Consider the following 113,789-nt stretch of genomic DNA (forward strand, 5'->3'; position numbering starts at 1 on the left):
GCTATCATTATCTTTACCAATTTTCTCATTCCATTGACGAATGAAGGATCACTTTGATCAAATAATCTTTGATTTTCTTCTAAGTTAGGTTGACGTAAACCTTTAAAAGAATTAAGTATTTGTTTGGGCTTTACTTGAGTTCGTTTCGCCATACGAATTCCTGCATCTTGGGGATTTTTTTCTAAATAATCTAAAGCCTGAAACTGGCCATTCACTAATGATTGAATCCTATCATAATTCTTATTTATTACGTCCTCACTAACAACTATAACATCTACAATCTCACCGGGAATTTGGCTACTATCAAATAGTAATCTGGCCCCGGCTTCTAATACTTTAATTTTCGCGGGGCCAAAGGTGACAACCGCATCTACTTCTGCTTGTTTATAAGCTCGTTCATGTTCAGAAAGTTCTAAAGAAACTATCTGAATATCCTTAACAGACATCCCATTTTTTTCCAATGCACGAGCAATCAAAAAAGCCCCTAAAGAAGTGGCTTCCAAACCAACTCGCTTCCCTTTTAATCCTTTCATATTGGTAATTTCTGGTCGGCCTAAAATCACATCCCCACCATCAGAAACATCGATAATAGCAATAATTTTCAGATTTTTCTTGGTTTCTGCCAATACTAAGGCTTGATCCATTGACAACCCCGCAGCTTCAATTTCCTGATTGCGATAGGCTCTTACTACTTCTGTTCCTGAAGGATAATCTATCAACTTGATCGGCTTTTTATCATAATAACCTAGATCACGAGCTAGATATAAGGTTTCATATCCTGGCCAAAGATTAAAACCAATTTTTAATGGTAAGGGGGGTTCAGTGATACAATTCGTTAGGGTCATAGCTAAAACCATAGTTATTAGACTAAAGATAAAGTATTTAAGTATTAACAATTTTTTCTGGTAAATCATACCTAAATTAAGTAAATTCATGTCAGAATAAGGTTATTATTTTTGCTTACTAGATAATGTACAATAAAAAAGATTTCAATAATTATCTTAATTATTACCGGCAAATGTCTTCTGTTATCTGTTCTGAATCCCTTAATTGGCTATATCGAGGAACTCATGAAATTTTCCCCAATCAGCTAAATTCAACTCACCCTGAAGACAATTTAGCACAATTATTAAATCAGTGCGATCGCCCCTTAAGAGTTAAATTAGGAATTGATCCTACGGGTTCAGATATTCATCTAGGCCATAGTATACCTTTTCGTAAATTAAGAGCGTTTCAGGATGGGGGACATATAGCGGTATTAATTATTGGTGATTTTACCGCACAAATTGGTGATCCGACCGGAAAATCTGAAGTACGTAAACAATTAACTCCTGAACAAGTTCAAGCTAATGCTAAAGATTATCTTAATCAATTACGTCCTATTTTAGATTTTGATACTCCAGGACTGTTAGAAATTCGTTACAATTCTGAGTGGTTAAGTGAGTTAAATTTAGGGAAAATTCAAGAATTATTAGCCACAATGACTGTGGGACAAATGTTAGCTAAAGAAGGATTTGCTGAACGCTATAAACAAGAAAATCCCATTTTTCTGCATGAATTTTTATACCCGTTAATGCAGGGATATGATTCAGTCATGATAGATGCTGATGTGGAGTTAGGAGGAACGGATCAAAAGTTTAATATTGCTGTAGGTAGAGATTTACAAAGACATTTTGGTAAAAGGCCTCAATTTGGTTTATTATTGCCCATTTTAATGGGAACTGATGGCACACAAAAAATGTCTAAATCTCTCAATAATTATGTAGGATTAAAAGAAGATGCTTTATCTATGTATTCTAAATTAGAAAAAACTCCTGATGTTTTACTCAAAGATTATTTTGAGTTATTAACTAATTTACCTCTTGAGCATATATTGGATAATCCCAGGGAATCTCAGAAACAATTAGCTTTAGAAGTTGTCTCTCAATATTATAGCCAAGAAGTAGCTTTAACCGCACAAAAAACGGCTGAAGAATTAGTTAAAAATAGAAGTACCGCTTCTGCTGAAGCAGTTCTTGAATATTCTTTATCAGATGTAGAATTTCCTGCCAAATTATTCTATATTTTAAATGCCAGTGGACTTTGTGATAGTAGTGGGGAGGGAAGACGACAAATACAAGGGGGTTCAGTGCGGTTAGAAGGGGAAAAAATTACGGATGTTAATCTTAGTTTTGATACCCCTGAAGAACTGCAAGGGAAAGTTTTACAAGTCGGTAAGAAAAAGTTTATTAAGTTAGTTTGATCAATCAGCAAGGCCCTTTATTGTATGTCCTGTGTTGGGTTTCGTTCCTCAACCCAACCTACAAAAAATTGATTGGCAAAATTCTGTAATTTAAGGTAAAAAATCAAAATCTAGAATTTGTTCTAAAGTAAAAGGACAATCTATAGGAAAAATTGAAGGTTCTAACCCTGTTTTTTGAATCACCCTTAAACGAGCTTTGACATACATATTATCCCATTCTTGTAGACAATAATTATAAAGAGTTTTTGATTCTAATAAATCCTCTAATTCATCTCGAAAATTCTCTATTTCATCTTGCCATCCTCTTTCACATCTTTCTTTTTCTGAAATCCAATAACGATAGAGCAGTAGATGGATGAAAAGTTGTTTGAGATAACTTCTGACTTTTCGTCTTTGCTCACTTCCCAAAGCTTCTATCTCCTCAATTAAATGTTCCCAGTCAAGATTAACTAAATCTTTATTTTTAAGCTGTTTAACTGTTTCATCAATCCACAAAACAAAATCTGTATTATAAATATCTGGTAGAGGTATTTTAATATCAGTTTTCATCAATGTTATCCTCCTTAATTTTTGAAAGGATATATAGCAGAAGTTAAAAGTTCCTTGGGCGCGATTGTACAGAAGTAAAACCCTTATGAATAATGGGTTTGAAACTAATACACTGTACCTCATTAGTCTGAGAAAAGCTATAAGCAAATATGAAATGATATTATTATAGCACTTCTCAAGTAGGGTGTGCATTGCCCACCCTACCATTCAAGTAATAACTTATTTCTTTTTCTGTCCTAATTTACGTTTAAAGAAAGAACCAAACCCTAACGCGGTTCCTACCCCCAAGATAGTCAACGGTTCAGGTACACTCTCAGCTTGAAAATTAATGGTAAATTCTCCTGATTCAAGCCAAGGAGTTCGACCATTATCCTCATTAATGTCCACAAATTTCAAGGTTGCTGAGTAATTTTTATCTATGCTCATCTTAGGAGCATAAAAATAGGGTTTAAAAGCAAAATTATCTCCTTTACCAATAAAAGTTTTATCACCGACTTTACTCAATAAAGTTTGTCCATTACTATCAGCAACCTTTAAACCAGGAGTAATATTTACTAATTCCCAATAAATCGTCGCATCATCACCAAGTAAGCCATTCCAACGATCATTACTAGTATGATAAACTCCTGCAATATAGGGGTCATAATCAGGACTTAAAGGATCAGCCGCAGAGGCAAGATGAGCCACTGGTTTAGTTGTTAAATCAGAGAAAATATTGTCCTCTGTTTTGATACTAACCATTTTACCTTTAAAAGCCCCTGTCCCTGGAACCAGAGGTAAGGGAGGTAGGTTAAAACGTATTTCTGGAAGCTGATTATTGGTGTTAGTATTTAGGATAGTTGGACTGCTGACATCCCCTGTATAACTATAGATTCCAATTCCATGAAAATGACTAAGTTCTGGGGGTTCATGAGGATGGGGAAATAGTAAAGAAAGCCGATTATAGTTGGGATTTGGTAATCCTGCGTATGGATTGGTATCACCCATTAAGATTTCTAAACTATCTCGTCCAACCACCATATGATGATGACCAAAATGAACTTGCGCTAAGGTAATTTGAGAAGAAGATAATAAGGATAAAGCCACTACAGGAGAACCTAACAAAATGTTAGTTGTTGTTTTTAACAGATTCATTTTACTTCCTGAAAATCGAATAATATCAGCAATCATATCTAAGGTTTCTGTTTTAATCAACAGACATATTGTCAAACTTAAATGCAAAAAAAACAAAATTATTCTCTTGATTTCTACTTTTTCTTAACATTAATTTAAGAGTTACAAGTAAATTGTATAAATTGTTACGATAGCTCAACTCTAGGGAACAATGCCTCATTACCTATTTGTGTTAAAATTAAATTAAGTAAATAGACAAAATTAATTACACAAAATTTGTAGGAGCGGGTTTTTTACATAAATCAATGATTCTCACCAAAAAATTAAATAAACCCGCCCTTACCTTTTTTACTCAACCATTACGAATATATCAAAACCTGCCGGAGGCTGTGCAATTAATTTTGCGCGCGGTACTTAGTAAAATATTTGAATAAACAAAGATTATTGACTCACTGAGAAACATTATTAATCATGACTAAACCTATTAATCTTTTTGAATATGAATCTCTAGCTAAAGAACAACTTTCTTCAATGGCATGGGATTATTATAGAAGTGGGGCCATGGATGAGATTACCCTGCATAAAAATAGAACTACTTTTGAACAATATCAACTCTATCCGAGAATGTTAGTTGATGTTAGCCATATTGATTTAAACACATCAATATTGGGACAAAACTTATCAATTCCTATTGGTGTTGCACCGATGGCTTTTCAATGTTTAGCTCATCCAGAGGGAGAAATTGCCACTGCTAAAGTTACTTCTAATCTAAAAACTCTCTTAATATTAAGTACCTTATCTACCACAAGTTTAGAAGAAGTGGCCACCTGTCAATCTCATAATTTAAGATGGTTTCAATTGTATATTCATCGGGATAAAGGACTAACTAAAGCATTAGTAGAAAGAGCAGAATTAGCTGGATATACTGCCTTATGTGTCACCGTAGATGCACCCGTTATGGGTCGTAGAGAAGCCGATATTCGTAATCAATTTAGTTTACCTTCTCCCTTAAAATTAGCTAATTTAGTAACCATGACTGATTTAACTATTCCGCAAACCATTGGTGAATCAGGATTATTTGCTTATTTTCAACAGCAAATTGACCCTAGTATTACCTGGAAAGATATAGAATGGTTACAATCAATTACCAAACTTCCTATTGTTTTAAAAGGAATTTTAAGAGGAGATGATGCTATTTTAGCCCTCAAACATGGAGTCAAAGCAATTATTGTTTCTAATCATGGGGGAAGACAATTAGACGGCGCGATATCTTCTTTAGATGCTCTCCCTAGAATTATAACAGCGATCGACAACAAAATTGATGTTATAATGGACGGAGGAATTAGACGAGGAACTGATATTTTTAAAGCCTTAGCATTAGGGGCAAAAATGGTATTAGTTGGTCGTCCAATTTTATGGGGATTAGCAGTTGATGGAGAAACAGGAGTAGCTCATATTTTACAACTTTTGCGAGATGAATTAGCCTTAGCTATGGCCTTAAGTGGTTGTCCTAGCTTAGCAGAAATTAATGAGAGTTTTCTGATTTCTCCTAAATCTTAAATCAGTGAACAGTGATAAAAACTTTTAACAAATAACTAATAAATTGAGTTATATATCTTGAGGTAAATTCATTTAATTTCTTTGTGTCTTTGCGAGAAATATAAAGTTATTGATTTTCCCTCAAGAAGTAAGCTTTAAAAAATAACCTACTAAATAAAGAGAACCGCATAAAACAATTAACTTATCAGGCATATTAACTGCTACTTCCAAAGCAGAAAATACATCGGTAAAAGTCTTAATATTGTCTAATTTAGGACAAATATTAGCTGCTAACTTAGCTAAATTTTCTGTATTTTCACTATCATAGTCAGGAACAGGAACTAAGTATAAAGAGTCATGAGATCTTAATAAAGCTTGAAAAATTTTATCATGTTCTTTCGTTGATAACATTCCCATAACCCAAATAATCTCTTTATCTAAACTATCTACATATTGACGCAAAACTTCAGCCGAAGCAGTATTATGGGCCCCATCAATTAACAAATGAGAATTACGCCATCGTCTCCATTGTAACCTGCCCAACCATTGAGTCTTTTTCATGCCTTTTTGAATGGCTATTAAAGGAATATTCCAGCCTTTTTGTTGTAAAATAGTTATGGTTTCTAAGGCGATAGCAGAATTACTTAACTGAATATCTCCCAACAAAGATAAAGGATACTCAATCTCCTTATATTTAGCCCAATGATCATTAATTTGAGACTTAGACACAAACCCTAAAGGTAGGATAGGCTCCCAACCCATCACACCATCTATAGAGTTTACAATTGTTTTATGCGTAAGTCCTGTAATTCTTAGGGCAGGTTTAACCCAGACTACAGGACAGTTCAAAACTTCAATTTTAGCCTTAATAACTGCTTCTGCTTCTAGGGGAAGTTCTCCGATAACTGCAGGACAATTTTTTTTAAGAATACCCGCTTTTTCTTGGGCAATATTTCCTATTGTTGGTCCTAAAATTTGCCAATGTTCTCGACTAATAGAAGTAATAACACTAACTAAAGGATGTTCACAAACATTAGTTGAATCTAACCGTCCCCCCAACCCCACCTCAATTACAGCAATATCTACCTTTTTTTGAGCAAAATAAACCCAAGCTGCTGCGGTAATAACTTCAAATTGTGTAGGACTTTCTTCAAAGTTATTGATTAGTCTTTTAATTTGAGTTAAGATAGCTTTAAATTCTATTTCAGATATAGGTTGATTATTAACACAAATTCTCTCTGTCCAATCTATCAAATGAGGTGACGTATAACGACCTACCTGATATCCTGCTTCTGTTAATATAGAAGAAAGATAAGCGCAAACTGACCCCTTACCATTAGTTCCCCCAACATGAATAATTGGGATAGAATGATGAGGGTTGCCTAAATTTTGTAATAGGTTTAGAATAGGTTCTAACCCTAAATTAACCCCTAAATGTTGAAAGGATTTCAAAAAAGAATCAATTAACATGGATCAATAATCAGTAATAATTTATAATTTGGATGTTATCATCTTAAAAGTTCACTAATTACCCATTATATCATGATTAATTATGCAGTATAGAAGATTTGGCCGAACAGAATTACAAATGCCCGTTTTTTCCTGTGGAGGAATGCGCTATCAATATAAATGGCAAGATATCCCTGCTAAGGAAATTCCTCAAGAAAATCAGGATAATTTAGAAGCAACTATTCGTCGTTCCTTAGAGGTAGGAATTAATCATATTGAAACAGCGAGAGGATACGGCACATCTGAGATGCAATTAGGCAAGATTTTACCAAAGTTGCCCAGAGAACAATTAATCGTGCAAACCAAAGTATGCCCCCAAAAAAATGTTAAACAATTTCGCCGTGAATTTGATAAATCTTTAGCTTTTCTGCAATTAGATTATGTTGATTTATTGGGAATACATGGCATTAATACTTACGAAATTATTGATGAATGTATTCGTCCAGGAGGGTGTTTAGATGAAGCAAGAAAACTTCAAAAACAAGGAAAAGTTCGCTTTATTGGATTTTCCACTCATGGCCCAACTGATGTTATTATTAAAACTATAGAAACCGATTGTTTTGATTATGTTAACCTTCATTGGTACTATATAAATCAACTTAATTGGCCGGCTATAGAAGCAGCTAACAAACATGATATGGGGGTATTTATTATTAGTGCCTCAGACAAAGGAGGAAAGCTTTATGACCCCCCACAAAAATTAATTGAACTCTGTCAACCCCTGAGTCCAATAATGTTTAATAACTTATTTTGTTTATCTCATTCTCAGGTTCATACTCTCAGTGTCGGTGCATCTCGTCCCACAGATTTTGATGAACATTTAAAGACTTTATCTCTATTAGATAAAGCAGAAGAAATACTAGAACCTATTATCAATAGATTAGAAGCAGAAGCCATTAAAGTATTAGGAGAAAATTGGGTTAAAACTTGGAATATAGGCTTACCCAATCATAAGCAAACCCCAGGAAATATTAATATTCCGGTCATTTTATGGCTGAGAAATTTAGCCTTAGCTTATGATATGATTGAATATGGAAGAATGCGCTATAATTTATTAGGAAATGGCGGACATTGGTTTCCAGGAAAACAAGCAGAAAACTTAGACAAGTTAGATTTAAAATCTTGTTTAGTTAATAGTCCTCATGCTGATAAAATTCCTGATTTATTAGCTGATACTCATCATTTATTAGGGGGTCAATCTGTTCAACGATTATCTAGTAGTTAATTTCATACTTCATAATTAGTTAAGTTTTATTAAGTTTTCTATAGTTGGACTAAGATTTTCAATAAATGATGTTAAATAGTCTAACATCCAAAGAGATTTGTCTATAACATTGAGATAATAGACTTTATTTGTCAATGCACTCAAGAGATTAACTCAAAATCTGTTAGGGGAAGGAATCTCTTTAAGCAATGATCAATATTACTTGTTTTGCTTCTTCACTTCACAGAGGTATCAATACATCAGTTTTTCAATGTAACTGGTTATTTTTCCCATTGTTCCTCAAACAGTGATTTTTGAGTTTTATGTCTTTATCCTTTTTCAAAGAAATCAAATCTACGGTCAAATCCCTTTCTCAACCCATTAGATGTACTGTATTTGGTTGTGGTAAACATCATTTAGAATTAGGGAAACGAGCAGAAGAGAACGACTGGCAGCTTGTATTGTTTAAAATCAAGAATTTAGATCACGAAAATATCCTTATTCTGAAAAAATTCGCTTATAAATTGGCTAAAGAAACAGGAAGACCTATTTGTGATGCCACCGGACATATAGAACCTTGGACAGATGATATTCTCACTGCCTTAAAAAATCTAGAATACAATTATCAAATTATACTAATTGAACAACAAGATATAGGTTAGGTGAGCAATTCAGCCAAGTAGTACTTATTTATCTAGATAAAAGTATCGAGTCTCGGCAAAAAAATCAAAGTATATTACGGAATTAATTAGAGACAGATTGAAGTCACTAGACGAACCCCTAATCACCTAGAATTGTTCAAACTAAATTTACCCTAAGTAAGTTAGATTTTCTAGAGGTTTAGGAAGGTTAATATTATAGCATATTTAGGAGGAAAAGTATTAAATATTTTTCCTAATTCGAGATGACAAAATTTTGAATCAGGAAAATATTTAATTCAGATTGATTAATAATATTGAGGCTTTCAATGTGGAATTTTACTTAATTCTGCGGCTCACACACTTATATGAGGTTAATTCAATGACTTTTAATACTGGGCTATTAGGCAATTTTCTCGGCTTTGTTGCTATTTTTTTCTATATTGTGACTTTACTACCAACAAATTTACGGATTGTATTTCCTCAGACCAAAAAAACTGGAATTCCCAAGTTTTTACTACAACAAAGACGACTCATAGGAATACTAGCTTTTCTCGTGGCTTTAGGTCATGGTTATCTCTTAGTAATGAAGAGAGATTTTGACTTTTTTGATTTCAAAACTTCTTGGATTTATATTCAAGGGGTGGTCACACTTACGATCTTTACCTTATTAGCAATTACCTCTAATGATTGGAGTATAAAACGACTCAAGAAGAACTGGAAAAGGCTACATAACCTAACTTATATAGCCATGTTTCTGCTCACTTGGCACATTTGGGGTAAAATGTCTGGTCATTGGACTTATTTAACTCCCATTAGCTTAGTAGGGATGGGACTCATTACTATCCTTTATTTACTACGTCGCTATATTGAAAAACGTAATGAATTGCAAAAAAAGAAACAAAAAGAAGTTCCTGCACTATTGCCTGAAAAAGTAGAAGTTTAACTTTCATACTCATATTTTTTTCTTGAAAATATCTCTTACCTCACTCCTATTTTTGTTTGGGAACAATAATGAAAAACTTAACTATTAATCTATTGCACTTGAGTCAGAAATACTCAGCCGTTTTTGCTGTGACGACTTTTGCTGTGATTCTTGGCCAACAGATTATTAGCCCTCGTTTTGCTTCTTTATCACCGTCTCAGGATGCAGTCTTAATTGCTAAGACTGTCAGTACTCTGAAACCAATAAGAACCATGAACGACAATGAGGGGTGGATTTATGCGATCGCCATGAGTCCAGATGGACAATTTTTAGCCAGTGGTAGTTATGGCGAAACCATTCAAATTTGGCATCTTCCTAGTGGAACTTTACGCTATACTTTAAAAGGACATGGAGATGCCGTAAAATCTTTGGCTTTTAGCCCTGATAGCCATATTCTAGTCAGTGGTAGTTGGGATAATACCGTCAAAGTCTGGGATGTACAGACAGGGAAAATGCTACATAATCTGACGGAACATACCGATGATGTAGAAGCAGTAGCTATTAGTCCCAACGGGAAATATATTCTCAGTGGTAGTCTTGATCAAAGTTTGATTTTGTGGGACTTACAGACAGGAAAAGTTCTCCAACGCTTCTCTAATGAAGATTGGTCGAGAAGTGTAGCTTTTAGTACGGATAGTCAGAAAGTTATCAGTGGAAATCAACAAGGGACAATTCGTTTGTGGCATATTAGTAATGGGCAAGAGATAAACACCTGGAAAGCTCATAAAGCAGCCGTGCGATCGCTGGCAATGAGTCCTGATGGTAAAACTTTAGCTAGTGGTAGTGTTGATAGAACAGTCAAATTATGGGACTTGACAACAGGGGAACTCAAAAAAACATTAAAAGGTCATTCTAGAGCCGTATGGTCGGTAGCTTTTAGTCCTGACGGGCAAAAGTTAGCCAGTGGTAGTTATGATACAACGGTGAAAGTATGGCGGGTTGTTACTGGAGAATTGTTGAGTAATTTAATGGCTCATGATAAGTCAGTCTGGTCAGTTGTTTTTAGTAGGGATGGCCAAACCTTAGTCAGTGGCAGTGCTGATGAAACAGTGAAGCTGTGGTCTGTGTCGAAGTTAATTCCTACTCGATTAACGGCCCGTAACTTTTAACAAATCAGTCAGTTTTTTTGCCTTGTGTTATGATATAGATGGTTAAGAGTAAATTAATCCCTGATGACTCGACGCTCTCCTCGTTCTTCTCAACCTCGTTCTAATTCTGGGCGTTATTCTTCTGGCGAACCTTCTGGGCCTAAATTTAATTATGGCACTATTGCTTTATTCGGGGGAATTTTTATTTTAGGCATTGGGGTAGGGATTGGAGTGAGTTCTACTGCCAGTTTCGATCCTCAAAATGTTGCCTCACGGGAGGTTATTGATAAAAGTGCGCCTAATGCCGAATTGTGTGTTCAATTTGGTGCTAGTGCCATCGTCACTGATATGCGAGTCTTTATTACCTTAAATCCCTTTAGTGTTTTTGTCACCCAACCAGCTATGCAACCTGGCTGTGTTTTGCGTCGTAGTAATATTAATCTTTTGGAACAGCAAAGACTGGTTACATCTGAACAATTTAGAGATTGTAAAAATCGCATGAATACATTTGGTTTTACTGGCGCATTGGAGAGTAAACCGACAATTTCTTGTATTTATCCTAATGATGCGGCCGGAAACCTCTTTTTAAACCCCGCCGGATCAGTTAGTCCTCGGACGGATAACCAAGATTTTTAACTGATCGGGCGATCGCGCTTTTCTGAGTTACGGATAGTTTACTAAGCTTTCCAAACTACTAAAATAACGCCACAAACAATAAGTCCTAAACCAAAAGCGCGATAAACGGGAATTACTTCTTTAAAGAAAAAATAACCAATTAAAACGGAAAAAACATACATAATAGCTGCAGAAGGACCAGCTACACTCAGATTAACACGAGTTAATAAGAGAATATAGGCGATCGCACCTAAGCCATAACAAGCTAGACCCGCTAATAATTCAGGGGTTAAGATAATATTCAAAATATGACTGATAGCATTATCAGCATTAACCTTGCCCAATTTTGTCGCCCCAAGCTTGAGCAAAAATTGTCCCACAGCACTGGTTAAGACCGAAATTAACAACAGACAAAACTCTTGATAAGTCAAAGTTGCCTTCTCCTGCCCACAGATACAACCTACTAATTTACAGCAAGCTTTACTTTAACGCTAGTTTTTCAATGTCCTAACTTATTTGTGCAAAATATGACTACAGAGATTAATGGCCTAGGGGTCAACGGCTGTATAGTGCTTCTTTGTGTCCCATTCTACCGCATAAATGTATCAGGAACGATATTAAAACCATGAATTTTCTTTAAAAACCTAGTAGGGGTCAACGGCCGTTGACCCCTACGGGTGGGTTTATATAAAATAAGTGGGCATCATAAAATAAGTGGGCATCATAAAATAAGGGGCGGGTTTATTTAACTTTTTTGTGAGTATCATGGACTTATGTAAAAAACCCGCCCCTACGGAAACCTGCCCCTACGAAAACTCGCCCCTATCACTTATTAATTAACACCTATTCAAGCTTAACTAATACTCTTTCTCTCACTCGTTTAACCGGATAACTTTCTAGAAATATTTCTGGTGCAGTTAAACATTCTCCCGTTTCTAAATGATACTTAAACCCGTGATGAAGACAGGTCAAAATTCCCTTTTCTACGTCTCCTGTATCTAAGGGCATCGCTAAGTGCATACAACTATTACGATATCCTTTAATTATCTCATTATTTCTTACTAAAATCAACTTTAATCCTTCAATTTCTAAGGGCAAAATTCCCCCATTAGGAATCTCATCAACATTGGCTAAGGCTATCCAACCTGCATCTTCTGATGCAGCAAAAGGACTCTCAATATTACCTTGATTTTTATTATTATTTTTGGTATTAATAGAGATAACTTTGGTTATTTCAGGACAATAAGTTTTAATTGCTTCTTCTACTCCTTGTTTCATGGTTAAGGTAGAAGCAGGACAATTACTACAGGTTCCTAGTAATTGCACTTCTACTGTATCAGGCAGTTTAATATTCACTAATTCTACATCCCCATTATGGCTTTTTAAACCTGGTCTAATGCTTTCTAATGCTTGGTGAATTCGTTGTTCTAAAGGAGGTTTTGGGGGTTTAATTAATTCATGATAACATAATAATCCATATACTATTTCATCTTCAACAGCATGACGTAATGCGGATAAAGATTCTTGTTTTACACTCCGAATAAGACGGGTTAATGCTTCTTTATGTAAAGCTTCAACGGCTTGTTTTAATCCCTCTACAACTACTTGTTGATTTTTATCCCATTGACTGATAATTTCTTCATATTTATTAATTTGTTGAACTAATTCTTCTAAGGTTTTAATAGTATCTGAAGATGGAATATTTTGGGTCATAATTATCCTGTCTTTGACTATGATTTATTTTTATTGAGTGTTTTGGGATGTTCAATTTATCAGGGTTATTTCCTTCTGGATAAATATCCATTTCGTCGGGGCGGGTTTTCGTAGGGGCGGGTTTTTTACATAAGTCCATGATACTCACAAAAAAGTCAAATAAACCCGCCCCTTATTTTATGATACTCACAAAAAAGTCAGATAAACCCCTCCTAATTAAACTCAGAATGAAACTGTCAATTTATGAATTGACCCTAAATATTGTTTTACTTCATCTTGATGTCTTTGAGCAAAAATGGCATTGCCATACCCGTCAATAAACTAGAAATGCCAATGACAATGGCTAGGTTGAGTCCTGTTTTTTCTAATCCCAATAACAACAGTAAACCGATAATTACTCCAAAAGTAACCTGTCGATAAAAATAACCAGGGTTACGTAATAATTTACCCTTAAAAAACAATTTCAGGGAATACCAACCTACTTCTAACATGGTCTATTTCTCCTAGACTAATTTTAATATAACTAAACCAATCATCGCCACAGGAATCACTCCAGCAGGGCCAAATAATCCCCCTAATAAAGCAGCTAATTCATAGCCTAAATCTTTCCCTGCTAATAATATTCCGCCGATGGCTCCTCCAATCATTGAAATAATCGCCGCGATCGCTAACCAAAATATACCCGTTAACCAGGTAATTTCTCCTATCATTAGATTATGTAAAAAATCGTGCATAATAGCATTGCTACTCAAATTTCCTAAGATTTCAGTCATTGAATTTTCTCTCCTACAAACAGTAAATTGTTCGTGATTAATTGTTAATTGTTAATTGTATTTGTAATTCTTTTTCCACTTCTTGCATTGCTTGCTTAACAATTTCTGCTTGTTCCCATTGTTCATATTCCCTAAACATAGCATAAGCTTCTTGATAGTAAGTTTTGGCTTTCATTAAATTCTTAAGATTGCCTTTTGCGGGATACTCAATATCATCAGGTAAGTTAAATAACACATTGGCTTTATTAGAAATGGTGTTAGCATACTCAATAGGAGTATCTTGAGCGGTACGCACTTTTAATGCTTCATTATAAGCAGCTAACGCTTTTAAATTATTCTCAATAGGATGAACAGTGGGAAGGTATTGTAAAGCATTAGCCAAGTTATTGTTTAACATCGCATATTCGCTAGGATAATCAATTAAAGTGACCCATTTTAAGGCTTCTTCAAAAGATTGTACTGCCATTGCTTGTCGCATTCCTTCCCCTTCTGCTGCTAGAGGTAAAGATAAATAAGCGATCGCAATATTATTCTGAATAATAGCAAATTCTTGGGGATAATTTTGTCCATTAAAGACTCTCGCGGCCCTTTGATAAGCTTGTATGGCATTCTTGAGAGTGGCTTTGTGAAACGGAACTAATGCTTGAATTACTACCCCTAAATTCATCTGTGTTTCGGCAATTTCTTCGGGGGCAGCGTGTTCTTGTAAAATAGGAAGGGCTGCATCATAAGCCGCTTTAGCTTCTAATAAAAATTCTGGCCCCTCTGCTGGCATAATTCTTAAGGCTGTCCCCATTCCGGTTAATCCTCTCGCTCTTAATAAAGGATGTTCCGCAGGACATAATTCAATAGCTCGACAATAAAGAAAGATTGCGTCTTCAATTTGTTGGGGACTTCTAGGCTTACTTTGTAATCCGGCTGCCATTTCGATGAGCATTTCGATTTTTTCTGGCAGGGTTGCCATATCGGATTCTATTGCCTCTAAGGCGGCTTTAACAGTTGAATCGGTTAGGCTTGCACTCACAGCTTTAATGTCTCCCATAGTTGAAAGGTTGAGAATTCTCTCATTAATTTCAAGGATAATTTATCATTTCATTAAAAAGAAATTTTACTCGGTTTTTCTTCACTAACTTTATCTGTTGACAATATTATGAGTTCCTAAAATATTTACTTTTTATTCACAATTAATGCTGAACACCACCTTTATCCTATTCAACCAATAGGTCTGGATTTTCTGCCCTTTTCTTTGCCTTTTTTTAAGGTTTATTCCCTCCAGTAATTCTATTTCTGTTAACTTGATAATTTTTATTAGTTCTGTTCTAACTGCTATATTGACTATTTTGTCAATCCCTAGCTTCAATAAACTTTACAGCATTTAATACATTTGCTCAAATAAAAGTCAGTTTAAGTCATTCAATGAGGGTAATAGGGTCTAATGAGGGGTAAGCTTAACGAAATATAGGGCTTAAATGCTTATAATTTGGTTTTTGACATACGTGCTGTAGATCTTTATTTCATTATAACAGCCTCAATGCCAGTAATTTCGTTGCTTATTGAAAGTTATTCTCAGACATTTCGTTATGTAAAGAGAATTGATTGATTTAATGTTGTAAAGATTTACTCTGATTAGATAATATATTCTTATATGAATAAAGCGATCGCCCATAGCATAGTATTTCTATGGATGATAATATTAATAATGGGTAGGGGTCGTTTCAGTTATCAGTTATCAGTTATCAGTTATCAGTTACTATCGCAAACAAGTCGATAGCTTGAAGCAACGAATATTTTTATTTCTATCCCCTTGCTCATAGGAGGCTTGAAACCTCTTTTTTGGTCAACGGCCGTTGACCCTTACGGATATAAGGATAATATTAGAAACCCAACATCATAAAACAAAGAAAATATCTGTTATTTTTAATACAGAAAACATAAATAAAGACTGACACAAAGCCCCTAAATATTACCTTTAAATCTAAAGGTTTAATATTGTTGAAATTATTATTAAATGAATCTTAAACAATTCAAGAATTTAAGAGAGTTTACTGCATAATGTCAGAAAAACCTAAAGCAGAGATAGTCTTATGGCTAATGTTCTTTGGCTGCAAGGTGGAGCTTGTTCAGGCAACACCATCTCATTTCTTAATGCAGAAGAACCCACCGTTGTCGATTTAATTACAGACTTTGGGATTAATATTTTATGGCATCCTTCCCTTGGTTTGGAATTAGGAGATGACTTACAACAACTCTTAAAAGATTGTGTTAGTGGCAAAATTCCGGTAGATATTCTCGTTTTTGAGGGAAGTGTGGTTAATGCCCCCAAAGGAAGCGGAGAATGGAACCGTTTTGCTGGTCGTCCCATGAAAGATTGGTTAGCAGACCTATCTAAAGTCGCGGGGTTTGTGGTTGCGGTAGGAGACTGTGCCACGTATGGTGGTATTCCTGCGATGGAACCAAACCCTAGTGACTCCATTGGACTACAATTTCTCAAACGCAAAGAAGGGGGATTTTTGGGAACGGATTATCGTTCTCAAGCAGGTTTACCTGTGATTAATATCCCTGGTTGTCCTGCTCATCCTGACTGGATTAGTCAAATATTAGTGGCAGTTGCTACTGGAAGGGTAGGAGATATAACCTTAGACGAGTTTCATCGTCCGCAAACCTTCTTCCGCAGCTTTACCCAAACAGGTTGCACCCGCAATATTCACTTTGCTTATAAAGCAACCACCCAAGACTTTGGACAGCGTACCGGATGTCTCTTTTATGATATGGGCTGTCGTGGCCCCATGACTCATTCTTCCTGTAACCGTATTTTATGGAATAGGGTATCTTCTAAAACCCGTGCAGGAATGCCCTGTTTAGGGTGTACCGAACCAGAATTTCCATTTTATGATCTAAAACCAGGAACTGTTTTTAAAACCCAAACTGTCATGGGTGTTCCGAAAGATTTACCCCCAGGAATGAACAAAAAAGACTATGCTTTGATGACAGTTGTTGCTAAAGATGCCAGTCCATCTTGGGCCAACGAGGACTTTTTTACCGTGTAACCATCTGTAGGGACAGGTTTTTTGTAGGATCGGGTTTTTTGTAGGGGCGATTTTTTTTGTAGGGGCGGGTTTTTTACATAAGTCCATGATACTCACAAAAAAGTCAAATAAACCCGCCCCGACCCTACCTGATACTCACAAAAAAGTCAAATAAACCCGCCCCGACCCTACCTGATACTCACAAAAAAGTCAAATAAACCCGCCCCGACCCTACCTGATACTCACAAATGAGTCAAATAAACCCACCCCGACCCTACCTGATACTCACAAATGAGTCAAATAAACCCACCCCGACCCTACCTGATACTCACAAAAAAGTCAAATAAACCCACCCCTACATAATGTTTTATTCTAATCAAGATATTAGGTAAAACCGTCCGCACAATTAGAACATTTCACCATTTTTGAGAGGAAAAATATGCCAATTAAAACATTAGAAATCTCTCCAGTTGGGAGAGTAGAAGGAGACTTAGACGTTAGAGTCGATATTGAAGATGGTTATGTAGTTAATGCTTGGACAAAAGCTGAATTATTTCGCGGTTTTGAAGTAATTTTAAAAGGAAAAGACCCCCAAGCAGGACTCATTGTTACTCCCCGTATTTGTGGTATTTGTGGTGCATCTCACCTTAGTTGTGCTTCTTGGGCCTTAGATACAGCTTGGGGAACCGAAGTTCCTCGTAATGCTATTTTAGCGAGAAATTTAGGACAATTAGTCGAAAGTATTCAAAGTCATCCCAGACATTTTTATGCCTTATATGCTATTGACTTAACCAATAAAAAATACAAAAATAGCCCCTTTTACGAAGAAGCTTGTAAACGGTTTAGCGCGTTTAGGGGGACATCTTACGAAATAGCCATTACTACCTCAGCAAAACCCGTTGAACTGTATGCTTTATTTGGGGGACAATGGCCCCATTCTAGTTATATGGTTCCTGGTGGTGTCATGTGCGCCCCTACTCTAACCGATGTTACACGGGGTTGGGGTATTATGGAATATTTTCGGACTAATTGGCTAGAACCAGTCTGGTTAGGGTGTTCTTTAGAACGTTACGAACAAATTCAAACCTATGACGATTTTATGGCCTGGTTAGAAGAAAGTCCTAATCATGCTAACTCAGATCTAGGATTTTATTGGCGTATGGGGTTAGATATTGGCTTAGATAAATATGGGGCCGGACCAGGTAAATTTTTAACCTGGGGTTATCTTCCCCATGAAGATAAATATCAAAAACCCACCATAGAAGGGCGTAATGCTGCCGTTATTATGAAAGGGGGTGTCTATGATAGCTTGACTGATACTCACCATATGGTAGACCATACCTTCGCTCGTGAGAATACCAGTCATGGTTGGTATGAAGAAGGAACGGCAGATGTTCATCCCTTTGATCGTAACACTAGACCCAAAGAAAATAATGCAGGAGACTATGACGATAAATATTCCTGGGCCACTGCGGTAAGTCATAAAGATTTAGGCCGTATGGAAGTAGGTTCTCTTGCGCGTCAATTAGTGGCCGGGGGTAAACATGGAGAAAGCTGGCAACATTATGACGGCTTAGTGTTAGATATGTTTAAAAAGATGGGTGGCCCCAGTATTCATTTACGGGAATTTGCCCGGATGCACGAATCCGTTAAGATGTATCGAGAAGTAGAACGATGTCTGCGAGAATTTAAGTTAAATGACCCCTGGTACATTAAACCCCAAGAAAAAGATGGCCGGGGTTGGGGTGGTACCGAAGCGAGTCGTGGGGCCTTGTGTCACTGGGTCGAAGTAGAAGGGGGTAAAATCAAGAATTATCAAGTTATTGCCCCGACGACTTGGAATGTGGGGCCAAGGGATGGTACACATACCAGAGGGCCCATTGAAGAAGCTTTAGTAGGTATTCCTATTGAAGACCCCACCAACCCCGTAGAAGTGGGTCATGTGGCCCGTTCTTTTGATTCTTGTTTAGTGTGTACGGTTCATGCTCATGATGCTAAGACAGGGGAAGAATTAGCCAGGTTCCGTACTAATTAATTGTTTATTGCGGTTTTAATGTAGGGGTCAACGGCCGTTGACCCCTACAATATTTATTATTAGTTCTAAACTCAAAAGATAGTGAATGAAACAAGCATTTCAGACGAAGCATTAGTCATTCGAGGAGGTCGTAACCGTCCAGAAGATATTAGACGAGGTATCGGAACTCACCCTTGTGGAATTACTGGCATTTCAGTGGAAAGTGGAGTAGGCTTAAAGGTGGAACAATTGGCTAAAAACATCCCTCATGGTCAAATTGGTATCACAACAGTTAGGGAGAAATTGTTAGCGAGATCGCAGGAGGACTCAACTTCAAAAGAAAAAAACTTCTTGCCTTATTGGAACGAGTTATGTCAGGAACTATCGGAACAATTGTTGTCGCTCACAAAGACAGATTGGCAAGATTTGGGTTCGATTGGCTTAACTGGTTCTGTCAGCAATTTGACTGTACAATCGTGGTTCTCAACGAGACAAACCTTTCTCCAGAAGCAGAAATGGTTGAAGACATCCTTGCTATCCTCCACTGCTTCTCAAGCAGATTGTATGGACTCAGAAAATATAAAACTCAGATCAAGAAAGATCAAGATTTACCCCACTCCAGAACTCAAAATAATGTGGAATAAATGGGCAGCTGCTTGTCGATATTGTTTCAATCAAGCTATTGCTTATCAGAAAAAAAACGGCAGGATGGGTAAAACTAAATTAAGGAATATTATCATGCAGTCAAACCTACCTGAGTGGGTAAAAGAAACACCATGTCATATAAGACAGAATGCTATTTTTGATGCTCACCAGGCTTACACCGCGAGTAAAGATTGTAAGTTTAGAAATTGCCATGCCCCTCGACAAACTATTAAGTTTAATAACAGTAATTTTGCTCAGGGAAAATGGTATCCGAACGTAACAAAAGGGTTAGAGTTTGAATCGTCGGAACCTATCCCCTTAAAAAATGCTTACGCAACCCAGTTAATCAAAAGTAAGTCGGGTGAATGGTTTGCCGTCTTTTTAAACTCCGTTGAGCAAGCCGAAAACTCAAACAATAATATAATTAGTTTAGATCCTGGTGTTAGAACATTTTTAACTGGGTTTGATGGGCAACGGTTTATTGAGATTGGGCAAAAGGATATTGGGAAAATCAATCGACTCTGTTCTTACCTAGATGATTTAATGAGGTTCGTCAAATGGGTGGTGATGTTATTCGTACCTCTGGAAGAAGCAATAATCATGCAACGCTAACAGGTTTAACCCCCGAACAAATTAGTTATTTGTTGACACCAACGATTCCTAATCCAACTAAAAATAATTAAGGACTAAAATAATGATGAATAAATTAAGAGTCTTTGCTGATTTTCATAATGCTGATGCTCAAGGTCGTTTACGGTTAAATTGTACGGGAACTCTTGAGGATTTAAGCTGTCAAAATATTTGTCTAAAAAAGGGACAAGAATTAACTTTGTATAGTGAAGAATTAGAAGTTGATGGTATAGTCCAATATTCCTCACAAGAAAATCTTTGGGTTGCTGTGATTGATTGGGATAAAATTAGAGAAATTGGTGATCTGAATGTTAAAGAAAGTACCGCAATATCCATTGCTTAAATTTTATTACCTACTTATACACTATTATTTTTATGTCTAAGACGCTTTACGATCAAGATTTTCAAATATGGCTACAACAAACTATTTGTCACTTACAGAAGGGCGAATTTTCTGCTTTAGATATTGATAACTTAATTGAGGAATTAACCGAGTTGGGAAAATCAGAAAAAAGAACGTTAGAAAGTAATTTGATGATTCTTTTAGCTCATTTACTCAAATTAAAAGTACAACATCATGCACCCCCATCAATGAAAGATAGCTGGTATCGTTCTGTTATCGAACATCGTCAGCGAGTTCACAAAAATTTAAGGGATACTCCTTCTCTTAAATCTTATCTAGAAACTGCTATTAAAGAAGCTTACTCCGATGCTCGTAAAATAGCAATTAAGGAAGGAAAATTAGCTCAATTTGGTGTTCGTATTCCCCAAGAAAGTAAGTATCCTAAAAGTTGTCCTTTTTTGAAAGAGCAGATATTAGATGAGGATTTTTATGGTAATGGATGAGAAGAAATAGTCAAAAAAATGATTTATATTAATAACGATACCATATCCATAGGCTGCTGCTAAGTCAAAAACAGTAGAGTCAGGTTGATAGTAAACTAAGTTTTGGGGACGATGAAGAGTAGACTCTAAAGCACCTTCATCAAGTATATTAGAATGTCCTCCATAATCTCTAATAATGGCATTGTGTAAAGTTACAACTTCTAATTGTGTAAGCCATTGATAATAAGAAGTCATTGATCAGATAAAGCTTTTAATGTGTTATGGTAAAGTTCCTTGACTTTTTGATAAGCTTCCATCGTAGCAGCTAAATCAGAATTATAAGGAGATAAAACAATTCGACCATCAGCTTCTTTTCTTATTAAAACTTCATCACCTGATTTAACACCAAGATGTTTTAAGTATTCTTCAGGAAATGTTATACCAACACCATTATCAATGATTTTAAGTTTAAGGGTAGTCATCAGTTTCTTGGTTAAGTCATGACACTATTATAATATCCATGGTTAAGTGTAATAGGAATTGTTAAGACGAAAAAAATAGGAGTCAAGGATAAATTCCCTGACTCCCTAAAAATTAAGGTATTTATTGGTTAACTAAAAGGAAACCTAACCTTCTCGACGGGTACTCAAGTCACCCACTTTAGCAAACAAACCAAACTCGACTTGTTCTTCGAGATCAGGGTCAATACCCGCAAATACATCTCGGTACAGAGTACGAGAACCATGCCAAATATGACCAAAGAAGAACAACAGAGCAAAGACAGCGTGTCCAAAAGTGAACCAACCTCTGGGACTGGTACGGAATACCCCATCAGAACCCAAAGTTTCGCGGTCAAATTCAAAAGCTTCACCTAACTGAGCTTGACGAGCGAATTTCTTCACATCAGCAGGGTTAGAAAAGACTTGACCATCTAACGCACCACCGTAGAAACTAACAGTTATACCCGTTTGTTCCACACTGAGTTTAGACTCTGCCCGACGGAAAGGAATATCCGCACGAACAACACCTTCAGCATCAGTCATAACAATGGGGAAAGTTTCAAAGAAGTTAGGCATCCGACGAACGTTTAATACCCGACCTTCTTTGTCCTTAAAGACCGCATGACCTAACCAACTTTGGGCGATACCATCACCACTGACCATGGAACCAGTACGGAATAAACCGCCTTTAGCGGGGCTATTACCCACATAGTCATAAAACGCCAATTTTTCAGGAATTTTTGACCAAGCTTCAGTTAAGCTGTCTCCAGCCGCTACATTCGCTTCTACCCGACGAGCAATTTCTTGTTGGAAGAAACCATTATCCCATTGATAACGGGTCGGCCCAAATAACTCAACAGGAGTGGTCGCATTGCCATACCACATGGTTCCAGCTACCACGAAAGCAGCGAAGAATACAGCCGCAATACTGCTAGAGAGAACGGTTTCAATATTCCCCATTCTCAAAGCTTTGTAAAGGCGTTCGGGAGGCCGTACCGTTAAGTGGAATAACCCCGCAATAATGCCCACAATACCAGCCGCAATGTGGTGAGCCACTACACCACCTGGATTAAAGGGGTTAAACCCGGCTGGCCCCCATTCAGGTGCCACAGGTTGAACATGGCCAGTCAAACTATAGGGGTCAGATACCCACATTCCAGGCCCCCACAATCCGGTGAGGTGAAATGCGCCAAACCCAAAGCAGAGTAGACCAGATAAGAACAAGTGAATCCCGAACATTTTTGGTAAGTCGAGAGCGGGTTCTCCTGTACGAGCATCAACAAATAGCTCTAAGTCCCAGAAAACCCAATGCCAAACGGCAGCTAAGAAGAGTAAACCAGATAGGACAATATGAGCGGCAGCAACCCCTTCAAATGACCAATAACCAGGATTTAACCCAGTTTCTCCGGTGACACTCCAACCACCCCAAGAACTAGTGACTCCTAAACGGGCCATGAAGGGAAGTACAAACATCCCTTGTCGCCACATAGGGTTAAGAACGGGATCACTAGGATCAAAAATAGCTAGCTCATACAGAGCCATAGAACCTGCCCAACCTGCTACTAGAGCAGTGTGCATCAGGTGAACTGATATTAAACGTCCTGGGTCATTCAGAACGACTGTGTGAACTCGATACCAAGGTAGTCCCATTGACTACACCCCTCCTATTGACAATATGTATACTTTGACGCTTTTTTCTTAATTTGTCTTGGCTTATTTATGATACTCTAGCCGCGATCGCTTATAAATGGGCGTTCAAGGTTAAGAGTAAGCTAACCACCATTATCTGTGTAGATGAAACCTTCTGTAAAGTAAAAACCCCTGGTGGGAGTCAGGGGTTTCTTTAGGAGGGTGTTAGAAAACTAGATGATCTCTTAGCCGTTGAAAAGGTTTTGTAAGTTTTTTTGTTCTATATTTTGTACTTTCAAAAAGTGGCATTAAATACTACAAATTGATCTAATTATATTTATTTAGCCAATTTTTGGGAATACCCTCTTCAAAAGAAGTTTCTCTAATAAGACTACTTTATCCGATATCCAAAATAATAATATTGTTATCAGTAGAAATAAGGGAATCCTTACTAGATGTGGCAGATTTAGTTGACGATTAATAACGAAGAAAAATAACCCGTAAACAACGCGGTGAAGCAAATAAGCTGCATAGGATAAATTAGATAAATACACAACTAACGATTTCTGTTGTTTAATCCATTGAGAAATCAGAAAAACTCCTAAAGTTAATAGGGTGGTGAAAAGAAATGAGTGGATGAAAAAATAAATGACATTAATGACATCTATCAATTTCAGATGAAGACTATGAGGAAATGTGAGTTGATCTTGGGTTTGCAAAAATAAAGAGAAAATAGTTATTAACAATAAATTTAAAAGTATGGCTGGTTTTAAATATATTTGTTTTCTATTAAAAAACTCTGCAAATCCAGCTACGATGGAACCAAAAACAAAAATTGGATAGTAAAAAATTAAACGTAAATCAATTAATTCAATATCATTAATTTCAAAAATAAACTTGATAAAAACGAGTAATAAAAAAATAAATAAATTAGCAATTATAAATTTCCTAATAGGTAAAGCTGCCGTTATGAGAAAAAGAAGATAGAAAGGAACAATCATCCCTATAAACCAGATAGTCATCATCTGTGGTATCTTAGGGTAAAAAATAACTTGTAAACAAAGTAGATGACCAATAATGGCTCGTACTATGGGTTGTAAATCAAAAGGCTGATAAATTTTAAGAAAATTAAATATTAGAAAATATAGAATAATAGAAAGTAAATAAAGAGGATAGATCCGAAGCAATCTTTTTTTTAAGAAATCTAAAGGATTAAAATTAGTCAAGCCTTTACTTAATACCGAAGTATATAAGCCAAAACCAGACAGAAAAACAAATATTGAAAGCCCAATCAAAGCAGTATTATTAAAGATAACATTAAGATAGAGATTCAGGGGAACATAAGCAAAAAAATGAGTATAAAGTATCATGAACAATGCCATGACTCTTAATGCATCAAATTCAATAATTCTTGATAGTTTCAACAAAGATTGATCGTTACTTTTAATCATATTCTTACTGACTTTTTTTATTTTATCTACTGAAAACAAGCAGTAGGGTTACGAAGTCCACTTAAAAAAGCTTTTGCCCTTTGTTTAGAGGTTCCGTGATGACTTGGATCTTCATAGTGATTATCCCCTGTCATCGTCGCCATAATTACTCCTTCTTCGATATCCCCTGGTTCGAGAAGTCCTAACTGCTTGGTCGCAGAAAAGAACACACCGGCCAAACAATCAGCTTGCAATTCTAATACTACCACCGGAAGATTTTTGTCGAGCATTCCTAAATGTCGTTGCACAGAATGACCGTATTCATGGGCTAGAGAAAAATAAGCCGCAGAATCTCCGATACGGGATGCTAATTTGTTCATCTGTGTCATGTTAAGATGGATGGTGTTAGTCTGGCTACAATAATGAGCGATCATTGCCAAGCCGCAAGGAGTCATTTCTGCCCCTTTATGGGTATGGACAACGGGGTAAGTATACTTAACCCCTAACCGTTGCAGAAACCCTCCCCAAAACGCATCTAGTCCTTGACTCATCAATGATAAAGTAGGCGCGTCCCATGCAGCTTGAACAGGGTTTAAAGGAAATAATCCAAGCAATACTGAAATAAATCCGGCAGTAATTGTGTGTCTCATTTTGTTCACTATTTCCCATTTTTCTCCTGAAAAAATGCCCTGATCGTAGATAATGGGCCAAGTAGGAGTTAAAAAGGTATGATTTAGGCTATTTTCTTGATCCTAGTTCAAGCTTAAAATTTTGCCATAAATTAAACCTTAACTCTGACAATCTTCACATAATCCTTGAACCGTAACTTCATAACTTTCTGCTTTTAAGCGTGAGGGAAGGGAACGTAGGTTAATCTCCTCAAAAGCATCCCATTCAATATCCTCTATCTTGCCACAGTGACGACAACGAAAATGATGATGAGGACAAACATTCGCGTCATAGCGAGAGACCTTTTCTTCTAATAACACTTCTCGAATTAACCCAGACTCACGAAGGGTCTGTAAAGCACTGTAAACGGTCGCTTGAGAAGAAGTTGGAGTATTTTCGTTGAGAGTGGTCAAAATTTGCTCAGCAGTGGGATGATCCCGACGTGATAGCAAATTTGAGTACACCGCAAATCTTTGAGGTGTTACCCTTAACCCTTTCTCCTTAAGACGTTTGACAATTTTTCTGGCTGGCTCATCCATATCTTTAAATATAACTTAAAATTTTATCGCTGCTTACTCTATAATAACAATTATTTTTTTATTATTTAACCAACTTCGTAATGAATCTCAATAATAAGTATTTATTACTATTGACTTATTTTTAAATAAGAACTATTCTAACTTAAGTGGCGAAAGCCCAAATAAAGATGAAGTTCATACTATTAATGTGAGGTAAACATGGCTGTAATCGATCGCGTACCTGATGTAGTATTTAAGACCCGTGTTCGTGATGAGTCTGTTGGTGGGTCTAACCCTTATCGTTGGCAAGATCTGACCACTCAAGAGATTTTTGGCGGCAAAAAAGTAATTGTGTTCTCTCTCCCTGGAGCTTTCACTCCTACCTGTTCTTCTAATCATTTACCTCGTTATGAAGAGTTATACGCAGAATTTCAATCTCTAGGGGTTGATAAAATCGTTTGTATCTCTGTTAATGATGCGTTTGTGATGTTTAAATGGGGTCAACAACAAGAAGCTAAAAATGTCTTTTTGTTACCCGATGGTGCTGGAGAATTTACCCGCAAAATGGGTATGTTAGTAGATAAATCTAACATTGGTTTTGGAATGCGTTCTTGGCGTTATTCCATGTTAGTTAATGATGGCAACATTGAAAAACTTTTTGTTGAACCTGGTTTTTCTGATAATTGTGCCACTGATCCCTTTGAAGTATCTGACGCTGATACTATGTTAGCTTATCTCAAAGGAACTCAACCTGGAGGGGTTTCTGCTCCTCGTTTAGCTTTTGTTGGTTAAATTAACAATCTTTGATTGAGATAGGAGGAAGGGAAAATCAAATCCCTTCCTTATTCATTTTTGTTCTAGATAAAGAAACTGGTGGCTCTCCCGTACCTGTGGTGATAAGTAAAGCTTATAATTCGTAGGGTGAGCAAATATGTCCTGACGCTATTGTACCCGCTTATCTAACCGCAGAAAATCGGCTAAAATATATAAATAACAGCCTACCCACACCATTAATAACATGACACCTTCATCCCTTGCTGTGAGAGAACTTCCCCTATTTCCCTTACCTGAAGTGGTTTTATTTCCTGGACGGCCCCTTCCCCTCCATATCTTTGAATTTCGTTATCGTATGATGATGAATACTATCTTGGAAGATGACCGCCGTTTTGGTATATTAATGGTAGATCCCGTTAACGGTGAAATTGCCAAGGTTGGCTGCTGTGCGGAAGTTATTCGCTTTCAACGTTTACCTGATGATCGCATGAAAATCCTCACTATGGGACAACAAAGATTTCGGGTACTTGACTACGTGCGCGAAAAGCCTTATAGAATAGGATTAGTCGAATGGATTGAAGATAAACCCCCAACTATTAATCTTCGTCCCTTAGCTCAAGAAGTCGAGCAACTATTACGAGATGTGGTTCATCTTTCGGCTAAGTTAACTGACCAAAAAATTGAATTACCCGAAGATTTACCCGAACTTGCAGTAGAATTATCCTATTGGGTGGCAGGAAATCTCTATGGAGTCGCACCAGAACAACAGTCTCTCTTAGAAATGCAAGATACTGTCGCTCGTTTACAACGGGAGGCAGAAATTTTGACTTCTACTCGTAACCATTTAGCTGCTCGTACCGCTCTTAAAGATGTCTTAAATTAAGCTAAAGTCGGTCAATATCCGCTTGTGTAAACGATACCACAGAGTAACTGCCAAATATTTTTAATACTTCTGTATAACCAGCTAATTCCTTTAAAGCGTCTGGAATACAGTCATTTTCTGTACTTCCTTCTAAATCAAGAAAAAAGAGATATTCTCCTAGTGATCGCTTAGTAGGACGAGATTCAATTCTACTTAAATTAATGTGTCTTCTAGCTAAGACCTCTAAGGGTTTGACTAGCACACCTGGCACATTTTCAGGTACACTAAACGCTAAAGAAACTCTACTTTGTCCCCTAGTTGTCGGAGTTCTTTCTAATACCCAAAATCGAGTACAATTATCGGGGTAGTCATTAATATGATTGGCCAAAATTGGCAAATCATACAACTTTGACGCACGAGGGGCCGCGATCGCACCAGAAGTTGGTTGTAGATTAATTTCTGAGAGTGCTTCTGTGGTAGAATTAGTAGGAATTAGGCTCACAGAAGGTAGATGTCGCTCTAACCAGCTTTGACATTGAGCCAAAGCTTGGGGATGGGAATAAACGGTTTTAATCCCTTCTAGAGAGCTTCCCCGTGACAATAAGGCATGGGAGATGGGTAAAACTAGCTCTTGTTGAATTTTGAGGTCATCTAACTGCCATAGGGTATCTAGGGTAGTCGCAACACTGCCCTCTGTGGAATTTTCAACTGGGACGACGGCCCTTTGGGTTTCTCCTTTAGCTACTGCAAACAAAGTTTGAGCAATGCTAGGACAAGGACATAATATGGATTTTTGTCCCTGTTGTTGTTCTAACCAATGAGCATAAGCGATCGCGGCTGTTTCTGCGTTGGTTCCCGTCGGGCCAAGGTGAGCTAAGGAAATCACCATAAACAATATTATAAACAGGATTTCTCATTATCCATCATATCAGTTAAATAGGCACATAAAATCAATTACACAAAACATTGTAGGGGCGGGTTTTTTACATAAATCAATGATTCTCACAAAAAAGTTCAATAAACCCGCCCTGGGTTTTTTACATAAATCAATGATTCTCACAAAAAAGTTCAATAAACCCGCCCTGGGTTTTTTACATAAATCAATGATTCTCACAAAAAAGTTCAATAAACCCGCCCTGGTTGTATAACTTGACAAATTATTGATAATAAAAAACATTAAAAAGCTTATTTTGTCAATATTTTGCTCATAAATCTTAATTTAAGGGCAAAAGCTTGGCCTAATTCCCCACAAAACGGTATGATCACCGAATCTACTATATCGATTCTTTAAGAATTGTGAAGTAAAATTAAATTAGAGACACAATTTGTAACAAGTTATCTATGGAAGTTTGTTTTACTGCCACTGAATCTATCTCATTAATGGTCGAAGATCCCCTAGTTTCTATTCAACATTATCTCAGACAACCGCAAAGATTAGTCAAAGCGATCGCCGATCCCCAATTAATGGAACAGTTGTCTGAATTGCAATTTCGTCTAAAGATGCGTCCTCTCAATTTTATGGACATTTATCACTTTCAACCCACAGTTATTTTAGGGGTTTGGACAGATGGAAAAGGGAGAGTTTATTTAAGATCCGAAGGCTGTGAAATACGTGGAATTGACTATATTAATAATCGATTTTCTTTAAAACTAAAAGGACAACTTATTCCCGAAGAAAGTCAAGGCAAAACTTACTTACAAGGAAAAGCAAATTTAGAAGTAAAAGTTTCCTTACCTCCTGTATTATGGTTAACCCCCAAACCCTTATTAGAAGTAACTGGAAATGGACTTTTAAAGAGTGTCTTAGTAAGAATAAAACAAAGATTAGTTACTCAACTTCTCCATGATTATCATCATTGGATGAATGAATATTACTTACAAGAAACTCCTTTTGAAAATCAACTAACTACCTCAATTAATTCTGTCCCCAGTTGATATAGAACAAGGACGAAAAGAAAGACGATGATGCCAAGAGGGGCCATATTTTTGTAAAGCTAAACGATGTTTTTGGGTTCCATAACCCTTATTATTAGCCAGATCATACTGAGGGTATTTACTATCTAAACGAACCATTAAATCATCTCGCCAAACTTTAGCAATAATACTGGCCGCCGCAATAATAGCAAAGCGGCGATCGCCACCAATAATTGTTTTTTGAACAACAGTAACATCAGGAATTTTTTGATTACCATCCACTAAACAAAGTTCTGGTTTAACTATTAGCTTGTTTATCCCTCTTTTCATGGCTAATAGAGTAGCTTGTAAAATATTAATGCGATCAATTTCCTTAACAGAAGCATAGCTAATTTGATAAGTGTTAGCTAATATTTTGATTTTTTCTGATAATTCTTTGCGTTTTTTTGGGGATAATTGTTTACTATCCTTGACCCCTATTTCTATCAAATTATCCAACTGAGAAACAGGCATTACCACCACACCAACGACTACAGGGCCAAATAATGCACCTCGTCCTACTTCATCAACTCCAGCAATTAAGTCCTCCGGATCAAAGATATTTTCCCTGATTTGAGCATCAGTTGTGATCAGCATTAACTAATAATATACCATTCCTTCAATCACGTCAAATCGATTAAAATATAGACGATTTTCCTTATATTTATCGTCTAAAGAACAGCTTAACCAAATCGCTTTTCCCAAAGCCACATAAGGAGTTGAGTAAAATTCATCTACATCATGTAATCTGATGTAAATATTAGGTTGATCGCTCCTCACCAAATTCCAATAATAAACCATAAAGTTGAATTCCGATGATTGAGGCTATTGAATCAAGTTGCCAGTTAGTAGTCAAAAAAGTTATATTAATTGACTAACTATCCGAGTATAGAATCTCTGTGGATTTTCGGAGGCAAAATGCTCAAATTTGTAATAGATCTTTGGGAAATTTTTTAAACTGTAATCACTCGTTAAGAAATCTCTAATCAGTCAATTATGGTTTATTTAGAGCTTTTTACTGTCTGATGCACGAATTATCTCTCAATTATCCTTTTGTGTTAAATCAAAAACCTTAAAATTTAGTATTATATTGTTACAAAATAGTGGGGTGGGCAATGCCCACCTACCGTTATTTTCAGGTTCCCGCAGCAGAAGAACGACGACGACGACGACGAATAATAGGACGTTCAGTTTCACTTTCCATCCCAGCAGAAGGGATAAAATTATCTTCAGCTCGTTCCTCATCTAATTCTATATCTGATTCTAGAGATTCAGGTATGATCATCGGTTCTGGCACGACTTGCGCCACTTCCTCTGGTATTTCTAACTCTACTTCTACATCTTCTTTTTGTCTAGACTCGACAGACTTAATTGAAACAAAAACCGATTTAGGGTCTTTAAATTCTCGTTCCACCCGCACTAAAGGAGAAATACCCATTAACGCATACACATCTTGTTCTAGGGGAGTCATTTCCACCGAAACTCTTTCTATTGGCACTTCTTCCCGACGGATATGACGTTGTATACGCTCTTTCTTCGGTTCTATCTCTGGTTCTGGCTCATACTCGATTTCTTTAACCCCCAAAGGTGTAATAACTTTTTGGATAGGTTCTTCTTTAATTACCGGCCCCGGTGGTTGACGACGACGACGACGACGATTATTCGCCGCCATACTTTGTTCTTGATAACTCGGATGGTTCAGTAAATCTAATTGACGGGGAGTATCATTAAAATCATCGTCATAGACAGATTCTCCAAAGGGTTCACCGAGATCGATGGGTTTCTCCATGGGTTTAGAAATAGCCACAGGAGGAGTAGTAGCAGTGGCTTCTAGGGCGATTAACTCAGTTTCTCCAGGAAGATGAACTAAATGGCCCAACCCCCCACAAGTGGGACAAGCTTGACCAAATAATTCGTAAATATTTTTCCCTTGACGCTTGCGAGTCAGTTCTACTAAACCTAACTCAGACAATTGAGCGATTTGCGGTCTAGCTTTGTCAGCTTTGAGAGTTTGATTAAAATGTTCTAAGAGTTTGAGTTGATCGCGCCTGGTGTCCATATCAATAAAATCCACAATGACCACCCCACCAATGTTGCGTAAACGCAGTTGACGGGCGATTTCTGTAGCTGCTTCACTATTTGTCCAAAGTACGGTTTCTCGCGCCGTTGCTGAACGGGTAAAGGAACCTGAGTTTACATCAACGACCGTTAATGCTTCAGTTGGTTCAATAATGATGTAACCGCCAGAGGGTAAATCTACTCTCGGTTTGAGGGCTTCTCGTACCGCCGCATTGACCCGGAAATAATCCAAAATAGACAAGGTTTCTCGATGATGGTCAATAAAGACCCCTTCAGGAGGTTTACCTCCACTCCAAGACATTATATGCTGTTTAACCCGTTTAACCGCCGCTTGAGAGTCTACTACAATGCGATTCACATCCCCACTGTACATATCCCGTAAGACTCGTTGAATGAAATCATCATCCCGGTTGAGCAAAGAGGGGGGACGAGTAGAGCTACCTTGTAGTTGAACAGACTCCCATTGTCGTTGGAGAAATTCTAAGTCCTCCATAATGGCTTCTTCGGCTTTACCTTCTGCTTCTGTTCGTACAAGTAAACCCATTCCGGCCGGTTTAATTAAGATAGCAAGGGCCCGTAAGCGACTTCGTTCATCTTCACTGCGAATGCGTCTCGAAAGATTAACCCCTTTACCATAGGGCATTAAGACTAAATAACGTCCAGGTAAGGTAATATTGCCGGTTAACCTCGGCCCCTTATTGCCTGTAGGTTCTTTCATTACTTGAACCAGGACTTTTTGTTGCGGGCTTAATAATTCAGTGATCGCTCCAGCCGTTTTTTTTAAGCGCAAGGGCCCCAAATCAGTGACATGAATAAATCCGTTACGTTCCGCATCTCCAATATTCACAAACGCTGCGTCAATACCTGGAATAACGTTTTCGACAACTCCTAAGTAAATATCGCTGACTTGTTGGTTCCCTGTCGCTACTACTAATTCTTGAATTTGATCTTCCCAGAAAACAGCAGCAATGTGGTGTTGCTCTGCGATAATAATTTGCTTTGGCATTCAATTCCCTCAAAATTTTGTAACGGACGATGACACTTAACGAAATCTAGTGTCTGTCAATTGAATTAGGCAAAAACTGTCAAATTAATCAATCCTATTGACTTCAGGTCAATTCCCAATGAAAAGGTATTCCTACTCATCTTTATCCTGACATCCTAACCTGCTTTCGCTATTAGATTAAGCTGACCTATCCCGTCTGAGGAGATGTCTCGCTGGGAAAGGGTGTATCTCTACCCATGTCGAAAAACGAGAATAGTTATGGACTATACAACAAACCCCTCAGCTATAAAGTGTGCTAGAACTAGCTTTTATTTAAGATGTTTTTTAGACGGATAAGTTGAGAACAACAACCAAAAAAATACATAAAGGTTTTATTGGTTTTTTTGAGCGAGGTCACTAACTCACGCAAGTTAATTAAGTTGTGTTACTAAAACATCGCCCTAGCTAAATTAAGGGACATTAACCTTCTTTGGTGGCCACCATAAAGGGGGGAGGCACAACTTTAAATTGTTTTAACCTGAATATAAACTGAACGGCTCACTTCTGACAAGGGAGAAACTACGGAATTTTCGTCATTACCCTCCCTTGTCGCAAAGATTTGATGGTGGCAAGGGTTGATTGTGCCACTCGCTCAATGTCTTCTGATGTGGTAAATCGTCCTAACCCAAAACGCAAGGAAGCATAAGCTAGAGACTCATCATGTCCTAATGCAGTTAGAACGTGAGAGGGGGCAGTAACTGTTGATGAACAGGCTGACCCTGATGACAACGCCACGATTGATTGTAACCCTAATAACAGGGCTGAGCCGTCAACTCCGGCGACACTGATATTAAGATTACCAGCTAATCGTTGTGTTCCATGACCATTAAGATAAATGTCGTCTAGTTCTGATAATTGTTTCCACAGGCGATCGCGTAATTGTTCTTGTCGTTGTAACTCCCAGTCCATTTCTGCGATCGCTAGATCGACGGCTTTAGCAAACCCGACAATTTGGGGTGTATATAAGGTTCCTGATCGCATTCCTCTTTCTTGTCCTCCGCCGTGTAATTGAGCGGCTAAACGGACTCTAGGGTTACGACGACGAACATATAAGGCCCCGATCCCTTTCGGCCCATAAACTTTATGAGCAGTTAAGGATAGCAAATCTATGTTTAATCTTAGCACATCGAGGGGGATTTTGCCAAGAGCTTGCGCTCCATCACTATGAAATAATACGTTATGATTATGACAAATTTCTCCTATTTTTTCTAAGGGTTGAATGACTCCAATTTCGTTATTGGCGGCCATAACTGAGACTAAAATTGTGTTGGTACGAATAGTTTTTTCTAAGAGTTGTAAGTCAATTAATCCATCTTTTTTGACAGGTAAAAAAGTAATTTCAAATCCTAATGTTTCTAAATAATGGCAGGGGTCTAATACGGCTCGATGTTCTGTTTGAACGGTAATAATATGTTTACCTTGATGAAAATAAGTCTCTGCTACTCCTTTAATGGCTAAGTTATTTGCTTCAGTTGCCCCACTGGTAAAAACTATTTCTTCGGGGCTACAATTAATTGCATTAGCAATAGTTTCTCTAGCTTTTTTTATTCCTGCTTCTGCTTCCCATCCATACATATGAGTAATACTCGAAGCGTTGCCAAAGTATTCGGTAAAGTAGGGTAACATGGCAGATAGTACCCGTTCGTCCATTGGGGTTGTAGCGTGACAGTCTAAATAAATTGGTCGTTGAGACATAAGGGTTTTAGGTGTAGGGAAAAAATATACTCTTCCTTGGTTTCAACTTAAGGTAATATCCTTAATTAGTAATGAAATCGACAGGAAACAATTATAACATCTTCATCTGTAATACTATAAACTAAGCGATGTTCATCTGTAATACGTCGTGACCACAAACCTGATAACTCATATTTTAAAGCTTCTGGTTTTCCTAAACCAGAGAAGGGATCTCGTTGAATATCTTTGATTAGGGTAAGGATTTTAGCGTAAATTTTCTTATCTTCTACTGCCCATTTGTTAAACTCATCAAAACCTCGCGCTAAAAAGGCAATTTTTCTCATAATTTTGCAGGATCAACATAAATATAGTTCTGAGGTTGTTTTAGTTCTTCTAATGCTTCCATCAGATTATGGCGATTTGCTTCTGTGGACAATAAATATTCTGTTTCTTCTACTTCTTTTTGCGGTTGTTCATTAACTAATAAGATTGCTTCGACAATAGTTCCTTCAGGTAAATCTAAGGTAGGCAAATCAAGTTTACCGTTTTTAATTGTTACTTTGTATTTAAAAGCATTCATGATTTGAGTTAATATCTATGGATTCTTCTATTATACAATAGTAACTGACAAATAAACATTTAATTATTTTTAAGGTGATCGCTTGAATATTACCTGTTCCTATTTTCTAATCGACAAACAGTCATAATTCAAATCCTAATGCTTTCTTTTTCATTAACTGAAAAATGTTATAAAATCCATTAGCACGAGAAGGAGTCAAACTAACTTGTAAGCCAGTTTCTTCGATAAAATCAGGAGTAACCTGTAAAATTTCTTCAGTAGTTAAACCGTTTAATCCCTCAATTAATAAAGCAACTAAACCTTTAACTAATTGAGCATCTGAATCACCTTGATACCAAATTTTACCATCTTTTAATTCCGCAGTAATATATACTTGAGAGACACAACCTTGTACTTTATTTTCAGTAATTTTTCCCTCTTCTGGCATGGGGTCTAATTTTTTAGCATACCAAAGTAATTGTTCATACTTCTTTTTAGGGTCAGATCTTTTTTTGAATTTCTCAACAATTTGTTCTAGGTTGGCCGGTAATGTAGAGTTAGATGATGACATAATTCAGACTTTCACAAAAACTAATAACATCAAGAACTGATCAGACTAATCTTTGATTGACTAGCATAATCTATTCTTCTCACCTTATAATAATAGCAAAAAATCAACCGAATATCAAATATTAATTTGATTGATTATTTCTTATAAACATTAAAACATCATAAATTTATCAAGCTATTGTTAAATTAGAACATATCATTATCATAAAAATAAGAATATTGGCAATATATTGATTAATATTAGTAATAAATCAAACCTTCTGAATAAAAAGTCAACCAATGTAGAGGCTTAATTTTATTAAACCTTACTCACTGAATAACTATAATAACTGGAGAAAAAAATGAAATTTGTTGATGAATATAGAGATGGTAATCTAGCCCAACAATACGCCCAAAAAATCGCCCAAATTACCAGCCAACCTTGGAAGATCATGGAGATTTGTGGCGGACAGACCCATTCTATTGTTAAATATGGCATAGATGCCTTGTTACCCAAAGAAATCACTCTCATTCATGGTCCAGGTTGTCCCGTATGTGTCACTCCCATAGAATTAATAGATAGTGCCTTAAAAATTGCCAGTTTACCTAATGTTATTTTTTGTTCTTTTGGGGATATGTTAAGAGTACCTGGAAGCGAAAAAGATTTACTAACAATTAAAGCCGCAGGAGGAGATATTCGTATTGTTTATTCTCCCTTAGATAGCCTAAAAATTGCTCAAGAAAACCCCAATAAACAAGTAGTTTTCTTTGCCGTGGGATTTGAAACTACTGCACCGGCAACCGCTATGACAGTATATCAAGCGTCACAAGTAAACCTTGACAATTTTACCCTATTAGTATCTCACGTATTAGTTCCCCCGGCCATGGAAGCCATTTTATCAGCCCCCAACTGTCAAGTACAAGGATTTTTAGCGGCCGGTCATGTGTGTACCGTCATGGGCTACAGTGATTATGAACCCCTAGCCCAAAAATACAGTGTTCCCTTGATTGTGACAGGATTTGAACCCATTGACATTTTGCAAGGGATTTACCTGTGTCTGCAACAACTAGAATCAGGACAAACCACCTGCGAAAATCAATATATTCGCTCGGTACAACCTCAAGGAAATATATTAGCCCAACAACTAATACAAGATATTTTTGAAATTGTTCCCCGTACCTGGAGAGGCATTGGCGAGATTGAGAGAAGTGGATTAGGATTAGCCCCAAAATATGCAAAATATGATGCCATAGAAAGATTTAAAGAGGAATTAGCCCCCATGGCCCCCTCATCAGTCCCCGAAATATGTATCAGTGGAGAAATCATGCAAGGGTACAAAAAACCTCATGATTGTCCGGCTTTTGGTGGAGAGTGTACCCCAGAACATCCATTAGGGGCCCCTATGGTATCCTCTGAAGGAGCTTGTGCTGCTTACTATCGCTATCGCCATTATGAGGTTGGGGTTTAGGTGTTGGGTAAAATGCCCCAAAACCCTTAAGCTGAGAGCCTTCCGTACCCCCTACTCCCTACCCCCTAACCCCTTCTTCCTGAAAGCAAATGTTAAAAAGTATTAAGAAACAATAGCGAATGTCAACGCAATGCCTCAAAATAATTGGGTCAGGTTGCTAAACAACCCGTTAAGTTGAAGACACCCAATAGAACACCCTTTTGGTGTAAAATAACAACTTAACAGCATCTAAATTTCTTTTTTTGGGAGGAATCCATCAATGAGTATCGTCACGAAATCAATCGTGAATGCTGATGCGGAAGCTCGCTACCTCAGCCCCGGCGAACTTGATAGAATCAAAGCCTTCGTTACTGGCGGTTCTAGTCGTTTACGCATTGCTGAAACCCTAACTGGTGCGCGCGAAAGTATTGTTAAACAAGCTGGCGATCGCCTATTCCAGAAACGTCCTGATGTGGTTTCCCCTGGTGGAAATGCTTACGGCGAAGATATGACAGCGACTTGTCTACGGGATATGGATTACTACCTACGCCTTGTTACCTATGGAGTAGTAGCAGGTGATGTTACCCCCATCCAAGAAATCGGCTTAGTTGGCGCACGGGAAATGTACAAATCCCTAGGAACTGATGTAGGCGCAGTTGCTCAAAGCGTCCGTGAAATGAAAGAAGTAGCAACAGGCATGATGTCTGCTGATGATGCGGCTGAAGCTGGATCTTACTTCGACTATGTTATCGGTGCTATGAGCTAAGACGAGTATTCCTAATGACTCGTTGAGTATAAGCTTTTCTGTATTATTCGTAAGATCTTTCAAGACTAGGCAAGATTAAGGAAACACAATCATGCAAGACGCAATTACCTCTGTTATCAATTCCGCCGACGTTCAAGGCAAATACCTTGATGGTTCTGCTATAGACAAACTCAAAGGCTATTTCGCCACTGGTGAACTCCGTGTTCGCGCTGCTGGTGTAATTAGTGCTAACGCAGCAGCGATTGTTAAAGAAGCTGTAGCTAAATCTTTGTTGTACTCTGATGTCACCCGTCCCGGTGGCAATATGTACACCACCCGTCGCTACGCTGCTTGTATTCGTGACCTCGACTACTACCTACGCTATGCTACCTATGCTATGTTAGCTGGCGATCCTTCCATCCTTGATGAGCGTGTTCTCAACGGATTAAAAGAAACCTATAATTCTTTAGGCGTTCCAGTTTCTAGCACTGTTCAAGCAATCAATGCTATGAAAGAAGTTACCGCTAGTTTAGTCGGTGCTGCTGCTGGAAAAGAAATGGGTGTCTATTTTGACTACATTTGCTCTGGCTTAAGCTAGGACTAATGACCTAAACAACTAATTAAGGGTTGTTGATGAGAGGTGCGGGAAGTCTAGAGTGAGTGCTAGGTGGTTAAAGGCTTGGTCTTTGTTGGTAAAGATGAGTTTTGACGAACTAGTATTGACTCATGACTCCCGACCTTTGCCATATCTACAATTTGTGTAATTAAAAAAGATAACCTTACGGATAGTAAGGATAATGTCAATAAATTTCGGAGAACTCAACCTATGCGGATGTTTAAAGTCACAGCTTGCGTACCGAGTCAAACAAGAATTCGGACTCAACGAGAATTACAAAATACATATTTCACTAAGTTAGTTCCTTACGATAACTGGTTTCAGGAACAACAACGGATCATGAAAATGGGCGGTAAAATTGTCAAAGTACAATTAGCAACTGGCAAACCGGGAACCAATGCAGGCTTACTATAGCCATAAGAACTGATGAATGTTTAACTCAGGCAAAAAGAGGTCAATGGGGGCCTCTTTTTGTTGATGAATAAAATTTTCTCCTGTGATGATAATAAATGAGAAAGATTTGGGAATACTAATAAAAAATAGCCTATCCTTACCGAGTTAGCTATCTCATGGTATTATCTAACGATTCGAGTCACTCCTTATCATCCTTTGGCAATCAACTGATTCAATCAGGTTATATCACGCTGCCTCGAATGCAGCAAGCTTGGGTTGAATCACACCAATCGGGTCGTCCTTTACTCGAAACTCTGCAACAAATTACTGGCAAACCTCTTCCCTCAAGCTTACTAGAGGAATACAAACAACAACATTTATTTACTCTAAAAGTTTTTCATGGAATTGAGTTTATTGATCTAGGAAGTGAATCTATTGATCCTGAGCAAATAGACTATTTAATTAAATCCTTTATTCCTGTTGATATTTGTTATCGTTATCAATTAATACCCCTAAAAACTGCTCAAGAAACGACGGATTCTTTATTAGTGGCGATGGTTAATCCTAGTCATGAGGAAGCCCAAGAAAAGGTAACAGAGATATTATCTAGCCACAATATGACATGGCAGCGAGTGGGAATTATCTTAGAAGATTTTGAACAGTTAATTGAGCCATACGTCCCTGAAAAGCCAGTTTCTCAAAAGTGCGTCGAAAGGAATCACGATAGGACTATTGTTGATCTTACAGAAGTCTTGGAAGATACGGCCCCTCCTATTCCTAAATCGTCACCCGAAGAATTATCTAAGCTCAATGAAGCTCAAGCAACGCCCGTAGTCACCTTGGTCAATAAACTCTTAGCCAAAGCGGTAGAAGGAAAAGCCACAGCTATTCACCTTGAACCGGAAGAAAATTTCCTGAGTATCCGTTGTCGTCAGGGGGAAACTTTGCAACCACTGATTGATCCTTTGCCGAAAAAGGTAGCCGGGCCAATTATATCTCGCTTAAAACTGATGGCAGAGTTAGATATTAACGAAGATACCATTGCCCAAAAAGGTCGCATTCGTAAAAGCGGTGGCGGGCGTACTATTTACTTTTTTGTTGAAACTTTCCCCACTTTCTACGGGGAAAAGGTTATTGTTCGCGTTTTAGATAGTGCTATTAAGCCTCTAAGTTTGTTGGAGTTAATGCCTGATGTATCAGTCAGAATGGCTTTTGAGGATATGGCCCGTCTCTGCGAAGGGTTATTATTAGTTACGGGAGCAACTTCTAAAAATTTAGTTTCTCTGCTCTATGGTCTTTTGTCTGAGCAAAATCCACAGGAAAGGAAGATAGGGACGGTAGAAGAATCTTTGCGCCATATTCTCCCTGGAATTAATCAAATAGAGGTAGATTCTCATGAACCAACCGATTATTTACCCATTTTGCAATCTTTCGAGCAAGAAGATCTCGATGTGGTGATGGTTGATAGTTTATCAGATGCTTCTGTTGTGGAAACGGTGGTAGAGAGAACTTCTCGAAATTGTCTGATTCTTGCTAGTTTAGAGGCTTCTGATGGAGCTAGTGCGATCGCCCATTTGAGTCAACAGGTTTCTCCTGCACTGTTAGCTGATAGTTTGATCGGGGTTGTTCATGAACATACTTTGCGTCGTCTTTGTCCCACTTGTCGTAGCATTTATGAGCCTAGTTTAGCAAATTTAACTAGATTTGCCATTCCTGAAACCGAGAAAAACTCAATTTATCAGGCCCGTTGTTTAAATGAGGAAGCAGTTGAACAAGCAAGACTTAAAGGACGACTTTGCCGACAATGCAATGGTCAGGGTTATCATGGATATGTTAAGCTTTATGAAGTTATTGAAATAACACCTTCCCTTAAACAGGCGATGCTTTCGCATTCGCGCAGTGAGACAGGGCAAGAAGTAGATAGAGAAACTTCCTTGCAAGAGGCTATCTTACAAAGTCATAAAATATCTCCTATTTCGGCGGGACTTGAATTAGTGTATCAGGGGCAAACCAGTTTAGAAGAATTAGTTCAATTTTTGCCTAATCACTCACAAGAAACGATGGTTAATGATGATTTTACTCTGTTACCTGTGTATGTTACTCGAAGACTCGAAGCCTTAGAAAAACTTTTATTGGCCGTGACTCAAGAGTTTTACCAACTTAAAGAGGCACTGCAACCGATTACTATCTCTAATGAGGAGAAAAAACCTATTGCTTCTCTACTTGATGAACCGTCATTTGAAGAGGATAAAAGATGGGAGGAGTTTGACAAAGATTTCGATGGTACTCAAGAAACAATTACGGGAGAATTTTTCTGTTATGAGGAGTTAAGTGATCCCGGAGAATGGGATGAACTTAAACGAGAATTAGAACCAGATAAAGAAACAATTGCGATTAATTTTCCTCAAGCTCATATTTCGGAAAATGTTGATTTTTTTAATCCTTTTAATTCGGTTCCTGATCCTTGGTAATTAGAAATAGAATCAGATGGGATCTCCTGTATCTGTGGTGATAAGTAAAGCTTATAATTCGTAGGCTGGGTTAGCCTGCATTATTCATGAACTGCCAAAACCCTGATTATGAGGGCATCTCAAAAAACAGACTGTTTTTTAGCTAGATCGCTAAATTTTGCTCCTACCAAGGCTTTTGAGGATTTTCCGAAATTTTCATGAATAATGCAGGTTAGACGCGGCTATGATTTTGATCGGAAAACTTATAACTTATAACACAAGAATTAATGGCACTTAGTCTCCATAAAAACCCTTATTATCAGTGAGAATAAAACGCTATAAAGCTGATCAGGACGACAATATAACATTTGTTGTCGCCCCGTCAGATAAAAAACTCATACTTCAAGTAAGAAAAGAATAAAAAAACACTCCGATTATTCTTATCATAAAGATAGTATTTTTGGGTTTATGGAAGCAGTTCCACTAAGAAAATAGTATCGTCAAGAACAGGATCTGTCTCTTGTGTAATTACCTGTGTAACCTTGCCGTTGACAATCTCAGGACTAATAACTTGTTTACTAAGTTCAGCAAAATAAACAACTTGGTTATCAGCTAGTTTAAGATTGTTTCCCGTACTATCTAATAGACCCTTACCTTGTAGTATGGTTTTTGCCGTTGCTAGAGCAGTTGTGTCTTTAATAATAGATGATAGGGATTCTCCATTAGTACCGTAGACGATTTCCCGTTGAGTCTTATTAATGTCACCAGTTGTTATCTCTAAATATCCAGTAGGATCACAACCAGAAGTATTATCTTCACTAACGGTAAATTTAACAATCGTAGTGGGTATCATCGGCAGAGCGGTAGTGCCTCCGTCTTTATAGGCTGTCGGGGAATTTCCTAAATCCATTGTCTGTACACTGGTAACTTTAACATCTTCTTTTCCACTTACTCCTGGTTGACAGGGTAAATTAGTACTTAAAATGGTAATTTTTAGATTACCTTTTTCATTGGGATAAAGCCCACCAGGAAGAAGGGAGTAGTCAGGAAACTTGAGTCCAACTGCACCGTCGGCACGTGATCGGGCAAAAACTTGAGTAACGACATCGTAGTTAAATTTACTCCGATAGCGAGACTGTTCAATCTTAGAAGCCATCTTATCCATTTGCTGTTGGTTAGAAGTAGTAGCTTGGGTATGTACTTCAGCTAACTGTCCATCGTCTCTGACACAAATAAAAAACCCTTTAACATCTGCGTCTGACTGAGGAATACGATACCAGTTTTTAGTAGCATCAGTTGATTTAGTGTCAGAGGTTTTCAAAACTGAATTTTTGCACTTTTTCTTATTTGAATCAACGGTTTGAGCTACCATATCAATCAGAACATTGCCTTTCCAATCTCCTGGTTCCTTGTTGGAAGAATAAGTACCAGTGCTGAGTAACCCAGGCCCCCAACGACGAATCACAAGAGGGCCACGCCAAGGACTTGCAGAGGTTTCTATATAATAAATAACCCGTTCAGCAATTCCTGGAATTTTGAGGACGAGAATAGGTTGTCTGGAGTCACCGGTTTGATACTTAAAACTAGGAGCGATCGTGTCAAGTCCTGTTTTATCTATTGCACCTGTACTGGTCATTATATTGTCATTTTCAATCATAGAAGCGTTACGAATTTCTTCTGAGATAAATGCTCCTGCACGGTTACTATCATATTGCATCTCTCCGGTAGCATTGGCCATTTTATTTTCTCGTAAAATGGTTACTAAACCAAATCCGGCTGCTCCTACTACGACTAAAGTTAGGGCAGCCGCTATCATTAATTCCGCTAGAGTCCAACCAGCAGAACGACGTTTTTTTTGTAACAGTTGTAAGTAAATTTTAAGCATAATTTTGTCCTTTTTTTATGAATTAGTTGTACAATTGTCGGCTGTAACAGAAGAAGTGGTATCACCCTTATAAACACCTCTCCTCATAATTCCTAAGCCATCACTAATGACTAAACATTGTTTTTCCCCTTTACCTTTTTCCGTTTGAATGACAATAGTTCCTGAATCAGCTAGGGTAGTATTCCCTTTATAAGAAAAGGAAACAGTGCTAGGTGTAAGATTATGTTTCATCACCACACCTGTGGGAAGTTGCTTATTAGTAGACGCTAAACAACCCGCATCTTGAGGAACACTATCAATGGTGGGAGGAGTAACGGAATTATCAAATTTAATTGTGCATTTTTGACCTCGACGAATAGCTTGTCCTTGAGCATCCTGTAAGGCACTATAAACCTGATCTACAGCTTGTTTTACCCTGTTTCCTTGTAACATTCCCATCATGCTAGGAGTAGCAATACCTGCTAAAATTCCAGCAATAACGGTAACAATAGAAATTTCAAATAAGGTCATGCCACAGTTAGGCTTCTTATTTGCATTCGTTAACAGCAGCAGGTATAAATTCTGTATAATTTTCCGCAATAATTGAGGTTTTTCCTTCGATATCATCGGCCAATAGATCTTTGTCCACATCGGTTTGTTTTGTGTTGGTTGAAACATAGGGTTCTCCTATTCGATAGGTAATTTGGACTACGTCATAGTTCCTTCCGTTATAGTTGTCAGTCGTGGCAATACGAACAAGACGATAGTTTTTATTAAGTAACTGACGTTCGCCAACAACTTGTACTGTGACTTTTTTTGCCGTTGTGGTGCCATAGTAGTTTACGTTAACCCAGTCGGCTGTTTTATCACTTTTAAATACCGTATTGCCATTACTGTCAACTTTATAAGTTTGTAAGGAAATTCCATCAGTAAAAGATGTTGAGTAGGTGGTATTATTTAAAGCCGTAATTAGTTTGCCACCAAATTTATTAGTTGCATTAGCAGTAGTGGGCATAAGGTAACATATACTTTTAGTCACACCTAAGTTACTAAGTGTTGCATTAGAGGCAACTGCTTGAACCATTTCCACATCTTCTTGAACCCAAAAATTGGCTTGAGATTCCCTTTCCGCTTTGACTTGCAAAATGGCATTGATCGCCATTGCTTGTAGGGTTCCCATAATAAAGGCAGAAGTTACCAAAATTGATACTAAGACTTCAAATAAACTGAAACCTTCGTTTTTCTTCGCTGATTTTTTAAGTAAAAAAAGCCATACTTTCAACATAAAAATTCCTTTTTACCTCTTTATTTCTCAAGTATGAAGGGATCAGATCACCTCTGTCTGTGAGTTGGGTCAGGGGTTTTGTGTGATCGAAATCACATTAAGGGCATTGAGATAGATAGATTATTTACACTTGTCTGGTTCGCTGCCAAACTCGCAAGTAGCATAGCTAGAGGGCGAACTAAGGGTTACGTCGGGCATTCCTTTGGGGATACCAACACCGAGTTCTGTCCATTTACCCGTTTGTGCCACTAAAGACCCACTTTGACTATTGGATGAGCATTGATTAGTCTTATTCCACGTTTTCACCCAAATTGTTCCCTTGACACCTCCTTTACCACTGCCACCACCATTAACTCCCGCGTCATAACCAGGGGCAAATATGAAGCCCTCAAATTGATTATTCCCGTTTAAGCAAATGTTACCCGTCCCAGCACGACCAAAAAGCTGGAAATCTGTTGCTTTACACAGATCAGCACTTTTACCTGTGCAACTATGACTGACATCACCCCCTTTCTCTAAATTGCCTGTAAGGTGAAAAATAACTTTCTGACGTTTGTTATCATCGCTGACAGTATTAACAGTTGCAGTACCCGTAATAGAGGTGATCTCATACTCATAAACACAAATGGTTGTGCCATTGACGGTTTCTGTTTTTGTGGGTAAATCCCCTAATCCGGGAAATACCTCCCCTGTGCTATCATTTTTTCCGCAGGTCGTACCACCGATAGTTGGGGCGGTAGTTCCTGTTGTACCAGTTCCTGTAGTTCCGGTAGTTCCGGTAGTTCCTGTAGTTCCGGTAGTTCCTGTAGTTCCGGTAGTTCCTGTAATTCCTGTAGTTCCTGTAGTTCCTGTAGTTCCATTGCCACTATTGCCATTTCTGGCAGCTAGAACAACATCTCCGAAAATACTTTTAACCGCTTGGTCTACAAACCGATCCATAATACGAGCAATGGTTGAAAAAGCACTGTTATTAGAGTTACTGGTCTTATTACCATTACCATTACCATTACCACTACCATTACCACTACCATTACCACTACCACCAACCGTAATCCCTCTTTGATCAGCAAATTTGGTATCAGTCATGAAACCAGCCGTTATGGCAGGTAAATCAGGAAAATCATAGGCGACAATAAGGGGTTCTTTAAAAGTAGTTCCACTGGGGATATCTCCATCACTGATGGCTTTGGTTGTTCCTGCAACTACATTAGCTTTAATCTCAGTCATGGCGGTATCAATTTGCGTTTGAGTCTTCCCACCAAGATCACAATCACTCAGCCAAATATTGGCCGCAAATAAGTTTTTATTTCCGCCAGATTTTTCCGTATCTCCTTGTTTAATCCATAATCCCGGAACATCACTATCATCTAACTGATTTTTATTTACAGGGATTTCTACTACTACCTGACTCGGAGCTTCTTTAATATTATTGGTGTTACCCGTCGTATTAGCAACCCCTTGCACTATTAATTTACCCAGTCCTGGAATTTGATTAGGTTTAGTGTAACTAATCATTGTATATTCGCCTTGGGTGGGATCATCAGGATTAATCTGTTGCGGGGTCTTATTAGCAAAGGAAATAATGCGATCTTGTGTGGCTGTTTTTGCCGTATCTACCGCAGTTGCATCACCTGCATTTTGAATTTCACAACTACTATTACTTGCTGTCTGAAAGTCTTTGCCAATGTCTTCGGCGGTATCTTTAACATTAAGCCAATCAACACTATTATATTCAGCTAAGAATTTATTTTGACTCAATAGTTGTTGAATTTGGGTAACAGCAACTCCGGCGGTACTTACCCCTTGTGCTTTGGCTTTTTGGGCTAAAACTTTTGTTTGTTGGCTTTGGCCTCTAATCATCATTGCGACACCAGTTACCGCCATAACTAAACCAATGGTTAAACAGAAAGCTAAGGCAAATCCTTTAGGACTGCGTTGAGAGATACGAGTGAGATAAATAAGAGTCAGTTTGTATGGATTATTCATGGGTCAATTCTAATTTTTATTATAGAAAACCAGTCAGTATTTAGGTAAGGATTAATGAGCTTTGTGTTAGTCAAATCCTCACCTAGATAGAGTTTTGTCTATTGTGGGATACTTGATCACAAAAAGCTGTGACTAAAATTATGATCATTTTGGGATCTCAATCCCGTATTTATTATTCCCATTTATTATTAAAAAAGTAACAGTGTTTTTACGGAATTAAAATTAGAACAAATAAGTAAGTAGGGGATCATAAATAAACGAATGTTTTTAGTAGGTTCTCTAAAGGGCTTGAAAGCTTTGTCTAATAATGGCTAAAGCCATCACTACCAACTTTTATATCGTGACTTTAATGTAGAATTAACAATAGCGACTACAACAACACCATAAAGTCATGAATAGTATTAAAACACTAAAGTCTTTGGCTATTTTCACTATCACCTTATCATCAACTGTGTTAGGATTTTTTCCATTGTCTTTAGTCTCATCTAGTGTATCGAATGCCCAAGAAATTAGCTTGAATTTTCCACCAACGGGAAACAGAGGGGCCCCCAAAAAAACAGCAGGAGGAGGAACCCGTAGTGATGATATTTCCTGTATTACTAACCAAGAAGGAGAATTACCTTTAGTTGCTTTAATGCCTAATCGAGATAATCAAGCAAAGACAGCAACTTCTACTCCTACATTATACTGGTATATACCGACAACAAAGGCAACTCAAGGAGAATTTGTTATAGTTGATGATAATAATCAGGAGGTTTACCAAACTCAGTTTACTTTACCTAATCGTCCTGGAATTATCAAATTAGAAATTACTAATAAAGCTTCTCTTAAACCAGGTAAAACCTATACTTGGTCTTTTATGATTATCTGTGATTCTAGTTATCGAAATAGGGATAAATATATAGAGGGAGCGATAGAATATGTTAAGCTTGATCCTCAATTAGAAACTCAGATTAAAAATACTTCTTCTTCTTTAGCAAAAGCTCAATTATATGCTCAATCTAACCTGTGGAATGAAACTTTACAAGCTATCATTGAAACACGAGATAAAAATCTTTTAGAATGGCAGGAATTAATGAAATCTGTGGGATTAGAAAAGCTAGTAGATAAGCCTTTTATCGAATGTTGTCAAATAAAAAATTAAGTTATTTAGTAGGAGTAATTCATGAATTACTCCTACTATTTATTTACTATTTATCTACACTATGTGGAAAAAATTAAAACAGTTTTTTTGGCAAAGTCGGGGGGTGTGGATAGGGACTCCTACTGTAGCCTCATTAGTGATTATTTTGCGTTTAATGGGAGTTTTGCAAGGGTGGGAATGGGATTTATTTGATTTTTATATGAAATCTCGTCCCCCCGAAACTAAAGATAATCGTATTGCCATTATTGGTATTGATGAAAATGACTTAAATCATCTCAATGAATCTATTATTACTGACGCAGTTTTAGCCGAATTATTAGAAAAGATAAAAAGTCAAAAACCGAGGGCTATTGGACTTGATATTTATCGAGATTTACCTGTTCCTCCTGGTCATAATTCCTTAGTTAATATATTTAAGTCTACCCCTAATTTAGTAGGTATTCAAAAAGTAGCTGGAGAGATGGGACGAGAGACAGTTGCACCTCCTCTTGTATTGAAAGATAAGGGACAAGTTGGGGCCAATGATTTGATTTTTGATGCAGATAACCAAGTACGACGGGGATTAATTTCTTTAGATACTACGTCAAGAGAAACTATATATAGTTTTAGTTTACATTTAGCCCTTCATTATTTAGAAAAAGAAAATATTAGTCCCGAAATATTAGAAGGAACTGATAATTGGAAACTGGGAAAAACAGTTTTTTATCCCTTAAACCCTAATGAAGGAAGTTATATTCGCACTGATGCAGGAGGATATCAAGTATTAATTAATTATCGAGGGGGCGATCGCACTTTTGAAACCGTTTCTATGACAGATATTTTAGAGAATAAAGTACCTCCTAATTGGGGACGCGATCGTGTTATTTTGATTGGTAAAGTAGGAGAAAGTTTTAAAGATTTATTTTTTACTCCTTATAGTAGCGGATTGATTGGTTTACCTGAACCAATTGCCGGGGTAGAAATTCATGCTAATTTGACCAGTCAGTTAATTAGTGCGGCCCTAGAAGGTCGTCCCCTGTTTAAAAGTTGGCCAGATCCGTTAGAATACCTGTGGATCATTTTTTGGTCGGGGGTTGGGGCCACTCTCAGTTGGCAATTTCGCTATGCAGAAGGAGTTAAATATCTATCTGGGAAGCGATGGGGTAGTATTATCGGGGCCGGTGGGGTTTTAGGGGTCAGTACCTATCTCGCTTTTCTTAATGGTTGGTGGTTGCCTGTTGTGCCTCCTTTTCTTAGTTTAGCAGGTTCAACGATGGCTATTACTGCTTATGTGGCCCGAACGGCCGGAGAAATTCGCAAAACTTTTGGACGTTATCTTACTGATCAAGTGGTGGCTAATTTATTAGAAAATCCTGCTGGGTTAAAGATGGGAGGAGAGAGAAAAAAAATAACTATTCTTACTTCTGATTTAAGGGGATTTACGGCCATATCAGAACGTTTGCAACCGGAAGAAGTGGTCAAAATTCTTAACTTTTATTTAGGCCATATGGCAGAAATTATCACCACTTATCAAGGAACTATTGATGAATTTATGGGAGATGGAATTCTGGTATTATTTGGGGCCCCAACTTCTCAAGAAGATGAGGCACAACGGGCCGTTGCTTGTGGGGTTGCTATGCAGTTAGCCATGAAACCTATTAATGAACAGATGAAACAGTGGGATTTACCTAAATTAGAGATGGGTATTGGCATTAATACAGGAGAGGTGGTTGTGGGGAATATTGGGTCAGAAAAACGGACTAAATATGGGATAGTAGGATCTCAAGTTAATTTAACTTATCGCATTGAATCTTATACTCTTGGGGGACAGATTTTGATTTCTGAATCTACTTTAGCAGAAGCAGGATCAATGATAATAATTGAGTCAGAAAAAAAAGTAAAACCTAAAGGAGTACAAGAACCAATTTCTATTTATGAAGTTGGGGGAATTCAAGGAGACTATAATCTGTTTCTACCGAAAGACAATGAGATTTTCTTATCAGTTACTCAAGATATTCCTCTGCAATATAGTATTTTATCAGGAAAAGATATCAAAGAGAGAGTTTATCAAGGAAATTTAGTTCAATTATCTGATAATGGAGGAATGATTCATTGTAATCATAATGACCCAGAAGGGTTTCCTTGTGGGATGACCAATATTAAGATAAATTTATTTATTTCATCAGAATTTTCGATAATTAATGAAGATGTTTATGCTAAAGTGTTAGAGAAATCTAGTCATAATAGTGGGTTTTATATTCGCTTTACAGCTAAACCCCCAGAAGTTTCTAAGCAATTAGAACTCATTTATCAAGCTTTGCAATCTAATCAATAATGTAAGTTGCTAGTTACTCATATTATGGAGATTGAGCCTCCCTAACCCCCCTTATTAAGGGAAGAATAGAAGATAAAGTCCCCCCTTTTTAATGGTTATTTAGGAGGATCTAAAATGCTAAACTTATAACTAGCAACTTACGTTCAATAGATTGTTAATTTATTATTAATCAAGATGGTTTTGTGATGACACAGTTACTATTTTTAGGATCAGGTTCCGCTTTTACTGTTGGTGCAGATAACTTTCATTCTAACATTTTATTGATAACTGAATCAGGAAAAAAAATGTTAATTGATTGTGGTTCAGATATTAGATTTTCTTTGCATAAAGCAGGGTTTTCTCATCGAGATATTACTGATATTTATATTAGTCATTTACATTCGGATCATGTGGGAGGTTTAGAATTTGTTGGGTTTACTACTAAATTTGATCCTTGTTGTAATCAACCAAATCTTTATTTAAAACAAGACATTGCTGATGAAATTTGGACAAATACTTTATCAGGTGGAATGACATCAATTGAAGGAGAAATAGCTAATATACATAGCTTTTTTAATATCTATCCAATTGAGAAAAATGGTTTTATTTGGCACAATATAAAATTTGACTTAATCAAAGTTACTCATATTAATAATGGGAAATTTATCATGCCTACATATGGCTTATTTTTTAACCTTAATGGGACTAACATATTTTTAACTACTGATACTCAATTTTGTTATGAAGAAGTAAAAGAACTCTACGAAAAATCTGATTTAATTTTTCATGATTGTGAAATTTCTAAATATCCCACTCCTGTTCATGCACATTATGAAGATTTAGTCAATTTACCCATTAGTATTAAACAAAAAATGTGGCTTTATGGTTATCAACCAGGGGAATTACCACTAGCAGAAAAAGACGGATTTTTAGGTTTTGTTAAACGGGGGCAAATATTTAATTTTCAAGAAATAAACCAGCATTTGCTTAAATATCAATAAATAAGAAAGATTTGTGAGGAGTGTTTTATTGTGTTTAATGTAGTAGACGGATTAACTCAAATAAACAAAGTTTTGGAAAATATTAAATTTCCTATTGGAACTAATGAAATTTCTCTAATTTACTGGTTGCAAATAGTTTTTTATTTAATTTTTATTGTTGTTTTAACTAATTATTTTAATCGAATTCTGAATCTAAATCTACATATTAGAAAAATAATTGAAATCGGCAAATTGAAAAAATTAAAAGAATCTGATATCGTATTCCGAGAAAATGATCCAGGTGATGCTTTTTATGTTATCCTTGAAGGATCAGTGGAAATTTTTACAAAAAAATTAGGAAAAACCCTAGCTATTTTACAAACGGGCAATTTTTTTGGAGAACTTGCCTTAATCTTAGGAATTCGTCGTAGTGCGACAGTAAAAGCATTAGAAGATACCTTATTATTTTCTATTAATAGTAAACAGTTTGAAAAGATTTTAAGAGACAATTCTATTCTACATGAATTAATTATTCAGGAATTAGCCAAAAATCAAGAAGAACTTCACAAAAGACGAGAAGAATTGCGAAAACACGGGTTATTAACATCAGATGAAGAAAATACCCATATTGTGGCTTGGCTTCGGAAACGTTTAAATAATATATTAAATTTTTAGATTAAAATCTTTAATATTTAATGGCATTAGCTTGTAGAAATACTCCTAAATCTTCAAATGTAATCCCATAGGTAATGGTCGGGTTATCATATCCTTTTAGTTTCACCGTATATTGATTAAAAATACTTTTAGTTTGTTCTAAATCAGCCAAATATTGATAAGTTTGCTCCCCAACAGCAATATCTAACCCTAATTCTTTCGTAGCAGATTCTAGACGAAAAGCAGCATTTACCGTATCCCCAATAGCAGTATAATCAGGATGATCCCCACTGCCCGTATTTCCCACCATCGCATAACCTGTATTAATTCCTACCCCAATAGCTAATTCAAAAGGGACGGGATATTGTTGACTTAAACGACGAGTCATTTTATTAATATTTCTGACAGCTTGAAAAATATGCATAATATCAGCTTGATTAACAGTTTCTTGACCATGAAACCAAATAGCCATCACCGCATCACCAATATATTTATCTACCCAACTTCCCGATTGACGAATAATATTTCCTGATTCACGAAACCAATTACCTATCAAAGAAGATAAGATCTTGTCATCAAGTTGTCTAGCTAAGGTAGTAAAGTTACGCATATCTACTACCATGACAGAGGTGAGACGACGTTCATGTAAAACAACTGTGTCTCGTTCTATGGTATTTCTATTATAATCCGTAGAGCGATCGGGTAAGGAACTATAAAAGTCTACTTCTGTCTTCCCAAAGGTAATTTGATCTCCATTGTGTAGGGTGACAGGAATTGTCACTCGACGACCATTTACAAATGTTCCATTACTACTTCCTAAATCAATCAAAAAAAATTCACCCGTTTCCGTCGATTGTAAAATCGCATGATTACGGGAAATAGAGTAATCACCAATGACAAAATCATTCTCTTTGTCACGGCCAATCGTCCAATAATTTCTCCCAACTAAGGGAAAATTGCGATCACCTTTAGCACTATGTAACAGTAAATGGGGGGGGATTCCTAGCTTTTTCACGGGTGTCTAAGCAGTCACAGCATGACTATAATAATCATTAAACGTCTGCTGAGACTGATTCTCTTAAGCAAGAGTGGCAGCAACCCAAAACAGACTGTCCACTAAGATTGTACTCAAAACTGCCCCTGCAAATGCCCACCAATGTTGTTGGGGTTTCTGCATCGCCCATAAACTAATGCCTAAGAGAATATTGACTAAGACAATGGCCCAACTTATGCCCCAAGGGGTTTGTACTTGGGCTAAAGCGGCTTGAAAAATCGGTGTAGCTAAGATGGGGTCAACCTGCATCAGTTGTCGCCAATGAGGAATTAATCCAGTTAAGTAAAAATACCCATCTGTTACTGCTGTCCCTAATAATGACCCCAGATAAAAGAAGTGACCAATTTTGCCCCAACCTCGCCACAGTCCCCAAATAGCCACAGGAACCCCGATGGATTCTAAGGGAAGATGGATTAAGGGTTCCCAACGTAACCACCCCCAATACAGGGAACCGGCCAACCAACTCCAACTAAACCCTAAGAGTAAATCTCCCCATACATGGGTTTTTTCTCGTTTCATCAGCCATTGGGCTAACCATATCCAACCCAGAGTCATTAATAGACTGATTTCGGGGTAAAAGCGCACTAATGGAGCTTCGATGAAGACGGGAACTGACACTAAAAATCCTGCCCCTAAAAACATTCGCCAGGTTGGGGACACTCGACGGGTTATCTCAAGCGGTTTTAGAGTCTCTACCCCTGGGGAGGTAAAAACATCGGTAGAAACGGTAGAAGGGGATGAAATCAACGTTTTGTTAACCTAAATCGATTTATGAGAGCTTTCTTTACTTTACTTAACTTATCGCAAAATTTCTTTTTGAAGTGTATCCCCCCTGGGGGCATATTGATCATCCTAGCAAATTATCCCAGGTGAGTCAAGGGAAATTATGGCAGAAATTAAAGAGATTTTAGATCAATAAACGAATATTTGAGTTAATTTGTATAATTAGGCTATCAATCTCAATCGCTTATCAACGAGAGAACACAATGATTTAGGAAAAACAGAGAATGAGGGTTACGACGCGCCTTTAAACTTATGAGTTTTTCATCAAAATCATAGCCGCGTCTAACCCACCCTACGAATTATAAGCTTTACTTATCACCACAGGTACGGGAGAGCCGTCCTAATTATTAAAATGCGGATAGCGAGACTTGAACTCGCACGACGTAAGCCACACGCCCCTCAAGCGTGCGTGTCTACCAATTCCACCACATCCGCGTTATAGCCATTGACAATTATAGCATAACCAAATACAAAAAAACAAGAGTTTTTTTAAGATTTCCCAATCCGTTTGAGAATTAGGGGTAAATGAGCAACAAAATATTAAAACAAGACACAAGAGTTGACTCGTTGTCAGAAAACTTTGTCATAATCTTGAATAGGGAACCCCTGTCATTATTAGAGAAGCCAAGTGTCATGAATATTACTATAAAACAATTAGGGATCTACGTCGGATTATTAACCTTAGGGGGTGGCTTAGGGGTTTGGGGTAGTAAATATTTGAGTGAGTCTTCATCAACACAGACGGCTGAAACTACCCCGGTGGTTCCCAGTCCGATCAAATCTTTCCCCTTTGCTTCTACAACTTCAACCCAAGATGATAACTTAAATTTTATTGCTAAAGTTGCCCAAAAAGTTGGCCCGGCCGTCGTGCGAATTGATGCGGCCCGAGAAGTATCTGATAATGTTCCTGAAGCCTTTGAGCATCATTTTTTCCGTCGTTTTTTTGGGGAAGAATCTCCCATGCCGAAAGAACATATTGAACGGGGTACTGGTTCAGGGTTTATTCTCAGTTCTGATGGCAAGTTATTAACCAATGCTCATGTAGTGGAAGGGACAAAACAAGTTAAAGTCACCCTCAAAGATGGTCAAGTGTATCAGGGAGAGGTCATTGGTATTGATCCCATGACTGATGTAGCAGTGGTCAAAATTAATGCTAAGAATCTGCCAACGGTTGATTTAGGGCAAACAGAAGCCTTACAAGCGGGGGAATGGGCGATCGCTATTGGCAACCCGTTAGGACTGGATAATACGGTAACAGTGGGCATTATTAGTGCGTTGGGACGTTCCAGTTCAGAGGTGGGGGTTCCTGATAAACGAGTGAGATTTATTCAAACAGATGCAGCGATTAATCCTGGTAATTCTGGCGGCCCCCTCCTCAATTCTCAAGGACAAGTTATCGGTATTAATACGGCCATTCGGGCTGATGCTCAAGGGTTAGGGTTTGCTATACCCATAGAAACGGCTCAACGGGTGGCCGAGCAGTTATTATCGAAGGGAATGGCTGAGCATCCTTATCTGGGTATTCATATGGTCACGTTAACCCCAGAAATGCAAAAGGAACTCAATGAGGATCAAAAATTAAATTTTAAAGTAGCTCAAAATCAAGGAGTTTTAGTTATTCGTGTGATGAATAATTCTCCGGCTGAGAAAGGGGGTTTGAAACCAGGGGATGTTATTTTAAAAGTGGGAAATCAAGCTGTTAAAACTGCTTCTGATGTGCAACAACAAGTTGAAGTCAGTCGGATTAAAGAGCCATTAGAAGTGTTTTTTATTCGGGAGGGACAAACTCAAAAATTAACGATTTATCCTGAAAAATTTCCTGCCACAGAATCTCAATAAATTATGAATTATGAATTATGAATTATGAATTCTCCACTTAGTATTTAGTCTGCGAAGGCGGACTTTATTTTTGTAGAATCAGGCTTGAACCTGTTATTAATTATTAATTTAGCATAGTAAGCCCAGTAGAAGCAACATGGGTTCTACCGGACAAGTTATGCTAAATTATTACAAATGATAGACCTTAACTCGTTCATAGTTAAGCTATACAAACAAAGGTTGCCTACACAATCTATAATGAGCGTCCGCGCAGGCGGACTTAGTCTTTATAGGATCAGACTTGAGTCTGTCATTAATTATTAATTTATAGCAATCGCTAGGGCGATTAGGACATAGAATAGAGAAAGACCCTTAAACTTTTCTTCTCTATGGCTAAACCCTACAGTTATGACCTGCGCCAGAAAGTCATTAATGCGGTCTCGCTGCGCGAGTGCGAAAGCACCGAGCTTGATGGACTCAAAAAGAGTGAAGCAAGCGAACTATTCAACATTAGTCGTAATACCATAGATTTATGGCTGAAGCGTCTTAAAGAAACAGGAGACTTCGCTAGACAGAAATTCTCTGAAGAAATAGCTAGATATAAACCTGAGCAAAGAGTTTATATAGATGAGGCGGGCATGGATAATAGAGAAGATTATGGCTATGGTTATAATGAAAGAGGAAAACGTTTTTATGCATTAATAAAATTGAGCGATGCTGGTCATGGTTAAAGAGTCGAATTCGTAAAAAAATTAGTCAGTTTGACTGTCTCCGGGATGCCATGGAAGATGTGCTTCGCACAGTGTCCTAACCGCCTTGGCGGTTGCTATATATGTGGATTATTGCTCGTATTAGTAGTAGAAAGGCCAGAATCAAGAATCCACTAGGTGAGCAATTGGGGGCTAAATGGGATGAGTTAACCCGTGATGGGGTCGCCTTTGGGAAAGATGCGGGTAAGCTAAAACGCATTTACAATGCGTTTTAGCAAGGCAAAAGGCAAAAAGCAAAAGGCTTTCATGGAAGAGGATTATAGCTTTTTTCTTGCATTTGACCAATAAACAGTTTAAATGCACAACAGCTTATGAGAGTTGAGTTCTTAGCTAATCGAGCCTTATTTCAGAGGTTGAGAGACGAAATCGTTTTTTAATGTAGATAATCAAAGACCCCTGAGTTACAGGGGCCTTTTTGTCAGCAAAATAAAGTAGTGTAGATAAATAGTCAAATATTGGGAACTTTAAAGATGAATTTAACAACGACCTATCTAGGATTAACATTAAAATCTCCAATTGTGGTAGGGTCTTGCGCTCCCTTGACAGAAGACATCGATAATCTAAAACGCATGGAAGATTCAGGAGCCGCAGCCGTTGTCCTGCACTCATTTTTTGAAGAACAATTACGACAAGAAAGACTAGAATTACATCACCATTTAACCTATGGAACAGAAAGTTTTGCGGAAGCTTTGACTTATTTTCCTGAACCCCAAATTTTTCATGTCGGTTCCCAAGAATATTTAAACCATATTCGCAAAGCCAAAGAAATAGTTGATATTCCTATTATTGCCAGTTTAAATGGTTCTACATTGGGAGGTTGGTTAGATTATTCCCAACAAATTGAACAAGCAGGGGCTGATGCCCTAGAATTAAATATCTACTATGTTCCTACAGATTTAGATATTCCAGGAGGTGAAGTTGAACAAAATTATATTGATATCTTAAAAGCTGTCAAATCTGCCATTAATATCCCTATTGCTATCAAAGTTAGTCCCTATTTTAGTAACACTGCTAATATGGCGAAAAGATTAGCTGAAGCGGGGGCCGATGGCTTAGTCTTATTTAACCGTTTCTATCAACCTGATATTGACTTAGATAACCTAGAAGTCTATCCGAATGTTCTTTTAAGTACCCCTCAAGCGATGCGTCTTCCTATGCGTTGGATTGCTATTTTATATGGACGCATAGAAGCTGACTTAGCTGCTACCAGTGGCATTCATCATCCGGCAGATGTGCTAAAAATGGTCATGGCCGGGGCAAAAGTCACCCAAGTGGTAAGTGCCTTATTACGTCATGGTATCGGCTATTTAGGAACCTTAGAGGATGGTATCTGGCGTTGGATGGAAGAACACGAATATGAGTCTATCGAGCAAATGCAAGGGAGTCTGAGTCAATTACATTGTCCTGATCCTAGTGCCTTTGAACGAGTACAGTATATGAAAGCTTTACAAACTTATGCCCCCATCTGGCAAGTTCGCTAAACCCAAATTTATTAGGGGCAATTCATAAATTGCCCCTACTTCCCCTAAAGTTCCCCGAATTGTTGGCGATACTGCTCTAATTTAGCTTCCATCTCCAATAACTGCTGTTTCACTGCCTCTTTTTCCTCTATTTCCCGTCGTAACTGGGTTTGGGTTTGTTGTAAAGCGATCGCTAATTCGTCGGGAATTAAGAGTTTTTCTTGAGTATCTTCCCGATAAAATCCAATTAACTCTCCTTCTACTGCTAAGCGCAATTTTAAAGGTTGACTGCGATGATCCTCAATTAATTCATAACTATCATTTCTGAGACGATATCCCCTTAATTTCTCAGAGATCCATTCTCCTTTAGGATCAAATAACCAATATTCTGTGACCCCTAACTGTTCATAAATTCCCTTTTTAAATTCGAGATCTTGATTTTTAGTTCCAGGAGAAGTCATCTCAAATATTACTTGAGGAACTTTTCCTTCTTCCCAAATTTTATAATTATCTCTCCCTCCTGGTTCTACATCAAAAATTACCATGACATCCGGTGCAACCCGCATCTTAGGAAAACCCTGACTATAATAGAGAAATTGATTAGCCAGTACCGTTGCTGGTTGACCGACTAAATACTGTTTGAGTACCTCTAGGGTGGTTAAAATAGCATATAGATGAAGATAAGTTTCCGCCATGGGTTCTCCATCGGAACTGGCATAGATAATTTCTGTTTTTGAGATAGTTTTTATCATGAAACTCCTGATGTTTTCTCGCCAACACTCCTATAATAACCCTTACTAGAGTAAACTCTTAGCTTTTAATTGTAAATAACGATTGACTAATTGGTCACTAATTTGATTGGCCGGTGCATCTAATACTAATACTCCTTGTTGTTTTAATTTGGCAAAAGCAACTTGACGCTGAGATAATAAATCTAAGGCAACAGCACGCTGATAAGCTTCATCAACTTTTATCGTAGAAGTATGAGCAATACTATCAACTTGAGGATCTCTTAAGGCAATACAAAAAGGTAAATAACGGGGGGTTAATTTTCCCATGGCTGATAATAATTCTGCTGACGCAGTGGTATCAATAATATCCGTAATTAATACTACCAAAGCGCGACGACTTTGTTGTTGTACTAACTGAGAAACTGTTCCCACATAATCTGGTTCTAATAAGACAGGTTGAATGGGGCTTAAACGTTCTAAAAAAATGGATAATTGATGTTGTCCTCGTTGCGGTGGTATCCAGGTCAAAACTTGTTTATCAAATACTCCAATACCGACTTTATCTCCTCGATGTAACCCCGCTAATGCTAAAGATAAAGTAGCATTTAATCCCCAGTCGAATCGTTTTAAACCTTGTACTTGAGATGTCATTAATCTACCCCGATCTAATAAGATAATTAAAGTCTGTTCTTTTTCGGGTTCTAATACTCTAATAAAGGGACGATTTCGCCTTGCAGTTGCTTTCCAGTCTATTAACCGTATATCATCTCCTTTATTGTATTCTTGTAACTCAGAAAATTCGGTTCCTATCCCGAACCTTCTCCCTTGACGCATACTTCCTGTATTCTCTAAGGTAAGACGAATAGACAGCGATCGCAAACCGATTAAATCAGGATAAATAAAAACTTTTTGTTCTGCTTTAATTGTCCAAGAATACCAAGCTAATTTCCATTTTCCTAACTGTTTTACTTGAATATTACCCCAGGTATATTCCCCCCTCTGATTGGGCTTAATCGTATAAGTAACTTCTTGAGTAATATGAGGTTGTAAAATTATTTTTAAGGTTGTTTGTGATACTAAAAAATCTAGAGGATAGTCATCTTTAATAATAATTTGGGCATTTTGATTATGATTTTTAATAACCAATTCAACTAAATTATCTCTACCAATGGATAAACGATGTAAGGGTTTACGAGTAATTTGTACACAATAAGATTTTACTTGTTGACTATCCAAAATGGCTAAAATTAGGATAATACTATCAAAAATCAGGATCAAAGGAAGAGTAAATTGAGAATTAAAAATAATGGCTAAAAATAAAGCAATTACTATTCCAAATAGTAAATATATATATAGTTTAATTGAAGGAATCATATTAATTATCAGGGTTATCTAGGGACAGGAACTTGTTTGAGTAATGAAGTAATAACAGTATCAATTTTGATACCATCTAATTGTGATTCTGGTTTCAAAATTAGACGATGACGTAATAAAGGAGAGGCAATATTTTTTACATCATCAGGGGTAACATAATCTCGTTGGGAAAACCAAGCTTGTGCTTTACTTGTTTGTAACCAAGCAACAGTTGCCCTGGGAGAAACCCCTAATTCTAAATCAGGATGTTGACGGGTTTTTTCAACTAGATTAAGAATATAATCAATAATCTTATCATCAACTTTTATAGATTGAATTTGTTGACGTGCTTGCAGAATATCTGCTACTGTAGCAATAGGTTCTAGTTGCTCTAAATCTATTTTTTTACCCTTAAAACCTTCTTGAAAATTAAGTAACATTTGTTTAGATGCTTCTAGGGATGGATAATCAAGAATTAACTTAAACAAAAAACGATCTAATTGTGCTTCTGGTAAGGGATAAGTTCCTTCAAATTCTAAAGGATTTTGTGTTGCTGCTACCCAAAATAAAGGAGATAAAACTAAAGTTTCACCATCTAAAGTTACTTGCTGTTCTTCCATCGCTTCTAAGAGTGCAGATTGAGTTTTTGGAGGAGTCCGGTTAATTTCATCTGCGAGTAATATTTCTGTAAAAATAGGTCCTTTTTGTAAAGTAAAAGTACGACTACTAAGGTCAAAAATATTAGTTCCTAAGATATCTGAAGGGAGAATATCAGGAGTTAATTGAACTCGTTTAAATTCTGCTTTAATTAATTTAGATAAGACTTTAACCAAGAGAGTTTTTCCCGTTCCTGGAACACCTTCAAGAATAATATGACCTCCACTGAGAAATGCGACTAATAGTTGTTTGATGACGAGAGGTTGTCCTACAATAATTTTGTTAAGATTTTGACTAAGCTTGATTAAGGTTTCTGATGTAATTGTCATAATATTATGATTAATTAATAATTTTTCCTTGACGTAATGTTAAAATACGATCAGTAAATTGATCAACCATTATTTTTTGATGATTCACCATAATAATTGTGGTCAAATTATTTTGACTTAAACTAATTAACTTTTCGATTAATTGATAAGCGCGATCACTATCTAAAGCAGAAGTCGGTTCATCTAATAATAATAATTTAGGTTGCATGATCAACCCTCGCGCCATACTTACGATTTGTCGTTGTCCAAGAGATAATTGTAACTCATTGCGAGTTAACCAATTATCAGGAATAGATAAATGCGATCGCCATTGTTCAAGACGTTGTTCAATCTCAGTTTGAGGTAGTTTTTGTAATAGGAGAGGATAAGTAAGGGTTTCTTCTACCGTCATCCCTAATAATTTGGGTTCTTGAGGCACTAAAACAACCTGTTGACGTAATTTAATAGAGGGGATATTAATTAAAAATTGACCATCAAATTCTATTAAACCAGAGGAGGGATCTTGTAAACGGTTAATCAGACGTAATAGGGTAGTTTTTCCGGCCCCAGACTGCCCCATAATTCCCAAGCGATCACCTAAATTAAGACTAAAAGAAATTTCCTCCAACAAAGAAATTTTTCCTAGAGAATCACTTAAACTAACGTCCGATAATCGTAATAATGGTGTATTTTGTTCCTTCATTAGATCTCTTACAAAAATAAGTTTTTTTTGCCATTATTTATCATAATAAGTACAGCTAGGGCTAGTTTATTGAGTTTTTTAGTGAGAATCATGGAGTTATGTAAAAAACCCGCCCCTACAAATTTTATGTAATTAATTTTGTCTACCTACTTAGAAAAGATTTATTCTGATTTTTGTTCAGTAGGTAAAACTCTCCCAGGAACATTTTCTAAAGACTCTAATAGTGCTTGGGAACCGGCAATAATATCTCGTTCTTCACCCCCTAAATAAAGTCTTCCAAAGCTACCAATAGCCGAAACCTGTAAAATATTAATTAGAGCCGCTTTTTCAGCCTCATTAGCCGCTAAAGCAGCATAAGCGGCCGGTTGAACTTCCAAGACATAAAGAGTTTGTCCGGCCAAAATCATTTGTCCGCGTCGGCTACGATTAATTAATTGAGCTTGATAAGCATCGATATTACGGATAATTTGACTAGAAACCACTTGAGGTTTGAGACAATCTTGTTGACTGACCCCTAAAGCTGATAAAATAGCTTTTCCGGCTGCTCGCACTTCCCCTTGATTGCTAGAATGAATTTCTAAGAGTCCATAGAGACGTTCAACAAATTGTACTCCCGGACGCACAACTGCCGATTTTAAGGCCACATCTGTAATACGATTGATTTCGATACCTGGAGAAATTTCAATCCAGAGAGAAGCATCTCCAGGAAGAGGTAAAAATCCTAACGCGACGGTTCCAATATAGGCAGCGTGTTGAGATTGTAAACGATCTAAGTACACATAACTGCGTAGTTCAACTCCCAAAGTTTAATTCTCCTATACAATTTGAGTCTAAACCACATTACCGGAAATTTGGGTTTAAGGTTCCCCGTCTCGAAAAGGAGCGGCTTTATATGGTGTATGATATTAAGGATAGCGGATAGGGTAATCAACCGCTTCAAAAACCCAGTCATCGAAGGATGAACGAACCTTGAAAACGGAACATATAGGGTTCTGATGGGAAAAGCACCATTAGGTAAAATAGGCTGAGGAGTGTCAATTTATCCCAAATTACAATAAATTACTGAAAAGCTTAATGATCCCAGGTCTAGGAATAAAAGAGGGAATTAAACAATCAGTGCGATCGCGGATCTTGTAGTGCGATCGCTGACGAGTGTAGGTTGGGTTGAGGTAACGAAACCCAACATGATCCTTCCTTATCATATACATTTAATAGTTGAGCGTTACAATTGAAAATATCAATCTCATCCCTTAACTAAAATGACGATCAAAGAATTGCTATTACTCGAAATTGATAATACTTCCAACGAAATACTAGAAGACATATTTAACTTCTTAAAATCACTCAAAACAACACCTAAACAACCCATAGCTACCTATAGAGAACTATTAGAACGCATCGATTACCTAGAGGCGGTTGTAGGTATTCGCAAAGGTTTAGAAGAATTTGAACAAGGTAAAGGAATTCCAGCCGATCAAGCATTGTTAAGCCTACAAAACAAATTTAATATTCCTCCACGCCAATGATTTATAATGTTTTCATTGAGCCAACCGCTTTTCAAGAAATTGAAACATCCTATCGGTGGATGTGCGATAATCTGAGTGCTGAAGTTGCCAATAATTGGTATTACGAACTTCAAGATGCGATAACTTCTCTGCAAAAATTTCCCTTACGATGTGGCATAGCACCAGAGGCGGATGTAATTGGTCGTGAAATTCGACAACTGTGGGTTGGAAAACGAAGAAAATATCGGGTTTTGTTTGTTATTGAAGAAAATGTTATAGCAATTCTTCATGTTCGCCACAGTCACCAATCCTATCTCACGGAAGAATCGGACTAACCTACCCTACTATTAGAGAAAGGGGAAGGGTGGGAAAGGTTTTAATTCCTATTGTCGCACCATGGGCTATCCCACAGTTCACCCCACTGGTTAACCCTAATGCTAAGGGAGTGGTCACAGGGACATCCGCTTCCCCAGTTAAACCTGCTTCTTTAACAATCCCTGCCATTTTATAAGCATTAATCGGATTTGCTCGTGGAATGGTAATAGTCCGTTCTCCATTCGTCATCATATCACCCAAAACCAGACTAATGAGCTTAAAATAGAAAGGTTGTGCATTAATTATTATTTACTATGGCTGTTCCTAAGAAGAAAACCTCTAACACCAAGCGCGATCAACGTAAAGCGCATTGGAAACGTAAAGCTGCTCTAGAAGCCCAAAAAGCCCTATCTTTGGGTAAATCTATTTTAACTGGTCGCTCCAATAGCTTTGTCTATCCTCAAGAAGAAGAAGAAAGCGAAAACGAAGAATAAATCCATTGTAGGGGTCAACGGCCATTGATCCCTACAATTTATGATTTAAGGTCGAGTAGAACAACGATAAAAGGGTTTTTTGACTACCGTAGCGGGGTAATATTTGCCGCGAATTTCTACATCAACGGTTTGTCCGATTTTACCTAAAGCTTTGGGAACATATGCTAAAGCGATCGCTTTGCCGACGGTTGGACATAAAGTACCACTGGTAACTTCTCCAACGACTTGACCATCGGATAAGATAGGATAACCATGACGGGCAATATGTCGTCCTTCCATCTCTAACCCGACTAAGCGACGGGAGACACCATTAGCTTTTTGTTGTTCTAAAATATTACGTCCAATAAATTCGCCTTTACTGTTGAGATGAACTAACCATTTTAAATCTGCTTCTAAAGGAGTGGTTTTTTCGTCCATATCTTGACCATAGAGACACATAGCGGCTTCTAAACGTAATGTATCTCGCGCACCTAGTCCACAAGGGGTAACATCAGCTTTTAAGAGCGATCTCCAGAGGGATTTTCCTACATCTGGATCAAGCATAATTTCAAAGCCATCTTCTCCGGTATAACCAGTACGAGCAATAAAAGCAGGTTGTCCTAATACTTTGGTTTCTAGATGACCAAAAAATTTAATTTGACTAAGATCTTCTGTTACTAAAGGTTGTAATTTTTCTAGACTTTGGGGTCCTTGAATAGCGATTAAAACTTTTTGTTCTGATAAATCAGTTAAGGTAACGGCAGTGTTTTCTAGATGAGACAATAACCAAGTTTTATCTTTTTCTTTGGTTGCCGCATTAACAATGATCATCCCTCGTTGTTCTGCTGTATTTGCCTCCCCCTGATAATAAACAATGATGTCATCAATAACACCTCCATCGGGGTTGAGGAGGACTGTATATTGAGCTTGTCCGGGTTTTAGGCGTTCTAAATCTGAAGGAACGAGTAATTGTAAGGCTTTGATTAAGTCTTGACCTTGAAGGGCAAATTTCCCCATGTGAGAGATATCAAACATCCCTACAGCCTTTCGGACTGCCTCATGTTCTTGCTTGAGTCCACTAAATTGAACGGGCATTTCCCAACCGGAAAATTCTGTCATTCGGGCTTTGCTTTCAACTATCAGATCAAATAGGGGGGTACGAGAAAGGGTAACAGAAGATTCTGATTTGGCCACGGTTTCTTAAGTAAAATAACTCATCAATATTTTACTGTATTTGATCGCGTTCTAAGATTCTAAGCGAATATTTTGACCCGTTCCATCGGTTCTATATACCCAATTTTTACTGCCATCACTCACCACAATGCGCCATCCCTCTACTAAAGCTTGGGTACAAAATTCATCTGGTTTAGCCAAACCTAAACAGCCATCTGACCAAGTTTTAGCTTCATTTTCCTGAATTTTTAGCTGATTTACCCCAATTCCTGTATTTTTTGATATGTCCTGAGTCACAGCGTCAAGGACTGTAATAGGAGGTTTAGCTTGATTCATAACAGATTCTTGATTGTCCTGATTTTTTTTAGCAGATAAAGGTAAAGAATTGGTTAACGATGACTGACATCCCCAACAACTTATCCAAACCAACAAACAAACAGACAAGCAAAATTGTTTCATAATCTCATTCCTCAAATTTTTTGCTCTTAGGTGTATAATTTACTCTCACTTTTGGGAATTCTTAAGATATCAAGACATCTTTGCCCATCCTCCCTATGTCTTCTCTTTGGTTTTTCACTCAACCGTTGTTAGCTCAAACTACAGAAAATTCGCCTTCTATTTTTATCACTCCCCATACTGACTCAAAAAGCCCCACTGAACCGATTTGGATGGTTAGCACGATAACACTGTTAGTTATCATAACCGGTCTCATTATCTATGGTAACTGGCAACTCACTCAAATGACTAAAGCTCTTAATTTTGAAAAATTTAAAAATAAAGATTTAAAAAAAAAATTAAAATTAGCTTTAGTAACTATCAGAAAAATGGAAGAAAATCCCGATCTTATTCATGCAAGGGAATTTAACCTTGATTATTTAAGGATGCGAATGGATGAAGAAGTATTTCATTATGTGGTTGTTAATCAAATTAAACTGAAAGTAACACAATTGATGGGGACAGCATTACGACCCAGTACAGATAAAGTCCAAGCTGGAGTGATTACTGGAGGACGGCCCATTGACGAAAATTTCGACGTTACTTATGAAATAGAAACCCAAGAAGGAAAATGGAATAAAGGGATTTTATTTCGTATTCAAATTAAATTAACTAAATTACCTAAGCAGTCAAGTTCTAATAGCGTTCATCAAATTATTGAATGTATTGAAACCTTTTTAGCCCCTAATCTAAATCAAAAAAATTGGCAGCCAGCAATTCATGGTCAGATTGTCTCTATGAATTGGGATCAAAAAGCTAAACCGACTCCTTTATTAGTGTTAGAACAATCAGAAGAAGGTATCAATCTCAGTAATATTGTGTGAGACTTCAGAAGTTAGTTTTAGGATTTAACTTTAAAAGCTGAAATTTCAGTTTGTAATCCTTGAGCCGCATCGTCTAATTGTTCTAATACAAGATGAGTATCATGCAAAGAATAAGCCGTTTGTTCAGACCCTTCACTTAACTGTTCCATCGCCTCTCGAATGTGCCGCGCGCTTCGAGATTGTTCTTCCATGCTTTTACTTACTAATTCAAAACGAGGGTTAATCCGTTGTACTTGTTCGATCACTTGAGCAATTTTATGACTAATATTTCCTACATCTTGCACACTACTACTAACTTCTTTATTAAATTTATCCATTTCCATAACTCCTGTAGAAACTGCAGATTGCATTTCTTTAACCATCTGTTCAATTTCTAAAGTAGCGACAGCAGTTTGATCAGCTAAACGACGAATTTCTCTAGCAACTACGGCAAAACCAGCCCCATATTCTCCCGCTTTTTCTGCTTCAATTGCAGCATTAAGAGATAATAAGTTAGTTTGATCAGCTACTTTAGTAATGGTTAAAACCACACTATTAATATTATGTGCTTTTTCACTCATTACCCCTAATTTAGAAGCAATAGAAGTAGTTGCTTCTGCTAGTTGACGCATGGTGGTTTCCATGCTACCTAACTCAGTTTGTCCTTGACTTGCTGCTTGGGCCGTTCCTTGAGATAACTCAGTAATTTGTTCCATTGTTTTGACTAATTCTTCAGAAGTATTAGCAATTTCTTGAGCGGTTGCTGTTACCTCATTAGTCGAAGCGATTTGTTCAGTTAAAGTAGCTTCTAATTGTTTTCTAGAAGCAGCCATTTGTGTCGTAGAACTGGTAATGGAAATACCAGATTGTTGCACCTTAGAAATCAATCCATTGAGGTTATTTATCATGGTTTTTAAGGCTTCTAATAATTGACCGATTTCGTCATTAGAAGTTATCTCAACTTGAGTCGTGAGATTACCTTCAGAGACTTGTTCGGCAATTTTTACGGCTTTCCCTAAAGAAATTGCAATACTACGAGTCATCCAATAACCTAACCCTAAAATAGCGATAATGCTGGTAAGAAAAATGATAGAAACAAGGGTGACTGTAGTTTGTGTATGCTTTTGAGCTAATTGGGCAGAATTTTGTGAAAAACTGACCACTTGTTGTAACAAACTGGTATTTTCTGTCTTAAGTTTTTCTTGTAAAACTTGCAGATCATTGGCTGCTAATTTAGCTTTTGCTATTTCATTGGTATTAAGTAATCTAAAAAGTTCATTAGCTTTATTACTAAATAAAATATAATTTTGCTGATAATCATTTAAGGTATGACCAATTTCTTGAAAATTTTGCTTTTCTGTTTCATTTATTGCACTATTAAGTTGTTCTCCAATTAAACTTTGGGCTTTCTCAATCGCTACATTAACAAGATTTTCTTTGTCTCCAAATTCATCTTTAGCTTGATTAAAACTTCCTTGATCAAATTTACCATTAGTCTGATTAATTCCTAGTCTAAAAGCTTGCTCAAAGTTCACTACTTGAGCTAATTGATTTTCCTGCATTTGAATCAGATTTTGGATCAAATTGAGATCCTTTTCTGCCATATTTTTGACTTCGACATTTAGATTAGACATTCCCACTCTAGTAATAACAGCCCCAACGGACATACTAACTGCTGAAAAAATTAGTAAGCCGAGTAATTTAGATTCAATGGTCAGTGATTTGCGAGTCTTCATAATATTTAATCTCCGTCATTTTCTAGTCGTTGAATTCGATTTTTTAGCACTGCTGCTCCTTTAATATCTCCTTGACTTTCCCTCAATAAAGCTAAATGTAATAAAGCTTCACGATCATTGGGCTTAAGGTAAATTGCTTTTTGAAAATATCGCTGTGCTTGTTCAATTTGTCCTTGCGCTTGATAGATTTCTCCTAGTAATAAATAAGCTGAGGCATCAATCGGAGATCTTTGCAGATGACGTTGACATTCCTGAGTTGCTTCTTCTAATTGTCCTTGATTAGCCAGTTTTTGCGCTGTTTCTAAGGTAGAAATTTTATAATCCATTTTACTTTTTTGAGCTATAATCGGTTGACTCAGGGGAGACTTGAATCGGATCTGGGGTTTCTCAGAGGTTTGAAGAATTTTTTGTTTGATATCAGGAGTATTCAGGATTTTTTGGTAAGCAAAAGCTGATGGATGAGCCACAAAGCGCAAAGAAGGGGATTTAATCAGAGTTGTTTCCACTGCTCCGACAAACAGTAACCCTCCTTCACATAATAAACGTTCTAAAGTTTCGAGCGCACGATTTCGAGCATTAGTATCTAAATAAATCAGTAAATGACGACAAAAAATTATCTGATAAGATGGCAGAGTCGGCAACCAAACAGAAAACAAATTTTTCTGAGTAAACGTTACTTGATGGCGAACTTCTTGACAAATTTGTGAACCATCTTTAACCGGATAAAAAAATTTATCATGTTCTACCCAATCATGAGAGCGAAAGGAATTATTGCCATAGATTCCTTGTTTTGCTTTGATTAAAGCTTCTTGACTTATATCCATACCATCAATGTGAAATTGTTGTGGTTTTAATGGAGTATCAAGTAAAGTTATGGCAATCGAATAAGGTTCCTCTCCCGTCGAACAAGGTATACTCAAAACCCGTAATTTTTTGTAGGGATTATGGGGCAACCAATCCGTGTTAACGTGGTGACGTAGCAAAGAAAAAGCCTCTCGATGTCGAAAAAACCAAGTTTCTCGAATCACAATTTGTTCCACCAGATTTTGCAGTTCTTCGGGAGATGTTTGTAACCGTTTTAGATAGCTACTAAGCTCATTTAACTGACAAGCTTTTTGACGCATAGCGATCGCTTTTCTCAAATGGCGATCGCTAACTTTGGGCATTTCCCACCCCATTTTTTGGGTGAGTAACTTCTCAATGGCTGTTTTTTCCTGACTCATGTTAGTTAGACCGATTTTCAGGTAATAACCATGCCCGTTGTGAGTCGGATAATAATTCTTCGACTCGTAATCTTTGAATCATTCCCTGTTGTTCGGGAATCATTTCTCCTAAATAAGGGGTAGAATTGGAGGATAATTCCGCAGGAATTAATTCGCTTTCTGGTTTATACAGGGTATCTGTCACTCTTTCTGCGACTAATCCTAGATACCGGGTAGTGCCGTTGGGCATGGGATAATTAACCATCATAATTCTTGTACTAAGACAACGACGACAGCAATCGCCCCTAATTATGAAGCATAAATCAATCGCCGGAACAATTTTACCCCGATAATTAAAGACTCCAGCCACATATTCAGGAGCTTGATATAGCTTTTTTAACAAGACTTGGGGGATAATTTCTACTACCTGTTTACAGTCAATGGCATATTTTTCATCACCGAGATGGAATAGGAGTAACAACATAAGAGGGTTTGGCAATGAGTCTTAAAGAAAGTAGGGAGTAGGGGAAGTTGGGGGCTGAATTGATGTTCATTGAATTGCTTCTGTTTTTAATTTTACTGCCAAAATTGGACTCATTTCTCTAACTTAAGGATTAAATGTGAAAATTTTTCAACAATTTAATTGTTTTTTTGATTATTGTCCCTAACCCAAACTTGATTATCTCAAAACTTGGCCCTTATTATTAATTTAAATCTATCGGGCTTGTCCCCTTTTTACACAAGATTAATTTTTTTGTCTAGTCTCATCGAAAGGTAACTTTTTTGAGACAATCAAGAGGGAGAAATCTATACAGTGATTATCGCAGAATTAATCGCCAATTATGTCAGAAACAACCATCGAATCTATCTTACAAGAAACCCGGCTATTTTATCCTCCCTCTGAATTTGCCCAAGAAGCCGAGATCAACAGCTTAAAAGCTTATGAAGAACACTATGCCGAAGCTAAGGCTGATCCCCAAGCATTTTGGGCAAAACTAGCCCAAAAAGAATTACATTGGTTCAAGAAATGGGATCAAGTTCTCGACTGGCAACCTCCCTTTGCTAAATGGTTTGTCGGAGGCAAACTTAACATCTCTTATAATTGTCTAGATCGACACTTGACTACCCCCAGACGCAATAAAGCAGCCATTATCTGGGAAGGAGAACCCGGCGACTCTCGCACCTTAACCTATGCTCAACTCCATCGGGAAGTCTGTCAATTTGCTAACTCGATGAAACAGTTAGGAGTTAAAAAAGGCGATCGCGTGGGTATCTATATGCCTATGATCCCAGAAGCAGCGATCGCCATGTTAGCTTGCGCTCGCATTGGTGCGCCTCATAGTGTGGTTTTTGGCGGATTTAGCGCAGAAGCTCTCAAAGATCGCTTAGAAGATGCTCAAGCTAAGCTTGTTATCACGGCTGATGGGGGTTTTCGTAAGGATAAAGCTGTTCCTCTCAAAGCGCAAGTAGATTTAGCTCTAGAACATGGGGCCCCTACCGTCGAAAATGTGATTGTGGTTCAACGTACTAAAGAACCAATTACTATGGTAGAAGGACGGGATCATTGGTGGCACGATCTCCAAAAAACCTCATCCCCACACTGTCCGGCGGAAATTATGGATAGTGAAGATACTCTGTTTATTCTCTATACCAGTGGTAGCACAGGAAAACCCAAAGGTGTGGTACATACTACCGGAGGATATAATCTCTACACCCACATGACCAGTAAATGGGTCTTTGATCTCAAGGAAACTGATGTATACTGGTGTACGGCTGATGTAGGCTGGATCACAGGTCATAGTTATATTGTCTATGGCCCTCTGTCTAATGGGGCCACAAGTTTAATGTATGAGGGGGCCCCCCGTGCTTCTAACCCTGGTTGTTTCTGGGATGTGATCGAAAAATATGGAGTCAATATTTTCTATACTGCTCCGACAGCAATTCGCGCTTTTATTAAAATGGGAGAAGATATCCCGAATGCTCGTGATCTCTCCTCTTTGCGTCTTTTAGGAACTGTTGGCGAACCCATTAACCCTGAAGCTTGGATGTGGTATCATCGCGTCATTGGTGCAGAACGCTGTCCCATTGTGGATACTTGGTGGCAAACGGAAACCGGAGGAATCATGGTAACAGCTTTACCTGGAGCCATTCCCACTAAACCTGGCTCAGCTACTCGTCCTTTTCCTGGCATTATAGTTGATGTGGTCGATAAACAGGGTAATCCTGTCCCTGATAATACGGGAGGGTATTTGGTGGTTAAATATCCTTGGCCAAGTATGTTACGCACGGTTTATGGCAACCCTGAACGTTTTCGCAAAACCTATTGGGAAGAAATTCCTCATATTGATGGACAACCTGTTTATTTTGCCGGAGATAGTGTCCGTCGGGATGAAGATGGCTATTTTTGGATTATGGGACGGGTGGATGATGTCATGAATGTGGCAGGTCATCGCTTAGGTTCAATGGAGTTAGAATCAGCTTTAAAGTCTCATCCTGGGGTCGCTGAGTCTGGTGTGATCGGTATCCCTGATGAGATCAAAGGAGAGGAGATCGTAGCTTTTGTGATCTTAAAAAATGATTTTAGTCCCTCTGATGATTTAGTCAAGGAATTAAAACAGCACGTGATGGAAGAAATTGGTGCGATCGCTCGTCCAGGAGAAATTTACTTTACGGATGTTTTACCGAAGACTCGTTCGGGTAAAATTGTCCGTCGCTTTTTACGTCAAATAGCGGCCGGACAAGAAATTGTCGGTGATAGAAGCACTGTGGAAGATCCCACTGTTTTAGATAAGTTAGAAGCAGAAATCCGTGAAAAACACCCTAAAGTTGGATAAGTTGAATTGATCTTTCGGGTTTGTCGAGGTAACTGATAAATCGTCTCCACAAACCCTAAACTCCTTGTTCTAAACCCCGCACCTAATACCCTACCGTTATGATTCAACTTCTATCCTTTCTCCAACAAGCAGTTAATTTTGGGGTTCATCATGCTACTGAGCAACCTCCTTCAGAAACTTTAACAAAGGCTTTATTAGATGCAGAAAAAACCGCTAAAAAAGTTAAGCCTCATTATACACCAGAACAATTACAAGGAACTTGGCGACTCTGTTTTATTACGGGAACAAAAAAAGCGCAAAAACAGGCAGAAATAGTTCTGAAATCCGGGCGTTATCTTCCTAGTTGGGCTAAAATTGAACTTACTTATCAGACTAAAAATGAGTCTATTTTTCCTGAGTTAGACACCCTAACTAATTCCATTGAATGCGGTGGATTTCATTTAATATTAGCTGGGCCAGCTAAATTTATTAACATTAAAAATATTCTTGCTTTTGATTTTACTAAATTAACCTTAAAATTCGGAGGAATGACTCTATATAATGGTAACATTCCGAGCGGTAAACAAAGAGAAAATAAATTTTATCATTCTAGTCTTAGTCAACAAGCTTTTTTCTCCTATTTCTTAATTGAAGATAATCTCATTGCTGCTAGAGGAAAAGGAGGAGGTTTAGCTCTTTGGGGACGATAAGAATCTAAAAGATAAGGGAACGGTTTATGATATAAAAAGTATAATGTCAAAAAACGTGAAAGGAAAATGGATATTACTACCCTACTGACACAAGATACCCTGATCGCGGCCTTACTCTACCTAACTTTAAGTGTTCTATATCTTTTGATTCTTCCTGGATTTGTCTATTTTTACCTGAAAACTCGTTGGTATGTAGCCAGTTCCTTTGAACGCGGGTTTATGTACTTCCTGATGTTCTTCTTTTTCCCAGGAGTCCTACTTTTAAGTCCTTTTTTGAATTTTCGCCCTAAACGTCGTCAATTAATCTAGAATACAACTTATAGACCCATCATGAGACGAATTGATGTCATAGCCATTGGCTTCGGGGTATTTATCGCCGGAGGGGTCGTCTATATGTTGTTTCAGGCAGTTGGATTTGACCAAATATCCGCCGGAATCTGGAGTCAAGCTTTATTAGTAGGGGGTTTAGTGGTCTGGACACTGACCTATTTGTTACGAGTTGCGGGTCAAAAAATGACTTACAATCAACAGATACAAGACTACAAAGATGCTGTCTTGCAAAAAAGCTTAGACGAGATGACCCCAGAAGAACTCGAAAAGCTACAAAAAGAAATTGAACAACAATGATAACCTCGGTTTCCGACTGTTTCCAAGCTTTGCGCGATCGCGGCGAATGTGCATTAATTCCTTTTATAACCGCAGGTGATCCCGATTTAGAGACTACTGCCAAGGCCTTACGACTTCTAGATGTTTCGGGAGCCGATATAATTGAGTTAGGGGTTCCCTATTCTGATCCTTTAGCAGATGGCCCAGTTATCCAAGCAGCGGCCACTCGCGCTTTGGGTCGAGGGGTTAAATTAGAAGATGTCTTAGCGATCGTCAAAGAGGTCAACCAAGACATTAAAACCCCGATTATTCTGTTTACTTACTACAATCCTATTTTTTATCGGGGAATTGAAGCTTTTCTGCAACAAATTAAAGCAGTTGGGGTACAGGGTCTAGTAGTGCCTGATTTGCCCCTAGAAGAAGCTTCAAACCTCTTAAAACCTGCTAGTGAGATGGGGATTGAAGTTACCTTATTAGTGGCTCCTACGAGTCCCTTAGAACGAATAAAAGCGATCGCTGCTCAATCTCAAGGGTTTATTTATTTGGTGAGTGTTACAGGGGTAACGGGAATGCGCACCCAAGTGGCCGCCAGAGTTGAAGATTTAATCACTAATTTACGTCAAGTGACGGATAAACCCATTGGGGTAGGTTTTGGCATTTCTCAAGCTCAACAGGCTTTACAGGTCAAAAAATGGGGAGCAGATGGGGTGATTGTAGGGAGTGCGATGGTTCAAAGATTAGCCGAAGGGACACCCGAAGAAGGGTTAAAAGCGGTGGGAGAATTTTGTCGGACTCTTAAACAAGCACTGATTGACACTCCTACTGTATTTTAGTCCACCAAAATCCTTCTGTCGAACTCAGGTCATTGAAAATTTTTGGTCAAAGGTCAAAGGGACACTTTGAGCGATCGCAATCTATTTAAAGCAGCAGCTAATTCAAAGCGACGAAAGAACACTAAATCACCTTGAGGAAACTCACTAATACAATCTAATCCCTCAGAGGCAATATCAGCCATAACTTTATCTAAAATCTTGGATAAGGTACATTGACCCTTCATATAAGTATTTTTAGCATAGATAAGGGCTGCCGCGATCGCCCGTAATTGTCCAGTTTCCACAATTTGTTCTACTGCTGTTAAATCAATTTCCTCTGTCCCAAACCCCACCTCATCTACATCTCTTACCTTAACTTTAACTGCCTTATGCCCTCTACTGGGGTCAATACTCTCAGATAAGGGCATTCTAGGGGTAATTTTCCCAAAAGTGTCCCCCCCTTCCCACAAACGCTCATTTAAGTGCTGTTGAGCAATCAATTTAGCTTGTTTGGTCACTTCTTCGGGCTGAAAATTATTCATGGTGATGACTGTATCGGCCACCTCAAAATAATCCCCACTGCCTCCCATCACCAAAATAGTAGACACCCCATAATCTGTATAAAGTTGCCTGATTTTATCAATTAAGGGGGTAATTGGTTCTTTTTCTTTACTAATTAATTGTTGCATCCGGCGATCGCGGATCATGAAATTAGTGGCGGCCGTATCTTCATCTATAAATAAGACTTTGGCCCCAACTTCTAAAGCTTCTATGATATTAGCCGCTTGAGACGTACTGCCACTAGCATTAGTAGTAGAAAAATTGTCCGTTGAACGTCCTTGAGGTAACTGATTAATAAAGGGAGAAATATTGACTCCAACAATACTACGCCCATCTTCAGCCCTAATTTTAACCCCTGTTGGCTCACTAATCACAAATTCTCTGCCATCTTCGGGAATATGATTATAAACTCCCAATTCTAAAGCCCGTAATAAGGTAGATTTGCCATGATATCCACCCCCAACAATGAGAGTAATGCCTTGAGGAATGCCCATTCCTTCAATTAAACCCCGATTTGGACAATTAAAACTCACTTCTAGGGATTTTGGGGATTGAAAGGGGATGGCCTCCGTTTCTAAGGGACGGGCATCTACCCCACTGCGACGGGGTAAAATAGAGCCATTAGCCACAAATTCCACTAAACCCCGTTTTCCTAATTCTTGCCGTAACCAGTCGGCATCTTCAACGGTTTCTACCTGTTTTCGTAACGCTTCTGGGTTCAAGGCGGAATATTTCAAGGCCCGATCAACAATTTCCGGGATATCCTCACATAACATCTGGGCCGCTTGACGACCCAAAATTGTACGTCCTCGGGCCGGAAGTCCTACAAAAAAGCGGATTTCTAGGTTTCCTTCTCTAACAAAAGCGGCGGTACGTTTTAAGATTTCTTGTCCGACAGAAACAATGGCAATAAGTCCACTTTTTCCTGTCCCCCGATGACTACTAATTTGACGGGCAACTTGGTCAAATTGTCGGATAAGATAGTCTTCTAGACCTAAAGTTCGACTAGGGGACTGATAAAGACTAGGAGGAAATTGGGCTACAAATGCCGGAATTTTTAGGATAATTTTACTAGGAGAGGCGAAGGGATCACTTTGAACATGATCAATAATTAGGATAAAATCCTGAAATTGATAACTCCCTTTGATGTCTTGATAAGCTTTATAACCTCGTCCATCTAAGGCTAAAAGTTGATTATAGAGGGTTTGCTCATTGGACATACTTATTTATAATAAAACGTTAAATATCAAGGCTTAATGGTATTTATTTTAAAGTTAAAGGAACATTACCGCAATTTAGGGAACCAAGTGCCGTAACTCATCAGTTATCATCTTCTCGTGATGGGTTACGCTGCGCTAACCCATCCTACTACAATCATTAACTAATGAACTTTTTGGGCTTAAGTTGACACCAATGCATGATATTACAACCCTACTAAACTGACCATAAGATGGCTATTTTATGTTATGTTAAGTTTTGTAAAGGTTCTAAGCTTAGCAGGGGAAATACGATGAATTTGGTAATTCCAGAAACGGTGAAATTCTGGTCACAGTTTGGTCATCCCATTCTGATGTGGGTGTTGTTAGGGTTAACGGTTTATGCGTTGTATTCAGGTATTCAGTGGCGCAGAACTCGTACGGCGGACAAAGATACTCGAAAAGAGTTAATTCAAAAAGATTTTCGCACAAAACACTATCAAATTGGGTCACTTTTATTGGCGTTGATGGTATTAGGAACTATTGGCGGCATGGCAGTTACTTATATTAACAATGGTAAGTTATTTTTTGGGCCTCATCTGTTAGTGGGTTTATCCATGACGGGACTTATAGCCATATCGGCTGCTTTAATTCCTTTGATGCAAAAAGGTAACGAATTTGCTCGTTATACTCATATTACCTTAAATGTTACTTTGTTGGGTTTATTTACTTGGCAAGCGGTAACAGGTATGGAAATTGTTCAAAAAATTCTTAGCAAATTATAAGGGCAATTTTTATAAGGGGTGTAATAGTTTACGCCTCTTTTTTTAATCTCTATATATCAAACTTTATGGTTCTACAGGACTTATTATGCTAAATTATCAGTTTTGAACTCATTTCAATGTTTGAACATTAATATTTCGTCCTTCCCTAAGAACAATTCTTTCCCCATAAGTCAGTAATTTATCCAGGGTATTGAGTCTATTTTCCCACACCTGAAACTGATAAGGTTGACGAATTTTATATTGTCCCATAGCTATAGAAAATTGTTGCTGAAATTGACTCAAAGCCTTTCTCGCAGCGATTAAATGTTGTGACGATGGTTCATTAGCTAATTGATTTAAGGCATTGCCTAAATTACCTTTTTGTTGATTCCAAACAGTTAAACGAACAGGTGCAATTACTAATTGTTGATTATTAAGTAAAAAATTCCACTCCTGTTCTAATGCTTGATACCTTCCCACTGCTGCTTTAAAAGGTTGACGATAGGGTAAAGCTTGAGAGGTTTTAGGGGTTTGAGTACGACTTAACAACGTTTGTAGAGAAGGGGTTAAATTTTCGGCGGCAAAGAGGGCAAAACCTCCTCCTGGCATATTACGAATTAACTGTAATTGATCGATGGTTACGGAGTCAGGAACTTTTAATAAACGTAAACCCGGAACCACTAAAGCTGAACCCGATAAAGATTTATCAAATAAGGGTTGAGTCCGTTCTTCTAAACGATCTGTATCTAAAGCATAGGTCATCAAAACAATCATATCTACCCAACCACGACTGATCCATTCTTCCCAATTTTGTTGCAGTCGAAAAAGGCGATCGCGTTGTTCAATAGGAAATACGGAAGCTGACACAATTAAATCAGGTCGTTTTCGTTTGAGTTGTGTGGCAGCATTAGCGACAAAACTATCTACTTGACGCACGCGAAACCCTGTCCACTGGTTCCATAAAGGATGTCCAGGAGAAATTTCAATCGGATCAACCCCAGTGATATCTTTAAATAAGGCGCGCGAAGCTTTACTATAACCAAAGGTTTGATTAAGTTGGGGTTGTTGGAAAGGATAACGAATATAGTCAAATTGAATCCCGTCTACATCATAATTACTAACAATTTCATCAAAAAGAGAGAGTAAATATTGCTGAACTTTGGGATTAGCTGGATCAAGAAATGCCTTTTTGAATTGTGGTCCTTTATCAAAAAAATTCCCTTCTTGATCCGTAATACCCCAATCAGGATTACGAGATAGTACGGGACCTAAATAATCTATAGGTTGTTCTAATACTTTATTATGCCCTTGATTGGCTGCCCCAAAAACCCACACCCAAGCGTGTATTTCCATTCCCCGTTCATGGGCTAATTTAATTGCCACTTTCAGAGGGTCCCAACCTTTGGTTAAGGGGTTTTGTTCCGGGGCCACACGACTCGGATAAATGGGATAGCTGGCGTTAACTGTTTCAATAAAGACTGTATTAATGCCTGATTGGGCCATTCTGTCAAAAATCACTGCTAAATCGGCTTCTGAACTATTTTTGACGATAGTTCCCCTATCTAACCACATGGCCCTGATTTCCGGTTGAGCAAATTGGCGATCGGTAGGATAATTATCCCAAAGACTACGACGCGCTTTTAACCATACTTGTCGCCCTTGCTCATATTGTTGTTGGTTAATCAGTTGATAAAATTGGTTTAAACTTTGTTTGGCTTCAATGAGGGTTTGATGGGACTGATGAACAACGTCTGAGGGCTTAGTTTGAGGGGGATCTAAGGGCTGTTGGGTCAGTTTAAGGGAAGATCTATCTAAACCGCTATTGCTGGCTTCTGTGGCTAAAAGAGTGCTTTCAAAACGAGCAATAAGATTTTCCAGTTCTTCTCCCATGGTCTTAGCTTGCGTCACTGATATAGCAGAAGGAACTGCGGTATTATTCAATGGTTTAGGACTGGAGGCAACAGTAGGAGCAACAGGACGAGAAGATTGAGGAAATGATGGGTTAGGAGTTTCTATCGGTGGAGTAGGAGTTGCTGGCGATGGAGTGTTAGGGATATATTGTTGAGGTAGAATGGGAAAAGGTTCGGTTTTTTGGTTAGAATTAGGGTTACAAGGGGTAATTTCTGCTGCTCCAGGAATGGAAAGTTGACTATTTTGATTAACCCCATAGCGATTTAAAGCTGTTTGTAACCAAGCCGTATCAAAGGCTGCTGAAGTGACGCTATCTACTCCCCAACGCCAGCCTAAAAAGATAGTATTGTCTTTGAGAAGAACGGCAGGAGGTTTGCCTTGGGTTTGCCAAACCGCAGCAGCTTGGGTATTAATGGCAGTGGGAATGATTACACCCCCAATGAAGGTGGCAGTTAATTTTGAGGTTGTGGGGGGACTCAGTTGAGCTTTTTCTAAGAGTTTCAGGGTTGAGGGGGAGGAGTTGGGATAGCCCCAATAAGCACCAAATAGCGATCGCAGTTGGGTTTTAACTTCTAATTCTGATAAACTTCCGGTGGGGCCACTAACAATGACTTTTCCTCCTTTTCCCATCCAGGTTTCGAGGGTATCTGCTTGTTGTCCGGTGATTTGTTCGACATTGGGCAAAAATAATACTCGAATATCCCCTAAATCTTGCGTTGTTTCCCAGTTAGCTGACTCAATTACACAAAATTGCATACCTGTGGCTAAAAGGCGATTTCTGATGGATGTCCATTGTTGCGCGTTTTCTGGACTTTTGACCACACCAACTCTACCCAGGAAAGCATAGGCAGGACAGATAAATACTGTTAAGGGTAGAAAACTACATAATAGTCTGACTAAAGATTTTGAGGGAAATCTTAGAAAGTTTAGGTAATTTATTTTTTGGGTGATCAATTTTGTTTTCCTCAACACAACACTCTCCTTATCTGTGACGTTCTCCCGACCTTATCCGCAAGCGGTATAACGGGGGCTTCTAAATTGGGTTATCGGTCTTTCCCAGATTTCCGTTCGCTTATTGTATCTTAAAAAGACTATAACAATTCTCGTAGTGATGAAATACACGATGGTGAAAAATCTTCAGGGAAAAGTGGCTTTAGTTACGGGAGCAACTAGAGGGATCGGTAAGGGTATTGCTATTGGTTTAGGGGAAGCAGGGGCAACGGTTTATATTACGGGTCGCTCTCTTAATACCTCTGATAATAGTATTTCTGGGACTCTTTTAGCAACCCAACAAGCTGTAATTGAAGCGGGTGGTCTGTGTATTCCCGTTCAAGTAGACCATAGTGATGATGAGCAGATACGGTTACTATTTGAACGTATTAAAACTGAACAAAATGGACAACTTGATATCTTGGTGAATAATGTTTTTTCAGGAGTAAAAGCTATCGCTGATGCCTATGGCCAACCGTTTTGGCAACAGGAACCAATTCTTTGGGATACTATCAATAATGTTGGTCTTCGTAGTCACTATATTGCTAGTATTTTTGCTGCTCGTCTGATGAGTTCACGTCAACAAGGACTAATATGTACTATTTCTTCTTGGGGGGGACTGTCCTATATTTTTGGGGCTGCTTATGGAGTAGGAAAAGCTGCCTGTGATCGTTTGGCCGCAGATATGGCCATCGAATTAAAACCTGATAATATTACCTCGGTTTCTCTGTGGCCAGGAATTGTGGGAACTGAACAGATGTTTAAATTTGCTGAGAATATGAAGATTCAAGATCAGCAAAAGCCTCAAAATTCCGCAATTCAAGAACATTACAATTGGGAAACGCCTTTGTTTACTGGGCGAGTTATTGCTGCTTTAGCACAGCAACAAGATACCATGAATCTAACAGGTAAAGTGCAGATTGTCGCCGAATTAGCTCAACGCTATCAAATCGTTGATGAAGAGGGTAAGCGTCCGGTTTCCTTACGTTCTATGCGTTTTATTGTGCCTTCTGCTATCCCTGCTTTTAAAAAGTATGCTTGGCTTATTCCCGACTTCAAAATACCTTGGTTTATTTTGCAATGGACAATGCTCCAATCTCCTAAAATTTAACAGTAAGTTAACTTGATGTTTCTTCGGAATTAGGGAGTATGTCAATGTGCCAGCTTTTTTTCAACTAATTGACTGGTTAATTTAGGGTCAGCCCGTCCATTAGTTTTCTTCATTACTTGTCCCACAAAAAAGCCTTTTAAGTTAGTTCTTCCATTGCGGAATTTTTCGACTTCTGATGCGTTAGCTGCTATAATTTCATCAACAATTTTTTCAAGTTCCCCCGGATCAGAAATTTGAGTTAGTCCTTTTTTGTCAATAATCTTTTTAGGTGAACCGCCTTTTTCTAACAACTCTGGTAGAATATCTTTAGCAATTTTACCGCTAATAGTTCCCGTTTCAATTAATTTCACTAATTCCCCTAAATTATCAGGTTTAAGTGCAATTTCAGGAATAGTTAATTTGTTATTATTTAAGTAAGCCGCAATATCTTGAGTTACCCAATTAGCCACTAATTTCGCATCTGCACCTGTTGCTAATGCTGCTTCATAATATTGGGCAACTTCTCGATCATCTGTCAAGACACGAGCATCATAAGCAGATAGTCCAAATTCCTGTTCATAACGGGTTCTTTTTTTGGCGGGAAGTTCAGGTAATTCCTTTTTCCATGCTTCTAATTGTTCTTGAGAAACTTCAAGAGGAGGGAGATCAGGTTCTGGGAAATATCGATAGTCGCTTGACCCTTCTTTTTTCCGCATACTGATAGTTTGTTGGGTATTTTCATCCCACAAACGAGTTTCTTGATAGATTGGTTGATCATTGGTGATAGCTTCAATTTGTCGCTCTATTTCGTATTCTATCGCCCTTTGAATGGCATTAAAGGAATTCATATTTTTAATTTCTACCTTGGTGCCGAATTTTTCTTGTCCTACGGGACGCACAGAAATATTCACATCACAACGCAATGATCCTTCTTGCATATTACCGTCACCAATGCCTAAATAACGCACTATACGGCGCAATTCTTGAGCGTATTCGGCAGCTTCTTGTCCGGTGCGTAAATCTGGTTCTGAGACAATTTCTAATAAAGGAACTCCTGTGCGATTAAAGTCTACTAAAGAATGGGTTGATCCGGCTAAGCGATCGCTACCTGCATGGACTAATTTTCCTGCATCTTCTTCCATGTGTAAACGGGTAATGCCGATAGTTTTTCGAGTAATCTCTTTAGTTTTTTTATCCACTAATTCTATTTCGAGAAACCCGTTTTCTACGATGGGTAAATCGAATTGAGAAATTTGATAATTTTTAGGTAAGTCAGGATAAAAATATTGTTTTCGGTCGAATTTACTGTAAGGGGCAATAGTAGCATTAATGGCTAAGCCTAATTTAACGGCTGAAGCTAATACTTGTTCATTGAGAACAGGTAAAACGCCAGGATAACCTAAACAAACGGGACAGACGTTAGTATTAGGAGGACTATCAAACTTGGTAGAACAATGACAGAATATCTTACTAGCGGTGTTAAGTTGACAGTGGGTTTCTAGTCCAATAATGGCTTCGTATTCGATTTTGACGGGTGTTGCGGTAGTCATGGACGCTCTTTTATATAAAGCTTAACGTTTTCTCTGCTCTATTCTAACTTATTAGTCGATTATAATTAATAAAGCTCAAACTAATTTTGTCAATTTTAGCATCTGAGAACCAAGAATCTCTAAATCATCTGTAAAAGTGGAACGGGTATCTTGCCTGTTAATTAGATAATTGAAGTCAAAGAAATTAAATTATTTTGAAAAGTATTAGATTATACTAAAAATCATTAATTAATATTATATATTTATAGCTAAATTTACTTTAAAATTATTAGCTTATGTCTTCACTTAAAGAAAATAAAAATATTAGTCAGATTGAAAATAAAAATAACTTTTTAGAAAAAATAGAATCCTATTTAAAAAATTTTGTTGAACCTGTTGCATCAGAGATAGATCAATCACCTGATGCTTTAAGAACGGCTTTACAAGGATTAATTAATTATTCATTACTATCTGTAAAAATTCCAAAATTTTGGGGAGGGTTAGAATTAGATACTGAAACTTTTTATCTTTTTCAACAATTAATTTCTCGTTATTCTGGTGCATTAGCTTTTTTACAAGTTCAACATCAAGGGGCAGTTAGTGCTATTATTTCCAGTCAAAATGAGAGCTTAAAACAGCAGTATTTACCTCAAATAGTCCAAAATAAATTACTTTGTGGTTTAGGGTTTTCTCAGTTACGACGCAAGGGAGAACCAATGATTACAGCAACCCCTATTGATGGAGGATATGAAATTAATGGAACTGTACCTTGGCTCACTGGATTTGATTTTTTTGATGTTTTTTTATTAGGAGCAAATCTTGATGATGGTCAAGAAATTAGAGGGATAGTACCCTTTTCTCAATACTCTGACAATACAGGAAGTAAAATTACTTTTAGTGAGCCAATGAAATTAGGGGCGATGCAATCAACCAATACGGTAAGTGCCACTTTTAAAAATTGGTTTTTATCCTCAGAAAATGTTGTTTCTATTGCCCAAGCAGAGACAATTCATGAAAATGATAAAAAGGTGGTTCTTTATCCCAGTTTCTTAATCTTAGGATGTGCTAAAGCAGGTCTTGATATTATGGAAAAAGTCGCCCAAACCAAACAATTAGATTTTATTCAAGAAGGGTTCGAGCATCTCAATGAAGAATTCAATCATTGTCAAGAAAAAATTAAGGAAGCTATTAAAATTAAGTTTCGTTATTTTGAGGATGATTTACAATTAAGAGTATGGGCAATAAATCTGGCTCAAAGATGTACAAAAGCCGCAGTAACCGTATCTAGTGGGGCAGCAAATTATTATGATCACCCTGCTCAAAGAGTGTATCGAGAAGCCTTAGTATTTACCGTTTTTGGTCAAACAACTGATATAATGAAAGCCACTTTAGAACAATTGATGTACAATTAAAATACTATTTTCAATCATAATTTTGAGTTGTTGTTATTACTATGTATCAAACCGATGACCTAAATTATCACAAAAAAGTCCTTCCAACCATGTATGAGCTAAAGAGTGAAGACCCGGAGGAACCAGGTTTGCCTGACGAATTTCATAACTTTCAACCCCACCTACTAAGAAAGACATTTCATCCTACTAATTATTCTCCCGATGAAATGTTTATTGCTATCGATATGAACCTTTATTATGATGTACGTCATACAGGTTGGTATAAGCGTCCCGACTGGTTTGCTGTGATAGGAGTTGATCGTCTTTATGAACAACAGGATATGAGGTTAAGTTATCTGGTCTGGCAAGAAGGAGTTAATCCCTTTGTGGTGGTAGAATTACTATCACCAGGAACGGAAAAAGAAGACTTAGGACAAACCTTACGAAAAGCCGAACAACCCCCGACAAAATGGGAAGTTTATGAGCAGATTTTACGAGTTCCCTATTATATTGTTTTTGACCGTTATACTGATAATTTAAGAGGTTTTCAGTTAACCGGAAGTCGCTACACAGAATTAGAATTAATTGAACCTCGAATCTGGATGGAAGATATTGGTTTAGGGTTAGGACTTTGGCAAGGTTGTTATGAGGGGATTGAAAGACTATGGTTACGTTGGTATGATGGTCAAGGAAACTGGATTTCTACCCCTGAAGAAATAGCTGAAAAAGAAAGACAGCGTGCTGACAGATTAGCTCAAAAATTACTTGATCTCGGTATTGATTTAGAAGACTAATATTATAATTAATCATCGAGAAGCTTTAGTATTTAAAGTTTTTGGTCAAACTACTGATATAATGAGAGCCACTTTAGAACAATTGATGTACAATTAAAATACTATTTTCAATCATAATTTTGAGTTGTTGTTATTACTATGTATCAAACTGATGACCTAAATTATCACAAAAAAGTCCTTCCAACCATGTATGATCTCAAGAGTGAAGACCCGGAGGAACCAGGTTTGCCTGACGAATTTCATAACTTTCAACCCCACCTACTAAGAAAGACATTTCATCCTGTTAATTATTCTCCCGATGAAATGTTTATTGCTATCGATATGAACCTTTATTATGATGTGCGTCATACAGGTTGGTATAAGCGTCCCGACTGGTTTGCTGTGGTAGGAGTTGATCGTCTTTATGAACAACAGGATATGAGGTTAAGTTATCTGGTCTGGCAAGAAGGAGTTAATCCCTTTGTGGTGGTAGAATTACTATCACCAGGAACGGAAAAAGAAGACTTAGGACAAACCTTACGAAAAGCCGAACAACCTCCCACAAAATGGGAAGTTTATGAGCAGATTTTACGGGTTCCCTATTATATTGTTTTTGACCGTTATACTGATAAATTAAGAGCTTTTCAGTTAACCGGAAGTCGCTACACAGAATTAGAATTAATTGAACCTCGAATCTGGATGGAAGATATTGGTTTAGGGTTAGGACTTTGGCAAGGTTGTTATGAGGGGATTGAAAGACTATGGTTACGTTGGTATGATGGTCAAGGAAACTGGATTTCTACCCCTGAAGAAATAGCTCAACAGGAAAGGCAGCGTGCTGAAAACGAAAGACAGCGTGCTGAAAACGAAAGGCAGCGTGCTGAAAACGAAAGGCAGCGTGCTGACAGATTAGCTCAAAAATTACTTGATCTCGGTATTGATTTAGAAGACTAATATTGTAATTAATCAAGCGTCAAACTTCCTCCTGATTTAGTCGTAGAAGTGGATATTACCCATACAGATAAGGAACTTAAAATTAAAACTTTATCTTTATTTCCACAATCAATTCATACTATAGCATTTCCATTTGAGATGTTGATGTGGAATGGGTATCTTGCCCATCACAGGCAAGATGTGGCGTGCTACAATTATTTATGTTTCAAATGAAAACACTATAACAAAAATTTGAACTATCTTCTTTTAAGGTTTATATTTCCTCCCAGTAGCCAAAAATACTCTTGGAATATTAAGAATATTACGAGGGGGATTTTTATCAATATAGCGTCCAAAATGAGCTTTTTCATCCCCTGGTTCCACTACGGATACCGTCCAACCATAATCATTAAATAAGACTTCCGGTTCATCAAAACCAGAACGCCAAGTTTTCATAACTTTACTATCCCCTTCTAATGATTTCTTGTTAACTAAGTCAGCACCTAAATAACTATTTATAGCACTTACATCTGAAATATTTTTCAGGAGTTGATAAACTTCCATTTCAGTTAAGTAATATAACAGACCTTCTAATAACCAAATAGAAGGTTGGTCTTGGCAATATCCCGATTCTAATAATAAATGAATCCAAGGAAATCGTAAATCAGCTTTAATTGTATGGCGATGACTTTTAGGAGAAATATCTTTGAGAATAGCATTTTTATGTTCTAAAACTTCTGCTTGATCAATTTCATAAATATGACTATTTTCTGGTAAATTTAAACGAAATGCTCTAGTATCCATTCCTGCACCTAAAATAACTATTTGATGACATTGAGATACTGAATTAATTATAAAATCATCAAAAAAACGGGTACGAACAGGAATATAATGACTATTTTTTTTAGTGTTTGTGACAATGTCTTTATCTCGTTTTAAAAGTTCAAATGTTTCTTCTCCTGCTAATTGTCTGGCAAAAGGGTCTTCAAACAGACGGTCTTCCCGCTCATTTTCTATAGCACGTCCAGCAGCCATGAATAGGGAAGTAAGGGAGACAAGTTTTTTGATTTCAGACATAAGTAATTTAGATGTTGTGGTTTTATTTTTTTTAGGGAATTAAATTAATTATAGAAAAAATGTTGCGTGATTGGTTAAAAACGATTATTCTTAAGGAAGATGAAAATTAAATTATCAAGGTGAAGGAGTTAAATAATGAATGCAGTAGAATTATTTAAAAGATCCATAGGAAAGTGGGAAGGTCGTCGTTGGTATGTTTATGATAATGGTGACAAAATAGTCCGCTACACCCAATTTAGCAATGAAGTGATCTCCACCGAACAATTTCTATTTCCAGAAGGTATTTCAGTCACTCATTCATTCAAAGTCTGGAATGTGACAGAAGGAAAATTAGAGAATGAAATGACAACAGTTCTTCATTCATCTTTCCGCCCTCATGGAGACTCTCGCTACATCGGTACTCCGATTAGCGATGAGAGGAAATGAGGGGCAAGGTCTATGTCGCATAAGAATAACCATCCTTTTTGTGAATATGCGTACAGTTTTTATAACTAATACCTTGGATTAATCCATTAGGACTAGATATATTAAAACTACCTATTGATCGGACAGCAACACGACCAACATAAGTCCCTATTTTTTTACCTTTAGTTACAACAGCTTTTACGATATCTCCTGTTTGAAAACCTTTAATGAATTTGAATCTAGGAACATATCTAGAAGGAAAACCATATTTATCGGTTCTGCAAGATTGTCTAGTTCCATGACCTGTTGCTTTAATTAATAATGGTTTATTAGTTAACACTTTTAAAGTATCAACTATTCCTACACAAGCTGCATCAATCCAGTGTTGTTTTGGTAAATTTAATCGTGTTCTATTAAATTTAGTTTTACCTCCTGATCCTGTAGTTATGGGTAAACCTGTGTTTTTTAAAGCATTAAATAATGTCCATCTGGTAGAATTAACAGCAACAGCATCTTTTAAGGGACGTTTCGCTTGTGATAAAATACGCTTTAAAACATCAGGTTTTTTAGCTAAAAATACATTAATATCTTTAGTTCCTTTTTTGAGATTACATGATTCACAAGCTAAACATAAATTACTTATTCTATTTGTACCTCCTTTGGCTTTAGGATGAATGTGTTCAACTTGTAAAGGGACATTTTCTATTGAACAATAAGAACATTTTCTGTCCCATTTGTTTAATAAATACTCTCTTACCTCGTAACCAACTAATTCACCTTGTTGATATTCTACTCCTGATATTTCAGGATTTTCTAATTGTTGTAAGTCAAATCTTACCAATTCTTGAGAAATACCAACAATAGGAGCGAACTTAATTAGTTTTTTAATCCAAGTTAAAGTAGTATCTACTCTATGTTGTAAGGAAGGAGCTAACCAACATGAAGGTTTTTTTCTATTAAGAAATCTAGCTTGACGATAACGAGTTTTACGACTACGACGACCGCGACGTAATGATCTCCTTGATTCTAAACTATCTTTAATAGTTGAACCACGATGAGAAAGTTCAGCACCAAATATAACTTTATCCCCTTGAACTAAAGCAATACCAGTTGTTTGAGAACCAGGATCTATTTTAATTTCTATTGGTTCAATTACAACATCGAGAATTTCTTTTTTTAAGACAATAGTAAAAGGATATTGTCTAAATATTGCTGCATTTTTACTTTTTAATAGTTTTCTGGCTACTGACGGATGACAAGGGTTTAATGGTTGTTTGTTTGAATCAATTACTAACACATAATTTGACATTACTGCCTCTCCATTACTGGGTAAAGTTAGCTTCGACAATGTTATTTAAGCTTTTTAAATTAGTAACACTTCCTTAACCCTTTAAAGATGTTTAATTACTAATGACAGAGCAGGGGACTAGCTTCGCATCCGCAAGGTGTCGTGACAAAAATAACGTAGTATACTAGATACTTAGTCTGGTCAACTTAGGCTATATTTCAAGCCCCCGTTACATCGGTACTCCGATTAACGGTGGGTTGTTGACCTACCCAGTCTCCTTTTTTATCCCCATAAACTGAACCACTACTAATATAAATAATTTGTTTGACCGTCTGATTATTACTCAATGCAGTCACAAGATTTTTAGACGTTGGTAAATAGGTTTTGCCATAAGTTTCTGCATCAACTTGATGATCACTAATAGGGGCAACACTTACTAAAATAGTATCTTGATTCTCAATCACTGATTCTATTGCCGAGAGATTATCTCCTGTCAAAATAATTGTTTGATCGGTAAATTTTTCTAGTTCTGAAACTTTCTCCTCTCTGGTGGTAGTTCCTGTGACAAAATGTCCTTGTTGATGCCAATAACTGGCCGCTGCTTTTCCCACATAACCACAACCAATCACCGCTATTTTATCTAATTGTTTCTTTTCTTTCTGTTCTGTCATTAGGTATAAGTATAAGTGATAATTAATTCTAAGACTTTTCTCATTTAAAAGGGGATACTCTCAACCTTAAATTAATCAATTATCAATTGTCAATTGTTAATTAGCAAGTTTCCCTATTTAACCCCTGCTTAACTTATCATTCAAGTCCAAACGATTTAATATTCTTATCTAAAAAGCTTCGTTACAAAACTTAATCGATGATCACTTTTGGGAGATTTTGCCAAAATTTGACCCATCATGGCATTTTGCATATTTTCGTGATAAACTAATGATAGTGAAAACTGGCCTACTTGTAACCATTGCCATAAAAATAGCTTGAAATCCTATCTATACCGTAGTTTCAGTTTTATACCTATCCTGTGATCGCGGCTAAATAAACCCCTTGACTTAACTATTTTTAATTAATACTTTTGTCTTGTAAATAAGATTTATAAAGTGCGCTTGACAAAAAACGAACTTTTGTATAATAACTCTAAAAAGTTAGCCCACATAATTCATCACCTCCTCACCCCATCACCCCATCACCCCCCACTCTTTTTTGTCTAAACCAATCTTGTAACTGTTGACGACATTCTCGTTCTCGAATACCAGAGATAACGGATAAACGATGATTAGAAGCCATACTATCGGGTAAGTTTAGCACAGTGCGAATCGTCCCCGATTTAGGATCATCGACCCCATAGACAAGTAAACCTAGACGAGCTTGAATAATTGCTCCACTGCACATAGGACAGGGTTCTAAGGTTACGTAAAGGGTACAGTGGTTTAAATGCCACGATTGTAATATTTGACTTGCAGCACGCATAGCAAGGATTTCTGCATGAGCAGTGGGATCTTTGTCTCTTTCCTTGCGATTTGCCCCTGTAGCGATTAAATTATTTTGATTATCGACAATAACTGCTCCTACGGGTACATCTCCTGACTCTCCTGCTGTTTGAGCGATCGCTAATGCTTCTCCCATCCAATGATAATAATTGTCATAAGCAAGCTTATGAAAATAGTTAAACATCTTGAGGGGTTTTGTTATTGTCAATTTGAGCAAGATTGAGAAAAATTTTGAAATTGATAATGATTGGCATTAATTGTCTAAAAATGTATAGTTTTGTCACATTTCTTGTACGATAATGAGCCGACAAAGTTACCATTAGTATGATACTTTTAGAATACATTGCCTTATTTTATGAATCAAAAACTGATGATAAGTTAGTTGGGTGAAAATCGGCGTGGTTGTGAAAACCAAATAAGAATTGGGACAAGTAGCATTCGCATCATCACTCAATATTTGTAAATTATCTATTTGGAGACAAGATCTATGAGTAGCTTTCTAACAATTAAACAAGCTGCCGAAATTTTGGGTGTTAGCACCAAAACCGTTCGACGATGGGATCAAAATGGAAAAATTAGCTCTATTCGTACCCCTGGAGGACATCGACGCTTTAAGAGCAATGAGTTATTAAATAATACGACAAAAGCAAGTGCTACCATTGGTTATGCCAGAATTAACCCTAACCAGTCTGAAGAACAACTTAATCAGCAAGTTTTCAAACTGCAAACTTATTGCCAAGAAAGAGGCTGGAATTGCGAAATTATCAATGACTGTGGTAGTGGTGTTGACTATTCTAGTAAAGGACTTATTCGCTTAATTAAGTTAATTTGTCATCATAAACTAGAACGATTAGTGCTAAGTCATAAAGATCGACTTTTAACATTAGGGGCAGATTTAGTATTTACCCTCTGTGAAATTTTTGGTGTAGAAGTCGTCATCATTAATAGTACCGATGAAGTTGCCTTAGAAGATGATTTAACCAACGATTTACAAGATATCATCCAGTTGTTTAATACTCGTGTCTATGGTTCTCGTAACTCCCACAACACTCACTTAGTCAAACAACTACAACAGATTACCAAAAGTCTATCCAGCTAAAATTTAGGTAATTTTTTTGATAACTGTTTTTTCCCTAATTGACGATTAAAATCACTTATTTTTTTAGACTCTGTTTAGACATTTTTTTGAGAAATTGATAGGGGGAATGGACTGATATCTGTTTCCTCCTAATTAATTTTCATCTAAAAGGCGATCGCACATTAGTTAAAGATGTCTTTAATCTCCCTGAGAAATGCTGTTATGCTTTTCCAAGAAACCTTGGATAAAGAGAGAATGCCAACAGTAATTAAGAGTAAGCCTAGCAAAAAGTTATCTTCAGAAAGAATCAAGCCGACGATAGCGATAAAGTAGGGAGAAATAATCCGACTAACTTTTTCTACAACTTGAACAATTTCAGGTTCAGGTTGAGATAGGTTAACCCCTTGACTGATTTGGCTATTATCTTGGGTAGAGTCTTCTATTTCTCCTGGGGAGGGGAACATAATATTAGGAATTTCAGGAGTTTCAGAGGGGTTAGGGTCTTTCTGTTGTCTACCAAACATTATTAACCTCGAAATTGATAAAGTCCCCATTTTAAAGGGGGATTTAGGGGAATCTAGAAATGTTAAGCTTATAACTGGGAAATTGTGTTAATAGCTTTCTTTTGTCTATGATTCTAGCATTAGCAAAACCAGGAATGCAAGTGATTAAATCTTGATGAATTTTTGTAACATTTGCTTTCTGTCACTATTTTTTGTATACCATAAAAAATGACAAAATATTACATTTGAAAACTTTTAATTTTTATCTTACTCCTCTAAAAAACAATGCTATACTGAGAGCGTATCTGTCATCATCATGGGCTTTATGCTGGTAACATCTTCTGACACGATAACCTGGGAATTACTCCCCGAAGACTTCATTTTAGATGATGAACCTGTGGATAATATTAATCAACCTTCTTTAGCTGCTGCTTTAACAGAAAGCTTGGAGTTAGAGCAAAAACTTCCCTTAAATTGTCTCACAACAACGAATTACGGCATTTGTGCCACTCTTAATGGCAAATTTGTCATAAAAGCCCCTGATTGGGCGTATATAGGGCAAATTTCGGTAGCCAGAGAAGCGGTTATCAGAAGCTACACCCCCCATCGCCAAGGGGAAATTCCGATGATTGTGATGGAATTTCTTTCTGATAAGGAAGGGATAGAATATTCGAGTAAGCGAACGTTTCCCCCTGGCAAATGGTTCTTTTATGAGCAAATTCTTCAAGTTCCTAACTATATCATCTTTGAACCTGATAATGGCACTCTAGAAGTTCATCGTTTGGATAATAGTAAGCTGTATGAGTTACAAAGTCCTAATGAGAATAACCGTTATTGGATTGAAGAAATTGGCTTATTTTTAGGGGTTTGGTCAGGAAAACGGGAAAATAGAGAGGGTTACTGGTTGCGATGGTGGAATCAAGAGGGAAATTTACTGTTATGGGGAACCGAACGGGTTCAACAGGAACAAGAAGCGAAGGAGTTAGCGCAACAACAGGCTATTCAAGCGCAACAACAAGCTATTCAAGCACAACAACAGGCTATTCAAGAACGAGAAGCGAAGGAAGCAGCTTTAAAACGTTTAGAAGAGTTAGAAAATCGACTACGAGAGGCTGGAATTGACCTAATTTGAATATTAATTATGTCCCCATTAAAAGCTTTAATTTTTGATGTAGATGGAACTCTAGCGGAAACCGAAAGAGATGGTCATAGAATTGCGTTTAACCGTGCGTTTTTAGAAGCAGGTTTAGATTGGAATTGGTCAGAAAATCTCTATGGTAAATTATTAGAAATTGCTGGAGGAAAAGAAAGAATTTATCATTACATACAACAATATAATCCTAATGTCAAGGAAGATTTAGAGAACTTAATACCACAGCTTCATCAAGCAAAAACTGAACATTATCTTCAGTTATTATCATCAGGAGAAATTGAGTTAAGATTAGGGGTAAAACGCTTAATTAAAGAAGCCTATCACCAGGGTATAAAATTAGCGATCGCAACAACAAGTGCATTACCCAATGCTTTAGCTTTATTAGAAAAACACTTAAATCCTGACTGGTTTGAGGTTATAGCGGCGGGGGATATTGTTCCTAATAAAAAACCCTCACCTGATATTTATCAATATGTCTTACAACAGATGAATTTACAAGCTTCTGACTGTTTAGTATTTGAGGACTCTTATCAGGGTTTACAAGCAGCACATCAAGCTAAATTGAAAACAATAATTACTCTTAATAATTATACCAAATATCATGATTTTTCCCTAGCAACTTTAGTCTTAGAACATTTAGGAGAACCAGATAAACCATTTACTATTATTCAAGGAAATGTGACAAATAAAACTTATTTTGATGTAGAATTAGCTCATAGTTTGGTTAATAATAATGGTTCTACCGGACTTACTATGCTAAATTAATAATGAATAAAAGGCTAAAGCCTTATCCTATAGAAACGAAGTCCGACGAGCGCGGACAGGCATTATAGGTTGCGTAGGCAACCTTTGTTTCTATAGCTTAACTATGAACGAGTTAAAGTCTATTATTTGTGATAATTTAGCATAACTTGTCCGGTAGATAGGAATAGTCAACCCTCCCACATCACCACCTTGTATTGTAATAGGGGAAGGATTGCTATCTTGAGGTTGGTTTGTCATTTAATTATCAACTCACGGATGTTTCCGTTTTCTTCTTCTAGCACAAGACGACCTAGTTTCTCTGTCTTTATTGTGGCATACAAAGCCATCAAAGCTAGGGCATTTTTCATGACATCTTCTTCTGTCATGTTTAGCTGTTTAGCGATTTGTTCAACTGTTGTTGATGAGTTCTTGCCTAAACTGAATTCCATAGTGTTTTTTCTCTTGCTATTACATTATAATTCAAGATCAATATTAGTATTTAAGTATCTTTAGAATCATTATTATTAGATGAGTCTAATAATGTTTTAAAATAATAAGCGGTAACAGCCGTTACTAAAGTTCCTAGAAAAGAATAAAGAGTTTTAGCTGTATCATTCACCATTGCCACTGCACTTTGAACTTTTTCGAGTTCTAGGGGTGTATCTGAAGAGAAAAGATGCTTAGAAAAGCTAATAGTAGCCTCTAAATGGCGTATAATTGTGAAGATAAGAACTGCCCATAAAGCTAATGCTAATAAAGCTGCCACCGCATTATTTATATCTTTACGCGCTTCAGAACGTCTGGTCTTGAAATCTTTTATATCATCGGTTTTTGAAGCATCAGACGTTTTCGGTAAGTATCTTTCGGTAGCGTTGCTAAGACCTACCGACTTCGTTTCTGGATTTTCTTGAGGATTATCTGAAGTCATCTTAAAGAGTTAATATGCGAGGGGGGTCATTACCTTCTTGTAAAAGGATATGACCGTTGTTTTCTCTGCGTAGTCCTGCATACAAAGCCATAAAAGTAATTCCTTTTTGAACTACTTCTTCCGGTGTCAGGTTCAATTCTTCTGCCAGTTGGTTAATGAGTGCAGTTGAATGTCTTCCAGCGACGAATTCGATAGTATTTTTGTTGGTCATTGCTGCTTTTACAATCTTACAATTAATTTAATTATACAATAAAATACGCTACTAAGGAATATCTAGCAGCGTGCTTATTGATCTAATTTTTGTTTGTTTTTTCCTGAATTTCTTTATTATCAGATGTACCTTGGACAAAATCTTTGACAGATTCGGTCTCTTTTGGTAATAGCCTATCAATACTAATGAATTCCATAAATAAAAAACATGATAGGGGGACACCCTTATTTAGTTAAGTTACTATGCCAAGAACTAGCTCAAAAAATAGATAATACAGATGAAATATTAAACAAAGCATCAACAGAATCAGGACTTTATAGTGAGTTTCTACGACAACAGATACATCTGTTAAAGCAACAATCAGATTTAGACTAAATTAATGTATTTAAGAGTGTGGTAACTAGCAATAAAACGGTTCAACTAAACAATGATCAAAGAACTAGATTAAGAGAGTTAGGATTCATCAGGAAAAATAATAATCAAATTAACCCCCGATATGAATTATATAGTTTATACTTTAAGGATTATACATTCTAGATGATATGAATACAGAAGTCAATCATCCTTATGATTATAAAGTAGGGGGAAGTTTACCACCTAATCACCCTACTTATATTGAGCGCAAAGCAGACATTCAACTTTACGAAGCGTTGAAGAAGGGAGAGTTTTGTTATGTATTAAATGCTCGACAAATGGGAAAATCTAGCTTGATGATCAGAACCTTAAATCGTTTAGAACAAGACAAGTTTAGATGTGGAGTTATTGATATTACTGGAATTGTACATCAAACAAGTAACAGTGAAGAATGGTACATTGGATTGATTCAACGTTTAAATTCTACTTTTAAGCTTGATGTAGATCTCAATTTATGGTGGTATAATTATCATTATTTAGCACCTATAAACAGGTTTAAACTTTTTATATCAGATATTATTTTGGAGAAAATAAAAGGGAATGTTATTATATTTTTAGATGAAATTGATAGTATTATAAAATTTGATTTTAAGGATGATTTTTTTAGCTTAATTCGTGTATTTTATGAAAGCCGTTCTTATGATCCTAAATATAACGGATTGACCTTTGCTATTTTTGGTGTTGCTAGTTCCTATGATTTAATGTCAAATAATTCTCAAACACCTTTTAATATTGGTCAAGGGATTGAATTCGAAGGATTTACATTAAAAGAAACCAAACCCTTATGGAAAGGATTAGAAGACAAAGTAGATAATACTGAAGCAGTGATGAAAGAAATTTTAGAGTGGACAGGAGGACAACCTTTTTTAACTCAGAAGATTTGTCAATTTATTCAAGAAGATTCTAATTTTATACATCAAACTTCAGAAAAATATTATATTGAATATTTAGTTAATTGGAAAATAATTAATAATTGGGAATCTCAAGATAATCCTCCTCATTTAAGAACAATTTATCAAAGAGTAAAACATATTAATGATAATTCTAATTTTTTTGAGAAATATAGTAAAAATGCGATTTTAAAAGGTATAAAGGGAAACTCATTTAAAGACGATTTAGAATTAAGATTATCCGGTTTAATGGTTAGAAAAAATAATCAATTAGAAATTTATAATAAAATTTATATATATGTTTTTGAGAATATTTTGTTTGAATTCCACCAACAAAAAAAAATACACAGCGCACGGAATACAATTAAATTAATTAAAAGTATTATGTTTGATTATGTCTTGCCATTTATTGGTGTATTAGCTATTCTATTTATAGTTTACAAAAAAGTGATTGAACCTATCTTTATAAAATCTACTGACAATTCTCAAGAAAATCCTTCTTTAATGAACCCTCCTTAATCAAAAAAATGTATAATAAATCGTATTGATAATAAACTCATCAGTAGACTAGGAATCTTTATGAATAATTACTTTAAAATTATTTCTGGTGTTTTAAGTGGTATCGGAGTAGTTACTGTTATTATTGTGCTTTGGGAAATAGCATTAAAACCAATTATTATCCCTAGTTCTACTATAATCCCATCTCCTTCACCATCACCAGAAATACCCTTAGAACAGAGATTTAGTAGCGGTGATCGTCGTCTGTTTGTTAATAAAACAAACCCTAAAGCTGAACAAGGTATAACAGCTTTTAAATCCCAAAATTATGACCAAGCAAAGGAACTATTTACTGAAGCAGTCAATGCGGATCGTAATGATCCAGAAGTGCAAATTTATCTAAATAATACAGAAGCTATAATCAAGGGAACTCCGTTTATTTTAGCCACAGTAATCCCTGCGGATACAAAAGTAAATAATGCTGAGACAATGTTACGGGGTATCGCTGATGCACAAACGAAATTTAATCAAAAAGGATTAAATAATAGATTACTAGAAATTATTATAGTTAATGATAGCAATGATGCAACTATAGCTCAAAAAGTAGCTCAAAAGTTATCTAATAATTCCTCAGTTTTAGGAGTAATTGGACATAATTCTAGTAGTGCAACTAAATCAGCATTAACCGAATACGAAAAAGTTAAACTATCCGTTATTTCTCCTACCAGTACCGCCACTAATTTATTTGGTAATGTTTTTTTTAGAACTGTTCCTTCTAATATCAAAATAGGTAACTTTTTAGCTAAGTATGCTCTTAAGAATAACCTAAATAGAGTCGCTGTTTTTTATACATCAAAAGATAGCTTAAAAACTGATAAACAGAATGATTATAGTATTAGTCTTAAAGATGCTTTTGTTAAAGAATTTCAGGGGTTAGGTGAAGTAACAACGTTCGATATGAGTGCTTCCGATTTCAATATACAAGAAACAGTCAAATCTCTAGAAAATCAAGTAGACGCGATTGTTTTATTTCCCAATACTGACAAAGAAATCATCACAATGTCTTTACAAGTTGCTCAAGCAAATGATAACTTATCTACCCCTTTAAAACTATTAGGAGGAGATACTTTATATAACGCTGACCCTTTAACTTTTGATGGTAAAGCAGTAGAAGGATTAGTATTAGCTGTTCCTTGGTTTGCCAAGGAAAATTATCTTTATGCAAAGATAGCTGACAAAAGATGGGGAGGACAAGTTAGTTGGCGCACAGCAACCAGTTATGATGCTACTCAAGCATTTATTAAAGCATTATCACAAGATGCAACCCGTCAAACTATATTAAATAACTTAAAACAAACTAACTTATCAAAAGAAGAAACATCAGGAGAATCTTTACGATTTTTTAGTAACGGCGATCGCGATACTGATCCAGTTTTAGTTAAAGTTATTAAAGGAGGAAAAAATAGACCACAAGGTTCTGATTATTCCTTTGATATTATTAAGTAGGGAGACAAAATGCAAATTTTCTGTAGTGGCCGGTTTTCGTAGGGGCGGGTTTTCGTAGGGGCGGGTTTTTTACAGGAGTTATGATGCCCACAAAAAAGTTGAATAAACCCGCCCCTCTTTTATGATGCCCACAAAAAAGTTGAATAAACCCGCCCCTCTTTTATGATGCCCACAAAAAAATTGAATAAACCCGCCCGTATTTTATGATACCCACAAAAAAATTGAATAAACCCGCCCCCTATGACATGATACTCACAAAAAATAAGGATTAACAATGAAAAAATATCTGACTTTTTTAGCATTATTTATCTTAGTCACTTTCGGAACTACCTTTATTGGATGTTCTTATAAAGATAATTTAATCACCGCACAAGAAATTAATTATTTTCGTCAATTTTCTGCTCTTAACTTACCTCAAATAGAACAACAATTTCGCAATCAATGGACACCAAAATTAGAACAAGGATTTCAAGAAAGAGCAAATACAATTATTAACTTTTATGCCAATAGAGATACTTATGGGAATGGTTATGGAGAGAATGAAAAACGTTCTTATCCCCGCGCTATGTTTGATTTTTTAGCAGGTAATCAAGATAAAGCGATCGCCTTTTTACAAAAAGAAGATCCCGAAGCAGATAAACATCAACATACAGATGGCATTGACTATTATTATTGTTTCACATTAAAAGGACAAATTCGTAAATATTTTCTCTATGGAAAATATCTTGATCCTGCTTATAAACAAAGGATGTTTGAAGGAGCAAAAAAATGGACTCAAGAAGACCCCTTAACTCGTCCCCATCCCGTTTATGGGTTAGGCAATGGTGAGGGGAGAGACTGGGATATTAGTCGTAGAGGAAGATGGGTAGATGGACGAAATACAGACAATTTAAGGGCAATGAGAGAGACATCTGTTTACTTGATGGCCGAAGAAACAGGTAATGAGAAAACACGCCAAATTTATAAACAAAAAATTCAAAGATATGTCTGGGCATTATATAATATTGGTATGGGAGAATGGGACTCAGAAGTATATCATGGACATACTTTTGCTTCCTATTTAAACCTCTATGATTTTGCTAAAGATCCCGAAGTCAAACAATTAGCAAAAGCAGCTTTAGATTGGTTTTCTACTGCGGCTGCTATGAAATATTATAGAGGAGGTTGGGGTGGCCCAGTAAAACGAGATTACGGCACAGGAAATGCACCTTTAAATTCATCTTCTGCACGAACTTTTTGGTTATATTTTGACGATACACCTTTATCTAATACTGATCCTGAAGAAGATACTTTATTCTTTATTACCAGTGCCTATCGTCCCCCCTTAGCAGTTATTAATTTAGCCCATAAAAACTTTAATAAACCAGTTGAAGTTTTCAGCAGTAAACCCTTATATGAAAATTGGAAACCAGGAAATGATCAACAACCTGGTTACTGGGAAACACAATTTTTTGGACATACTTATCAGATGGGAAGTTTAGCAGGAACATTCCCAGATGGAGATGTTGCCCCCTTTAAATTAATGGCTTATAATACAGATAGAGGTGTTGATTATTTTGCTGTTAATACAGGGGGAAATATTGTTAGTCCAGGAAAAAAACCAGGAGATGAAATAGGACAATATCAAAATCTCTTGATTTGGTTAACTTTTCCTTCTACTCCTTCCTTTAATTTTCAGATTCCTGACACTGCTAAATTAGAAATTGAACATGATATTTGGTTTATTCATTATGAGAAAACTTGGTTAGCTATTCATCCCATTAATCTCAAAAAATATGAAAAAATTACTGTTAATGATGAGAGAATCAATAAAGCTTACCCCAAAGAAAGATTTTTACACGCTGAAACAACAGGGAATAATTATTCCGGTTTTGCCTTAGAAGTAGGAGAAAAAGAGTCTCATGGTAGTTATGAAAAATTTAAACAAAAAGTTAAACAAAAAAGTTCTCTAAATTTACAACAATTAGACAGAGGAGAAGTTACTTTTAATGGCACAACCGGAAATGTGTTACAATTAACCTATAATTGGCAAAATCTTTTACCTAAAATCCTTCGTAACGGGAAAGTACATGATTGGTTAAAAAATTTATCTCTTTATAACAGTCAAACTAAAGATAAATCACCTATATATTTAGGATATAAAGAAGGTAAATTAAAAATAAAAGGAGGAGGGGATGAATTTATGAATCAAGTTAATAAAATAAATCTAAATAACTAATTGCGGTTCTACCGAACTTGTCATGTAAAATTAATAAATCAATACAGGCTAAAGCCTTATTCTATAAGCACAAAGGCTGTCTACACAGCCTAATTTTAAGCCTGGGTAGCCAGGCTTAGTTCCTATAGCTTAACCCGACCGGGTTTAAGCCTGTAATTTGTAATCCTTTTACATCCTACTAAGTTCGGTAGAACCCTAATTGCTTAGAATCAGTTTTATTATTATCCGTTTCCTTATCTAAAACTCTTTCGACTTGTTGATAAATTGCTTCAGCTTCTTCTAAAGAATTACCAATACAAGTTAGACCCAATTTACCAAATTCTGATAAAGCCCCCATTAAATGAAAGACAGTTCCGGTATTATTACTACTATCAAAATGCAAATGATATTGAGCAATAATATCCATTAAATCGTCAGGCAGTAAACCATTATATTGTTTTTTTTGTAAATTATCAGAAGCAATGTAATATTTTTCTTGATCTTGTTGAGTATGAAATAAACCTGTTTTTTGCTCATAAGTGCCATTTGTTAATAATTTTAGGGTCATAAATGGATGGGTAGTTCCTCCTTTTCTAAGATTAATTTCAATCGCTTGAATTTCCCATCTTTCCTCATTATTATTATGGTTTTTGACTGCCAAAAAATCTACTCCATACCTTTCCATTGCCCCTCGTTTTGCTAAAGCTTCTCCAATTTTTAAGCCTAATTCTTGCAATTGTAATCGATAAGATTTGTCAGCAGGAAAACGACATCCTAAATAAATTTGCTTGTCCGGGCCACCTAAAATTTGATCATGGGTTGATAGAATTTTGACTTCTCCTTTAGGATTAATATAACCTTGAACACTCGGTGATCGCTTTTCTTCTCCTTCAATAAATGCTTCAACAATGACACCTAATTCTGGAATTCTACTAGAAAAATTAGCCCAATTTTCATCTTTTGCTTGGAAACTTAAGAATTCTAAACTTTTTTCTAGAGCAATTATTCTCTCAGTATTATTCGCTTTACCAGGGGCTATATGACTAAGACAACGTAAATCTAAAATGGCATTTCCTTCTCCTGAAAATCCTTCATTTAGTTTAATAACAAGACGTTTTAAATCTGGTTGACGTTCCCATAATTTAGCGATTTCTAATACTAATTGATCAACCGTTTTTAAGAGTAAACTACCATCAGGATGAGGGATATAACATTCTTGAAAAATTTGTCTACTTCCACTCTTAGAACCCCAATAATTTAATTGAGGACTAGAGGCCAATAAAGGAACATCTAAACGGACTGATAATTCTGCTTCAAGAAATGTACCATTAAAACAGACCATATAAGATTTATTAGGCCGTAAAGCGTGACGAATACGTTCAACTAACCGTGGTCTTTCTAATATTTTTTGTGTTAAGGGTTTAAAAGAGTTATCATAAGTTGTTAGGAGAAGTAAGCGATCACGGGCGTGAGAAAAGGGAATTCCTGGTAATAATTGTAAGTAATATTCAATAATAATTGGAGATAAAGGTTGTGCAGTTACATAAATTAATCTGGTTTTGGGGTTGCGTAACCGAATTAAAGAAAATAATAGTCTTTCTTCGTAATGAAGAAAACCTTCAACTTTTTGTCCGACTCGTTGGTCAATACTAAAGGAAGGAATTACTAAAATATCATAACCATCTTGTTCTAAGATATCTACTTCTTTCCAATATTCTCGTAACTTATTTTGTAACTGATTAAACTTCTCTATGGGATCATTAACGAAATAATCTTCAGTTTCCATCGTTTTCAATACCTTTTGTTCTATTATTTCCTATTTTAACGTTAATCGGTACTCATTTTGGGGCTTTTGACACTTTTTTATTTATCAACCTAAAAGATAATATTTGCTCTTTTTTCTAGAGACAATTTTTGGCTGTTTACATTTCATTTTATTAAATCTAGATTTCTTTTTATTTTTGTTTTTTTTGTGAGATTTTAAAACGGATTCAGATGACAAGTTTACAGAAACTAATGGTAATAGCTCAATATTTTTTTCTTCTTTTTCGGTATTTTTACTACTAAAAATATTAATTTCTTCTATTTCCAAAGGTGTCATATTAAGATCGACAATTTCAATTATTTTACCTCCTTTTTGTTGAATCTGTTTTAAAGTTTTGCTAAGATTAGAGTAAGGAACTATTAATGTATAATTACTCTTAGGTGTCTGGTTCTGACTATAAAATCCTATTACTTTAATGGCAAACTTGTGGCTTTTAGTATTACTCATAAGATTGATATAAATGATAGAGAGTTTAGGCGACTAATAGTCTTGAAAATAGTATTATATTGAATTGACAATACTATTATAATTGATAATAAGCAAAATAGGCTGGTTGAAAAAATTAAGATTTCTTAACTAATTAATTGACCCAAGAAAGGAAGAAAAAAGGCTAAAATAATGCTGACACCTAACCCGATCATTGCTTTACCGACATCCTTAATAATTATGGTTCCTGTATCTTTCAAAGAACGATGTTTAAGTCGATGAGCAATGGCAAGTTCTCGTCCTGCTAACAGTCCAATAAATACCCATGTTGTACTCATTGGTACTTTACTATATTCTTTGAAAAATAATAAGATAAATCCATAAATAAAATCAATAATTGTAGCTGATTTAATATTTTGAGTATTGATTTTACTCGTGACAATTTGTTGAATCTCCCCCCCATTTCTATAAAAAATAATAGCATGGAGAGTCAGCATAATTATCAAAGAAAAGAAAAGTAACAATAAATCTAATTTTCTGGGCAAATAAGCAAAGATATTCGCTAAATCTTGAATTAACCATTGACTCCATAAAAAAGTAGTAGAAACCCATTGTAAGATTGTCCAATAAGGTTGATTTTCTGTCTTTGATTGATTGAAAGATTCTTCCTCTATTTTTTCACTAATAAAATAGTATATAAAAATACCAATGATAAAGGCTAATCCATATCCTATTAAGGATTTAGTGAGCATATTGGTTAAATTTTGAGGATTAAATACAGTTAAAATTAAAAAAGTGGTACTAACTGGAATTCCCAGATTAGTTAAACCTAATAAAATTAATGGAGGAACAATATAAATCCAACTAAAAGGATCAGGAATAGGAAAATTTTCTAAACGACCATAAGATACATCTCCATCATAATTTAACCAACCATAAGCAAAAACTGCTGTTAATATTGTACAAGCAAAAAGCCATAATACCCACCAAGGTCGTTGAGAATTAGAACTTAAAAAAGTCCCTAAAGTTTGAATGGCATCATTAGCCACAATGGAATAAGCTGATAACATAAATCCTAGTAACATAAAGGTATAGCTCATTTTTTCAAATACTGACTGATTAACTAATTTATTAATATTTCTATTATAGCTAATTATAAGGTATAATAACCGTATCAATAATTGATAATTAACTACTTAAATAAATGACCTTTCGTAATCCTAAGCCTACGGTTGATATTATAATTGAACTCATCGACCAACCCCATCGACCTATTATTCTTATTGAACGAAAAAATACTCCTTATGGTTGGGCTTTACCAGGAGGCTTTATTGAGTATGGAGAAACGGTAGAAAATGCTGCTCGTCGAGAAGCAAAAGAAGAAATAACTTTATCAGTAGAATTAATTGAACAATTTCATGTCTATTCTAATCCTGAGAGAGATCCCCGTCAACATACCTTAAGTATTGTTTTTATTGCTAGGGCTAAAGGACGACCTCAAGCGGCTGATGATGCTAAAAATGTTAGGGTTTTTGCTCTTTGGGAACTGCCTACAGATCTTTGTTTTGATCATGATAAAATTCTCAAAGATTATCAAAATTATCGTTATCATGGATTACGTCCTCGTTTATTAGACTAATGTTTTATTTAGGTATTGATTTTGGAACTTCTGGTGCAAGAGCTATTGTTATTGATGAAAATGAAAGCATTCAAACAAAAATTAATTGTACTTTTGAGACAGTTAATGAAGATAAATTAGCCTCTAATTGGCAAAATATTCTTTATACTATTCTGGGGAAAATTCCCTTAATAATATGTCAAGAAATTCGGGCTATTGCTATTAATGGAACTTCTTCCACTGTCTTACTTTGCAATGCTCAAGGAATGCCAATTGTTACGCCTCTTTGGTATGATGATATTAGAGGTAAAGAATATTTAAAAAATATCCAAGAAATTGCTCCAGATAATCACATTGTTTGTAGTGCTAGTTCAAGTTTAGCAAAACTTTTTTGGTGGTATAATAATGTTGATTGTAAAGAAGCTACTTTTTTCTTACATCAAGCAGATTGGTTAGGATCTTTATTACATGGAAAATTAGGAATTAGTGATTATCATAATGCTTTAAAATTAGGCTATGATGTAAATAAATTGAATTATCCTAATTGGTTAACCGTGTTACCTTTTTATACAATTTTACCTCAAATTTTACCCCCAGGAACACCAGTAGAGAGCGTTACACTAGATATTGCTGAACAGTTTAATTTAAGAAAAGATTGTCAAGTTTGTACAGGGACAACTGATAGTATTGCTGCTTTTTTAGCTAGTGGAGTTAAACACCCAGGAGAAGGGGTAACTTCATTGGGTTCTACTCTGGTTTTAAAGTTACTAAGTCAAACCTCTGTTAATGAGTTCAAATCAGGAATTTATAGTCATAGATTAGGTGATTTATGGCTAACCGGTGGAGCATCTAATACAGGAGGGGCAGTTTTGCGTCACTTTTTTACTAATAAAGAATTAGAAATATATAGTAATCAAATTATTACAGATAAACCCTCTAATTTAGATTATTATCCCTTGTTAAAACCTGGAGAAAGATTTCCTATTAATGATCCTCAACTTCTACCAAAAATAAACCCAAAACCCGATAATAAAGTTAAATTTTTACAGGGTTTATTAGAAAGTATGGCTAAAATTGAAGCATTAGGTTATCAAAAGTTACAAGAGTTAGGAGCAACCCCTCTAACTCAAGTTTATACGGCAGGAGGAGGAGCAAAAAATAAGACTTGGCAAAAAATTAGAGAACGATTTATTAAGGTTCCTGTGAGTATTTCTCCTCAAACTGAAGCTGCTTATGGAACTGCATTATTAGCTAAAAGAAGCCATATAAACTTAGAATAGATAAGTAGGGCGATGCACTGCCCACCTTACGTTTGTTTATGATTGATTACATACTAAGAAAAAGAATGACAAACATATCCAAACGCATTATAATAAGTACCGAAGCAAAATTAATTCACAGCCTCCGGCTGGTTTTGATATAGTCGTAATGCTTGAGTAATAGGGGGCGGGTTTATCTAGTTTTTTGTGATTAATTTTGTCTATGTACTTAGAATAAGTCAAATAATTTTGTTAATTAGCTCAATAAGATGAATATTACTAATCCTTGGATTATCGGCACAAGTGTAAATATAATTTTAATAGTAGTTGCTTTTATTTCGCCCAAAAAACTACTTACTCCGACAGGATATTTCCATGCACTTCTATTAGGAATTATAGTGTGGGGAACATTAGGTTGGCGAGGGTATACTGTAGTGATGTTTTACTTTTTAGTAGGTTCAGGTGTTACCCGTATTGGGATGGAGCAAAAAGAAGCGGCAGGTATTGCAGAAAAGAGATCAGGGATGCGAGGGCCAGAAAATGTCTGGGGTTCAGCTTTAATTGCTACAATATGTGCTATTGCGACTTTATTTGTTGATTCTCCTTGGCAAGAATGGTTAATTTTGGGATATGTAGCCAGTTTTAGTACAAAACTTTCTGATACTACTGCTTCTGAGGTAGGAAAAGCTTACGGAAAAAGCACTTTTCTCATCACTACTTTACAACCCGTGGTTCGAGGAACAGAAGGGGCCGTGAGTTTAGAAGGAACCCTCGCGGGAATGGTAGCATCAGGCGCGATCGCCGTGTTAGGATGGGGTATCGGGTTAATTAATTTAATGGGTATTTTGTGGTGTATTGTAGCAGCTTTTATTGCCACTAATTTAGAAAGTGTAATCGGGGCTACGTTACAATCTAAATGGGAATGGATGACCAATGAAGTTGTCAATATTATTAATACTTTTATTGGGGCAATTGTGGCTATTTTGATTGTTTGGATTTGGCAGTAAAAAATATTTTATACAAGGTTCCAGTTCCTAAATAGATATCTAATTTCTTTAAGTTCTTTTGTCAAAATATTGAGAAGTTTCATAAATTTTATGGTTCTAGCGAACAAACTATGCTAAATTAATAATGAATAAAAGGCTAAAGCCTTATCCTATAGAAACAAAGTCCGACGAGCGCGGACAGCCATTATAGGTTGCGTAGGCAATCTTTGTTTGTATAACTTAACTCTGAGCGAGTTAAAGTCTATAATCGATAAGATAAACTGAAAAATTTAAAAATATAGGGGTCAACGGCCGTTGACCCCTACAAAGGAGAAAAATTTCTGTTAAACTGTAACAGCTTGAGCTAGATAGCCCATTGTTTCGAGTTTGTGCCAAATTTTGTTAACACTTTCCTCAAGAGTTTCGAGATCAGTACGACACTCAACTTCGGGGTCTAAAGGGGGTTCATAAGGGTCATCAATGCCTGTAAAAGACTTAATTTCCCCAGCCCGGGCCCGTTTATAGAGTCCCTTGACATCCCGACCTTCACAAACTGCTAAGGGCGCATTAACGAAAACTTCGACAAAATTGCCAATTTTTCCCCTGACTTCTTCCCGAATCTCCCGATAAGGAGAAATGGCAGAAACTAGGACAATGACACCATTACGGGTTAATAGATTCGCTACAAAGCCAATACGACGAATATTTTCGTCCCTATCTTCTTTACTAAACCCTAATCCTTTGGTTAGATTTGTCCGTACGATGTCTCCATCTAAGACTTCTAGGGAATAGTTACCCTCTCGTAATTTTTGTTCTAAGGCCTCGGTAATGGTAGTTTTGCCTGCCCCACTCAATCCAGTTAACCAAATAGTTACGCCACTTTGCTTCATGTTAATTTAGGTAATTTATACTTCATGAATCTAAACAATTATTTAGAGAGTAGCCTGAATTGGTACGAATGACAAGAGCAATAGGTGCAGGTTTTTAACTAATATTTATAATACCAATTTCCTAAACCTAAGCTACACATCAATAGTAGGGGTCAACGGCCGTTGACCCCTACTATGCTGCAACTACTCTTTCACCCATGACGAGGACAAGTTTCTAAATCCTCTGTTACCGGAGATTGAGGATTTAAGCCTATCCATGCCTCAATTTGGGGGATATCAAACCCTACTTGACAAGTTTCTCCTACTTGAATCAGAGGACGACGAATTAACAAAGGATCAGCTATCATTAATTCTAAAGCCTGAGCCTCATCTAACTGTTCAGGAACCACCTCTTCTGATTTAATACGAGGAGAAGTACTGTTAAACCAAGCGGTAACAGGCAAATTGCCAAAAAACGGACGCAAGGTTTCCGGTGTCCAAGCAGTAGTTAAAAGGCTGTGGGCCTCTAAATTATGACCGGCCGCTTGCAGTAGATTTCTTTGTTTGGTGTTATTAATACACCCTGGTTTTTCGTAGAAAATAACTTTAGCCATAAGAAGTCCCACAATTATACAGTAATCTACTTAAACAGATCAGTCAATAACAAGCAAAAGCCCAATAATACTTTTTAGCTATAAAATTCTCCAGAGTTGAATCTTCTTTGCTTAGGGTTATTGTCATGGTTTTATTTTTGGTTCTACCAAACTTAGTAGGATGTAAAACGATTACAAATTACAGGCTTAAACCCGGTCGGGTTAAGCTATAGGAAGTAAGCCTGACTACCCAGGCTTAAAATTAGGCTATGTAGACAGCCTTTGTGCTTATAGAATAAGGCTTTAGCCTGTATTGATTTATTAATTTTACATGACAAGTTCGGTAGAACCTTATTTTTTCACTCAACCATTACAATCTATCAAAAACCGTCCTGACTGCGGGAAATAATGTGTTCAAGAACTACAAGAATTATCATTACAATAATGATCGCGAATCAGATTATCAATACTTTTAGGATTCGGTTTGCTGTGTCTTGCTTTCCCTGGCATTAAGATTAAATTAGGGGCCTTGCTACAACGTTTTTGACAGCTAGTTTTTTCAATGGTGACATGATCACTTAAACCTAACTGACCGAGAGTTTTTTCTAGGATTTGATGAAGTTCTTTGCCCCCATGATTAGCACAATCTGATTTATTACATAAGAGAATTTTGCCTTTTTTCCTGCCACTTCCCGACACAGTTGAGGAAGGCGCAGAATTAGTTAAAGTTTCCGAAGTTTTACAAGAAAGATTACAACTTAAACGATTGACTTGATAGGCCTTGAGTTTTAGCTTAGTAAAACTACTATTAAATTGTTGTTGTCCTGAAATAGAAATCCAATCTCCAGCAGCTAATCCGAAAGTGCCACTGTGACGCAATCCTTTATCTAATTTAACTTGTAATTCTCGTTCTCCAATGGCTAAACGTATTGATTTAAAGTGACCATCGGATTTACTAATAAACCCTAAAAATTGTCCTTCGAGTTGAAAAGGTGAGGTGTGAGCATGAAATGAATCCATGACTAATTCTCCTTAAGTTTAGAGTGAAAGGGTTAAGCTAAAACCCATTTTAAAGGCGTTTTAGCAAGACAAAACGAAATAAAAGGCAAAAGGGAACACCAAATATATCTTTTTTATTTGACTTAACCAATACCCATTTCAAATCCAAGAAAGGTTAGAGTAGGGGTTTAATATTATTAAGCCCCAAAGAGTTGAAACCTAGTCGGAAATCTTAGGGTTTAATACCATTAAACCCCTACAAAAATTAATCAGGAAGTTTTGTCGCTTCAAAAGTTTGAGGCAATTTGCTATCATCAGTAAAATCAGCAAAAGATAATTGCCAACCATTGGCTAAGGTTAAAATCTTTTCTCCTGTCTCTCCTACCTTTTGATCAGTAACGACTTCTTCTAAGTCTTTTTTCGGCACATAAACCGATAACTCACCCGTGCCATTTTTCCGTAACATAACTTTCATCTTTTAGCTCCTATATTTTACAATTAGTTAACTTCTGAGGTTTGGAGTTCGAGTTCTAGATCATCAGGAATTGGTTCTTCTGCTAATAGTAATTCCTTGCGGCGACAACCTACCACACAGCCATTTTCTAGGAAATGGACGGCATAGATATAGTAACTTTGCAGATAAGTTCCAATGCCCACAATGTAGCCAATATCTCCCTTTTTCGCTAGGGTTTCCCCTATTTCTTTACCAGGAAATGTGCCATCATTACGAATCATTTTACGCAGCCGCACTTTTTGTTCAATTTCAAAAGCGGGGGGATCGTTAATTTCAATTTCGCCAGGGTTATATAATCCCATGAGACATTCTCCTATTAGGTACTAAATCTATTAATTCATCTACGGTAAGACTACGTTTCATCTGTACAGATAAATTTCGTACCGCATCGAGAACTGTTTGCGCTTCTTCACTATTTAAAGTGATACCTTTTTGTTTGAGTACATTCGTTAGTAAATGTCGTCCCGAATGTTTACCTACTAATAAACGTCTTTCGCAACCCACCTCCTCTGGTGCAAATGGTTCATATGTTGCAGGATTTTGTAAGACTCCGTGAGCATGAATACCAGATTCATGAGCAAAGGCATTATCTCCAACGATCGCTTTCCAAGGGGGTAAGGTCACTCCGGATGCTTGATTGACTAATTGAGATAATTCTCGTAAACGACGAGTATTAATGGTTAAATCAACACTATACAACCGTTTTAGAGCCATAATCACCTCCTCCAATGGAGCATTACCCGCTCTTTCTCCTAACCCGTTAACCGTAGTGTTAACAGAAGTCGCACCCGCTTGTAAACCGGCCAACGCATTCGCTGTAGCTAATCCGAAGTCATTATGAGTGTGCATTTCTACAGGAATCGACAAAGCTGCGACTAACAGACTCACTTTATGAGTAGTGGTAGCCGGATCTAAAATGCCGACGGTATCACAGAAGCGAAAACGAGATGCACCCCAATCTTGGGAAGAAAGAGCTACATCGAGCAAGAAAGACTCATCAGCACGAGAGGAGTCTTCTGCTCCAACAGACACGAAAAGTCCTTGATCTAAGGCAAAATTGACCGTATCCCGTAGACGATTAAAGACTAGGGTACAATTACCTTGAAACTTTGCGTTAATTTGGATAGAAGATACAGGAATGGAGATATGAACCCGTTTTAGTCCACAAGCGATCGAAGCCTCGATATCTGAGCGTACTGCCCGATTCCAGCCTAAAAGAGCCGCTTTTAAGCCCTTATTAGCAATGGCGGTGATGGCATCTGCTTCTGTACCTCCCATAGCCGGAATTCCTACTTCTAGCTCAGGAATACCAATGACATCCATTAATTGAGCTAGGGCGATTTTTTCGGCGGGAGAAAAAGCAATCCCGGCCGCTTGCTCTCCATCTCGCAATGTTGTATCATTAATGTGTATATTGTGCATGGCTTGAATTCCTGATGATCGACAGCTAGGTTAGGGAAATTGGTATTGAATTTGAGCATCTAACCAATCCCAAATCCGTTGGAGTTGTCCTCTGGTGATTAAGCCATATTGCCACAAGAGCATGGGAATAGGGTCACTCGGTTGGTGTTGATTGTTCAGCGCAACCGCTAAGTCGTCTCTTGAAAGATCTAATTCTTGTTGTAAGAATTGACTGAATTCCTTGGAAATAAAATGATGTTCCATGACAGCACTGGGGTTCAATTTTTCGGGATTTCGGGAAACCTTAACGATTCCAAGAACAAATCCCGTAAGAAGCTTTTATGATGCTTAGGGGGATAGAGGGAATAATTAATCTAGCGTCAACCTTAAGACAAGTCTCTTACTTGTTCAAGCTAGACACTTAATCGACAAATCTTGTAGACTTGTTGTATACTTTTAATCAGGATAAGATTCAGTAGACGGGCAATCATTAGTTTCCCAACAACGTTGCAACCAGTCTAGTAATTCTTGACGAGTGGCCATCGCTTGATAAACTGCGCTACGCAGCAGAATGGCATTGATACCATGTTCGATTTCTACCCATAATGATCCGTCATTAGGACACCAACAAGGGATCATTAATTCTTGAAGACGATGGTGAATCAACCAGCGATCGCAGCGAGAAATATTCGCAACTTGACTGAGTAAAGCATCGGGACTAGAAGGTGTCATCATGATTGTAAGGGAGGGTCAAGGTAGGTTTTGTATCTTTTGTTCCAATTGTTCAATTCGGTCTAATAAGGTACGAATGATTTGGGCCTCCACATCCGGTAATTTGCCGTGTTCTAAGGGGCAACCGCGACCACTACGGGAAATAATACGACCGGGTACTCCTACGACGGTGCAATCACTGGGAACACTGCGCAAAACGATTGATCCTGCACCAATACGAACATGATTGCCAATTTCAATATTGCCTAAGACTTTGGCCCCGGCCCCGACAATAACATGATCTCCTAGAGTGGGATGGCGTTTACCGAGTTCTTTTCCGGTGCCACCAAGGGTCACATTTTGATAAATTAAACAATAATCTCCCAAAATAGCCGTTTCACCAATGACTACTCCCATACCGTGATCGATAAACACCCCTTGACCAATGGTGGCCCCAGGATGAATTTCAATTCCGGTGATAAATCGTCCTAAATGGGAGAAAAAGCGAGGAATAAAGGGTATTTGCTGTTTCCATAGCCAATGGGATAAGCGATGGAGAGTTAAGGCGTGTAATCCTGGATAAAAGCATAATACTTCTAGCCAGTTACGAGCGGCCGGATCTCGTTGAAAAATAACTTGAAAGTCTTTCAGGAGGGTTTGCACGGGAGAGACACGAGAACATGGTGGAATCTCCAAAGAACAAGTCGAGGAGTCGTTATGACCCCTTTGATACCCTAAACGACCTTCTCTGACGGGAATGGATCCAAACATTAAATTCCGTGATTCTACATAAACTTAGTTGTTATGCTTATACCAAGTGTGCCTGACTCTCCCTCGATCTCGGTCACGGGTCAAGTTTATTAAACTTATAATGGGGGTACTCAAAACAAGAAAACCCATATTGATTAAGCATTTAAGTCATGTGAAAAGTTTTTTTTGGGACGGGGTACGATTATTTTATAGATGGGGTTACAGTATTTATAGGTCAGGGCATCTGTATTTATGCACTCAGGGTCAATCCCTTTCAGGAGAAGGGTTTGAGGCTAATCAGACCTGGATTTATGCCCGTTGGCCAAGGAACTCATTACCCTTCGATTGTATAAGGGCTAAAACTCTGACTAGAAAAGGCTTTTAAGGTTTTTTATTCCTCAATTTGAGACCCTGTTGAGTGTTAACAAAAGTGCCAAAAAGAAAATGTTACATTGGATACAGAATTGAATTCCGTGACAGCACTGGGGAAGTTAAAAAAGCTTACTCCAGTTTTTTTTGGAACGGCTTGGGAGTTGGGTTTGGGGTGATGGGGTTTGGGGTGATGGGTGATGGGGTGATGGGTGATGGGTGATGAGAAACTTGTTAGATGAGTGCAAAGAATGTGTCGAGTAAAATCTACGAATAATCACTTAGAAGCCTTAGTTGGTCTAGCTTTGCTTTTGAGTCCACAAATACAGGACTCCTTATGTAGAAATACATAACCCTCCTCTTTAAAATACTAGACCCCCATCCTCAAAAAAAAAATTTGATAGTTGCGATAAAAGACAGAGTAAGGACTTCACTATTTGAATACTCCCTAATAAGTTTAATGAATCTGAACTCACCCCCCATGACCCAAAGCCAAAAAGTGGGGGTGCTATAACGATAGTAACGCCGAAGACAAATAGTCCATTGTTTATCCCCTTGCGATTTCTAAAAGCAAGTGACCGAACTTTCCATAAGTCACGCTGATAGTCACCCTCTAACTTCACGGAATTCAATGCTACAAACAACCGGTCTAATTAAATCCGACTCATCAACGGCTACAACAGTAACCCCGAAGACTACCCCTTGTGCGCCAAAAGCGACTGGTGGATGTGGTAGCACTTCTTCGAGTCCCCAAGTTCTAGATGAAAGAATTGCCGAACGCATTGCCAAACACCCCTGTTATAGTGAAGATGCACACCACCACTATGCACGGATGCACGTTGCAGTAGCACCCGCTTGTAACATTCAATGTAACTATTGTAACCGTAAATACGACTGTGCGAACGAAAGCCGTCCTGGAGTTGTCAGTGAAGTGCTGACCCCCGAAGAAGCTGCACACAAAGCCTTAGTCATTGCTGGAAAGATTCCCCAAATGACAGTTTTAGGGATTGCGGGTCCTGGTGATCCTTTAGCGAACCCCACACAAACTTTCCGTACCTTTGAATTAGTTGCCGAGAAAGCCCCAGATATTAAACTCTGCTTATCGAGTAATGGATTGATGTTAACCGAATACATCGATCGCATTAAAGAACTCAACGTCGATCACGTTACCCTAACGATTAATATGATCGACCCAGAAATCGGTGAAAAAATCTATCCTTGGGTACGTTATAACCGTAAACGCTACAAAGGCATCGAAGGAGTTAACATTCTCCACGAGAAACAAATGGAAGCCCTTGATGCACTGCGAGAAGCAGATGTCTTGTGCAAAGTTAACTCTGTAATGATCCCCGGCATTAATGACGAACACTTAATAGAAGTTAACGAAGTGATTCGTTCAAAAGGTGCTTTCCTGCACAATATTATGCCCCTGATCTCCGCCCCTGAACATGGAACCCACTTCGGGTTAACCGGACAAAGAGGCCCGACCCCCAAAGAACTGAAAGCTGTACAAGACGGTTGTTCTGGCAACATGAAAATGATGCGCCACTGTCGTCAATGTCGGGCTGATGCGGTAGGATTATTAGGAGAAGATCGTTCTCAGGAATTCACTAAAGATAAATTCCTAGAAATGACTCCCGAATACGATATCGAGAAACGTCAAGAAGTCCACGCCAATATTGAAAAATTCACGGCGGAAGTAAAAGCAACACAGGCTAAACGCACTAGCACCAAACCCGTTAAAGAAGCACCGAAAATTCTGTTAGCGGTTGCGACAAAAGGAAATCGTTTAGTTAACCAACACTTCGGACACGCTAAAGAATTTCAAATCTTTGAAGTCGATGGCACTAATGTTAAATTTGTGGCACACCGCAAAGTTGATCTTTATTGTCAAAGTGGTTACGGAGAAGAAGCGACCCTAGAAAACATCATTAAAGCTATCTCCGATTGTCAAGGAGTCCTTGCTGCTAAAATTGGCAACTGTCCTCAAGAAGAATTACGCAAAGCCGGGGTAGAACCCTTTGAAGCTTACGATGTCATTGATAAAGTTGCTCTCGACTTCTATCAACAATACCAGCAAAAGCAGTCCGTAGGAGTTTAATTATGAGTTATCAGAGTGCCACTCTTGTTAAAACTAACACTCATCAGTCTGGAACAGACACCCGAATGGGAATCAATTCTACCACGATGAAAAAAGAAATAGCTAATAGTTGTGGCATTTGTGTTGATGATCATCCAATCCCTCCCTGTACTGGCTTCTCTAAAGACTATAACTGTTCTCCCTCCTATAAACCATAAATCTGTGAATTAACAAAAGGTCGCGTCATGAGTTACACCATCACTAATGAATGTATAAGCTGTCATCGCTGTCAAGTGGCTTGTCCCACTGATGCTATCCAAATACAAAACGGTAGATTACTCATTGACGCGAACCTTTGTAATGAGTGTCGCGGCCA

The 113,789-nt window shown here is 37.2% G+C and carries 119 protein-coding genes, 1 tRNA gene and 3 pseudogenes (2 of these 123 cut by a window edge); 58 read left to right on the forward strand and 65 right to left on the reverse strand.

All coding sequences use genetic code 11. The features are described 5' to 3' along the window. Positions 1-845, reverse strand: partial view of an ABC transporter substrate-binding protein gene (locus tag AsFPU1_RS01545; RefSeq protein WP_227873330.1) — the 5' portion only. The gene continues 94 nt to the left of window position 1, outside the view; only the first 845 of its 939 coding nucleotides appear in the window; the start codon lies at positions 843-845; its stop codon lies off the left edge, out of view. Between the two features lie 173 nt (positions 846-1,018). On the opposite strand from AsFPU1_RS01545, the gene tyrS reads away from it, so the two are divergent. Then, positions 1,019-2,242 (forward strand): tyrosine--tRNA ligase, encoded by a 1,224-nt coding sequence (gene tyrS, locus AsFPU1_RS01550; protein ID WP_124970112.1) that lies wholly within the window; start codon positions 1,019-1,021, stop codon positions 2,240-2,242. 90 nt (positions 2,243-2,332) lie between these two features. Here the strand turns inward: tyrS and AsFPU1_RS01555 are convergent, their stop codons facing one another. Both AsFPU1_RS01555 and AsFPU1_RS22895 read right to left on the reverse strand, forming a co-directional pair. Further along, complete coding sequence (locus AsFPU1_RS01555) at positions 2,333-2,773, reverse strand: DUF29 domain-containing protein (protein ID WP_172957397.1); 441 nt, start codon at positions 2,771-2,773, stop codon at positions 2,333-2,335. 237 nt (positions 2,774-3,010) lie between these two features. Beyond that, the gene (locus tag AsFPU1_RS22895) at positions 3,011-3,925 is read right to left on the reverse strand and encodes an all3515 family Zur-repressed PEP-CTERM protein (protein WP_227875697.1); all 915 of its coding nucleotides are present in this window, start codon (positions 3,923-3,925) and stop codon (positions 3,011-3,013) included. Between the two features lie 450 nt (positions 3,926-4,375). Here AsFPU1_RS22895 and AsFPU1_RS01565 point away from each other — a divergent pair, with 450 nt between their 5' ends. Beyond that, positions 4,376-5,464: an alpha-hydroxy acid oxidase gene (locus AsFPU1_RS01565; RefSeq protein ID WP_125061025.1), complete on the forward strand. Its 1,089-nt coding sequence runs from the start codon at positions 4,376-4,378 to the stop codon at positions 5,462-5,464. 120 nt (positions 5,465-5,584) lie between these two features. On the opposite strand, the gene AsFPU1_RS01570 is transcribed toward AsFPU1_RS01565, so the two are convergent. After that, positions 5,585-6,913, reverse strand: a complete 1,329-nt coding sequence (locus tag AsFPU1_RS01570) for a bifunctional folylpolyglutamate synthase/dihydrofolate synthase (protein WP_124977730.1) — start codon at positions 6,911-6,913, stop codon at positions 5,585-5,587. Positions 6,914-6,995: 82 nt separating this feature from the next. Here AsFPU1_RS01570 and AsFPU1_RS01575 point away from each other — a divergent pair, with 82 nt between their 5' ends. The 5 genes from AsFPU1_RS01575 (at position 6,996) to AsFPU1_RS01595 (ending at position 11,503) form a co-directional block, all read left to right on the forward strand. Continuing rightward, entirely contained in the window at positions 6,996-8,177 is a 1,182-nt protein-coding gene (locus tag AsFPU1_RS01575) for an aldo/keto reductase (protein ID WP_124977728.1), read from the forward strand. A 302-nt stretch (positions 8,178-8,479) separates the two neighbouring features. Then, a complete protein-coding gene (locus AsFPU1_RS01580) occupies positions 8,480-8,818 on the forward strand; it encodes a hypothetical protein (RefSeq protein WP_124977726.1) in 339 nt (112 codons plus the stop codon). Between the two features lie 358 nt (positions 8,819-9,176). Then, on the forward strand, positions 9,177-9,740 hold the full coding sequence (locus tag AsFPU1_RS01585) for a ferric reductase-like transmembrane domain-containing protein (protein WP_124977724.1): 564 nt from the start codon (positions 9,177-9,179) through the stop codon (positions 9,738-9,740). A 68-nt stretch (positions 9,741-9,808) separates the two neighbouring features. Continuing rightward, positions 9,809-10,888 carry a WD40 repeat domain-containing protein gene (locus tag AsFPU1_RS01590; RefSeq protein WP_124977722.1) on the forward strand — a complete coding sequence of 360 codons (1,080 nt, stop codon included), beginning with the start codon at positions 9,809-9,811 and terminating at the stop codon, positions 10,886-10,888. Between the two features lie 63 nt (positions 10,889-10,951). Further along, positions 10,952-11,503 carry a DUF3172 domain-containing protein gene (locus AsFPU1_RS01595; protein WP_124977720.1) on the forward strand — a complete coding sequence of 184 codons (552 nt, stop codon included), beginning with the start codon at positions 10,952-10,954 and terminating at the stop codon, positions 11,501-11,503. Positions 11,504-11,544: 41 nt separating this feature from the next. On the opposite strand, the gene AsFPU1_RS01600 is transcribed toward AsFPU1_RS01595, so the two are convergent. From AsFPU1_RS01600 to AsFPU1_RS01620, 5 genes are all read right to left on the reverse strand, one after another. After that, the gene (locus AsFPU1_RS01600) at positions 11,545-11,913 is read right to left on the reverse strand and encodes an EamA family transporter (protein ID WP_124977718.1); all 369 of its coding nucleotides are present in this window, start codon (positions 11,911-11,913) and stop codon (positions 11,545-11,547) included. Positions 11,914-12,325: 412 nt separating this feature from the next. Further along, positions 12,326-13,195, reverse strand: coding sequence for a NifU family protein (locus tag AsFPU1_RS01605; protein ID WP_124977716.1), 870 nt, complete (start codon positions 13,193-13,195; stop codon positions 12,326-12,328). 266 nt (positions 13,196-13,461) lie between these two features. After that, positions 13,462-13,686: a hypothetical protein gene (locus AsFPU1_RS01610; protein WP_124977714.1), complete on the reverse strand. Its 225-nt coding sequence runs from the start codon at positions 13,684-13,686 to the stop codon at positions 13,462-13,464. Positions 13,687-13,698: 12 nt separating this feature from the next. Then, complete coding sequence (locus AsFPU1_RS01615) at positions 13,699-13,968, reverse strand: asr0689 family protein (protein ID WP_124977712.1); 270 nt, start codon at positions 13,966-13,968, stop codon at positions 13,699-13,701. A 37-nt stretch (positions 13,969-14,005) separates the two neighbouring features. After that, positions 14,006-14,992, reverse strand: a complete 987-nt coding sequence (locus AsFPU1_RS01620; RefSeq protein ID WP_124977710.1) for a tetratricopeptide repeat protein — start codon at positions 14,990-14,992, stop codon at positions 14,006-14,008. A 1,060-nt stretch (positions 14,993-16,052) separates the two neighbouring features. Here AsFPU1_RS01620 and AsFPU1_RS01625 point away from each other — a divergent pair. The 6 genes and pseudogenes from AsFPU1_RS01625 to AsFPU1_RS01650 all read left to right on the forward strand — a co-directional run bounded on the left by AsFPU1_RS01625 (position 16,053) and on the right by AsFPU1_RS01650 (position 21,129). After that, entirely contained in the window at positions 16,053-17,015 is a 963-nt protein-coding gene (locus tag AsFPU1_RS01625) for a hydrogenase small subunit (RefSeq protein WP_124977708.1), read from the forward strand. Positions 17,016-17,433: 418 nt separating this feature from the next. After that, positions 17,434-19,029: a nickel-dependent hydrogenase large subunit gene (locus tag AsFPU1_RS01630; protein WP_124977705.1), complete on the forward strand. Its 1,596-nt coding sequence runs from the start codon at positions 17,434-17,436 to the stop codon at positions 19,027-19,029. 278 nt (positions 19,030-19,307) lie between these two features. Beyond that, positions 19,308-19,652 (forward strand): annotated as a pseudogene (locus AsFPU1_RS22390) (IS607 family transposase); the annotation flags it as partial. Beyond that, positions 19,642-20,265, forward strand: coding sequence for an Ivy family c-type lysozyme inhibitor (locus tag AsFPU1_RS22900; RefSeq protein WP_227875700.1), 624 nt, complete (start codon positions 19,642-19,644; stop codon positions 20,263-20,265). The pseudogene AsFPU1_RS22390 and the gene AsFPU1_RS22900, both read left to right, overlap by 11 nt. An 82-nt stretch (positions 20,266-20,347) precedes the next feature. Beyond that, the gene (locus tag AsFPU1_RS01645) at positions 20,348-20,626 is read left to right on the forward strand and encodes a hypothetical protein (protein WP_227873638.1); all 279 of its coding nucleotides are present in this window, start codon (positions 20,348-20,350) and stop codon (positions 20,624-20,626) included. 32 nt (positions 20,627-20,658) lie between these two features. Beyond that, positions 20,659-21,129, forward strand: coding sequence for a DUF29 domain-containing protein (locus AsFPU1_RS01650; RefSeq protein ID WP_124977701.1), 471 nt, complete (start codon positions 20,659-20,661; stop codon positions 21,127-21,129). On the opposite strand, the gene AsFPU1_RS01655 is transcribed toward AsFPU1_RS01650, so the two are convergent. The 6 genes from AsFPU1_RS01655 to AsFPU1_RS01680 all read right to left on the reverse strand — a co-directional run bounded on the left by AsFPU1_RS01655 (position 21,100) and on the right by AsFPU1_RS01680 (position 25,875). Then, positions 21,100-21,363: a Fic family protein gene (locus AsFPU1_RS01655; protein WP_124977699.1), complete on the reverse strand. Its 264-nt coding sequence runs from the start codon at positions 21,361-21,363 to the stop codon at positions 21,100-21,102. The two genes, AsFPU1_RS01650 and AsFPU1_RS01655, sit on opposite strands and share 30 nt — an antisense overlap. Continuing rightward, positions 21,360-21,590 (reverse strand): AbrB/MazE/SpoVT family DNA-binding domain-containing protein, encoded by a 231-nt coding sequence (locus AsFPU1_RS01660; RefSeq protein ID WP_124977697.1) that lies wholly within the window; start codon positions 21,588-21,590, stop codon positions 21,360-21,362. The genes AsFPU1_RS01655 and AsFPU1_RS01660 overlap by 4 nt, the downstream gene beginning before the upstream one ends. A gap of 144 nt (positions 21,591-21,734) precedes the next feature. Beyond that, positions 21,735-23,258: a photosystem II chlorophyll-binding protein CP47 gene (gene psbB / locus AsFPU1_RS01665; protein WP_124977695.1), complete on the reverse strand. Its 1,524-nt coding sequence runs from the start codon at positions 23,256-23,258 to the stop codon at positions 21,735-21,737. Positions 23,259-23,578: 320 nt separating this feature from the next. Continuing rightward, positions 23,579-24,727, reverse strand: coding sequence for an acyltransferase family protein (locus tag AsFPU1_RS01670; RefSeq protein ID WP_148096732.1), 1,149 nt, complete (start codon positions 24,725-24,727; stop codon positions 23,579-23,581). Next, positions 24,715-25,317 carry a neutral zinc metallopeptidase gene (locus AsFPU1_RS01675; RefSeq protein WP_124977682.1) on the reverse strand — a complete coding sequence of 201 codons (603 nt, stop codon included), beginning with the start codon at positions 25,315-25,317 and terminating at the stop codon, positions 24,715-24,717. Before AsFPU1_RS01675 ends, AsFPU1_RS01670 begins: the two co-directional genes overlap by 13 nt. Positions 25,318-25,455: 138 nt before the next feature. Next, positions 25,456-25,875, reverse strand: a complete 420-nt coding sequence (locus AsFPU1_RS01680) for a Fur family transcriptional regulator (RefSeq protein ID WP_124977680.1) — start codon at positions 25,873-25,875, stop codon at positions 25,456-25,458. Positions 25,876-26,073: 198 nt separating this feature from the next. Between AsFPU1_RS01680 and AsFPU1_RS01685 the strand changes: the two genes are divergently transcribed. Both AsFPU1_RS01685 and AsFPU1_RS01690 read left to right on the forward strand, forming a co-directional pair. Further along, positions 26,074-26,646, forward strand: a complete 573-nt coding sequence (locus AsFPU1_RS01685) for a peroxiredoxin (protein WP_124977678.1) — start codon at positions 26,074-26,076, stop codon at positions 26,644-26,646. A 226-nt stretch (positions 26,647-26,872) separates the two neighbouring features. Next, positions 26,873-27,511, forward strand: coding sequence for an LON peptidase substrate-binding domain-containing protein (locus tag AsFPU1_RS01690; RefSeq protein ID WP_124977676.1), 639 nt, complete (start codon positions 26,873-26,875; stop codon positions 27,509-27,511). 1 nt (position 27,512) lies between these two features. Here AsFPU1_RS01690 and pheA read toward each other — a convergent pair whose 3' ends face one another. Continuing rightward, positions 27,513-28,379 (reverse strand): prephenate dehydratase, encoded by an 867-nt coding sequence (gene pheA / locus AsFPU1_RS01695; RefSeq protein ID WP_124977674.1) that lies wholly within the window; start codon positions 28,377-28,379, stop codon positions 27,513-27,515. A gap of 452 nt (positions 28,380-28,831) precedes the next feature. Between pheA and AsFPU1_RS01700 the strand changes: the two genes are divergently transcribed. Further along, positions 28,832-29,425 carry a DUF1997 domain-containing protein gene (locus AsFPU1_RS01700; protein WP_124977672.1) on the forward strand — a complete coding sequence of 198 codons (594 nt, stop codon included), beginning with the start codon at positions 28,832-28,834 and terminating at the stop codon, positions 29,423-29,425. Here AsFPU1_RS01700 and AsFPU1_RS01705 read toward each other — a convergent pair. From AsFPU1_RS01705 to AsFPU1_RS01735, 7 genes are all read right to left on the reverse strand, one after another. Next, positions 29,402-30,040, reverse strand: coding sequence for a ribonuclease HII (locus AsFPU1_RS01705; RefSeq protein ID WP_124977670.1), 639 nt, complete (start codon positions 30,038-30,040; stop codon positions 29,402-29,404). The two genes, AsFPU1_RS01700 and AsFPU1_RS01705, sit on opposite strands and share 24 nt — an antisense overlap. A gap of 3 nt (positions 30,041-30,043) precedes the next feature. Beyond that, entirely contained in the window at positions 30,044-30,244 is a 201-nt protein-coding gene (locus AsFPU1_RS01710; protein WP_124977668.1) for a hypothetical protein, read from the reverse strand. Positions 30,245-30,578: 334 nt separating this feature from the next. Further along, positions 30,579-32,528, reverse strand: a complete 1,950-nt coding sequence (gene rne / locus AsFPU1_RS01715; RefSeq protein ID WP_125061026.1) for a ribonuclease E — start codon at positions 32,526-32,528, stop codon at positions 30,579-30,581. A 558-nt stretch (positions 32,529-33,086) separates the two neighbouring features. Next, positions 33,087-34,262: a cysteine desulfurase family protein gene (locus AsFPU1_RS01720; protein ID WP_124977666.1), complete on the reverse strand. Its 1,176-nt coding sequence runs from the start codon at positions 34,260-34,262 to the stop codon at positions 33,087-33,089. 65 nt (positions 34,263-34,327) lie between these two features. Continuing rightward, positions 34,328-34,585, reverse strand: a complete 258-nt coding sequence (locus AsFPU1_RS01725; RefSeq protein ID WP_172957571.1) for a Txe/YoeB family addiction module toxin — start codon at positions 34,583-34,585, stop codon at positions 34,328-34,330. After that, on the reverse strand, positions 34,582-34,821 hold the full coding sequence (locus tag AsFPU1_RS01730; protein ID WP_124977663.1) for a type II toxin-antitoxin system Phd/YefM family antitoxin: 240 nt from the start codon (positions 34,819-34,821) through the stop codon (positions 34,582-34,584). Before AsFPU1_RS01730 ends, AsFPU1_RS01725 begins: the two co-directional genes overlap by 4 nt. A gap of 121 nt (positions 34,822-34,942) precedes the next feature. Continuing rightward, entirely contained in the window at positions 34,943-35,371 is a 429-nt protein-coding gene (locus AsFPU1_RS01735; RefSeq protein WP_124977661.1) for a SufE family protein, read from the reverse strand. Positions 35,372-35,711: 340 nt separating this feature from the next. Here AsFPU1_RS01735 and hypD point away from each other — a divergent pair, with 340 nt between their 5' ends. The 5 genes from hypD (at position 35,712) to AsFPU1_RS01760 (ending at position 41,022) form a co-directional block, all read left to right on the forward strand. Further along, positions 35,712-36,818, forward strand: a complete 1,107-nt coding sequence (hypD, locus tag AsFPU1_RS01740; RefSeq protein ID WP_124977659.1) for a hydrogenase formation protein HypD — start codon at positions 35,712-35,714, stop codon at positions 36,816-36,818. A gap of 259 nt (positions 36,819-37,077) precedes the next feature. Beyond that, complete coding sequence (gene apcA / locus AsFPU1_RS01745; protein ID WP_124977657.1) at positions 37,078-37,563, forward strand: allophycocyanin subunit alpha; 486 nt, start codon at positions 37,078-37,080, stop codon at positions 37,561-37,563. A gap of 91 nt (positions 37,564-37,654) precedes the next feature. Next, complete coding sequence (apcB, locus tag AsFPU1_RS01750) at positions 37,655-38,140, forward strand: allophycocyanin subunit beta (RefSeq protein ID WP_124977655.1); 486 nt, start codon at positions 37,655-37,657, stop codon at positions 38,138-38,140. Between the two features lie 228 nt (positions 38,141-38,368). Further along, a complete protein-coding gene (locus AsFPU1_RS01755; protein WP_124977653.1) occupies positions 38,369-38,572 on the forward strand; it encodes a phycobilisome linker polypeptide in 204 nt (67 codons plus the stop codon). 155 nt (positions 38,573-38,727) lie between these two features. Then, positions 38,728-41,022, forward strand: a complete 2,295-nt coding sequence (locus AsFPU1_RS01760) for a GspE/PulE family protein (RefSeq protein WP_124977650.1) — start codon at positions 38,728-38,730, stop codon at positions 41,020-41,022. Positions 41,023-41,467: 445 nt separating this feature from the next. On the opposite strand, the gene AsFPU1_RS01765 is transcribed toward AsFPU1_RS01760, so the two are convergent. The 4 genes from AsFPU1_RS01765 to AsFPU1_RS01780 all read right to left on the reverse strand — a co-directional run bounded on the left by AsFPU1_RS01765 (position 41,468) and on the right by AsFPU1_RS01780 (position 46,136). Next, positions 41,468-42,886 carry a pilus assembly FimT family protein gene (locus tag AsFPU1_RS01765; RefSeq protein ID WP_124977648.1) on the reverse strand — a complete coding sequence of 473 codons (1,419 nt, stop codon included), beginning with the start codon at positions 42,884-42,886 and terminating at the stop codon, positions 41,468-41,470. A gap of 15 nt (positions 42,887-42,901) precedes the next feature. Then, entirely contained in the window at positions 42,902-43,396 is a 495-nt protein-coding gene (locus tag AsFPU1_RS01770; protein WP_227873637.1) for a pilus assembly FimT family protein, read from the reverse strand. Positions 43,397-43,412: 16 nt separating this feature from the next. Next, positions 43,413-44,150, reverse strand: coding sequence for a type IV pilus modification PilV family protein (locus AsFPU1_RS01775; protein ID WP_124977644.1), 738 nt, complete (start codon positions 44,148-44,150; stop codon positions 43,413-43,415). Between the two features lie 120 nt (positions 44,151-44,270). After that, positions 44,271-46,136: a hypothetical protein gene (locus AsFPU1_RS01780; RefSeq protein ID WP_124977642.1), complete on the reverse strand. Its 1,866-nt coding sequence runs from the start codon at positions 46,134-46,136 to the stop codon at positions 44,271-44,273. Positions 46,137-46,527: 391 nt separating this feature from the next. Here AsFPU1_RS01780 and AsFPU1_RS01785 point away from each other — a divergent pair, with 391 nt between their 5' ends. From AsFPU1_RS01785 to AsFPU1_RS01800, 4 genes are all read left to right on the forward strand, one after another. Then, complete coding sequence (locus tag AsFPU1_RS01785; protein ID WP_124977640.1) at positions 46,528-47,280, forward strand: DUF928 domain-containing protein; 753 nt, start codon at positions 46,528-46,530, stop codon at positions 47,278-47,280. Positions 47,281-47,341: 61 nt separating this feature from the next. Further along, positions 47,342-49,594 carry a CHASE2 domain-containing protein gene (locus AsFPU1_RS01790; RefSeq protein WP_124977638.1) on the forward strand — a complete coding sequence of 751 codons (2,253 nt, stop codon included), beginning with the start codon at positions 47,342-47,344 and terminating at the stop codon, positions 49,592-49,594. A gap of 185 nt (positions 49,595-49,779) precedes the next feature. Further along, entirely contained in the window at positions 49,780-50,574 is a 795-nt protein-coding gene (locus AsFPU1_RS01795) for an MBL fold metallo-hydrolase (protein WP_124977636.1), read from the forward strand. Between the two features lie 30 nt (positions 50,575-50,604). Then, on the forward strand, positions 50,605-51,228 hold the full coding sequence (locus AsFPU1_RS01800) for a cyclic nucleotide-binding domain-containing protein (protein ID WP_227873636.1): 624 nt from the start codon (positions 50,605-50,607) through the stop codon (positions 51,226-51,228). Positions 51,229-51,238: 10 nt separating this feature from the next. Here the strand turns inward: AsFPU1_RS01800 and AsFPU1_RS01805 are convergent, their stop codons facing one another. The 3 genes from AsFPU1_RS01805 to AsFPU1_RS01815 form a co-directional block, all read right to left on the reverse strand. After that, positions 51,239-52,222, reverse strand: a complete 984-nt coding sequence (locus tag AsFPU1_RS01805) for an adenylate/guanylate cyclase domain-containing protein (RefSeq protein ID WP_124977632.1) — start codon at positions 52,220-52,222, stop codon at positions 51,239-51,241. A gap of 63 nt (positions 52,223-52,285) precedes the next feature. Beyond that, positions 52,286-52,933 carry a DUF3120 domain-containing protein gene (locus AsFPU1_RS01810; protein WP_227873640.1) on the reverse strand — a complete coding sequence of 216 codons (648 nt, stop codon included), beginning with the start codon at positions 52,931-52,933 and terminating at the stop codon, positions 52,286-52,288. Between the two features lie 464 nt (positions 52,934-53,397). Beyond that, a tRNA-Leu gene (locus AsFPU1_RS01815) sits at positions 53,398-53,479 on the reverse strand. A 198-nt stretch (positions 53,480-53,677) separates the two neighbouring features. Here AsFPU1_RS01815 and AsFPU1_RS01820 point away from each other — a divergent pair. From AsFPU1_RS01820 to AsFPU1_RS01830, 4 genes and pseudogenes are all read left to right on the forward strand, one after another. Further along, positions 53,678-54,883 (forward strand): HhoA/HhoB/HtrA family serine endopeptidase, encoded by a 1,206-nt coding sequence (locus AsFPU1_RS01820; protein ID WP_124977630.1) that lies wholly within the window; start codon positions 53,678-53,680, stop codon positions 54,881-54,883. Positions 54,884-55,251: 368 nt separating this feature from the next. Continuing rightward, positions 55,252-55,563: pseudogene (locus tag AsFPU1_RS01825) on the forward strand (helix-turn-helix domain-containing protein); the annotation flags it as partial. Between the two features lie 131 nt (positions 55,564-55,694). Then, on the forward strand, positions 55,695-55,847 hold the full coding sequence (locus tag AsFPU1_RS22400) for a hypothetical protein (RefSeq protein ID WP_172957570.1): 153 nt from the start codon (positions 55,695-55,697) through the stop codon (positions 55,845-55,847). Between the two features lie 255 nt (positions 55,848-56,102). Beyond that, positions 56,103-57,113, forward strand: a complete 1,011-nt coding sequence (locus tag AsFPU1_RS01830; protein WP_124977628.1) for a dihydroorotate dehydrogenase-like protein — start codon at positions 56,103-56,105, stop codon at positions 57,111-57,113. Positions 57,114-57,157: 44 nt separating this feature from the next. Here AsFPU1_RS01830 and AsFPU1_RS01835 read toward each other — a convergent pair whose 3' ends face one another. From AsFPU1_RS01835 to AsFPU1_RS22405, 6 genes are all read right to left on the reverse strand, one after another. After that, complete coding sequence (locus AsFPU1_RS01835) at positions 57,158-57,844, reverse strand: Uma2 family endonuclease (protein WP_124977625.1); 687 nt, start codon at positions 57,842-57,844, stop codon at positions 57,158-57,160. Between the two features lie 45 nt (positions 57,845-57,889). Continuing rightward, complete coding sequence (locus tag AsFPU1_RS01840; protein WP_124977623.1) at positions 57,890-59,197, reverse strand: DUF58 domain-containing protein; 1,308 nt, start codon at positions 59,195-59,197, stop codon at positions 57,890-57,892. A gap of 14 nt (positions 59,198-59,211) precedes the next feature. Continuing rightward, complete coding sequence (locus AsFPU1_RS01845; protein ID WP_124977621.1) at positions 59,212-60,162, reverse strand: AAA family ATPase; 951 nt, start codon at positions 60,160-60,162, stop codon at positions 59,212-59,214. 10 nt (positions 60,163-60,172) lie between these two features. After that, a complete protein-coding gene (locus tag AsFPU1_RS01850) occupies positions 60,173-60,844 on the reverse strand; it encodes an ABC transporter ATP-binding protein (protein ID WP_124977619.1) in 672 nt (223 codons plus the stop codon). A gap of 161 nt (positions 60,845-61,005) precedes the next feature. Beyond that, complete coding sequence (gene ccmP, locus AsFPU1_RS01855; protein ID WP_124977617.1) at positions 61,006-61,647, reverse strand: beta-carboxysome protein CcmP; 642 nt, start codon at positions 61,645-61,647, stop codon at positions 61,006-61,008. Positions 61,648-61,893: 246 nt separating this feature from the next. Then, entirely contained in the window at positions 61,894-62,046 is a 153-nt protein-coding gene (locus AsFPU1_RS22405) for a hypothetical protein (RefSeq protein WP_172957569.1), read from the reverse strand. 57 nt (positions 62,047-62,103) lie between these two features. Here AsFPU1_RS22405 and AsFPU1_RS01860 point away from each other — a divergent pair, with 57 nt between their 5' ends. Together AsFPU1_RS01860 and AsFPU1_RS01865 are read left to right on the forward strand one after the other, a co-directional pair. Continuing rightward, positions 62,104-62,370 carry a prevent-host-death family protein gene (locus tag AsFPU1_RS01860; protein ID WP_124977615.1) on the forward strand — a complete coding sequence of 89 codons (267 nt, stop codon included), beginning with the start codon at positions 62,104-62,106 and terminating at the stop codon, positions 62,368-62,370. Continuing rightward, positions 62,367-62,684: a type II toxin-antitoxin system RelE/ParE family toxin gene (locus AsFPU1_RS01865; RefSeq protein WP_124977613.1), complete on the forward strand. Its 318-nt coding sequence runs from the start codon at positions 62,367-62,369 to the stop codon at positions 62,682-62,684. The genes AsFPU1_RS01860 and AsFPU1_RS01865 overlap by 4 nt, the downstream gene beginning before the upstream one ends. A gap of 1 nt (position 62,685) precedes the next feature. On the opposite strand, the gene AsFPU1_RS01870 is transcribed toward AsFPU1_RS01865, so the two are convergent. Continuing rightward, on the reverse strand, positions 62,686-62,916 hold the full coding sequence (locus AsFPU1_RS01870; protein ID WP_124977611.1) for a hypothetical protein: 231 nt from the start codon (positions 62,914-62,916) through the stop codon (positions 62,686-62,688). A 62-nt stretch (positions 62,917-62,978) separates the two neighbouring features. Between AsFPU1_RS01870 and rpmF the strand changes: the two genes are divergently transcribed. Continuing rightward, on the forward strand, positions 62,979-63,158 hold the full coding sequence (gene rpmF / locus AsFPU1_RS01875; RefSeq protein WP_124977609.1) for a 50S ribosomal protein L32: 180 nt from the start codon (positions 62,979-62,981) through the stop codon (positions 63,156-63,158). A 45-nt stretch (positions 63,159-63,203) separates the two neighbouring features. Here rpmF and gcvT read toward each other — a convergent pair whose 3' ends face one another. Then, a complete protein-coding gene (gcvT, locus tag AsFPU1_RS01880; protein ID WP_124977607.1) occupies positions 63,204-64,331 on the reverse strand; it encodes a glycine cleavage system aminomethyltransferase GcvT in 1,128 nt (375 codons plus the stop codon). A 51-nt stretch (positions 64,332-64,382) separates the two neighbouring features. After that, a complete protein-coding gene (locus AsFPU1_RS01885; protein ID WP_124977605.1) occupies positions 64,383-64,769 on the reverse strand; it encodes a DUF8738 domain-containing protein in 387 nt (128 codons plus the stop codon). A 95-nt stretch (positions 64,770-64,864) separates the two neighbouring features. Here AsFPU1_RS01885 and AsFPU1_RS01890 point away from each other — a divergent pair, with 95 nt between their 5' ends. Continuing rightward, positions 64,865-65,629 (forward strand): hypothetical protein, encoded by a 765-nt coding sequence (locus AsFPU1_RS01890; RefSeq protein ID WP_124977603.1) that lies wholly within the window; start codon positions 64,865-64,867, stop codon positions 65,627-65,629. Between the two features lie 17 nt (positions 65,630-65,646). On the opposite strand, the gene AsFPU1_RS01895 is transcribed toward AsFPU1_RS01890, so the two are convergent. From AsFPU1_RS01895 to AsFPU1_RS01905, 3 genes are read right to left on the reverse strand one after another with little or no spacing between them, the layout of a single operon-like run. After that, the gene (locus AsFPU1_RS01895; protein ID WP_124977601.1) at positions 65,647-67,344 is read right to left on the reverse strand and encodes a methyl-accepting chemotaxis protein; all 1,698 of its coding nucleotides are present in this window, start codon (positions 67,342-67,344) and stop codon (positions 65,647-65,649) included. A gap of 5 nt (positions 67,345-67,349) precedes the next feature. After that, positions 67,350-68,567 (reverse strand): CheR family methyltransferase, encoded by a 1,218-nt coding sequence (locus AsFPU1_RS01900; RefSeq protein ID WP_124977599.1) that lies wholly within the window; start codon positions 68,565-68,567, stop codon positions 67,350-67,352. A gap of 1 nt (position 68,568) precedes the next feature. Continuing rightward, positions 68,569-69,030, reverse strand: a complete 462-nt coding sequence (locus AsFPU1_RS01905; protein WP_124977597.1) for a chemotaxis protein CheW — start codon at positions 69,028-69,030, stop codon at positions 68,569-68,571. 358 nt (positions 69,031-69,388) lie between these two features. Here AsFPU1_RS01905 and acs point away from each other — a divergent pair, with 358 nt between their 5' ends. From acs to trpA, 5 genes are all read left to right on the forward strand, one after another. Further along, the gene (gene acs, locus AsFPU1_RS01910; protein WP_124977595.1) at positions 69,389-71,380 is read left to right on the forward strand and encodes an acetate--CoA ligase; all 1,992 of its coding nucleotides are present in this window, start codon (positions 69,389-69,391) and stop codon (positions 71,378-71,380) included. A 101-nt stretch (positions 71,381-71,481) separates the two neighbouring features. After that, the gene (locus AsFPU1_RS01915) at positions 71,482-72,069 is read left to right on the forward strand and encodes a hypothetical protein (protein ID WP_438357541.1); all 588 of its coding nucleotides are present in this window, start codon (positions 71,482-71,484) and stop codon (positions 72,067-72,069) included. Positions 72,070-72,141: 72 nt separating this feature from the next. Continuing rightward, entirely contained in the window at positions 72,142-72,378 is a 237-nt protein-coding gene (gene ndhL / locus AsFPU1_RS01920) for an NAD(P)H-quinone oxidoreductase subunit L (RefSeq protein ID WP_172957572.1), read from the forward strand. A 21-nt stretch (positions 72,379-72,399) separates the two neighbouring features. Then, a complete protein-coding gene (locus AsFPU1_RS01925; RefSeq protein WP_124977589.1) occupies positions 72,400-72,696 on the forward strand; it encodes a DUF3007 family protein in 297 nt (98 codons plus the stop codon). Continuing rightward, positions 72,696-73,508 carry a tryptophan synthase subunit alpha gene (gene trpA / locus AsFPU1_RS01930; RefSeq protein WP_124977734.1) on the forward strand — a complete coding sequence of 271 codons (813 nt, stop codon included), beginning with the start codon at positions 72,696-72,698 and terminating at the stop codon, positions 73,506-73,508. Before AsFPU1_RS01925 ends, trpA begins: the two co-directional genes overlap by 1 nt. 53 nt (positions 73,509-73,561) lie before the next feature. On the opposite strand, the gene AsFPU1_RS01935 is transcribed toward trpA, so the two are convergent. Beyond that, positions 73,562-75,268 carry an ABC-ATPase domain-containing protein gene (locus AsFPU1_RS01935; protein WP_124977587.1) on the reverse strand — a complete coding sequence of 569 codons (1,707 nt, stop codon included), beginning with the start codon at positions 75,266-75,268 and terminating at the stop codon, positions 73,562-73,564. A gap of 290 nt (positions 75,269-75,558) precedes the next feature. On the opposite strand from AsFPU1_RS01935, the gene AsFPU1_RS01940 reads away from it, so the two are divergent. Further along, positions 75,559-76,029, forward strand: a complete 471-nt coding sequence (locus AsFPU1_RS01940) for a DUF4079 domain-containing protein (protein ID WP_124977585.1) — start codon at positions 75,559-75,561, stop codon at positions 76,027-76,029. Positions 76,030-76,137: 108 nt separating this feature from the next. On the opposite strand, the gene AsFPU1_RS01945 is transcribed toward AsFPU1_RS01940, so the two are convergent. Continuing rightward, complete coding sequence (locus AsFPU1_RS01945; protein ID WP_124977583.1) at positions 76,138-78,891, reverse strand: glycoside hydrolase family 10-like protein; 2,754 nt, start codon at positions 78,889-78,891, stop codon at positions 76,138-76,140. Between the two features lie 154 nt (positions 78,892-79,045). On the opposite strand from AsFPU1_RS01945, the gene AsFPU1_RS01950 reads away from it, so the two are divergent. Beyond that, positions 79,046-80,020 (forward strand): SDR family NAD(P)-dependent oxidoreductase, encoded by a 975-nt coding sequence (locus tag AsFPU1_RS01950; protein WP_124977732.1) that lies wholly within the window; start codon positions 79,046-79,048, stop codon positions 80,018-80,020. Positions 80,021-80,061: 41 nt separating this feature from the next. On the opposite strand, the gene gatB is transcribed toward AsFPU1_RS01950, so the two are convergent. Then, a complete protein-coding gene (gatB, locus tag AsFPU1_RS01955) occupies positions 80,062-81,549 on the reverse strand; it encodes an Asp-tRNA(Asn)/Glu-tRNA(Gln) amidotransferase subunit GatB (protein ID WP_124977581.1) in 1,488 nt (495 codons plus the stop codon). A 275-nt stretch (positions 81,550-81,824) separates the two neighbouring features. Between gatB and AsFPU1_RS01960 the strand changes: the two genes are divergently transcribed. The 3 genes from AsFPU1_RS01960 to AsFPU1_RS01970 all read left to right on the forward strand — a co-directional run bounded on the left by AsFPU1_RS01960 (position 81,825) and on the right by AsFPU1_RS01970 (position 84,646). Then, the gene (locus AsFPU1_RS01960) at positions 81,825-82,940 is read left to right on the forward strand and encodes an acyl-CoA dehydrogenase family protein (RefSeq protein ID WP_124977579.1); all 1,116 of its coding nucleotides are present in this window, start codon (positions 81,825-81,827) and stop codon (positions 82,938-82,940) included. 41 nt (positions 82,941-82,981) lie between these two features. Continuing rightward, positions 82,982-83,713 carry a Uma2 family endonuclease gene (locus tag AsFPU1_RS01965; RefSeq protein WP_124977577.1) on the forward strand — a complete coding sequence of 244 codons (732 nt, stop codon included), beginning with the start codon at positions 82,982-82,984 and terminating at the stop codon, positions 83,711-83,713. A gap of 138 nt (positions 83,714-83,851) precedes the next feature. After that, positions 83,852-84,646 (forward strand): Uma2 family endonuclease, encoded by a 795-nt coding sequence (locus tag AsFPU1_RS01970; RefSeq protein ID WP_124977575.1) that lies wholly within the window; start codon positions 83,852-83,854, stop codon positions 84,644-84,646. 246 nt (positions 84,647-84,892) lie between these two features. Here the strand turns inward: AsFPU1_RS01970 and AsFPU1_RS01975 are convergent, their stop codons facing one another. Next, positions 84,893-85,702: an SAM-dependent methyltransferase gene (locus tag AsFPU1_RS01975; RefSeq protein ID WP_124977573.1), complete on the reverse strand. Its 810-nt coding sequence runs from the start codon at positions 85,700-85,702 to the stop codon at positions 84,893-84,895. Between the two features lie 135 nt (positions 85,703-85,837). On the opposite strand from AsFPU1_RS01975, the gene AsFPU1_RS01980 reads away from it, so the two are divergent. Beyond that, a complete protein-coding gene (locus tag AsFPU1_RS01980) occupies positions 85,838-86,128 on the forward strand; it encodes a hypothetical protein (RefSeq protein WP_124977571.1) in 291 nt (96 codons plus the stop codon). Positions 86,129-86,138: 10 nt separating this feature from the next. Here AsFPU1_RS01980 and iscB read toward each other — a convergent pair whose 3' ends face one another. The 3 genes from iscB to tadA form a co-directional block, all read right to left on the reverse strand. Further along, the gene (gene iscB / locus AsFPU1_RS01985; protein WP_125061027.1) at positions 86,139-87,416 is read right to left on the reverse strand and encodes an RNA-guided endonuclease IscB; all 1,278 of its coding nucleotides are present in this window, start codon (positions 87,414-87,416) and stop codon (positions 86,139-86,141) included. Positions 87,417-87,613: 197 nt separating this feature from the next. Beyond that, on the reverse strand, positions 87,614-88,066 hold the full coding sequence (locus tag AsFPU1_RS01990; protein ID WP_124973199.1) for an NAD-dependent epimerase/dehydratase family protein: 453 nt from the start codon (positions 88,064-88,066) through the stop codon (positions 87,614-87,616). 505 nt (positions 88,067-88,571) lie between these two features. Beyond that, positions 88,572-89,075 carry a tRNA adenosine(34) deaminase TadA gene (gene tadA / locus AsFPU1_RS01995; protein WP_124973201.1) on the reverse strand — a complete coding sequence of 168 codons (504 nt, stop codon included), beginning with the start codon at positions 89,073-89,075 and terminating at the stop codon, positions 88,572-88,574. Positions 89,076-89,378: 303 nt separating this feature from the next. Between tadA and AsFPU1_RS02000 the strand changes: the two genes are divergently transcribed. Then, positions 89,379-89,990 carry an IS607 family transposase gene (locus AsFPU1_RS02000; RefSeq protein WP_124973203.1) on the forward strand — a complete coding sequence of 204 codons (612 nt, stop codon included), beginning with the start codon at positions 89,379-89,381 and terminating at the stop codon, positions 89,988-89,990. A gap of 161 nt (positions 89,991-90,151) precedes the next feature. Here the strand turns inward: AsFPU1_RS02000 and AsFPU1_RS02005 are convergent, their stop codons facing one another. Next, complete coding sequence (locus tag AsFPU1_RS02005; RefSeq protein WP_124973205.1) at positions 90,152-90,493, reverse strand: hypothetical protein; 342 nt, start codon at positions 90,491-90,493, stop codon at positions 90,152-90,154. A 304-nt stretch (positions 90,494-90,797) separates the two neighbouring features. On the opposite strand from AsFPU1_RS02005, the gene AsFPU1_RS02010 reads away from it, so the two are divergent. Both AsFPU1_RS02010 and AsFPU1_RS02015 read left to right on the forward strand, forming a co-directional pair. Next, positions 90,798-91,604, forward strand: a complete 807-nt coding sequence (locus AsFPU1_RS02010; protein WP_124973223.1) for a Uma2 family endonuclease — start codon at positions 90,798-90,800, stop codon at positions 91,602-91,604. 9 nt (positions 91,605-91,613) lie between these two features. Beyond that, complete coding sequence (locus AsFPU1_RS02015) at positions 91,614-92,390, forward strand: HAD family hydrolase (RefSeq protein WP_124973207.1); 777 nt, start codon at positions 91,614-91,616, stop codon at positions 92,388-92,390. Between the two features lie 233 nt (positions 92,391-92,623). Here AsFPU1_RS02015 and AsFPU1_RS02020 read toward each other — a convergent pair whose 3' ends face one another. The 3 genes from AsFPU1_RS02020 to AsFPU1_RS02030 are packed head-to-tail and all read right to left on the reverse strand — an operon-like array spanning position 92,624 to position 93,508. After that, entirely contained in the window at positions 92,624-92,818 is a 195-nt protein-coding gene (locus tag AsFPU1_RS02020) for a hypothetical protein (RefSeq protein ID WP_124973209.1), read from the reverse strand. A gap of 50 nt (positions 92,819-92,868) precedes the next feature. Then, a complete protein-coding gene (locus AsFPU1_RS02025) occupies positions 92,869-93,297 on the reverse strand; it encodes a hypothetical protein (protein ID WP_124973211.1) in 429 nt (142 codons plus the stop codon). A gap of 1 nt (position 93,298) precedes the next feature. After that, positions 93,299-93,508 (reverse strand): hypothetical protein, encoded by a 210-nt coding sequence (locus AsFPU1_RS02030; protein ID WP_124973213.1) that lies wholly within the window; start codon positions 93,506-93,508, stop codon positions 93,299-93,301. Between the two features lie 207 nt (positions 93,509-93,715). On the opposite strand from AsFPU1_RS02030, the pseudogene AsFPU1_RS22905 reads away from it, so the two are divergent. From AsFPU1_RS22905 to AsFPU1_RS02055, 4 genes and pseudogenes are all read left to right on the forward strand, one after another. After that, positions 93,716-94,045 (forward strand): annotated as a pseudogene (locus tag AsFPU1_RS22905) (AAA-like domain-containing protein). 5 nt (positions 94,046-94,050) lie between these two features. Continuing rightward, on the forward strand, positions 94,051-95,331 hold the full coding sequence (locus tag AsFPU1_RS02045) for an AAA-like domain-containing protein (protein ID WP_124973217.1): 1,281 nt from the start codon (positions 94,051-94,053) through the stop codon (positions 95,329-95,331). Between the two features lie 60 nt (positions 95,332-95,391). Further along, positions 95,392-96,816 (forward strand): ABC transporter substrate-binding protein, encoded by a 1,425-nt coding sequence (locus AsFPU1_RS02050; RefSeq protein ID WP_124973219.1) that lies wholly within the window; start codon positions 95,392-95,394, stop codon positions 96,814-96,816. Between the two features lie 274 nt (positions 96,817-97,090). After that, complete coding sequence (locus tag AsFPU1_RS02055; RefSeq protein ID WP_124973221.1) at positions 97,091-99,034, forward strand: hypothetical protein; 1,944 nt, start codon at positions 97,091-97,093, stop codon at positions 99,032-99,034. 178 nt (positions 99,035-99,212) lie between these two features. On the opposite strand, the gene AsFPU1_RS02060 is transcribed toward AsFPU1_RS02055, so the two are convergent. From AsFPU1_RS02060 to AsFPU1_RS02070, 3 genes are all read right to left on the reverse strand, one after another. Continuing rightward, entirely contained in the window at positions 99,213-100,799 is a 1,587-nt protein-coding gene (locus AsFPU1_RS02060; protein ID WP_125061028.1) for a peptide ligase PGM1-related protein, read from the reverse strand. An 84-nt stretch (positions 100,800-100,883) separates the two neighbouring features. Next, positions 100,884-101,285: a rod-capping linker protein CpcD domain-containing protein gene (locus AsFPU1_RS02065; RefSeq protein WP_124976523.1), complete on the reverse strand. Its 402-nt coding sequence runs from the start codon at positions 101,283-101,285 to the stop codon at positions 100,884-100,886. Between the two features lie 125 nt (positions 101,286-101,410). Beyond that, positions 101,411-102,364 carry a hypothetical protein gene (locus AsFPU1_RS02070; RefSeq protein WP_124976521.1) on the reverse strand — a complete coding sequence of 318 codons (954 nt, stop codon included), beginning with the start codon at positions 102,362-102,364 and terminating at the stop codon, positions 101,411-101,413. A 104-nt stretch (positions 102,365-102,468) separates the two neighbouring features. Here AsFPU1_RS02070 and AsFPU1_RS02075 point away from each other — a divergent pair, with 104 nt between their 5' ends. The 3 genes from AsFPU1_RS02075 to AsFPU1_RS02085 all read left to right on the forward strand — a co-directional run bounded on the left by AsFPU1_RS02075 (position 102,469) and on the right by AsFPU1_RS02085 (position 105,148). Then, entirely contained in the window at positions 102,469-102,903 is a 435-nt protein-coding gene (locus AsFPU1_RS02075; protein WP_124976519.1) for an NUDIX domain-containing protein, read from the forward strand. After that, entirely contained in the window at positions 102,903-104,162 is a 1,260-nt protein-coding gene (locus tag AsFPU1_RS02080) for an FGGY-family carbohydrate kinase (RefSeq protein ID WP_124976517.1), read from the forward strand. The genes AsFPU1_RS02075 and AsFPU1_RS02080 overlap by 1 nt, the downstream gene beginning before the upstream one ends. A gap of 248 nt (positions 104,163-104,410) precedes the next feature. After that, the gene (locus AsFPU1_RS02085) at positions 104,411-105,148 is read left to right on the forward strand and encodes a TIGR00297 family protein (RefSeq protein WP_124976515.1); all 738 of its coding nucleotides are present in this window, start codon (positions 104,411-104,413) and stop codon (positions 105,146-105,148) included. A 323-nt stretch (positions 105,149-105,471) separates the two neighbouring features. Here the strand turns inward: AsFPU1_RS02085 and cysC are convergent, their stop codons facing one another. From cysC to cysE, 9 genes are all read right to left on the reverse strand, one after another. Beyond that, a complete protein-coding gene (cysC, locus tag AsFPU1_RS02090) occupies positions 105,472-106,017 on the reverse strand; it encodes an adenylyl-sulfate kinase (RefSeq protein ID WP_124976513.1) in 546 nt (181 codons plus the stop codon). Between the two features lie 191 nt (positions 106,018-106,208). Beyond that, positions 106,209-106,610 (reverse strand): ArsC/Spx/MgsR family protein, encoded by a 402-nt coding sequence (locus AsFPU1_RS02095; protein ID WP_124976511.1) that lies wholly within the window; start codon positions 106,608-106,610, stop codon positions 106,209-106,211. A gap of 393 nt (positions 106,611-107,003) precedes the next feature. Beyond that, positions 107,004-107,609, reverse strand: coding sequence for a (2Fe-2S) ferredoxin domain-containing protein (locus tag AsFPU1_RS02100; RefSeq protein ID WP_124976509.1), 606 nt, complete (start codon positions 107,607-107,609; stop codon positions 107,004-107,006). A 244-nt stretch (positions 107,610-107,853) separates the two neighbouring features. Next, positions 107,854-108,063 (reverse strand): putative nitrogen fixation protein NifT, encoded by a 210-nt coding sequence (gene nifT, locus AsFPU1_RS02105; RefSeq protein ID WP_124976507.1) that lies wholly within the window; start codon positions 108,061-108,063, stop codon positions 107,854-107,856. Positions 108,064-108,086: 23 nt separating this feature from the next. Further along, entirely contained in the window at positions 108,087-108,404 is a 318-nt protein-coding gene (locus AsFPU1_RS02110; protein WP_124976505.1) for a nitrogen fixation protein NifZ, read from the reverse strand. Continuing rightward, a complete protein-coding gene (nifV, locus tag AsFPU1_RS02115; RefSeq protein WP_124976503.1) occupies positions 108,391-109,524 on the reverse strand; it encodes a homocitrate synthase in 1,134 nt (377 codons plus the stop codon). Before nifV ends, AsFPU1_RS02110 begins: the two co-directional genes overlap by 14 nt. Before the next feature lie 30 nt (positions 109,525-109,554). Further along, the gene (locus AsFPU1_RS02120; protein ID WP_124976527.1) at positions 109,555-109,767 is read right to left on the reverse strand and encodes a DUF2949 domain-containing protein; all 213 of its coding nucleotides are present in this window, start codon (positions 109,765-109,767) and stop codon (positions 109,555-109,557) included. A gap of 192 nt (positions 109,768-109,959) precedes the next feature. After that, the gene (locus tag AsFPU1_RS02125; protein WP_124976500.1) at positions 109,960-110,238 is read right to left on the reverse strand and encodes an Asr1405/Asl0597 family protein; all 279 of its coding nucleotides are present in this window, start codon (positions 110,236-110,238) and stop codon (positions 109,960-109,962) included. A 15-nt stretch (positions 110,239-110,253) separates the two neighbouring features. Continuing rightward, the gene (gene cysE / locus AsFPU1_RS02130; protein ID WP_124976498.1) at positions 110,254-110,985 is read right to left on the reverse strand and encodes a serine O-acetyltransferase; all 732 of its coding nucleotides are present in this window, start codon (positions 110,983-110,985) and stop codon (positions 110,254-110,256) included. Positions 110,986-111,394: 409 nt separating this feature from the next. On the opposite strand from cysE, the gene AsFPU1_RS22410 reads away from it, so the two are divergent. From AsFPU1_RS22410 to AsFPU1_RS02145, 4 genes are all read left to right on the forward strand, one after another. Continuing rightward, positions 111,395-111,556, forward strand: coding sequence for a hypothetical protein (locus AsFPU1_RS22410; protein ID WP_172957545.1), 162 nt, complete (start codon positions 111,395-111,397; stop codon positions 111,554-111,556). Positions 111,557-111,964: 408 nt separating this feature from the next. Continuing rightward, positions 111,965-113,434, forward strand: a complete 1,470-nt coding sequence (gene nifB / locus AsFPU1_RS02135; RefSeq protein ID WP_124976496.1) for a nitrogenase cofactor biosynthesis protein NifB — start codon at positions 111,965-111,967, stop codon at positions 113,432-113,434. A 2-nt stretch (positions 113,435-113,436) separates the two neighbouring features. Further along, the gene (locus tag AsFPU1_RS02140; RefSeq protein ID WP_124976494.1) at positions 113,437-113,631 is read left to right on the forward strand and encodes a hypothetical protein; all 195 of its coding nucleotides are present in this window, start codon (positions 113,437-113,439) and stop codon (positions 113,629-113,631) included. 27 nt (positions 113,632-113,658) lie between these two features. Beyond that, positions 113,659-113,789, forward strand: the start of a protein-coding gene (locus AsFPU1_RS02145) for a 4Fe-4S binding protein (RefSeq protein WP_124976492.1). Its footprint extends 220 nt past the window's final position; the window shows 131 of its 351 coding nt (coding positions 1-131); it begins with the start codon at positions 113,659-113,661; the stop codon falls past the right edge of the window.

It is taken from the genome of Aphanothece sacrum FPU1 (genome assembly GCF_003864295.1).
Classification (GTDB): domain Bacteria; phylum Cyanobacteriota; class Cyanobacteriia; order Cyanobacteriales; family Microcystaceae; genus Aphanothece_B; species Aphanothece_B sacrum.

Excerpts from the sequence above, each read along its gene's own strand:
- AsFPU1_RS01940 (WP_124977585.1), top strand. The coding sequence starts at position 75,559 with ATGAATTTGGTAATTCCAGAAACGGTGAAATTCTGGTCACAGTTTGGT.
- cysE (WP_124976498.1), bottom strand. The coding sequence starts at position 110,985 with ATGTTTGGATCCATTCCCGTCAGAGAAGGTCGTTTAGGGTATCAAAGG.
- iscB (WP_125061027.1), bottom strand. The coding sequence starts at position 87,416 with ATGTCAAATTATGTGTTAGTAATTGATTCAAACAAACAACCATTAAAC.
- AsFPU1_RS02100 (WP_124976509.1), bottom strand. The coding sequence starts at position 107,609 with ATGGATTCATTTCATGCTCACACCTCACCTTTTCAACTCGAAGGACAA.
- AsFPU1_RS01780 (WP_124977642.1), bottom strand. The coding sequence starts at position 46,136 with ATGAATAATCCATACAAACTGACTCTTATTTATCTCACTCGTATCTCT.
- AsFPU1_RS01615 (WP_124977712.1), bottom strand. The coding sequence starts at position 13,968 with ATGACTGAAATCTTAGGAAATTTGAGTAGCAATGCTATTATGCACGAT.
- AsFPU1_RS01905 (WP_124977597.1), bottom strand. The coding sequence starts at position 69,030 with ATGTTGTTACTCCTATTCCATCTCGGTGATGAAAAATATGCCATTGAC.
- AsFPU1_RS01565 (WP_125061025.1), top strand. The coding sequence starts at position 4,376 with ATGACTAAACCTATTAATCTTTTTGAATATGAATCTCTAGCTAAAGAA.
- AsFPU1_RS02000 (WP_124973203.1), top strand. The coding sequence starts at position 89,379 with ATGAGTAGCTTTCTAACAATTAAACAAGCTGCCGAAATTTTGGGTGTT.
- AsFPU1_RS01790 (WP_124977638.1), top strand. The coding sequence starts at position 47,342 with ATGTGGAAAAAATTAAAACAGTTTTTTTGGCAAAGTCGGGGGGTGTGG.
- AsFPU1_RS22895 (WP_227875697.1), bottom strand. The coding sequence starts at position 3,925 with ATGAATCTGTTAAAAACAACAACTAACATTTTGTTAGGTTCTCCTGTA.
- AsFPU1_RS02110 (WP_124976505.1), bottom strand. The coding sequence starts at position 108,404 with ATGGGATTATATAACCCTGGCGAAATTGAAATTAACGATCCCCCCGCT.
- apcB (WP_124977655.1), top strand. The coding sequence starts at position 37,655 with ATGCAAGACGCAATTACCTCTGTTATCAATTCCGCCGACGTTCAAGGC.
- AsFPU1_RS01705 (WP_124977670.1), bottom strand. The coding sequence starts at position 30,040 with ATGCTGATCACAACTGATGCTCAAATCAGGGAAAATATCTTTGATCCG.
- AsFPU1_RS01650 (WP_124977701.1), top strand. The coding sequence starts at position 20,659 with ATGTCTAAGACGCTTTACGATCAAGATTTTCAAATATGGCTACAACAA.
- AsFPU1_RS01795 (WP_124977636.1), top strand. The coding sequence starts at position 49,780 with ATGACACAGTTACTATTTTTAGGATCAGGTTCCGCTTTTACTGTTGGT.
- AsFPU1_RS02030 (WP_124973213.1), bottom strand. The coding sequence starts at position 93,508 with ATGACCAACAAAAATACTATCGAATTCGTCGCTGGAAGACATTCAACT.
- AsFPU1_RS02075 (WP_124976519.1), top strand. The coding sequence starts at position 102,469 with ATGACCTTTCGTAATCCTAAGCCTACGGTTGATATTATAATTGAACTC.
- AsFPU1_RS01865 (WP_124977613.1), top strand. The coding sequence starts at position 62,367 with ATGATTTATAATGTTTTCATTGAGCCAACCGCTTTTCAAGAAATTGAA.
- AsFPU1_RS01850 (WP_124977619.1), bottom strand. The coding sequence starts at position 60,844 with ATGAAGGAACAAAATACACCATTATTACGATTATCGGACGTTAGTTTA.
- nifV (WP_124976503.1), bottom strand. The coding sequence starts at position 109,524 with ATGCACAATATACACATTAATGATACAACATTGCGAGATGGAGAGCAA.
- AsFPU1_RS01840 (WP_124977623.1), bottom strand. The coding sequence starts at position 59,197 with ATGATTCCTTCAATTAAACTATATATATATTTACTATTTGGAATAGTA.
- AsFPU1_RS01660 (WP_124977697.1), bottom strand. The coding sequence starts at position 21,590 with ATGACTACCCTTAAACTTAAAATCATTGATAATGGTGTTGGTATAACA.
- hypD (WP_124977659.1), top strand. The coding sequence starts at position 35,712 with ATGAAATTTGTTGATGAATATAGAGATGGTAATCTAGCCCAACAATAC.
- AsFPU1_RS02020 (WP_124973209.1), bottom strand. The coding sequence starts at position 92,818 with ATGGAATTCAGTTTAGGCAAGAACTCATCAACAACAGTTGAACAAATC.
- AsFPU1_RS02015 (WP_124973207.1), top strand. The coding sequence starts at position 91,614 with ATGTCCCCATTAAAAGCTTTAATTTTTGATGTAGATGGAACTCTAGCG.
- AsFPU1_RS01595 (WP_124977720.1), top strand. The coding sequence starts at position 10,952 with ATGACTCGACGCTCTCCTCGTTCTTCTCAACCTCGTTCTAATTCTGGG.
- AsFPU1_RS01770 (WP_227873637.1), bottom strand. The coding sequence starts at position 43,396 with ATGACCTTATTTGAAATTTCTATTGTTACCGTTATTGCTGGAATTTTA.
- AsFPU1_RS01935 (WP_124977587.1), bottom strand. The coding sequence starts at position 75,268 with ATGTCCAATGAGCAAACCCTCTATAATCAACTTTTAGCCTTAGATGGA.
- AsFPU1_RS01900 (WP_124977599.1), bottom strand. The coding sequence starts at position 68,567 with ATGAGTCAGGAAAAAACAGCCATTGAGAAGTTACTCACCCAAAAAATG.
- AsFPU1_RS22400 (WP_172957570.1), top strand. The coding sequence starts at position 55,695 with ATGTGGATTATTGCTCGTATTAGTAGTAGAAAGGCCAGAATCAAGAAT.
- AsFPU1_RS01820 (WP_124977630.1), top strand. The coding sequence starts at position 53,678 with ATGAATATTACTATAAAACAATTAGGGATCTACGTCGGATTATTAACC.
- AsFPU1_RS01690 (WP_124977676.1), top strand. The coding sequence starts at position 26,873 with ATGACACCTTCATCCCTTGCTGTGAGAGAACTTCCCCTATTTCCCTTA.
- AsFPU1_RS02060 (WP_125061028.1), bottom strand. The coding sequence starts at position 100,799 with ATGGAAACTGAAGATTATTTCGTTAATGATCCCATAGAGAAGTTTAAT.
- AsFPU1_RS01830 (WP_124977628.1), top strand. The coding sequence starts at position 56,103 with ATGAATTTAACAACGACCTATCTAGGATTAACATTAAAATCTCCAATT.
- AsFPU1_RS01685 (WP_124977678.1), top strand. The coding sequence starts at position 26,074 with ATGGCTGTAATCGATCGCGTACCTGATGTAGTATTTAAGACCCGTGTT.
- AsFPU1_RS01885 (WP_124977605.1), bottom strand. The coding sequence starts at position 64,769 with ATGAAACAATTTTGCTTGTCTGTTTGTTTGTTGGTTTGGATAAGTTGT.
- AsFPU1_RS01890 (WP_124977603.1), top strand. The coding sequence starts at position 64,865 with ATGTCTTCTCTTTGGTTTTTCACTCAACCGTTGTTAGCTCAAACTACA.
- AsFPU1_RS01970 (WP_124977575.1), top strand. The coding sequence starts at position 83,852 with ATGTATCAAACTGATGACCTAAATTATCACAAAAAAGTCCTTCCAACC.
- tadA (WP_124973201.1), bottom strand. The coding sequence starts at position 89,075 with ATGTTTAACTATTTTCATAAGCTTGCTTATGACAATTATTATCATTGG.
- AsFPU1_RS02125 (WP_124976500.1), bottom strand. The coding sequence starts at position 110,238 with ATGATGACACCTTCTAGTCCCGATGCTTTACTCAGTCAAGTTGCGAAT.
- AsFPU1_RS01610 (WP_124977714.1), bottom strand. The coding sequence starts at position 13,686 with ATGTTAGAAGTAGGTTGGTATTCCCTGAAATTGTTTTTTAAGGGTAAA.
- AsFPU1_RS01765 (WP_124977648.1), bottom strand. The coding sequence starts at position 42,886 with ATGCTTAAAATTTACTTACAACTGTTACAAAAAAAACGTCGTTCTGCT.
- AsFPU1_RS01575 (WP_124977728.1), top strand. The coding sequence starts at position 6,996 with ATGCAGTATAGAAGATTTGGCCGAACAGAATTACAAATGCCCGTTTTT.
- AsFPU1_RS22405 (WP_172957569.1), bottom strand. The coding sequence starts at position 62,046 with ATGATAAGGAAGGATCATGTTGGGTTTCGTTACCTCAACCCAACCTAC.
- AsFPU1_RS01960 (WP_124977579.1), top strand. The coding sequence starts at position 81,825 with ATGTCTTCACTTAAAGAAAATAAAAATATTAGTCAGATTGAAAATAAA.
- AsFPU1_RS01760 (WP_124977650.1), top strand. The coding sequence starts at position 38,728 with ATGGTATTATCTAACGATTCGAGTCACTCCTTATCATCCTTTGGCAAT.
- AsFPU1_RS01785 (WP_124977640.1), top strand. The coding sequence starts at position 46,528 with ATGAATAGTATTAAAACACTAAAGTCTTTGGCTATTTTCACTATCACC.
- AsFPU1_RS01835 (WP_124977625.1), bottom strand. The coding sequence starts at position 57,844 with ATGATAAAAACTATCTCAAAAACAGAAATTATCTATGCCAGTTCCGAT.
- AsFPU1_RS01990 (WP_124973199.1), bottom strand. The coding sequence starts at position 88,066 with ATGACAGAACAGAAAGAAAAGAAACAATTAGATAAAATAGCGGTGATT.
- apcA (WP_124977657.1), top strand. The coding sequence starts at position 37,078 with ATGAGTATCGTCACGAAATCAATCGTGAATGCTGATGCGGAAGCTCGC.
- AsFPU1_RS01725 (WP_172957571.1), bottom strand. The coding sequence starts at position 34,585 with ATGAGAAAAATTGCCTTTTTAGCGCGAGGTTTTGATGAGTTTAACAAA.
- AsFPU1_RS02010 (WP_124973223.1), top strand. The coding sequence starts at position 90,798 with ATGCTGGTAACATCTTCTGACACGATAACCTGGGAATTACTCCCCGAA.
- AsFPU1_RS02120 (WP_124976527.1), bottom strand. The coding sequence starts at position 109,767 with ATGGAACATCATTTTATTTCCAAGGAATTCAGTCAATTCTTACAACAA.
- rpmF (WP_124977609.1), top strand. The coding sequence starts at position 62,979 with ATGGCTGTTCCTAAGAAGAAAACCTCTAACACCAAGCGCGATCAACGT.
- AsFPU1_RS01845 (WP_124977621.1), bottom strand. The coding sequence starts at position 60,162 with ATGACAATTACATCAGAAACCTTAATCAAGCTTAGTCAAAATCTTAAC.
- AsFPU1_RS01645 (WP_227873638.1), top strand. The coding sequence starts at position 20,348 with ATGATGAATAAATTAAGAGTCTTTGCTGATTTTCATAATGCTGATGCT.
- AsFPU1_RS02065 (WP_124976523.1), bottom strand. The coding sequence starts at position 101,285 with ATGAGTAATACTAAAAGCCACAAGTTTGCCATTAAAGTAATAGGATTT.
- AsFPU1_RS02080 (WP_124976517.1), top strand. The coding sequence starts at position 102,903 with ATGTTTTATTTAGGTATTGATTTTGGAACTTCTGGTGCAAGAGCTATT.
- AsFPU1_RS01775 (WP_124977644.1), bottom strand. The coding sequence starts at position 44,150 with ATGTTGAAAGTATGGCTTTTTTTACTTAAAAAATCAGCGAAGAAAAAC.
- AsFPU1_RS02055 (WP_124973221.1), top strand. The coding sequence starts at position 97,091 with ATGAAAAAATATCTGACTTTTTTAGCATTATTTATCTTAGTCACTTTC.
- cysC (WP_124976513.1), bottom strand. The coding sequence starts at position 106,017 with ATGAAGCAAAGTGGCGTAACTATTTGGTTAACTGGATTGAGTGGGGCA.
- AsFPU1_RS01730 (WP_124977663.1), bottom strand. The coding sequence starts at position 34,821 with ATGAATGCTTTTAAATACAAAGTAACAATTAAAAACGGTAAACTTGAT.
- AsFPU1_RS01975 (WP_124977573.1), bottom strand. The coding sequence starts at position 85,702 with ATGTCTGAAATCAAAAAACTTGTCTCCCTTACTTCCCTATTCATGGCT.
- AsFPU1_RS01675 (WP_124977682.1), bottom strand. The coding sequence starts at position 25,317 with ATGAGACACACAATTACTGCCGGATTTATTTCAGTATTGCTTGGATTA.
- AsFPU1_RS01755 (WP_124977653.1), top strand. The coding sequence starts at position 38,369 with ATGCGGATGTTTAAAGTCACAGCTTGCGTACCGAGTCAAACAAGAATT.
- AsFPU1_RS01630 (WP_124977705.1), top strand. The coding sequence starts at position 17,434 with ATGCCAATTAAAACATTAGAAATCTCTCCAGTTGGGAGAGTAGAAGGA.
- AsFPU1_RS01735 (WP_124977661.1), bottom strand. The coding sequence starts at position 35,371 with ATGTCATCATCTAACTCTACATTACCGGCCAACCTAGAACAAATTGTT.
- AsFPU1_RS01710 (WP_124977668.1), bottom strand. The coding sequence starts at position 30,244 with ATGGTTTATTATTGGAATTTGGTGAGGAGCGATCAACCTAATATTTAC.
- AsFPU1_RS01680 (WP_124977680.1), bottom strand. The coding sequence starts at position 25,875 with ATGGATGAGCCAGCCAGAAAAATTGTCAAACGTCTTAAGGAGAAAGGG.
- AsFPU1_RS01870 (WP_124977611.1), bottom strand. The coding sequence starts at position 62,916 with ATGATGACGAATGGAGAACGGACTATTACCATTCCACGAGCAAATCCG.
- AsFPU1_RS01625 (WP_124977708.1), top strand. The coding sequence starts at position 16,053 with ATGGCTAATGTTCTTTGGCTGCAAGGTGGAGCTTGTTCAGGCAACACC.
- pheA (WP_124977674.1), bottom strand. The coding sequence starts at position 28,379 with ATGGTGATTTCCTTAGCTCACCTTGGCCCGACGGGAACCAACGCAGAA.
- psbB (WP_124977695.1), bottom strand. The coding sequence starts at position 23,258 with ATGGGACTACCTTGGTATCGAGTTCACACAGTCGTTCTGAATGACCCA.
- AsFPU1_RS01585 (WP_124977724.1), top strand. The coding sequence starts at position 9,177 with ATGACTTTTAATACTGGGCTATTAGGCAATTTTCTCGGCTTTGTTGCT.
- AsFPU1_RS02050 (WP_124973219.1), top strand. The coding sequence starts at position 95,392 with ATGAATAATTACTTTAAAATTATTTCTGGTGTTTTAAGTGGTATCGGA.
- AsFPU1_RS01860 (WP_124977615.1), top strand. The coding sequence starts at position 62,104 with ATGACGATCAAAGAATTGCTATTACTCGAAATTGATAATACTTCCAAC.
- AsFPU1_RS01925 (WP_124977589.1), top strand. The coding sequence starts at position 72,400 with ATGAGACGAATTGATGTCATAGCCATTGGCTTCGGGGTATTTATCGCC.
- AsFPU1_RS02045 (WP_124973217.1), top strand. The coding sequence starts at position 94,051 with ATGAATACAGAAGTCAATCATCCTTATGATTATAAAGTAGGGGGAAGT.
- AsFPU1_RS01980 (WP_124977571.1), top strand. The coding sequence starts at position 85,838 with ATGAATGCAGTAGAATTATTTAAAAGATCCATAGGAAAGTGGGAAGGT.
- AsFPU1_RS01700 (WP_124977672.1), top strand. The coding sequence starts at position 28,832 with ATGGAAGTTTGTTTTACTGCCACTGAATCTATCTCATTAATGGTCGAA.
- rne (WP_125061026.1), bottom strand. The coding sequence starts at position 32,528 with ATGCCAAAGCAAATTATTATCGCAGAGCAACACCACATTGCTGCTGTT.
- AsFPU1_RS22900 (WP_227875700.1), top strand. The coding sequence starts at position 19,642 with ATGTGGAATAAATGGGCAGCTGCTTGTCGATATTGTTTCAATCAAGCT.
- AsFPU1_RS02070 (WP_124976521.1), bottom strand. The coding sequence starts at position 102,364 with ATGAGCTATACCTTTATGTTACTAGGATTTATGTTATCAGCTTATTCC.
- AsFPU1_RS01655 (WP_124977699.1), bottom strand. The coding sequence starts at position 21,363 with ATGACTTCTTATTATCAATGGCTTACACAATTAGAAGTTGTAACTTTA.
- AsFPU1_RS02025 (WP_124973211.1), bottom strand. The coding sequence starts at position 93,297 with ATGACTTCAGATAATCCTCAAGAAAATCCAGAAACGAAGTCGGTAGGT.
- AsFPU1_RS01895 (WP_124977601.1), bottom strand. The coding sequence starts at position 67,344 with ATGAAGACTCGCAAATCACTGACCATTGAATCTAAATTACTCGGCTTA.
- gatB (WP_124977581.1), bottom strand. The coding sequence starts at position 81,549 with ATGACTACCGCAACACCCGTCAAAATCGAATACGAAGCCATTATTGGA.
- AsFPU1_RS01580 (WP_124977726.1), top strand. The coding sequence starts at position 8,480 with ATGTCTTTATCCTTTTTCAAAGAAATCAAATCTACGGTCAAATCCCTT.
- tyrS (WP_124970112.1), top strand. The coding sequence starts at position 1,019 with ATGTCTTCTGTTATCTGTTCTGAATCCCTTAATTGGCTATATCGAGGA.
- AsFPU1_RS01590 (WP_124977722.1), top strand. The coding sequence starts at position 9,809 with ATGAAAAACTTAACTATTAATCTATTGCACTTGAGTCAGAAATACTCA.
- nifT (WP_124976507.1), bottom strand. The coding sequence starts at position 108,063 with ATGAAAGTTATGTTACGGAAAAATGGCACGGGTGAGTTATCGGTTTAT.
- AsFPU1_RS02095 (WP_124976511.1), bottom strand. The coding sequence starts at position 106,610 with ATGGCTAAAGTTATTTTCTACGAAAAACCAGGGTGTATTAATAACACC.
- AsFPU1_RS01965 (WP_124977577.1), top strand. The coding sequence starts at position 82,982 with ATGTATCAAACCGATGACCTAAATTATCACAAAAAAGTCCTTCCAACC.
- AsFPU1_RS02085 (WP_124976515.1), top strand. The coding sequence starts at position 104,411 with ATGAATATTACTAATCCTTGGATTATCGGCACAAGTGTAAATATAATT.
- AsFPU1_RS02140 (WP_124976494.1), top strand. The coding sequence starts at position 113,437 with ATGAGTTATCAGAGTGCCACTCTTGTTAAAACTAACACTCATCAGTCT.
- AsFPU1_RS01605 (WP_124977716.1), bottom strand. The coding sequence starts at position 13,195 with ATGACCCAAAATATTCCATCTTCAGATACTATTAAAACCTTAGAAGAA.
- acs (WP_124977595.1), top strand. The coding sequence starts at position 69,389 with ATGTCAGAAACAACCATCGAATCTATCTTACAAGAAACCCGGCTATTT.
- AsFPU1_RS01570 (WP_124977730.1), bottom strand. The coding sequence starts at position 6,913 with ATGTTAATTGATTCTTTTTTGAAATCCTTTCAACATTTAGGGGTTAAT.
- AsFPU1_RS01720 (WP_124977666.1), bottom strand. The coding sequence starts at position 34,262 with ATGTCTCAACGACCAATTTATTTAGACTGTCACGCTACAACCCCAATG.
- nifB (WP_124976496.1), top strand. The coding sequence starts at position 111,965 with ATGCTACAAACAACCGGTCTAATTAAATCCGACTCATCAACGGCTACA.
- AsFPU1_RS02005 (WP_124973205.1), bottom strand. The coding sequence starts at position 90,493 with ATGTTTGGTAGACAACAGAAAGACCCTAACCCCTCTGAAACTCCTGAA.